Here is a 102,203-nt window from a genome sequence, read left to right on the forward strand (position 1 = left end):
AAGGGCTCTTTCGTAAACGAAGCTCAAGCCGCGGACGAATCGAGTCATTTGATCGCGTTCATTTTATCGGCAGAAGACAACTTCGACGTATCGTATATGAAGATCATCAAAGGCGCGCAACAAGCGGCAGCCGAATTCAATTACTCCTTAATCGTGGAATGGAGCAACGAAAATTTGGCCGTCGAACAAGCATCCATTCAGAAAATGCTTGACCGGAAGGTCGACGGTTTCCTGATTTATCCGTTCGATCCGATCCGAAGCAAGGATAACTATCTGCTAATCGAACAAAACGACATTCCCTACCTGCTGGTGGACCGGTACAACGTGGATCATCCCGGCTATTTTTCCGGATGCGACAATTACGACGGGGCGATCCTGGCTACCCGGGAGCTGATTCGCCTGAAGCACTCCAAGATAAAATTCGCAGGCTACCACTTCTTCCTTCATTCCGAGCAGGAGCGGTTCGCCGGCTATTGCAGCGCCATGCGTCAGGCAGGGCTTCCGGTTACCGACGATGATTTGTTGACCCGCATCGATTATGACGCACTGGCCGACAGCATTTTTAAGCGGGACGTTACCGCTTTGTTTTGCTCCAACGACAAGCTTGCCATTGAAATCATCGGGCAACTGACCGGCCGCGGTGTTAAAATCCCGCAGGATGTTTCCGTTATGGGATTCGACGATTGGGACCATGCCGGCAACCTGTCGATCGGGTTGTCCACCGTCCGGCAAGACTTCGAGGAAATCGGCAGAAACGCCGCGAATTTACTGAACCAGGTTATTCAAGGCAAGACCCATGGAGGCAACACGAAAATATTGTCGGGCGTCTCTTTGGTGCTCCGGGATTCTACCTGCGAGAACCCTTACGCCTAACTTTTCTAACTCAAATAGATCCCTGAAAGGAAGTAATGCCATATGAAATTCGACTTTTTGAACTCGAGCCTCAGACACGGGCTCTTTCATCAAGAACAGGACGGAATCTCCTGTTTTCTTCCCGGGAGCGCGATAACCGTGCGCTTTCAAGGACGGGAAATTACCGCCGAAATCGAGGATGTCAACGGAGAGGGGAAAAGCTGGGTCAACGTCTATATCGACGACCTCCCGGTGCGGGTGATGAGAATAGATCCGGATAACCGGCTGTACCAGCTTGCGGACGACCTGGAGGACGTGCCCCATACCTTAACGCTGCAGAAACGCACGGAAGCGGCATTCGGCAGTATTAAGTTCACCGGTTTAACGGCAGAAAACGGCACCTTTCTGAGCCCGCCGGCCCACCTCCCCCACCGGATGCTCATCATCGGCGATTCGATCACTTGCGGCTTCGGCAACGAGGCACAAATCCCCTGCGATTGCGATGCTTCGCGCGAAAATATCGCGCTTGCTTACAGCGCGCTGACCGGTCAGCTATTGAATGCCGAAACTTTGATCGTCGGCGCGTCCGGTACGGGCTGCTACCAGAATTTCGGCGGTGCCAAGGAAGGCCGCATGTCGGATTATTTTATGGAAACCATCTGTCCTTATCTCGATCAGGAAGCCATGGATCCCTTTGATCCTGAAATCATCGTCGTTAATCTCGGGACCAATGATTGGTCCGCGCCCATCGAGCCTGCGGATTACATTGAACAATATCGCAAATTGGCAGGTTTCATTCGCGGCAGATATCCATCCGCCCAATTGTTCTGCGCCATCGGTCCGATGACCCTTGGTCCGAGCCCCTATTTGAAGGCTCTTGTGGAAAGTCTCAACGAGGAAGGCGACGGTAATATTCACTTCGTGGAGTTTCCGCTCATCCAACGGCCGGAAGACGGCATGGGAGGCTGCGGACATCCCTCCGTCAAGAAGCATCGGCAGATGGCAGAACAGTTGGCCGGGACGATCGCTCGGGTTTGTTCCCTGTCCGACCCCGTTTCCCGTTAAACATAATGACCCGCAAAAAGAACCGCTTCATACTCGATACAAACAGAAACGGACCAGCATAATCTCCAACGCTAGTCCGTTTTTGTTTGTTTCTGCATTTCTATGGAATTGAATCGATTGAGTCCATTTTTGTTGAAGGAACGGCCTCATTAGAGCAAGCTCCGGCTATTAAAGAAAAAGCAATCGCACACGCCAAAGAAGTTGCCCAACGTTTCTAAAAGGAGGGGGAATCAAAATAAAAAGCCTGTTGAAGTTTTTCAACAGGCTGATCGCCTTAGAGCGGTCCTTTTTTGCGGTCGTTGTTCCGATGAACAGAAACACTTCTATTTTTTTGCCAAGAAAGCGTCGACCTGATTCTGCAGCTCGGTCTGGATTTTCCCCAGCACCGCTTCGCCTTCACCCTTGAACTTGGCGAAGTATTCGTCCGGATCAAGCGCGCCGTTAAATATTCCGCTATAATATTTGGCTTGAATGGTCGCAAACTGGGCCACTTCGTTCTTCACCGGCGTCGGATCGAAGGTGAAGCCGGTCATGACGTCCTTCGTGAAGTTGTCGGCTTCCGTAATGAATTGACTGAACTTTTGAGTTTCTTCGTCCGTACCGACCCACTCCCGTTCTAACGTAGGATTGAGCATGAGCTGGAACGAGACGATGCCGCCATCATTGTTCAGTGTCTCGTATTGATGCTCGCCGGCTTGTTTCCAGTTTACGCCTTCAATCCCGTGCTCCAGCAGATCATAATTCTCCTGTCGGTTCGCCCAATCGAGGAACATCATCGCGCGGTCTTTATGTTTGCTCGTCTTTACTATGCAGATGAAATTATCCATTTTGAAATTGGACAGGTTCTTACCGGGAGTTAGGTCAAACAAACGAACGGCTTCCAGCTCACCCTCGGGCACAACCTGCTTCAACTGGTCGTTGTACGATTGGGGAATTCCAAAGACCATTTGGGGCGTGGCTGCGACTTTGTTCTGAAGCTGCATTTCCGCCGGATTGCTTTTATTCGTCAAGACGTCCTGGGACATCACTTTGTCGACGAACAGCTTGCGGACATCCTGGATGTTGGACCAGATCTTAGGCTCCTGGGTTTCAAAGAAATTGTAGACCTTCCCATCGTTGCCCTTGTAATACAGCATCAAGCTGGCCCCGGCAAAATTCGTCGGGCGGATGTTGACGCCGGTATCGTCACGGATCAGCCAGTTGACCCAGCTGTAAGTGACGTCGTCTGCGCCCGCCAGGAGCGGCGTGATCCCGGACTTACCGTCACGAACGGCATAGAGATAAGTTTTCAGATCTTCATACGTCTTTACGGGCTGCAAATTCAACTGCTCCCTCAAGTCCTTGCGGATGAAGACCGATCTCTGCTGGGTATAGGCGCTTCCCAAGGGAACGCCGTAGATCTTGCCGTTGATTTTGTTCGCGTCCCACATTTGTTCCGGTCTCGTCTTTTTCACATTGGGTCCGTATTGGTCCAGAAGTTCGCTTAATTCCTCATAATAGCCCTGGGAAGCCATGGTGTCCAAGTGCAACCACGGAGCATCGAATATCAAATCTACACTTTCTCCCGAGGCAAGCATGACGTTGGTCTTCTGATTCAAATCGGCAAAGTCGACGAATGTAAATTTAACCTGTGTGTTCATCTCGGCTTTTAATCTCTTGTTGACTTCCGCCAGCACCTCGTCATAATTAGCCCCCTCCGCCCCCGGGACAACAACCTCCAAGGTGACCGGCTCGAGGGATGAAGACCCGGTTCCCCCGGAATCTTCCGGCGCGGAAGCATTCCCGCCGCCGTTGCCGGCACACCCGGATAACGCGATGACTAGTCCGAGCAGCGCCGGCACCAGGAACTTGCGTTTAGATTTGGCCATGTAAATTTACTCCCTTCAAATAATCATCTTATATAGAAGCGGCCGGGCCGGTCTATATCGACACGCTCAGCCATTCGTATCAAACTCCGCTTAACCTTTTACCGAGCCAAGGGTCAACCCTTTGACGAAATATTTCTGAACCATCGGATAGACGAGTATAATCGGACCGATCGTCAGGCACACCGTTGCCAGCTTGACCCCTTCCGCCGGAGGCAGGGTCAGCACATTGCCGTGATTGAGCGATGAGAGCTGCATTTGCGACATAAGCTGCCGAAGAAGCAACTGGAGCGGGTACATATCGCTGTTATCGATAAACAGAAGCGACAGCCACCAATCGTTCCAATATTGCAGGGCGTAGAACAAGCTGATCGTCGCAATGACCGGCGTCGAGATCGGCCGGATAATTTTAAAGAAGATCGTCCACTCTCCTGCACCGTCAATGTTAGCCGATTCGTTCAGCTCATAAGGCAACGAGCGATAGAACGAGACCAAGATAAACGCAAAGAACGGATTCATGACATAAGGAAGCACAAGCGCCCACAGCGTATCTTTCAGATGCAGCCACTGCACGACCAGAAGATAGAAGCCGACGAGCCCCGAGCCGAAGACCATCGGCACGTAGGTCATGAACGAGAGGAAGCCGCCATATCGGTTCTTCGGATGGGCCAGCACGTAAGCAAACAACGCGGTAACGACGAGGCCGATCACGGTTCCGATGGCCGTTACCGCGATGGTGACGCCATAGCTGGTAAACATTTGCTTGCCCTGAAGGAGGAACCGATACGACTCCAGCGTAAACTCATCCGGCCATATGGAGTATCCGTTCACCGCCAAGCTTCGGGTGCTGGAGAACGAATTGATGACCATCAGCCAGAAAGGAAACAAACAAACCAGCGCAAACAGAACCAAAAACAGTCCGAACAAGAACATCGCCATTTTATCGGAAATGCCGCCAGTCCGCCGGACTTGCGCGGGCGGGATCAAAGCAACCGGACGATTCATATGAAGTTCACCTCCCTTTGCATTCCGTGAATTTAAAATAATCTGGAGTCTTTATCGATTTTCCGGACTAAGGCATTAAACGAAACGACGGCGATAAGCCCCATAATCGACTGATAGAACACGATAGCCGATGACATGCTGAAATTGCCAAGTTGTCTCAACGCCCGGTAGGAATACGTATCGATGACATCGGTCGTCGGGAATAGAATCCCGTTGTCCCCGATTATTCCGTAGATCATGCCGAAATCGCCGTAGAAGATCCGTCCGACTCCCAAGAGAACCAGAATAATGATTTGCGGCTTCAGCAAGGGCAACGTAATGTATCTCATTTGCTGCAGCCGCGTGGCTCCGTCCAGGCGGGCGCTCTCATAATAATCGGAGGAGAAACCGGTTATGGCAGCGAGCAAAATAATGGAGTAATAGCCGGCGCTCTTCCAGATTCGCGTTAAAGTTAGAATGATCGGCCATACCCATGGGGTCTGATACCAATCGACGGCTTGAAGTCCGCTCATGCCCAGGACGCGGTTAATCAGACCGTCCGTATTGTTGAATAGAATGAATGCCATATATCCTACGACGACCCAGGAAATGAAATAAGGAAGGAAGACGACGGATTGGATCGTGCGTTTAAACCATTTCAAGCGAATCTCATTCAAGAAGAGCGCGATGAGAAGCGCAAAGACCATCTCGAAAATGATGAACAACCCATTTAAATACACCGTATTGACCGTGACTTGAATCCAATCCCGATTGGAGAAAAAGAAGCGGAAGTTGTCCAGCCCCACCCAATCACTGCCCCATATGCCTTTGCTGATCTGAAAGTCCTTAAACGCCAGCAGATGTCCGGACAGAGGAATGTAGGAGAAGACAACGAGAAAGATGATTCCCGGTATCGCCATCGAGTACAAGCCCCGGTTCTTTACAAGATCCCTAAACATTCTCAATTTATAGTATCCCTCCATTCTGTCTGTTCTGTCCGATGTGGCCATATCCTGACAGTGTTTATTATGTACGGAAGGAGATCCGTGGAATAGTCCTCATTGTGTCACAAGGGGTACTAAAGCGCGGTAATCCGGTCTCCGGAGCCATCCTAATTTGCACTATGTCAAAATGAGGACTTCACACGGAAGCCAGGATATGATTGAGTTAAGAGTGTCAATCCACGAAGCACGGGGTGCTGGAATTATATGAAGATCAAAACTTTTCTGCAGAAGACTTATTTTCGTACTTTTCTATTACTAACCACTGTTCTGATCTGTTCCATGATTCCTTTCGTCTATTTCCTGTCTGCGGAATTCGCGAAATACACCATGCTGGAGGTACGCAGCAATTCGCAGAACGTAGTCAACAATCTTGCTTCGAAGACCGAAATGATTCTCGGCAATTTAAAATCATACGGGCTAAGCATGTACGCCGATCAGAATATCCAGAACTGGTTCTTCAATACAAGCAAGGATCCGCTCGTCGACCATGCTGCGCTTGTAGCCCAATCCAACTTCATGTCTACCGAGCCGCTTATCCAGCGATCCTATCTCATAAATTTGAAGCAGAGTCTTGTCGTTGACTCCAAAGTAGGAATCGTCCGGTTTGAATCCTTTGCCGACCAGAGCATGCTGGAGCGGGTGAAATCATTCCGGCGCCAATACTTGCGCTTCTTTAATCATCCGACGGACGGCTCGGACTGCCTGGCCCTTATTCTGCCCGCGACTCCCGAGAAGCCGTCCGATTTCTATCTCGTGCTCCTGATCGATAAATTGCAGCTGTCAAAGCTTGTGTTCGGCCAAACGATCTCCTCGGAGCAAGACATTCGGATTCTCGACGAGGACGGATTAGTCTTATTAGGCGCATCCAATTCCGCATTGGACGAACAACTTTATCAAGCAGGACGGGAGCGGCAAGACAGCGATTTCCAAGTCCGGCTCCCGCATCAGACCTGGTTCGTCAATACAGCCGAGCTGACTACCGAAAACTGGTCGGTATATTACTCGACCGAGTATCATACTTTGACTCGCCATATATCCTCATATCAGCAAAAATTGATAACGTATACATTGCTGCTATTGGGAATCGTTTCGGCGTTGTTCTTCTGGAGTTCGCGCCGCTCCTTGCGTTCCATTACCTTTATGTCGGAAAAGCTGAAGAATAAAATAGCGGTCGCAAACTCCGGGTCCGATGCCAAGCCGGATATCCAATGGATCAACGACGGCATCGATATGCTGCTGAACAATGTGGAGCAGCTCCATGCCTCCATGAGAGACCAATCCGAGCTCGTTCGAAGTGAATTTCTCGCCCAGTGGATGCTGCACGGCTCGCCGGGCACCCAGAGCTACGAATATATTCAGACCCGGACCAAGCTGGCTTCCTGTAAAGTCCTGTTTTTGGCCGTCCTGCGGATCGAAGCTTATACGGTCTTTTGCGAACGTTACGATTTCCCTTCCCGGAAATTGATTAAGTACGCGATACGCAATATTAGCGAAGAAGTGATTGGCGCCGGTTCTTATGCGGCCGAGGGCTTGGATATGGGCGGCGATCATCTCATCCTCGTCATCGGCGGCCATGAATCGGGCGAGCTCCAACTGCAACGCCTTCTTGAAGAGGCGCACAATCAGGTGGCGCGCATTCTACGCGTCGATACAACCGTCGCGATTAGCAATGCCTATGACTTCGGCGCTAATTTCCGAAACGTATACGATCATATCTACGAGTTGACGATGCTGCGATTCCTTGACGGAGAAAAGCACATTTTTCTGGAGAGCGATTATGAGGAGTTTATGGCGGGTTATCCTTCCGCATCGGAGGCGTTGGAGACGGCCGAGATCATCAAGGCGATCCGCCGCGGCCGCGCGGAGACCGCCGTCGTTCTGCTGCGCCAGCAGATGAAGCACATCCATGAGCTTCCTTATCGCGACTGCAAGCTTAACTTGACCTATTTCACCTACGATCTGCTCAAAAACTTCAACAAATCCAGCGTCCTGCACGAGATCAGCAGCATCCATCAACTGCTGGAGCGGTACAGCACGCTGTCCGAGTTTCAAGCGTGGCTGGAGGGCATCGTCACGACGCTCGCGTCCGAGACCGAAGTTCCGAAATCTTCGAGCCGCAAGGAAGAGATCGTCCTGGAGATCAAAGAATACGTGGACAACCACTTGCAGGATGCGCAATTATCGATCGAGCAGGTAGCCGACAATTTCTCCTTCTCCGTGAGCTATATCCGGCAGTTATTCAAGGAGATCATGAACGCGTCGTTGTCCGAGTACATCCTCCAGGAACGAATCGAGCGAGTGAAAGAGAAGCTGGTATCCAGCCAGCTCTCGGTGCTGGAGATCGCGGATCAATGCGGCTTCATATCCAAGGGGCATTTCTTCTCCACGTTCAAGAAGTTCACGAACCTTACTCCGAAGCAGTATCGGGAAATCCACGGGGACTCGGCGATATCCCGGTAAATTTACTGCGCTCTCTCCTTATCATGAAGAAACGGTTGGGAAGAGACCCGGCTAGCCAGCTATTTCGCAGGAATGATTCAAGCAGCAGCAATAGGACCCTTCCGAAAAGCCGAGGGCTTTTCCGGAAGGGTCCTATTCGTTATCAAAACGGTCGGCCGTAATTCGATTTTACTTACTTATTCCGGCAGCGGCGAATACGCGATCAAACCCTGCCTTGGAACGGCGAATCAGTTGCTCCGGCGTATCTTTCGGCATGTCTGGCGTCAGAACCTCCTGCGACACGATCCCGTCATAGCCAATATGCTGCAGCCCTCTTAAAAAGCCTTCCAAATCGATGACTCCTTCTCCAGGGTACAGACGATCGTTGTCCCGTACAGCCTCGAGAGGCAAGTTCGGCGCGTCGTTGATATGCACATGAACGATTTGCTGCGCCTGCAGCCGCTCGATGTCGTCTGAAGTTAGACCGTTCGTATGCCAGTGATACGCATCCAGCAGCAAACCGACATTCGGCTCCCCGATCGCGTCTATCCAGTCCAGCGTCTCTTCCATCGTCCAGATGAAAGGGTATTTCCAAGCCGTCCGCAGATGATGCGGTCCGACGAATTCCAGTCCCATCCTGATGCCAAAGGCACCGAGTATTTGGGCGCAGACTCGCAGACGCCGGGTGGCGAGCGCTAAAAAGTGAGCAGGTTTCGCGTCGGTCGATGGCAAGATGTACGTACAGCAGCGCGTGCAGCCCAACGACTGTGCAGCAGCAGCCGCTTCAGTCAAGCCGGTCAGCCCTGCCCGAAACTCGTCCTCGCCAGCCCTCCATTCCACAGGCAAGCCGATCGCACCGATGACGACTCCGTGCTGTTCGAGTTTTTTAAGGGCCCCATCCGTTCCCAGACGTTCGATCAATCCCCTGGCATCCACGTCAACCGCCCGAAAACCGCTCGTGCCCGCCAGTTCGATGAACCGCTCTTCACTTCCCACCGCGCCTAGGCCGTCAAGCGTCAATCCTCTCAGCATTTCATGATCCTCCCTCAATGAACAGAAGTGTCAGTCAGATTTCGATCGGCGTGCTTTATTAATCGGAGGTTCCTTGAACCGGTTCAAGCCCCAGCTCCGGATTCGCCAAATCGAGTTTATACATGACTTGATTGTAGTTATACCGCGGCGTCGGGACATGACTTGTGAACGTATTCGTATAAGTCCCCTCAAAGTAAATTACCCGGCCTCCATCTTTGCCGAAGTTCTTGTGCTGGGCCACGTTATAAAAAGTATAATCGTTATGCGTTACGATCTTTTTGGCAGTAGTCCAAGGGCCTTGAGGGGCCGGAGCTTCCGCATACCAGATTTCCCCGAGCACCGACGTCTTGCCTTGCATCTGCTGTCCGATCATCACGTAACGCTGCCGATAATCGTTCCATTCGACGGAGCTGAAGGCAATTTCCACCGCTTCGCCGGTATCGGCATCTTTCAATTGATTATAATGCGGGTCATCCGTTTGGATCAAACCTAAATTAATGAGTTCCTTCTCTTGATTCTGGGTAAGCGGCGGAGTGTTCTTTTTCCAGCCCCATACGAGTTTGCCGTCCGCGTCGCGTTCCAGCGACGTTTGAGCCCCGTTGTATGCCGTTCCCGGCGTCAAGCACGTAAACGATTCGTATTGCGTATAGTCGATGATGGCATCATAGCTGGCGGCAACGCGCAAATTCGGCATCCGGTGTTCGGTAAAGAGCCAGTAGCCCGACCCGTTCTCCTCATAGTACGTCGCCTGTCCGCCCGGATGGCGCCAATCGTCTTTGGAAGGGAACTCGACGACCTGCTCGAACTCCTTCGTATTGTCGTTAAAGGCAAGAATGCCGAAGGCGGTGAGATCGGGATTATGCGTGCTGTAACCGGCGAGCAGGCGCTCCTGTCCGGCGTTGTCCTCGGCGGTCATCAAACCGAACACCCAGGCGATTCCGGCGCCGTCGGGCAGCTGCGGAACCAAGCTTTTGACGAAACCGTCGTCTTTCGTAAAATACTTCAGATTTACGCCGACATCCGGGTCCAATCCGCCGTTTTGCGGCAGTTCGGAAGTCGCTCCCGTCACGCGGAAGTTCCCCAGCGGATAAGCCGGTCTGTCGGTATCGCCCCAGAACCAGTATAGTTTATTGTTGTACTCGATCGTCTGCACGGAATCCTGCCCCATGACCAGACCGTTGATCAACGGCTCCTGGATCGGCGCATTCAAACCAAGCAGCACGCTGTCGCGGTAGATGCCCTGTCCCGTAACCCGGTACAGCCGTTCGGCGATGTTGACCCGGTTCATCTCGATCGTAATCGTGCCCCCGGGGGTGGTCTGTACGGCCTGCCCGCGATTGCCGAACATGTCGGCAGGGAAGTCGTAACCGTGGCTCGACAAATGGAAGAAGACCGACTGATCCATCAGGCCGGGCTCGTCGAAGGCCACGACACCGGCACTATCCGTGTAATACAGAACGTTGTTCGTCGTCTTCAGTTCAACAAGAGGAATGCCCCGGCCCGTCTCGGCATCCACGACCTTGATCGTGAACGGCTTCCCGACCGTTTTCTTCGCGATGCTCACCTCTTGCCCGGCGTTGTCTTCCGCCGCTTGCGCCGCCGTAGCGGCGCCCGGCGCCGTCATGGCCATCAGCAAGATGCAAGCCCATATTCCCGCCTTTTTCCACTGTTTCATTTTCATTTACTTACCTCCCGACCTTTGTCGTTTTGATAAAATGAAATCGTTGCGCCGTCGAACGTCCTCTATTCAAACCGCCGATGATGAACTCTTCCCACAAACCACCTCCCTGCCCGGGAATCTCACGCCATGCCGCTCCATGAATCAGGCATTCGACGTCAGGAGCCGACCTGCATGCGCGACCAGTCGAAGCCTATCGCCGCCAGCAGTGCGCGAGCAATCAACAGATGACCGCTCAAGTTCGGATGCACCCGGTCGGAGGCCAGCGCAGTAGGATGCACGTAGTCGAACTGGCCGGCGAAAGCCGCCTGCGTATCCACGAATAGAGCGCCTACCCGCTCCGCAACCCGCTTGGCCGCCAGTCCGAACTCGTCCATCCGGCTGCGCATGCGATCTTCGGCATTCGGCTCCAGATAGAACGGCGTCAGGATCACAAGCCCCTGCAGGCCGGGCTGCGCCGAACGCACCAGTTCTTCCAGGGTCCGCTCGTATTCTTCAAGACCCACATGCGACTCCGGGATCGCGGGTTGGTCGAACTCCCGCCATACATCGTTAATGCCGATCATGACCGTCAGCCAATCCGGCTTCAGATCCAGCACGTCCGTCTGCCATCTGGCCTGCAAATCCCGAACCGTATTGCCGCCGATGCCCATATTCGTCACGCGGATGGAGAGCTCGGGATATGCCGCCTGCAGCATCGCGTCCACGAGCGCGACGTACCCTTTGCCGACGCCTTGGAACAGCCCTTCCCCGTGCGGGTATTTACGTTCGCAGTCCGTGATCGAGTCGCCGATCAGGACCAGGCGTTGCCCTTCTTTCAGCTTCATCCTTTATTCCTCCCATTCAACCGGAGCCGGATCGTCTTCACCTCGAACGGACGGAACTGAAGCGATACCTCTTGGCCCTCGTGCGGCAAATCCGCCAACTTCTCCTCCAGCATATTCGTCTCAGAAACCGCCGCAAAGGACAGCCCGAAATGAAGCCCGCACGCCACGGAAGCTCCCTTGCTCTCGTACAGACGCACGATCCAATCGCCCGATCCGTCTTCGGCAAGCTTGACCGTCTCCGCGATCACATGGGCTTGATCGATGGAGAGCAACGATTGCGTCTCACGGCTTCCTCCGGATGCGAGGCTGACGGGATAGTTCAGCTCGTAGGCTTCCCGTACGACGGCACTATCCAGGAACGCGCCGTTCCAGAATGTAAATCCGTAAGTAAATTGGTGCACCCCTTGATCGGACGTCTCGTCCGGATACGTCGGAGCCCGAAGCAGCGTCAAACTCATCGTGTTGTCGTTGACGGAAATCCCGTATTTGCAGTCGTTCAGCAGCGCGAAGCCGCGGTTTGCCTCCGCAAGCGCAGACCACTTGTGTTGAACCACTTCGTAACGATCCGCATCATGCGGACGCGAGTCATGATTCGGCCGCTTAACGTAACCGAACTGAATTTCCTGCAACGACTCGTTTGTATGAACGCGGACAGGGAAATCCACTTTCAGCAGCTTATTCTTCTCGCGCCAGCGAATCGTCGTATGGAATTCCACCCGGCGGCTGCCGGCACGCAACCGGATATCCTGGATCAGGGTCGATTGGTTCAATTCGCGCTCAACCCGGATATTCGCGAAGAGCGGGCCGTTCGCGGTAAGTGATACTTTGGCGCTTGCAGTCAGCTCGACGGGTGCCAAGCGATAGCGCCGATCAATCTCCCATGCATCGAAATCCGAATTTTGATCCCGGTACATCCGCATGACGTTGCAGGTGTCCGCCGCCCATTCCGCACCGGTCTCCTTGTCAAAAACAGTCGTTATCTCGCCCCGCTCGTTAATTTCGAGCGCAATCCATTCGTTCTCCAGACGCGATTCCGTGGCAAGAACCGCAGACGCTGCAGGAGCATCCGCCGCCGCTTCCGCTTCAGCCTTGTACGTCGACCAGCCCATGGAAGGGGCCTCGACCTCGGCATAGGCAACGCCTTCGTGCCATTGCACAGGCAGAACTGCTCCGTTCCCGTCCGCAAGGCCATGAACGCCGGCAGGCAGCGCGACCAGTTCCTTTCTCGGCCAGGACAGCGAGTTAAAGACGGTTACCCGGGAGGCATCGCCGTCCGTGAGCGCATCCCTTGTATCCGAAGCCAAGTCGTACACGTTCTCGTTCAATGCCTTCAGCTCCATCTGCGCCTCTTCATGGACGCGATGGATGGAGGAGCCGGGCAGAATATCGTGGAACTGGTGCAGGAGCAGGGTCTTCCATAGCCGGTCCAGATCCTCGTAAGGGTAAGCCCGGTTATTAAGCAGCTCCGCCGCAGCCCCCCATAGCTCCGCCTCGCGGAAACCGATTTCCGCCTTCCGGTTCAGCTTTTTGATGATCGCTTGCGTCGTGTAAGTCCCGCGGTGAGCAGGGTAATAGAGCTCTCCTACATACTTGGCTTCAGGAATACCTTTTTCGATCTGATCCTCGAAAAATTGTATCGGCGAACCATGCTTTGTCTTGGGAACGCCCTCCAAATTGCCGAGCCTGCGCATAAACTCGAGATCATCCCGATTGGAGCCGCCGCCTCCGTCGCCGTGTCCGAACTGGGTAAGCCGCGTAGAAATGCCATCAAGCTGAACGCGATCGTTCCACTGATCGATCAAGAACGACGGATTGATCCGAATCGGGTAGTAATCGCCGTAATTCATCAGATGCGTCAAAACTTGCGAACCGTCGATCCCTTCCCACATGAACGTATTGTGCGGGAACGGGTCCGCTACATTATCGTAAGTTCCGAACAATTTTGTAGACGCGAAATAATGGATCCCGCAGCCCTTCATAATTTGCGGCAGGTTTCCGGTATAGCCGAATACGTCAGGCAGCCACAGCATCTCGTTGTCCACGCCGAATTCGTCCTTGAAGAACCGCTTGCCGTGCAACGCCTGGCGGATCAGGCTCTCGCCGCTAGGCAGATTCGTATCGGGCTCTACCCACATGGAGCCTTCGGGAACGATTCTCCCTTCCTTCACCGCCTGTTTGATTCGCTCGTACAGCTCCGGATACAGCGTTTTGACCACCTGGAACAAATACGGCTGGCTCTGGGTGTAGGTGTATTCCGGGTATTCGTCCATGAGCGCCAGCTGATTGGACAGGGTCCGCGCAATCTTCCGCTTCGTCTCCGCGATCGGCCACAGCCAGGCGACATCCAGGTGGGACTGTCCCATCAGGTACAGGGTCGGCGCCGTCGAACCGTTCACGCAGGAGAGGAGCGGCTCCATGATCTTCCGGCACTGTTTTGCGCTCTCACAGAGAGATTCCTGGCGCAAGGTCAGGTCGATCGTCGCGAACACCTGAGTCAGGCAACGATCAATCTCCGCAACGCGGAGGGATTTGGCATCCAGATGATTGCGAAGATCGTATAAACACTCCAAATCGATGAAAAACTGATAGACTTCCTCTTCAAAAACGCAGAGTTGCGACTCTCCGAACGTCGGCGTGGAACCCGAATGTCCGGCGTACGCTTCCGCGACGATTTCAAATGGCTCGCCGGCTTTCGCCGAACGGGTTAAAGTTAAGTAATGATGGTTAAGGTCTTTCGCCCCGCTCACGATGCCGTTAATGTATACGGTCGCTTCGGAACCGAAATCAAGCTTGGCCACAAGCCGTTTGCCTTCGGCCTCCTCGGGAACGACGACGGTCCCGCGGAACCAGCCGTATCCCCAATTTTCTCCCCACCGTTGACCCGGAGCGACGCTCCGGAACGGTTGTCCATCCATTTCATGAATGAACAGTTGCTCCATTGTCGTAAAACCGGAAAAATCTATCGAAGAAAGCTTCGTAATCATAAATTGATCTCTTTTGTTCAGCAGCTTTTCCGCATGGAATAAAATCTCTTTTTTTTCATTCAAGGTTTCTCACATCCTATGGTTTCGTTATCTTTGATTTGATCTATCGACTTGCGATATACCGCCCCTCCGCGGCGGTCTTGCAGCGGAGGGACGACTAACCCTTAGTTTCCTAGCGCTCTTTGTGCGGCATCGTTATAGATTTTCAGCGCCTCGTCGATGTTGCCCATTTTGTTGACCTTATCGATGAATGCCTGCCAATTGTCGAAGCTGCTCTTGCCCGCCACGAATTTGGCCTGTTCTTCCGTAACGAACGTCTTGATCGGGTTCATGATCTCCGAGACCCGCTGGCTTTCGCTGCCCGTGAGTTGAATCGACGGCTCGCTCAACCAGGAAGGAACGTAGTCGTTCTCGGGCATCGGCAGACTCGTCAGGAATTCCGCCTTCTCGATCGGAACCTCTTCATATTTGCCGTTAAATACCGTATAGTCCGTCGCGGCAAAATCCACGAACGCTCTTGCGTCGCTCACCATCTGCAAACCGGGGTTATAATTCCGGCTTGCGCGCATGCCGTATTTATCGCCTTCCAGCCAGGGATCCTTGGCCGTTTTCAGCGAGTCGACAAAGGTCGGAACGCCGTCTTCCCCGATCGTATAGGTCGTGCCCTCGATGCCCCAAGTAATAAGCTCGATCATTTCATCCGAATATTGATAATCGATGAATTTGATCAATTCTTCGGGGTTTTTCACTTTCGAGCTTACGCCGTAGACGCCCCAGCCCAAGTCGGGGGTATTGCCGTTTACGACCTCTTGCCAGGCCTTTCCGTACTTCGGATTGTCAGGATACAGCGAAACCGCGAAAATCTTCCCGTCGTTGGCCGTTCTAGTGTACTCGGCAGGCGTCGTAAACCACTGCGTCAGCCACATAAAGTTGTCGCCGTTCAGCGCTTTTCTTTTTACCGTATCGTCCGTATCAATGGTGTACTCCGGATCCAGCAGCTTCTCCGAATACAGCTTATTCGCAAATTGGAGCGCATCTTTATAGCCTTCATCCAGAACCCCGTATACGTATTTCTCGCCGTCCCAGAAAATTTCGTCCCGGATATGGTTCGCGGAGAACAGCGATCTCAAGCTATTCCATTTGGTCGCGACGGGATATTTGTCGGGGTAGAGCTCTTTAAGCTTTTTGGCCGCCTCGTAGAATTCATCGAGCGTTTCCGGAACTTTGATGTTATTGGCCTCGAACACGTCATAGCGGTAAGCGGACGTATTCTGGATGAGCATGCCGCGGTCCTCGGGGAATCTGGGCGTGGAGGTTTCTTTGAAGGTGTACATTTTGCCCTCGGCATCCGTTACCCGCTTCATCCCGTTCTTTACCTTGCCAATGTAGTTCATATAGTTCGGCATCAAATCTTTATACTGGCTCAACTCGAGGAGCTGGCCCTGTTCGGCCATTTCGGTCGTATCATAGAATAAAGGCGTCACGAAGAAGTCCGTCAGATCGTCGCTTGCGATCATAAGCTTGACCTTCTCGTCATACTCGGAAGACGGAATATAGTTGTATTTGATTTCTACCTTCTTGCCCATATAAGCTTCCATGCGTTTGTGCCATTCCTTGCCCACCAGACTGTTCGGATTGTCCACGCCGCTCGCAGGCAGCGTCACCGAGAAGCGCACCACTTCCTGGCCCTGATCGTCTCCCTTGGCGGCAGAATTTTTGGAATCCTTCGAACATCCGGAAAAAACCATCAGCGCGGCTAACCCAAGGATCAGCATTTTTGCCAGTTTGTTCATTCAATTTCCCCCTATTTCGTACGATAAACCGCTTTTTCAAATCCACAATCCGCTTGCAAGGCACACTCTGCGCACTCACCTCCTTACACAGCTGTCATCCGCCCCTCAGCCTTTGATCGAGCCGACGAATATTCCTTTGGTGAAATGCTTCTGGAAGAACGGGTAAATGCACATGATCGGAAACATGGTAATAATAATGACGCTCATTCGTACCGCCTTCGGATCGAGCGTGTCTCCCGGGCCATTTACGGCTACCGAGCCGCCGCCGATCCGCCCTTGAATCGCAGTCGTATCCAAGGTGAACAGGTAATTTCTCAACACCATCTGCAAAGGATACTTATCCTGGTCCCGCAAGTAGATCAAAGCTTCGAACCAGCCGTTCCAGCTTCCGACCAGACCGAATAGCGCAAAGGTCGCAAACAGCGCCTTCGACAACGGGAGGATGATCTTGAACAGAACGACCAAATCGTTCGCCCCGTCGATATAGGCGGAGTCCTTCAGCTCGGCGGGAATGTTCAGAAAGAAGGTTCGGAACAGAAACACGTTGTAAGCGCTGATCGCGCCGGGAAGAATCATGACCCAAACCGTGTCCAGCAGGTTCAGACCGCGCATAAGCAGATAGGTCGGAATCAAGCCTCCGCCAAAAAACATCGTGATCATGAGAAAGATGGTAAGAAATTTTTTGCCCGCAAATCCCGGGATCGTGAGCGGGTAGGCCATTAATGCCGTAAACAGCAGCATGATGCCCGTAGAACCGACCGCGTAAATGATCGAGTTCAGATACCCTTTGAAAATGTAAGGATCGTTAAATACCGTCGTATAAGCTTCCAGGTTAAATCCCTTAGGCCAAATCGTTACGCTCCCGGAGGAGATGTAACGCGTGCCGCTTAGCGATGTCGCGATAATGTTCAGGATCGGATACAGCACGACAACCAGGATGAATAGCATGATAAGAAGATTTATGGCATCGAAAGTTCTGGAACCTAAGCTAGCTTTTTTCAAAATCCCACCACCTAGAACAAACTCGTCTCTGATACTTTCCGGCTTATCCAATTCGTTAAGAAAAGAATCGTAAAGGAAATCACCGACATGAATAATCCGATGGCCGTCGTGTATTCGTATTGCGCGCCCAGTATACCTTGGCGATAAACATAGGATCCTATGACATCCGCCACTTCGTAAGTCTCAGGCGAATAGAGCAGAATGATCTTCTGGAAATCGTTCCCGAGGATTCCCCCCACGGCGAAGATCAGCAAAATAATCGTGGTCGGCTTGAGCGACGGCCAGGTGACGTTCAAAACCTTCCTCCATCGGCCTGCACCGTCTACCTCGGCTACGTCGTAGAGCGTAGGATCTATTCCGCTTAATGCGGCAAGATAGATGATCGTGCCGAACCCGACGCCCTGCCATATGCCGGAAGAGATGAAGATGGTCCGGAAATAGCCGGGCTCGAGAAGGAACATGATCGGATCTCCGCCGAAGAAGCCGACGATTTTGTTAAACAATCCGTCTCTCGCCGTAAATTCCTTAAGCAGCCCCGCAACGATGACGACCGAAATAAAATGCGGGAAATAAGAAACCGTCTGTACGAGCTTCTTAAAGCGCTTGTTTTTCAGTTCATTAAACAACAGGGCCAATATGATCGGCGCCGGAAACGACCATAATAAAGTATACAAACCCAGAAGCAACGTGTTCTTCAAAACCCTGAACGCCATGGGATCGTGAAAGAAGGAAGTGAAGTACTTGAACCCCACCCACTCGCTTCCCCAGATTCCCTTGGAAGCGTTGAAGTCTTTGAAAGCGATTAAAATTCCGTACATCGGAAAATAGTGAAAAATCAATATCGTCAGAAAACCGGGAAGCACCATGAGGTAGAGATAGCGGTGCTTGTAGATTCTGGCCGCCAGCCTGTTATTGGTTGTCTTCAAAGAAACACCTCCTGACTGTTAACATGTTGTGATCGGTTACGGCCGATACTACGGGTCGCGGACGCATAAGCCCTTCCATTGGGTTCGCCTTATATGTAAGCGCATTCATTTCACCTCCAGGCTGTATCCTAACGTTCGTCGAAAACGCTTTTGCCTTCGGCTACCGTCCCCTACAGATATGAGCATCATGGTGTCTCACAAGTTGTTATGCTAAGTAGAAAATAACACATACTATTTAACTCGTCAACACATCCGAACTAATTAAATTCCGGACGATAATTAAGTATACTATCTGCGGATAATCCCGAACTGACGATATAAATGCGGCGTTAGGCTATGTCTCCGCTTGAACAAGTCGTAGAAATAACTGACATTATCCAGCCCGATCTCCAGACTGATGTCCAAGATGTCCATATCCGTATTCAGGAGCAAGTTCTCGGCATAGGACATTCTTAATTCATTAATATACTGGGTCGGGGACATCCCGAGATGCTTCCTGAACATTCTGCATACGTAGGCATGCGATTTGCCCGATATTTGGACAAGCGCAGCCGTTCCCCGCGTGAAGTGCTCCTTTTTTCCCGCTTCCCGGCATAGCGCCCTAAACCATTCCGGCTGTCCGTTTAGTTCGATGTGTTCCCCTTCGGCCTTAATGTACCGGGAGAACAGGTCGGTCAGGATGGCTCTTACCTCCGCTTTGAGTGCCGGCTTCTTCTCCTGCGGAATCAGACTGAGCTGGTCCAGCCGGTACCGCACATATTCCTTTTCCGTTTTGGACAGCAAGGTCGACGGCGGCATGGCCGGCTCAAGCAACCTTTCGCTCGGGAACCCTTCTCCCAGGAAAGCGATCAGGTCGTCCAGGACCTCCCGATGGAACGACAAATTGATAAACCGGCAATCGCTATCCTTCGTCTGCTCATAGTAATGAACGTCCCGGTCCCGTATGAACACGAGCATATTTTCCTCCAGCAGCTGCCGGTTGCCGTTTATGACATGCACGACGCTTCCCTTCAGGATAAGAAACAATTCGAAAAAATCGTGCGTATGCATGCCGATCGTATCGCGCACCGAAGCGATCAGCCGATAGTGGGCCTGAATTTCAGCATCGATGCCGTCCGCCGCCAGTAACTTTAACATAGCGATATCCTCCTTGTTCGTAGATTGACCATGACAGGTTCCTCCGATGTCAAAACACCATAATGCATTCAAAAATGGAGCAAGATTTGGGGCAAAGCTATCGATTAAGATAGAATCGTTATTGAAGCCCGAAAGGAGATTTGCCAGATATGAACTTAATGGAACTGCGTCAGCAATTCGAAGCCGGCAAACGCGTTTACGAAAGCGCCAAGCTTGTCTTCCGCGGAGTCGAAGGCTTCGATGTCTACAATCCTTCGATCCCGTTTGAGTGGAACGGCAAGCGCTACATTTACGGACGCGTGGAAAGACGCCATGAGTGGGCAAGGTCTTGGGTTCGCCTGTTCGAGCAGAGCGGTCCCGACGAGTGGACAGCCGTGCCGGATACGATGATTTATCAGCTTGAAGACCCTTATATTAGCGTAATCGGCAAACAAATCGTATTGGGCGGCACGCATGTGCGTAACAAGCAGGGACGGCTCGATACGTTTTACGGATATTTCTACAAAGGCCGCGATCTTCATGATCTCTACTACTTCACGACCGGGCCGGACTATATGAAGGACATTCGGCTGGTAGAGCTCCGGGACGGCAAGATCGGCGTCTTCTCGCGACCGCGCGGCGAAGAGGTGCGCAAGGAATTCGGAAGCGAATCCTTAGTGGGATTCACCGTCATCGACAGCCTCGACGACCTGTCTCCGGAAGTCATCGAGAACGCCCCTTATATCCGCGGACTGTTCCAAAAGGATGAGTGGGGCGGCTGCAACCAGGCCTACTTGCTCGAAAGCGGGAAGATCGGCGTCATCGGACATATCTGCTATGCCCAGGGAGATACATCCACCTATATGAACATGGCTTTCGTAGTGGACCCGCAGACCAACCAATTCTCGGATTTGAAAATCATCGGCACCCGTCCTTGTTATCCGGATGGCCCCGCCAAAAAGCTGCATCTGACCGACTGCGCCTTCACCGCCGGCATCGAAATGCGTCCCGACGGCAAGGTCAATCTGTACAGCGGCATCGGCGATACCGAAGCGGGCCGCATCGTGATCGACTACCCGTTCGAGAAGGAAGGCGCCATCGTAACCTTCTAGACGAAACAACTCAAGTATCGAGCTGCCGGATTGCCCGGCGGCTCTTTTTTGTCGTTGGCGGCGCGAGGTGGCGTAAATAGGGCATTCTTCATATTTGCAAGGTGTCTCCCCCACTTTTAAGTTATTATGATAAGTTAAGCAAAACACATACTTTATTTGACCTCATAGTAATACAGACGTTCCCGAAATTCAAACCTTTTATCTCATTTCGCTCCCTTTTCTGCCTGATTTCTGAAAATAACCTATCCATTCGACAAAACTTTTTCCCGGGTACGCTCCAAGTACGTATACTTTTTAAAGCGATATGCGCTATAATTGAGGAAATGTTAATACGAGGTGAACCTACTTGAGCAAGAAGGACTTGGCTCTGCCAAAGTACCAGATGGTGAAAGACTATGTCTTATCCCAGATCGAGAATCAGGAATTTACGAAGGACGACCGGATTCCCAGCGAATCGGAATTTTCCAAGCTGCTGGATGTCAGCTCCATCACCGTCCGTAAGGCGTTGTCGGAGCTGGTGAACGAGGGCGTGATCTACCGCGTCAGAGGGAAGGGAAGCTTCGTGGCCAGCCAGGCGGCCGTCCCGGAAAAGACCTCCAATCTGGTGGCCTTCGTCATCTCCGGCATCGACCTGTACGATAGTTCGTATATGCAGATCATGAGGGGCATTCAATCCTTTCTGGGCAAGCAGGGCTGCAAACTGATCATCGAATTCGTGGAAAACGACTTCGACCAGGAGCGGGAGCTTGTTCTGGAGCTGATTCAAACGGAACTAAGAGGTATTCTCATCTATTCCTCCAATCCCGAAGCGGCGAAGGGCTATCTCGGGGAAATTCGCAAAAAAGCGATTCCGTTCGTGATGCTCGACCGTTCCCCTTCCGGCTATCCGGTCAACGTCGTCACCTGCAACAACCACGACGGAGCTTATGAAGCCGTAGAATACTTGATCAAGCAAGGTCATCGCCGAATCGGATTCGCGGCTTACGACTACCACCTGAGCCCGGAGGTTGACAGATACAACGGTTATTACAACGCCATGTCGAACGCGTCCCTTCCGATCCCCGAATCGCTCTTGTTCCTGGACAAGGAATTGGACTACGCCGCGCTGGCGCGCCTTATCCGAAGCGGAGAGCTGACCGCCCTGTTCTGCGCCAACGACAAACGGGCCCTGGAGGTAATCGAACAGCTCACCGCACTCGACATTCGGATTCCCGAACAAGTATCCCTCATGGGCTTTGACGATTTCGAAAGCTCCAAATTCGCCAAGGTCGCCTTGAGCACGGTAAAGCAATATTTCGACGTCCTCGGCTACGAGAGCGCCAAGCTGCTGTTTGAAATTACCGAAGGCTCGTCTTACGGCAACAAGAAAGTCATGCTGCCTACAAGCTTGGTGATACGGGATACGATTAAGGCGGTTTGAGGGCAGACGTTGTCTCCCTCCTATAAGAAAGACCACCCTTGAGGGGTGGTCTTTCTTCGCTTTAAAAATATTGCGGAGGATCAGCGCTTGACCCAAGCCCGCTCCAAATCCATTTCCCGAAGGCATTCCTCCGTATCGTACCTGTTATTGTCGATCAGCGGCGTGACCGCGTAGGCATGCATCTCTACGGAGGTATGGGGGCGAAGAATCGGATCCAGCGCATGAAAATCTTGCGTCTCCTCATCGAGCCACCGGGCCACGCCTTCCGGCGATAAGATCGCCGGCATGCGGCTCTCGAATTCGCCGATCAGCGGGTTAGCTTCCGTCATGACCAGGGTGAAGGTGCGCAGCGGCTCTCCGCGCGTATCCCGCCAAATTTCGTACAAGCCGGCAACCCCAAACATGCCACGGTTTTTCATGACGACCCTTACCGGGTACGACTTCTTGCCTTCTTGCTTCCAATAGTAAAACCCGTTGCACGGGATGACGCATCGCTGCTTGTCCACCAATTTGCGATAGGTCGGGTTCTGGTGAACCTTCCGGAGATCCGCGTTGACCGCATCTTTGCCCCAGTAAGGAATGAATCCCCAGCGGAACTCGTCCAGAATCCGCTCCCCGTTCTGCTGCAGCACGACATGCGTATGCTGCGTAGGGCTCACGTTATAGCGATTTTTATAGTAGTACATCACCCGCTCGACTTGAAAATGCTCCTGCACTTCCGGCAGCTCCGCCGTCATGGAGAAACGTTGACACATGAATAATCGCCTCCCGTTATTTTCCACAGTGTTTGCAGAAGGAGGAAAATTATTCATGCATTACCGCGTACAAGCCCGATACGAGGTTGGCGATATGCCCGCATGACTCTTGAACTGGCGGGAAAAATGCGCTAGCTGCATGCCCAGTTGCTCGGCAATATCGGCAATGCTCGTATCCGTGAAAGTCAGTAGCCGCTTGGCTTCCTCCATCCGCTTTTGCTGCACGTAATGCATAGGGGTGACTCCCATGATCTTTTTGAAATAAGGAATGAAATAGTTCGGATGCAAATGTACGAGGTGGGCTAACGCTTCGATCTCGATAGACTCGCACAGATGCTCCTGAATATATGCCAGCACTTTTCCCAGCTTGTTTCGTTCCGTCATCTGCATGTAATCCTTCAAATAATCGTGATACCCTCCCTCTTCCAGACAGCAAGCAATCAAATTCAGCAGGCAGGCCTGCATCCGCAGCCCGGCAAAAGGGCCGCCGCTTTGAAATTGGTGAATCATCTCTTCAAACGTCATACGGACATACTCCGGATTACGCACATTGCTGATATAAAGCTTACTCCCCGCATGAAATAGCGGCCAGCCTCCCACCTGGGCATCGAAATGGCAAAAATATCTGGAATACGGATTGTCCGGATTAGTGTACGTGGTTTGGCTGGAACCCGCAGGCATGATCATCAATTGATTGGGACGCGGATAATACGTCTCGCCATTGATCATGACGGAGCCTTCCCCTTGAGGAATGAAATACAGCCGGTTAAAGCTCGGGGACAGCTCCGTCCGGTTCCAGCCCGGAAGACCGCTTTTCAGTTGGGCATGCGTTACGGTCACGGTCAAGCTTTCGGGCATTCTTCCGGCCAGAAGCTCCATTTCATTCATCCTTTCTCCCCGTCCTCTCTGTGGATTCCTCTTCTCTGTTGATTGTAGCATTGCGAGCGAAATTTAACACATTCACCTTAATTTTGTGCAAAAGACGCTTAATCTTTGTCATTCTCATTCCCGAATATTCAAGCTAAGCTAAGAGCGACAAATAGAAATCCAACCTTATATATGCGTGCGTCAATTATGACTGGATTAAAGAAAGGCAGGGATCAATCAATATGGACAAAGTACGGTTTGGCATCATCGGCATCGGGAATATGGGCTCCGCCCATGCGTTAAGCCTGATCCACGATATTCAGGGAGCCGAGTTGACTGCGGTATGCGATATAAATCCCAAGCGGCTGCAATGGGCAAAGGAGCATCTCCCCGCCCAAGTGCTTGCCTTCGGAAATCCCGATGATTTCATGGCTTCTCATGCCATGGATGCGGTTCTGATCGCAACGCCGCATTATGATCATCCCACCTTGGCGGCACAGGCACTTGAAAGCGGTTACCATGTGTTGATTGAAAAGCCCGCCGGCGTCTACACCAAGGCGGTCCGGGAGATGAACCGCGCGGCTGAAGCCTCTGGCAAGCTGTTCGGCATCATGTACAACCAGCGGACCAACCCGCTCTATGCCAAGCTGCGCGAGCTGGTGTTATCCGGGGAGCTCGGCGAGATTCGCCGAACGAATTGGATTATTACGAACTGGTATCGTTCGCAGAGCTATTACGATTCCGGCGGCTGGCGCGCCACTTGGGCCGGCGAAGGCGGCGGCGTGCTGCTTAATCAGGATCCGCACCAGCTCGACCTCTGGCAATGGACGACCGGGATGATGCCGGCACGGATTCGCGCTTTTTGCCACTTCGGCAAATACCGGAACATCGAGGTCGAGGATGACGTCACCGCTTATGTTGAATATAGCAACGGCGCCACGGGGCTGTTCGTGACCACAACCGGCGAAGCGCCCGGGACGAATCGCTTTGAGCTGACCGGGGATCACGGAAAAATCGTCGTCGAGGACGGCAAGCTGACCTTTTGGCGGCTGCGGGTGCCTGAGCCTCAGTTTAACGCGGAATTTACGGGCGGATTCGGCCAACCCGAATGCTGGAAATGCGAGATTCCGGTCGGCGAGGGGGAAGGTTCGCAGCATAAAGGCATTTTGCGGAATTTTACGAACGCCATTCTGCACGGCGAGCCGTTGTTGGCTCCGGGAGAGGAAGGCATTCACGGCTTGACGCTGTCCAATGCCATGCATTTGTCGTCCTGGACCGAGGATTGGGTGAATCTGCCGCTGGATGAGGATTTGTACCACGCCAAGCTGCTGGAGAAGATCGAAGCTTCAACCTTCCGTAAACATAGCGCAGACGGCAAAACGCTCGATGTTTCGGGTACGCATTAGCATTAAGCCGTGAAAGTTTAAAACCAAACCAAGCGATTTCAAGGAGGTTCAACCCGCGATGAAACTGTCCGTATTTACCGTAGCAACACCGGATCTCACCCCGGAGGAGTTAGTTCAAGCAGCCCGGGAAGCCGGACTCCATGGGGTGGAATGGCGATACAAGGAAATTCCGGCCGATGCGACCGGGGAAGCGCCGTCCTACTGGCGCAATAATCTGTGCTCCATTGATCCGTCTCTATCAGACGACGAGTTGCTGCGCTTCAAGCATCTTACCGAAGACGCGGGCCTGGAGATGGTCAGCGTCACTCCCTACCTGAATCACCTCGGTCTGGAGGAGACCGAGCAAGCCTTCCATGCCGCTCGTCTGCTGGGGGCGAAGATGATTCGCGTCGGAGCCGCCGGTTATGGCGATGGCACACCCTATCCCGAGCTTTACGACAAGACCGTCCGCTATCTGAAGGAAGCCGAGCGGCTTGCCAAACAATACGGTGTCAAAGGGGTCGTAGAGACGCACCATTTTACCATTGCCCCCAGTGCCGGCCTGGCTCATCGGCTTGTCAGCCACTGCGATCCCGACCTCATAGGCGTCTTGTTCGACCCCGGGAACATGGTGTATGAAGGCTACGAGCAATTCAAGTTGGGACTCGAGCTGCTTGGTCCGTATCTGGCCCATGTTCATATCAAAAATGCCGCTTGGGTCGAAACCGGCAAACGCAAGGACGGAACGTCCGAATGGCGCTGTGAATGGGCCTCCCTGCATAACGGAGCCGTCGATATCGGCCGGTTGCTGGCGGATTTGAAGTCCGTTCACTACAACGGCTATCTCGGCATCGAAGACTTCAGCGGCACCTGGAATTCCGGAGCTATGCTTCGGCAGTTTGCCGAATTCATTCAGGAGCGAATCTAAGGAGGGTACGTATCTATGCCATCGGATGCTAACGGACATGTCGAATCTTTTCAGACCCGCGACGGAATGAACTATGCGCCAAAAGGGCGGCCCAATCCGGTCGTGCAGCCGGGCGAGTTCGTCTTTGCCGCCGCTGCCCTGGATCACGGACATATTTATGGCATGACCGGCGGATTGATCGAGGGCGGAGCGACCCTGAAATGGGTCTATGATCCGGATCCGGCCAAAGTACAGGCCTTTCTGAAATCCTATCCGCAGGCCGATCCGGCCGCCAGTCTTGAACAAATCCTTGGCGACCCGGAGGTTCGGCTCGTTGCCGCCGCAGCGGTCCCCTCCGAACGAGGCCCCTTAGGGCTCCAGGTGATGGATGCGGGCAAGGATTACTTCACCGACAAGGCGCCGTTCACCAGCCTGGAGCAATTGGAGGCGGCCCGCCTGAAGGTAGAGCGGACCGGCCGGAAATATGCGGTTTACTACAGCGAGCGCCTGCATGTGGAATCTGCGGTTTACGCCGGGCAACTGATTCAGCAGGGGGCCATTGGCCGGGTGCTGCAAATTACCGGATTCGGTCCGCACCGGTTAAATGCCCCTTCCAGGCCGTCCTGGTTTTTTGAAAAAGACAAGTACGGCGGCATTCTCTGCGACATCGGCAGCCATCAGATCGAGCAATTTCTGTTCTACTCCGGCTGCAAGGATGCCGAGGTGGTGCACAGCAAGGTCGCCAACTATAACCATGCCGAATACCCGGAGCTGGAGGATTACGGCGACGCGACGCTGGTCGGCGATAACGGAGCGACCCAATACTTCCGGGTTGACTGGTTTACGCCGGACGGACTAAGTACCTGGGGAGACGGTCGGACCTTCATTCTGGGAACCGATGGATACATCGAGCTGCGAAAGTATACCGACATTGCCCGGGATGCGGCGGGAGACCATGTCTATCTGGTCAATAAGGACGGAGAACAGCATTTTGCCGTTCGCGGACAGGTCGGATTTCCTTACTTCGGAGAGTTGATCCTGGATTGCATCCACCGGACCGAACGTGCGATGACTCAGGAGCATGCTTTTAAAGCCGCAGAACTCTGCCTGAAGGCACAGAACCAGGCGCTTCGTCTCACTACATCTCTATAGACGGGAAGGATGCATCATGAGAGATCAAATCGGTTCGGCCATTGTCGGTGCCGGTGGTATATCCCCTCTTCATGCCGACAGTATAGCCAAATTGAACGGTGTTCATCTAAAGATGATCGTGGACAGTGATCCGGCCAGGGCCGCACAAGCCGCCGAAAGATATCATTGTGAGGCAGCCGGCGATATACAAACGCTACTGGACCGGGAAGATATTCAGGTCGTGCATCTATGCACGCCCCATCACCTCCACGCCGGGATGGCGATCGACTTGCTCCGCTCAGGCAAGCATGTACTCACGGAAAAGCCAATGGCTCATCATCTCCACGCTGCAGAGGCTTTGCTCCGGGAAGCAAGCCAAAGCCCGGCCCAACTGGGCATTGCCTTTCAAAACCGTTATAACGCCTCCTCCCGGAAAATCCGCGAGATCATCGACGCCGGAACGCTGGGACGTCTGCTTGGTCTTAAAGGCATCGTCACCTGGGATCGAGGCCCGGCTTATTATACTTCCAGCCCTTGGCGCGGACGCTGGGCGACCGAAGGCGGCGGCGTGCTGATCAACCAGGCGATTCATACCCTCGACCTGCTTCAATGGTTCGGCGGCGAGGTGGCTTCCATTCATGGCAGCGCAAGCACCGATGCCCTGGGCGACACCATTGAGGTCGAGGATACGGCGCATGCCCACATCCGGTTTACCAACGGGGCCCGGGCCTTGTTTTATGCCACGAACGCCTATGTCTCCAATTCCCCGGTAGAGCTGGAGCTGGTGTTCGAACAAGGGGTGCTCCAGCAGCGTAACGATTGCTTGCACCTCATTCAGCACGGCTCCGAAACTCTGCTGTGTGAGCCCCCTGCCACCTTGGACGAACAAGGTCTGGTTACGGGTAAATCCTATTGGGGCACCAGCCATCAGCTGCTGATCAAAGACTTCTACGATCATGTCCGAAGCGGGACCCGCTTCCCGATTCACGCCGGGGAAGGCATCAAAACCATGCGGTTGATTGCCGATCTGTACGCTTCTTCCCAAGCGCAAGCCATTAAGATGAGCAACCGGCCTACTTAATTTATTCTTGAGCAAAAGGATGAGGCTCTAAAACGGCTATCCCAGCCGATTCAGAGCCTCGTTTTTTTTCTGTAATACCGTTTAAAACTCCTCGTACTCGCCCGGATCCTGACCCCACAATCGTCCGTCTTCCCGGTTAAACGAGGCGATGACCTCCATCTCCTCCGCCGTCAGCTCAAAATCGAAAATATCGAGATTATCTCTCTGATGCTGAAGAGAACCGGATTTCGGGATCGGAATCGCCCCCAGCTGGGTATGCCAGCACAGAATCACCTGGCCCCCCGTCTTTCCGTGAGCTTGTCCAATCTGGACGATCTTTTCATGCTCCACAATATCATTCCCGCGCCCGAGCGGGCTCCAGGATTCCGTCATGATCCCATGTTCCTTATGTTTCTCCCGCTGAACCGCCTGGTCAAAAAACGGATGCAGCTCCACCTGATTCATACTCGGCGCCACCCCGGTCTCCTTAATCAGGCGCTCCAAATGTTCGGGAAGGAAATTACTAACCCCGATCGACCGGATATATCCGCGCTTCCGGGCCTCAATCATCGCCTGCCAAGCTTCCACGAACTTATCCTGCTTGGGATTGGGCCAGTGGATCAAATAGAGATCATAATATTCCAGATCCGCGCGGTACAACGATTCCTCTATCGTTTCGAGCGCCTTTTTATAGTCATGATGTCGCCCCGGCAGCTTCGAACAAATCAGCAGCTCTTCCCTGGCAACGGAACTCTGCTTGATCGCCTTCCCGACAGCCCCTTCATTTTCATAATTAAAAGCCGAATCAATCAACCGATACCCCGCATCCATCGCGGCGGCCATCGCCTTAACGCCTTCTTCCCCTTTCAGACTATACGTGCCGAGCCCGATCGCGGGGACCTTCAAGCCATCATTAAGCGTATATTCCGGAATCTGTTGGTTCATGTAAACAGCCTCCTTACTGAGATGATTGAGATCTGATGATTCTATTATAAACATTCTTCAAAGGTTATTACCCATTGATGATACTAGAGTCGAGCGTATACCGTCCGTTGTTAAAATATAGAAGAGCCATTATAGTAGAATCAGATGTGATATTTTATACCGTCATGTAAATGAAGGGCAGGCAAACATGAAGCGCATACTATCAAATATGTTAACCAGCAAACCGGATATAAACACCATAAAAGAACAAAAGTGGGCTCTGAACACGGTGATGATTATTGGAGGATTCCTCATTGGGGCCGGGGTCGCCGATTGCTTTATGTCCATCAACCAACTGGATATAGATCAACTGGCCCGGGGCCTGACGATTTTCAGCGCCGGCGTTACCATTTGCGTATTAGTGGACAACACCAAAGCACAAAAAGCAACCAAAAAAATCCATCAGGAAACGCAGCTCCAATTGAACAACATAGAGAAGCAGCTTGAAGCGATCTGTCAGTCTCAGCAGGTAACGGAGAAGGAGGTTCAGGAGATAAGAAATGGCCTTCCGAAGTAGAATTCATAAATACATAAAGATCCAAGACATAAACACATAAAGAGCCAAGTATCGTATAGCCCAACAGTTAATCCGGATCAGCGGGGCCTGCCGCATATACCTCAAAGACCAACCCCGCCCCCAACCGAAACCCTTGTGCAAAAGAACCCGCCAGCTCCATTCCCTGAAGCTGCTGGTACAAATCAAACAAAGACTCAAGCTCTTCGAAATCATCTTCGGAGAGCTTTCTTTTCCACGACTCCATGGACTCGGATATTTGTCTGCTTAGTTGGCGATACTCGGGGTCTTGGGGGACGGTCGTTTCGCTAGGGATTAGCTTGCCGTAGTATAGAGATTCTAGAAGGGTGGGCATGGGGGCACCTCCGTTGATACGTATACAAGTACCACTATAAATAATATTTTACGGTACGCTTATACGTATAGTCAAGTCATTAATGAACTGTAAAGAGGTGCCGGAATGGGAAAAAAGGTAGTAGTTAAAATAGCAGAGCTAACCAAAGAACATCAAATTTCGCTAAGAGAGTTGTCTCGACGAGCCGACGTGCGCCATGCCGCACTAAGCGAGCTGTCTAATGGCAAACGTGAAAGCATTAATTTTAGCCATATTGAAAGAATTGCTGAGGCTTTAAATATAAGAGATATTCGGGAGATTATTGATTTGGTGGAGGATAAAATTGATTAATAAAACAGGATGGATATTATATGGGAGGTACTCTTTCTTAGCCAATAAAATTATACTTATTTATCTTCAACCCCCTCTTAGTTGAAAGTTATCGGCAGTATAAATATCAAAATTGGGTTGACTTACCATCGTTTATTGCCATTTTTCTTGATCCTTCAATTTCATCAGCAGAATGGACTTGCAAACGTCTGAATCGTAATGCTTATCGTTCATGTCATTCATCCCATCGCTTGTCTTGCGTAAAACGCTATCTATATCAAAGATCAGGCATCTTACTGCAGCCTTTCTAGCCACCCCGATCATCAACACATGAAAGTAGACAATCTTTTGGCCTCTGGAATTGGCATATCGCAGGAATATTACCTCACCATTTTTTCACATTTCTAGACTACTATCTTTTCGTTTTATTCTAGGCTGTAACATTTCTTAGCCGATACATCCTCGGATGTAGATGAAATTCAAACTAACTTGGCAGATCTACAAACTTTATCTATCATATATGTAAAAAAGGGGAGAATAACTTTGGCAAGAAGAAAAACCTATTCAATAGTTAAAAAACAAAACCAGATTAGGGTAGACCATGTTAAAGGGATGAGTGATGTTGCCTTCCTAGGCTTTCAGTGTTTTAATCCTGAATGTCAGCACTTTATTACTGTAAGAAAGGAACAGTATGAAAATGAACATGAGGTCACTTGTCCTGTTTGTGGTTTTGTTATGTATGAAGGTGGAGAATCTATTTTTTATGACTATGAATTAGAGCAAACAGATAACGGAGTGAGTGTTATTTTAGAAAAAGGGCAATTTACAATTTATCACGAGGAATATATTGCAGAGGCATTAGAGTACAAATACTGTATCGTTTGTAACACCTTAAAACCTTTATCTGCTTTTGGCCACCACAAAACAAGAAATACAGGTAGACAGGGTGAGTGTCGAGTTTGCAAAAACAAATACAATAGTATTAAAAATCAGACTCGTATAAGTGACCAACATCGTGAGTCAGCGCAAAAAAGAAGGTTATATGTTGAATTGTCAGGTCATTCTAAACTTGATAGTAATGCCGTCTACGAAAGATTTAACCACCATTGCTTCAAATGTAATGAAGACTTATCAGATGTTGAAACAATCGAAAAAAATTTAGACCATACTTTACCAGTTTATTACTTATATCCATTGGATACAGCTAATGCAACACTTCTTTGTAGAACCTGCAATGGCGAAAAATCTGGAAGCTGGCCCAGTGAATTTTATACAAATAATGAAATAAGAAGATTATCTGTGTTAACAGGAATTCCGTATGAATTAATGGCTGGCGAGCCAGGATATAATCAAATCGCATTAGAGAAATTAAAAGATCCAGACATCGTAGACGACCTCTTAGTTAAATACAGTAAATATATTGATGAGCTTATCAAATTAAGAAACAGAATAAAACATGATACTGGAGTGGACTTTTTTGATTATTCCTCAAAAATATCAGATACTTGGATAAACGCTGCTAATCAACAATATCAACAAAAATACAACAGATAAAAAAAGGTGGGCATAATGCTCACCTTTTTTAGCGTTTCAATAAAAATAAAAATTGATGTTCGGTAGTAGAACCCTTATCCTTTATTCCATGCTTCTCTAACTGCTCTACATTCTCATTACCTATATGAACAGTATAAAAAAATTCATTTGATAATAAAGATAACTCTTTTGCCATATCACACTTTTTCGATTTACCTAAGTGTAGAATCATTATCCCATTGTCTTTCATGAGATTACTACAAATTTTAAAGAAATCTCTATATATTGTAATATCTCTTATTTGTTTTCCCTCTAAAAATTTCGCATCCGCTTTTTTAAAATCCTCTGGTTCCCACCCCGCCAACCATAACCTCATCCAATTGCTGATGTAAAACCGTATAGAGTCGAAAAATGGAGGTGAAGTTATTATGGCATCAACCTTCTCGGATAGTTTCTCCTCTAATGTAAATAAATCACCTAATATAGCATCTCCATTCACAAAGTTATCCCAACTACCTTTTTTATAAGAGAGATCAACCTTATTTCTTATATGTGATACTACATTTTTATAAATAAACTCCCCTGTTGGTGCATACGGAGTCAAGGGATGGGAGTTTCTCGAAAGTGCATAAGGTCTATTCCCATGTAAAATGTGTAAAAAACACGAGAATACAAAACTTCCCTCTACTGAAAAGTTAGTCTTTTTATCTAAGAAGAATTGTCTTGCTGCCAATATTTCAGAGTAAGTTTCTGCATGGAAGTAATCCGGTAAATTTCCATTAAATCCAAAATCAGCATATGGAACATAATCCCGATTAGAATTAACTTTGAACAAATCAATAAACCTATCTAATTCATCCAACAACCTATAAACATCTTCTTTATTAGCAGTTATTAACTTTGCTCTGGTTACACAATATGCCATTTCATTCAAATCATTACCTATTCCTTTTCTCCCTTGCAAGGATGCTTCAAAAGGAATAGTTCCCACTCCGCTCATAGGGTCAAGCACTACTTGACCTGCTTCAGTAAAGGTATTAATTAAATGATAAGCAATAGCTGGCTTTAATTTACCATGATAAGAACATAAAGAATGCCAGGGGTGCCCCCAATTGCGACCATTATAGGGTTCTTTTCTAAATGCAAGTTCATCCATAAAACTAACTGCTTTTTTTTCAAACTGTTCATGGACGTCCTCAAGCTTTTTTGTTTTTAAAGCTTTCATTTAAATCAACTCATTTCTTTAATCGATACCGCAAGATTTTTTGTGTTAATATCATTTGATTCTTAGACCTTCTGGTACGTAGGACTTCCTCCTCGTATAAAATAAAACCATGATTCTTTGCAACCCTTGATAGTAGTATGTCCGTTGGAATGTGAACCCCATCAAACTGTGAATCACCTATATCTAATACAAAAATACCATCATTACGTAATATTTCTTTTATTCGTTGAAAAACATTATTCATATCATAAAAGTATCCTGCTACCATCACTGGAATTCTTTTATCATAAGAATTTTCTAATCTTTCGACATATGGTTTAACCTCATCCATTATATGTGGTATATTTCTTCTCCTTGATACACTATTAATACCCGCCATAATTCCATTTGAATGAAGATTTGGTAAATCCTTCTCCGTTTTAATAAAATCCAATAGCTTTAGCTCAAGCTTTGTATTTCTTATATAATTCGTTCCATTTAAGTAAGGTGGTGAGGTTATTACACAATCTACTTCTTTCGGTAAATAGGCCTGCCTAGCGTCTGCATGAATAAATAAAGTATTAGCTTGAATACTTTCTGAGGTCTCTCTAATATCAATAATTATTTCTTCAACTTTATCAGAGAAATGCAAGAATACATCAAAGTCTTCATTTTTTTTCTCATTATCCTTCGCGTATCTTAAATCACCCCTCTTAACCATTTTTGATACTCTTACCGCAATGGCAGAGAGGGCTATTAAAGCAAATCTTTTAGAAAGAGGCTCAAATATATCTTTAATTAGTCCTTTTATAATCTTAATTTTTAATAAAACTTCAAAATCAAAATACTTTTCAAAACCATCAAATTCAATAGAATCTCCACATTCTTGGTCTTCAAAATTTAAGCCCGTAACTTTTGATTTTAAATTTAGTAACGAATCTATCACTTCATCTTGTTTATTACTTGCTTCTCTTAATGAATTTATTTTAGTTTCAGTTACATATGCCATGAAGGGGTTTATCTCTGTGAAGTATGACTCAATTCCAAGCTGAGCAGCTACTAGAGGCGTTGTTCCAGATCCTCCAAATGGTTCAAAGAGAGAATTAGCTTTAATAGGCAGTTTATTAAACTCATTGACAATTAGTTCACTTGAATAGCCTTCATCATATTTATACCATCTATGAATAGGCTCAGTTTTATTAAGCGCAAAAGTACCCGACAGACCTCTTCTTCTGTCAATTAAATCTTTGCTTTGCATTATTTCACCTCTTAAAAAAGACAATAATAATAGGATAACATATATTAAGCACCCATGCTGTTTTCCTATGATTTTCATTTTTTTCGGATTAGTTAATATCATTACTCTTAGTTAATCAATTTTTATTATTAAGTTTTGATTCAATTCGTTGTAACGTTTTTAAGATTTCAGTAAGCGTGTATTCGATATTATTTTCTAAAGATTCAGCAACATAAGTACCTAAAGGAACCTGCACAGTTTTTTCTTTTAAATAAGACTTCAAACCCACCTTAAATGCCATATCCCAGGTGGTATGATGAGCTCTTTTGTATTCCCTGATCTCTTTAAACAATTTAATATGTTCTTCTGAAAACTGTTGCCTATTTCCTATCAATCCTTGTTTTCTTAAATGTTTTTTAAAAAGACGAACGTTCCCAATTTTATCGTTTACTTTGTCCATAAATTCTTCATCAGTATACTTATAAATAGTTTCCCCCTCCAATATCAATGTCATCGAACATTTCGTAAACTTATAATAATATTATTATAAGTTTACTTTACAATTCACTCTCGGTCAATATTAATATCGAACATTTGTTCCCTATATGAATTGTATAGTATTTTCATACCTGCAGCAATTTTACTAATAAAAGAGTATTCCACAAGATAAGAAGGCGTAAGATTGGTACCGAATCAAGGAGCTTACTTGATCAACACTGCATGGAGATCCAAGTGGTCCCCCTTTCTCTGTCGATGAAATACTATCAGTTCTCCGCTTATCGTTCCGCTTTCCTCTTACCATCAATTCCTTCTAAACAGCCTTATAATTGCTACAGGAGTAAATTGATACAAGTGCCTCTCAATTCAGTTGTTTGCTGTATTCGTTTGGCTCTGATATTTGGGGCTAGAATGTACACTGAAGACAAGACCTCATAATGGATACACTAGCGGAAGCCTTAAAGCCACTAAAAACTGAAAGACTATCAATATGTTATGTATTATACAACACTTCGTATGCCGGATTCCTCAGTTATGAAGCATGAAGAAAAAGTTAAAATGTAAGCAAAAACCCCAATCCTCGTTTGGGGTTTTTGCTTACATTTTGAAGGCGCGGGGAGTCGAACCCCTGACCGATCTCTTAACCAACGTTCACGTTGGCTGACTTTTGCGTCTTTAGGAGATGCTGTACTACTAGCCAAAATTGTGCGCTCATTCGAATTACCCGCCAATATTTTGGATAATATATGACTTAAAAAGTTATACATCCAGTAATGGCAACAAAAACTATCAAGTGTAATAGCAATTTTAGCTCACCAATACCCATCAAGCAATTTCCCCGATGCTTCGTCTTTAACATCAACGTGAAGCCCGTGGCCGTAATAATCGTCAAAGGCTGAGGAAATAAAGGCAGCAGCGCTTTCACCAGCTTGGGGATCGGATTGATCATGCCCTCCGCCCGGACTTGGATCCCGCCATCGGACACTATCGAGAAGGAAGGCGTATCCGATTGCAAACAATGCTCGACGTCACACATTCCGGACTCTTTCATCGCAGCCAAAAAACACGGTTACCGTATGGTTCAGCCGGAGGTTATGGTCTCTAAGGAATTACAAAAACGTACAGCACCCCATTCAACGGCCCCTTTATTATCCGCAGGGACATGTGAACTGATCGTACGGCGGTCGCTATCCTTCGGATAAACCACAAAAATGCCGTAATACTCATGCTCTTTGACCCCAAGATCCACCACCTGTGTACAGCCATCACCACACATATGGGCCATTCCGGGGAATAAGCCCCCTACACTGCGGACGCTTACCAAACATTTCATCGCTTTCAGCATCTCCGACTAATGGGCAAGAATCCATTCGTAAACGAAGTTATCGGTAACGGCTTCATGGGACCAGATCATTGGTCGTTTCCCTGTGCCTGGGCATAAAGGGTGAAGATACGCCGATCAATTCCCACGACAATGTCGCCGGATAGATTAAGCTTGTCCCAGAGATCCATTGCTCCGGCCATCGGCTATATGGATTTTTATTCATTTTCAAAGGCTTTTAAAAAAACACGAGGGTATTTCACCCGTCGAATATCGATGCCGCCACGAACTGGCATGTGTTACAAAACACAAAGTAGAACCTGCATACCCCAGGCCGAAGACTAGCCCAGTCCCCGGCCTTTTTCTTTATGGCCGCCGTTCTATCCGCACAAAAAAACACCGACCGTAGGGGTCCGTGTTTTGAACAGCGCCAGTATCCTTATTTTTTCAACTTTAACAACTGCACATACACAAAAAGCACGATCACCATGGATGACGGCAATAATAACGGCTGCATAAGATTGCCGATCGGCATAGAAGTCGCAAGAAAAACAATGAAATTTATAAGGGCAATTCCCATAAACAAAGCGGCATTGAACCCTATAAAGCGCAGGGAGATCTTATTGTTTTTTAGTGTGTAAATATGAACGACAATAAAGGCTATTACAAATTCAGCAAAAAACAATTCCTCAAAGGAAGTTACCCACGTCCCAAGGCGTTGAATGGCTTCGACATCTTCCTGCGTTATACGGCTTTTGGAGGCCCAATAGTCGGATTGGTTTAGGCGATGGTTGTCCAGCAGTGCATAAGCATAAAACACAAGGGTCATTAAAATGAGATAGCCCATCCGAATCGTACGGGTTCTTTTTTCAATACTATTAGAGAAAGAAAGCAATCCATTCCCCCCTTAAGCCTAAATACACTCTATTCCATTTATTTCAACATTAAAATCCTGACTTTTGATAATTTATGCCACTTAGGCCATTCACCCGTATGATAAAATAGCCCTAATCAACAACAAATTAAAGGTGGTGCCCCACTTGAAATTACTCTCCAGAAAGAGAGATTTTGAAATACCGGAGTCAGGGATCAGTACAGTTGAAAGACTAAACATTGGCGGTATTGAACAGACCATTTTAATACAGGCCCAGCATACCGACAAACCTGTACTTCTGTTCCTGCATGGAGGTCCAAGCATGCCGTTGCCAGGCGTAAGCTGTCGATTTCGGGATTACACCGTGGCTACTACTTCCAAAGAGCTGATTCATCATTACGTGCTTGTATTTTGGGACCAGCGCGGAACCGGGAAGTCCTATCACCCCGGCATCCCCAAAGAATCGATAAATCTCGCTCAGTTTATTTCCGATGCGAAAGAGCTTGTTGATTATCTTAGGGAACGTTTTGTACAAGATAAGATCGTCATAGCGGGTCATTCGTGGGGAAGCGTGATCGGTCTATCTCTTGCTACCCAAATTCCCGATAAATTGCATGCTTACATAGGAATCTCCCAGATTGTGGATTGGCCCGAAAATGATCGGTTATGCCGGGAATGGGTAATAAATGAAGCAACCAAGCGAGGACACAGCAAGGCCGTTGATGAATTGACCCGATTAGGAGAGCCACCCTACACAGAAAGCTATAAGCAATGGGGACTGTTGAGAAAGTGGTTAATGAGATATAACTCCATGATCTATAAAAATAAAGAAATCAAACCGCCCAGCCTTTTGGACGCGATGAAGATTATGCTGTTTTCCTCTGATTATACGCTTAAGGACATATATAATTCTCTTTATAAAGGCTTCATCTTTTCATTCACGCAGCAAATGATCGAAGACTTTTCTAGAGTTAACTTTTTCGAATCCGCAAAGAATGTAGATGTACCTATCTTCTTTATTCATGGTCGTAAGGATGTCCATGTTTATGGGAGCCTGATCCAAACCTACTTTGATCATTTGAATGCGCTGAAATCCAAACATTTGTATTGGGTCGAGAAGTCTTCGCACATGTTTCATCCCGACGATGCCAGAGAGATTGAAAAGATCCTAATCGAGCAGGTAGGTGCTGTTATTGATCAATTCATAAGAAATAAAAAGAGTTATGGACTACAAAAACTATACAGGTTAAAAGAAGGCCCCTATCAAAGCGTCGGGATTCTGGAAGACATGTACGTTTTTGAAATCCTGACGGGAATAACGGATACACCGGAATATTACCGGATCACGAAGGAAGAATTCTATTCCTACGACCATTGGAAAAACGAGTGGATCACGGATCTAAAGACGCTATATACCATCGTGAATAGAAAATGTATAGCCAGCGGTTATAACCGGACGAATTTCACGCCGCGCAATTACCATTTTGACGTGGCTACATGCGAAATATGCGGGCATGAAACGGTTAGCGAAATAGGAAATATCCCGCTAGGGACTCCTTATGAAGTAACCTGTTCGGAGTGCGGCAAGACATTTACAAAATTGAAGGATTAATTGCAGCAAGTTAAAAGGAGTTGAGCTATATCAAGCAAGGGATAGTACTGCTGCTGTTTCTGTTGGGATTGAGTGGCTGTGCGGAAACTAAACCAAGCGATAAACTCGCAATAATTGCTGGAGAACAAAGCATAAATTGTATCCCGGTGAGCCGGGAATCTGACTCGGAGGATATCTTTAAGTCTTTTTTTGCGGAAGAAGCCTTGTCGGAAATCAAAAATGTTAAGACTAATGAGATGCTATCACTAAAGTTCGAGGGAGATCCACCAAACCAAGTTGCGATTAAGGATATTTTGCTCCATTCTGACGGTAGCTATCTATATCCGGAGAAGCTATCCCCTCAGACTTTATTGACCAATAAAGATGAGAATTTCAGTTTTGTCGCTGGAAAGAATTTAACATCAGCCCTAAGCTCGCAGTTCGATCCCGCTAAAAGAAATTACAGAGGATTCGAAGTCCATGCAGCATGGGAATCAGGGGATGAAAAGTGCATTTTTGTTATCAAGGAAAAGTAAACCATCCTTAAAGTATCGGACATCAAAAAAGACCCAACCCGAAAACAGGACTGGGCCACCACAACATGGTCAGGATAGACTTTTGGGAGCAAGCAGAATTAGCCGCTCGATTTCTTCTGGTCTGCTTATAGCTTCATAACTTCCTTAATCTCCGCCACCAGCTTCTCCGCCGCTTTCCGGTGAGTCACTTCCGACGGGTGAAAATTAACGACGTAGCCGTCCGCTTCCGACTGGAGGTCAAACCGCATGGCCGAGATCTTCGTATCGCCTGTTTCTTGGGTATAGTCGTTAACCGCTTGTTCAACAAAAGGACAGAGTCTGTCTCTCATGATCCCGAGCGTACAAAGGATGCGGGCATCCGCATTGTTGGCTCTGATCATTTTCAGAAATTCCACGTACTGCTTCACATAATCCGCCTGTCTAGCGGGATCGTCTTCGGTATAGGTATCGTCATTCGTCCCGAGATTCACGACGATCAGATCAGGTACGAACTTGTTGAAGTCCCAGCTTAGGGTTTGAGGCACCAGGGTGCCGTCAAACTTTCCTTCGGATTTGCCGACCTTTTCGTAGTAATCCGGAACAAGATGGGTGAGCAGCTTTTCGCCGTTTTCCGTATAGCCTGAAATAATTCCGTAACCGCTGAACGAAACCATGCTGTAATCGGCCTGAAGCCGCTGGGCTGTCAGATAAGCATAGGTTTTCGTGACATCCTCCGTCGCTGTGGAAAAAGTACCCTCCACGTTGTCATCGTCCACCCCATAGCCGCAAGTAATGGAATCGCCGATAAATTCAATTTTATGTACGTTTGCCGGGGTAGGCTTAATCCCCTCTCTGGCGTCCACGGCGATTTCTTGAATTCCGACCGTCGACATCGCCGCTTCCGATAGTTTTATGACCCTGATCGTGACGTTTTGCTCCGTGTCGCTTTCGAAGGCGGTGTACTTTTTCACGGGTTGCTTCACCATATCGTCAATCACCCGGTTTCCGTTCACATCGATGCCGATTCGGGCCTCATTATTGCCGCTTGTCGCAATAGGGTCGCCCTTAATGGTGATTTCCGCTTTTTTACCGTAAAAAGAAAATTCCACCCCGCCGCCCGACAAGGCCAGCCAAAGTACATCGTTGTACTCGTAGGTTCTCCCGATGATTTTTACATTGTTCTCTGTGGCTTTAAAAACCTGTGCTGCTTCTGTCATAGTGGTTCTTCCTCCCGACTTCTTTACCAGTACCTCTCTTCATATTAATAAATCCTAATATTGCCGTCCATATAGACCGGCCGGTTCAAATGATATTAAAGGTCCCAGTCACGCAATGGGCTTTGTCATAAATCCTTGAATAGCCTCGTTCACGGATGATTTTTGCTCCAGAATAAGGCAGTGCCCTGCTCCATTAATCAACGCGACCTCTGAATCGGGCAATGTTTCTCTGACACATTTCATCACGTTCCCGGCATCGTAAATTTTCTCTTCATCCCCGACCAGAAAGAGTACCGGTGCCGAAATCCTGCTCCAAGCTTCTTTCTCGATGACACGAGGGACAACAGGAAGCTGCGAGCGACCATGCGTATAGGCTGCAATGACCATGTCCATAACTTGCGAAGGAAGAGAGTATCCCTTTTTACAAAACCAGTCCCACGCTCTGCGAATCCGATCAGGCTTGGGCCACAGCATGGCCGGATAGACTTTTTGGAGAAATTTCAGAAATGGAACCGGCAAAAATGTCGCCACTGGAGCAAGCAAAATTAACCGCTTGATTCGTTCCGGTCGACTTGTCGCATAATTCGAACAAAACCAACCTCCCATCGAGTGGCCGATGAATGTCGTCTTAGCAAGCGCAAGCGCGTCTAGAACTTGATCCATCCAGAGAACGGCATCTTCCGGGGTGCTAATACGTTTAACAACCCTGCTTTTGCCGAAGTCCCCCGGCGTGTCGATACAATAGACTCGAAAATCCCTCAGCGCTTCAATAGTAGGGTACCACATCGCTGAATTACTCGTCATACCGTGAAACATCAGGACGGTCTCCCCATCTTCGGGTCCGCTAACGATCACATGGCAAACCCCGAATCCGGTTTGGATCTCCATCGTTTCATACTGACTTGGCCAATGCTCCATAAGTTTATCGTAAGTATGCATAAACAGCCGGGCCCCTGCTTCGCTTTTAAATACGGACAAATCATTATCATTCCGTTCCTTACTAATCATAGATTCCCCTCCAGCCCGGATGGCCTAAGTATAGAGCAGCAAACCGTCAATAATAACTCGAATTGCTGGGCTAGTTGTATATTTTCAGAACCATTAATAATACTCTCAAGATAAAGTCCTTCAAGTAACGAAATGAGCCAATGAACGAAAATATTCAGAGGCTGAGCAGGATGAAACTCTCCTCGCTGAACGCCATTATGTATTAAGTCAAACAGAGTTCCGTATACAGCCTGGGACCGTTCTTCAATTAGCTTGCGACGATGATCTTCTCTGCGGCCCACGATAAAATATTCGTATAAACAGGGGGCTAACCCGGCATTCACCTCTCTAACCCGTTTCTCTTGTCCCCCTATGAATTGCACAAATGCATTCCACGCACTGCCCTGTTCTTCTAATCCAAAATCCGGAGCCATGTTTTCATACTCCCGGCGAAGCAGATCCAGAAAAACATCTTCCTTGCCGGAATAATATAAATACACCCCTCCGAAGCTCCTGCCAGAGCCGGTTACAATATCGCTCATAGAAGTGGCTTCATATCCTTTTTCTATGAAAACATGTCGTGCTGAATTCAAAATTTCCATTCGGATAGCTTCTTTTTGTTGTTGCGTAATTTTAGGCATGAAGATGTCCATCCTTTCGCAAAAATAAACGAGAGTGTTCTCTTTTATTATAAAGAGAGCACTCTCGTTTTACAATGATTTATAACGGAATCCGATGTTAAAACCATCGCCGAACCATTCTCTTTCATGATTATGAGCTGCTTCCGCCCGTCGCTGGCGCTCCCCGCGACTCGAGGGTTTAACATACTATAGTGTAACCCATACCCGCCAGGCGAGTTGCCAAATATATCCCCAATAGCTTATGATCAAATCGCACCATTTACCAATATTAGTTTGTTTTTTTAATTTTAAGGAGAGATCATATAGTGGGAAAAAGACGATTATCGTTCAATTCATTTATTCAATTTCCGCTGGTTTGGATGGTCCTCGGAGCCGTTGTAATTATCCTGGCCAATGGGCTGATTAGTTCATTAATTGAAAGTCCAAACCGATTCGAAGCGCTCATCTTGGCAATTGCCATGAGTATCACGGCCGTCATTTTATATTGGCTTACCATGAAATGGTTAGCTCATCGGGATGTGCCCGAGCTCTCAATGAAAAAGGCTGTAACCGAAGTGTCTTTTGGGGGGCTAATCGGTTTGGTCTTTATCGGCATATCCACTCTGATTATTGTTTTATTTGGCGGGTACTCCTTTGAATGGTTACCGGCTAGTACGAGCTCTGTTATATTGCCTGCGATCTCATCAGCGCTTGGTGCAGCCTTCGTCGAAGAACTGATTTTTCGGGGAATTGCCTTTCAAGCCATTGAAAAAATGTTAGGAAGCCGAGTTGCCCTTATAATCACTTCTCTTTTCTTTGGGGTCGCACATCTGGGAAATCCTGAAGCGACCATTTGGGGTGCCATTGCCATTGCAGTCCAAGCGGGCGTTCTTCTTGGTTCCGCCTTTCTCTGGCGTAGAAGTTTATGGTTCGTCATCGGTATTCATTTTACGTGGAATGCAATAGAGGAACTATTGGGGATCCCCGTCTCGGGTCATCCATCATCAGGCCTCTTCTCTGTCCAAGTCAACGGTCCTTATCTTCTGACGGGCGGTAACTTCGGCATCGAGGCTTCCATCGTCCCCGTGATCATTAGCCTGCTGCTCGCTATTCCCATGCTGATTTTGGCAAAAAAACAAAGGTCACTCGAGGAAATAAGAATCATTTGACATAAATAAGTCAGGGGATGGAGCAATCTTCAATCAGCATAGAACCTATGCTACCCAGCGAAAATGTTGACGAAAGCGTCGCATCAGGTTTGGTTCCTGCGCGATATCTACGCCAATGATCGTGCGGCAGCCAAAACGCTCGGCCGTGTAATGGAAGAAAGGAAGGACGAATCGGGAATCGGGCATGCAAGACTGCGGGCATTTCGGAACTAGTTCAGATTGCAAATTCTATGGAACAATAGTCGGGAGGGGCTTAGACGCTCTACTAAGTTGGCTCCCCTCGTCTAACCAAACGGACCAACCTTATTTGGGCAAAATACGGTACTATGAGATTGTAACGAAACTCAAACACGCAATTAGGTGTGAAACCACACTCCATAGGCTTAATTTCATCAAATAACGTTACCTAGTTTCGTTAAATTATTCCAGACCCTAAATCATCCAATTAAGAATACATAGATTCGTTACCGATAAGCTGGCCTTAAAAGAGGGGTGTCCCATCGGTCATCTACTGATGACTTTTGGGACACCCCTTTCTGCATGGAGGCGAGCCGTGGATTGATAAAGCCAGAATTCGCCGCCACGTGATGCTTAGGATGTTTAGGAAGGTGGCTTAGGTTTAGCACATTTTACTTTGATGGACACTCCGAATTTGGACAAGAAATCTCCGTTTCATATTCAGTCTTTGAACGGATTACGTTTTTATGCGATAACTCAACTTTATATGTTTTTATCATTCCTTGTCCACATGCACATTTTGAACTTGAAATAAGTTCTGTACTATCAATTTCCCAACTGCTCCCCATTTTCATCACTCCTGCTATAAATTATGATACTTTTGTATACTCCCACAGAGCCTATATCGAGCAACCCACCTCAAGGTTACTAAAAAATTATCAAATCGCGGTCAATGGGAGCCATCTCTTCAATGAACCAATGATTCCTCCGAACAAGAATTCAAATCCTAAAGGCAGGCCCTTGCCATATTTAATAGTTTTGGTTTTATATGGACAAGGGTTCATTTTCTGGCTTGGTAAAGCCTCAATTCGCCGCCACATGATGCTACGGTTGTTTGGTGAGGTTGCTTGAGACCTGAAATGGTATGGTGCTGCTAAAATAATTTATCAATAGGAAAGTCCTTAGAAAAATAATTTTGATGAATTACTAAATGATCATCAGGTATACCAAATTCGAATGAGAATTTTTCCTTTATTCTATGTGGGTTGGGATCAACAATCGTAATTCGTGGTACAGTTTTCCTTTTCATAAAAGCATTTTTAAACAAATAGTTGCTTTGAATATCCGTCACTGGAAAAGAGTATCCAATAATAATAATCTCACTTGCTTCAGTCAAACAAAGTTCTGCTTCTCTCCATAGCTCCTTAAACAGGCAGCCGTACATATCGTAGGTTTTGTGTTTAACAGGTGGGATAATTAAAGGCATTGAAGTAAGTCCAGACTTCCCAGCAGTGCCTTTAGGCATATGAGGAAATCTTGGGGTTACTCTAACGAACACTTGATCTTCTGGAGCTGGCTTTCCTGGGTCCGGTATATTCGGTGGGTAGTATCCATAGGAGTACGGCTCGTAATTACTCATATATCTACCATCATATGTATCGTAAGGATCAATTGTAGATTCAAAAATATAAAAAGTTTCGGGACCAGCTGACTGAGTCATTATTATCTTCTCATTTTCAATTGTAGTTGCACTACTTAGCCAGTTGGTAGAACCGTGTAGCTTAATTAGCTTAGGATAATCAGTTTTTTGTGGGATTGAAGCAGATTCCCATGCATTTCTATAGATCATTTTAGGCGTTACGAAATACCCAGCATCAGGAGTCCATTCTGTAGTTTCAGCTAATGCTCGATCCATAAGCGTATCCCAATTGAAAGTAATAATAACATCATCTTTTTTTAAAAGCTTAGCTAAATTCATGTGTGGTTCAGACACAGGTCCATTTTGTATTTCATTAATAACAGAAGTAAATAGAAAAACCAATTGATTATAAGACTTAAAGGATTCCCTAAGACTTAAAAAGTCCTGTGGATCATTAAAAGCATGAAGTAAATTTTCCTCAATCTCAGAATGTAAAACTTCAATATCTGTACTATAACTCACAAATTCTTCGGGTTTCATCTTGTGATGTTGGTTCAAGTAATTAATAATCTCTCCTACCAAAACCCATGGATTTCGACTTATTTCTAACTTGTTATAAGTTTTAAAAAAATCAAATGCAACGGGCATTCTAATCTTTGTTGGGGAACCATCATAAGCTTTTGACGCGCCAGCTCCCAGAATGATAGCTTTCATTCTTTCAACTCTCCTTTGGTTAAGTTGCAGCTCCTGAGATACGAATATGCTCCTCTCAAGCGTTGATGTGTTAACCTCTAGGAAACGTGATAAGTATCAAATACACCATTAAACCCACAAGATCTAATAACATTTTCGTATTCCTTACGTAGTGCAATATCATCATAGTCATTTAGATACCAAGTAACATTTGCATTCGGCAATCTGCGACAAATCTCCGTTATGTATATTTTATCAACTTCGGAGAAAGAAAATCCGAATGAATAAACTTTATCAACGGATTTTGTTCTAATACTATTAAGGAATTCCTGGTTCGCTTTAATAGCTTTGATTGTGTCCTTTCTTAATTTTTCTTGCATACCTTGTAGAGAGTCCTCAGAACCAACATGGCGCCCCATATATTCTTCTGTATAATCAGTATCGTTTCCATGTCCAAACAGTAACTTGCCACCTTGCTTCCCGTGAATGTGGCAAACATTTCTCGCTTCGTATAGCTCCTCTAACGTAGTAGTGTAGTTGAAGGTTAGGTACAAATCTTTACCATTATCAATCAGCTTTTCAAAATCAGTCTTGGGAGATACTTCATCAATATCAATTGTATTGATCCATTCAGCAAAATAATCGGTAATCTCCAATACTGCTCCGACGAGATTGTTTGATTGGTCTTCATTTCTGTAAACCTTGTGCCACTCGTTATCATCATCTTCATCATCAAAGTTATCGAAGTATTCATCTAAATCTAAATAACCAAGTGATGTTTCGAGATCGGACCATTTTTCACCTTCCGGCTCAGCATTGGTAATGACCTCCATCAAGAAACCTACTACATCAATATCATCATACGTCATATCACCATCAGGCATCATTTGAGCTTCGGGTACACATCCATCGAATGAAGCATCAGGATACTCCTCCTTAAGATATTGATGGAAGTCTTCATAAGAAGTTTGCATACCATGAGCTAAATCAAACCCATTACCAATAATGAACAAACCAGCCATTTTCATCACTCCTTTACTCGATTATAATATACACAAATAACTAAGTCAATATGACTAAGTTTATTCGATTTATGTCATTTTTTTAAAAGGAGTTATAAATGGATAGAGTCAGTTCAAGATCCTCGTCTCTAAATTGATAGAGTTGGGTTTTAGGTCCGGCATACCTTTGTTCCTTCTTATTAAGAACCTGTAAAAGACCCTGTCTTCCCTTAGTTGAAAGAAGTTTTTTGGAGAAATTTGTTTCATCAACCTGAAATTCAGGCACTGTATCCCTTAATAATCGATGTAATTCTCGGAGAGTAAATCCTGTTTCATCTAAAAATTGCCTTGCTATTGTCGTTGTTAATAATTCAGTATGCATTCGTTTAATAGCGCAGCGGAGAATGTCCTCATGATCAAAGGCTAATCCCAATTCAAGTGCTTCATCTAGCGTGAAAAGTTTTGCTTCCACAGCATCTGTGCTCGCTTCTAAATCCTTAAATACTACTTCCCTAAACACATCAGTCCCGTTTTGAACAGTTACAAAAACCTCTGGTCTAACTAATGCAAAATATGCAACAGATGGTATCCACCCCCTTGGGTCTCTACCTTCGTTGTAGAATGTCTTTAGCTGATTGAGTTTAAAGTCCTTGACAATACCAGTTTCCTCCTTTAGCTCCCTTTCTGCCGCTGCATCTAAAGTTTCATCTACCTTAGAAAATCCCCCCGGTAATGCCCATCTCCCCTCATATGTTTCTTCCTTCCGACGAACCAGCAAAATATACGGCTTGAAAGTCGGCATATGTGGGCGTTTTTTATGCTCAAACATTGGAATCACCGTAAAAACACAAATATCTACAGGTAACCCATCAGGTGTCTGAAATGCCCCAAGGGAGTCCTCAGCACCTGGCAATAACCGTTTTTCTCCTCCTGGATACTGACCATAAACTGCAATATTATTTTCAGACCCAACAACCAAATCGTCGATAATACAAGACGTATGATTTGAACTCAAGCACTTATAGAACTCCCCATTCAAATAAACTTCATACGACAAAGCATTTGCATCAGCTAATTCGGCCCAATTTACACGTACTGGTTTTGTTAATAAGCGTTCCATCCTTAACTTGCCCATTAACTTATACACCCCTTTATCCTTGTTTATTTAACTACGTTATTATAACATAATGAATTCTTATTAATTAAAAAAAGCTAATATATGTAAAACAAACGGCCCAGTCTAAGATATGAGCTATCTTAGGCTGGGTCGTTTCGTGAATACAAAAGCGTTATAAGAAAATCCACTTGAAAATAAAATATTGAGTGTTTAATACATTCTACAAATACTAACCAAATCAAATCATTAATCACTTCCGAATGAGTTGAACCCTTGTAGGAAGACAACCCCACAAAGGTATTGATAGCTACCCTTGTATGTCACTAATCCTCGCCTTATTTAGTGCTTTGTCTGATTAGGACTTGTATTAGCTAGAATAGGCAGTATTTTCTCACCCTTTTCCATGGAGGAATTGCATTGGCCACAGACCGGTTGAATCGAAAAAACGAAGTTGTTCCTCATCCATCCGTTGCACTCTTTATTGGTGCAAGACCATATCATTGTCATTTCCTCTGGAAGATCAATCAGCTGTCTTTTCCGTGAATAGTACAAGCAGCATCCCTCTTTCTCTTCTGGAATAATGAATGAAAAAAAGCCCCAAAACGATGTTTGGGACCTTTCTAACAGCAATTTTATAGTTTAACAACATTCTCGGCCTGTGGGCCTCGATTGCCTTGTACTACATTAAATTCAACGCGTTGACCTTCGTCCAACGATTTGAAACCTTCGCTAACAATTGCACTGAAGTGCACGAATACGTCGCCTCCGCCTTCAACCTCGATAAAACCAAAGCCTTTGTCTGCATTAAACCACTTTACTGTTCCTTGTTCCATGATCCATTACCTCCATATTTTCATTATTACATGATCTTCAAAATTCCAAAAAAAAATCACATATTGTACAAGGCTACATAATCAAAATCATAACCCTCTACAATATGTGAATTCAGGTCGAAATTCCAATAAACTAATTATCACACGACTGGAGCTGATTTACAACTCTTCTTTTACTTTCACTCCGCCAAGTCCATTATGAATCTTGTGATTTCCTCCACCGCTACCTGTTGCTGCTCCTCCCTAGTGATAGTCGCTTTACCATCGCCCTTCTGCTCGCCGTAATTCCCAAAGTGAGCATGATTGCCTCCTTTGATGACATACGGACTTAACGAAGAGGATAGCTTGGATTTATCCAGAACCTGATCTTCGCTTCCGTACATAACCAGTGTCGGTATATCGCTATCATTAACAGGGTAGGCACCCAGCAGCACAAGCCCCTCAATTCGGTCTTGATTCTTCACCGCATAGCTGCTCGCCATCGCGCCGCCCAAAGAATGGCCTCCCATTACCCAATGTTTGATCTCAGGGAATTGGGCATAGATCTTGTCAGCTGCATTTATATCAAATACGGCCAGGTTAAAAGGCATATGAACCAGGACGCCGGTGATTCCCTTCCGAGAAAGCTGTTGTAGCAATACCGAGTAAGCCTTATCCTCTACTTTCCCGCCCGGATAAAAGATGAACCCGACACCCGTATCCTGTTCGGCACTTGGATGGAAGATCCACATCCCGTCTTTCTTCTCTATCTGAGGCTCTGCTTCCGTACCGGAAAGCACGGCAACCGCATTTTCATCGGCCCGATAGTAATTTAAGGTATAGATGTAGAAGCCTGCACACAGTAATACCAAAGCGGCTACTACGCTTAATAGGGTGATTTTCAATCTTCTTTTCACTTTTGGTTTCAATACGATGTCCTCCTATGAACCTGATGTTCACGACTCTTTAACAAACAATACATGATTATACACCCTTGATACAATCACAAAGGCTATATCGTATCCAACGCAGCGAATGAACATAAGCATCACTTCTCCGCTTCCTATAGCGAAAAGTCGGTAACGCCCTTTTTAGCTGCATATTTCAGCGTGTATGCTTCTTCTGTTCCATAGGGCATGGTAGCAATTTTAATGCGGGTATAGTCCAGCCGGCTCTCTCTTAGAACCCCTTTTACCAAGGCTAGGCTCCGCTCTTCTTCCGTAACGACGCAAAATACATTAAGAACATATTTCTTCGGATCGGGTAGGGACTTTCCCATATCAAAGCCGTCAACATGGCCTAAACCGGCATCCGCTAGAGAGATCTCCAGAACCTCCATTACTTTATCCCTTAACCAGGAGTCGCGTTGGCTGCCTTTTGCGCTTTTCAAAGGATACTGGACCACTAACCAGAATTGTTCGCTCATTGGGATCACCCGCCCGTTCAATTTTATATATTTTTATAGTGCACGTAAAAAGGTATAAAGGCTAGACCAATCAGTTCGGGCAAGCAAAGCAAAATCCACTCAAAGTGCTATACTATCAGGAAAGAATAATGTTAAGGAGATGAAAAATGAGGATCGGTGCCAAGACTATATTGTTGGATCAACTTCTAGCTAATGCTGATGATCGTAATTTATTGGAATGAAACTTGGCAATTGCGGTATAAGGACAATCAAATTGATGCCGATACACTGACCACTCATAATGCCGATACTTTTCTTGTTAAAGATGAGGAAACCTTCTATGAATTAAAAGAGAAATGTTAAAAATCCTCCTGCAATGGCAAGAACTCCTTGAAGAAGATCAACTGTTATCGGTTGTAAAAGGATTTCCCGTGAAGGCGGAATGGTGGGCAATCATTTCAAATGCGGCAACCCATAATGCCTACCATATTGGACAACTAGCCTATATTCGCAAAATGAAAAAATAGAAATTTCTCTGTCAAGCAGAGTAAAGAGCCCCTTTCCAAGCGGTATCGGACCGCGCAGAAAGGGCTCTATTCTTATATGCCAAGCTAAAATATTATTGCTTTAACCGAAGCTCTAATCTTCTTAATTCCCCCAGCGTCTGAATCAATTTTTCATCATATTCCTTGAAATATGACTCATCCTTAATAACATTTTCTGCAACATTTATTTCATCACACAACTGAACAACTTCTAATATTAGTATTTTATTTTCTTCTACTTTTCTTAAATCTTTTTCCTTAATAAATTGATTTAGCCGATCAAGAATATCCTCAGTCTCTGCAAGAATAGAAAACAGGGATGGGCGAAGTTCTGGAGGAATAGCTTTATCTACAACTGAAGATTCGGTTTTTTCCAGTGAATAAAGAACAGAACGGGTGAATGACGCACCTCCCTCTATCCTACCGTTTAAATAAGAAAGCATCTCATCGTTTACACTTTCTTTTGTTAGAGAAATTAATACATCAGAAAATTGGGATAACTGATTTGAATATTGTTTATAAAATAGGTCATTAACTAATGCATACATTTGAGAATCAGTATTCTCATTTATGTTTCTATTAGAACCGGAATCACAGGCCGAAAATAAGCTTAACATTAGGATTATAAATAAGGTTTTTCTAATCAATCCACTTCTCCTTTCAAATATGGGGAAAAATTAATATTAACAGCGAGTTGGATATTATCAACTCGCTGTTAATATACTTAGTTATAATTCAATTGCATTTGTATCCGATAATGTCCATGAAGTTTCGGTCGTAGAAGTAGTAACACTATACCCTATTGATCCTTCAATTAAGCCGGTTCCCCCAAAACTTATACTTGCTTGTCCTGTTGATGTTGTTGATTTCTGATCATAAGTATGAGTCCAATCAGCACCAAAATCAATATCTCCACCATTAGTTTTTGGAGTAACATAAACAGAAACCCAATAATCCATGGTTATAAGCATTTTATCGTCATAAGCATTAAATAATGCTAATCCTTCACCAGTTCTTTGACCTGATCTTAAACTATTTTTAGTGCTATCAGAATTATTATAAGAATAGTATGAAGCAGCATTTTTATTCCAATATACGCCTATTACATCATATGAAGCTGGTTTTGTTTCTGATGCTTGATCAAATCCGTAATAAGCTATCAATCTATGAAAAGATTCGCCGCCTCTTCGAGCTGATGTTACCCAAAGCTCAGCTTCCCAAGCATCTACCGATCTTGTCTTAATAGCTTGAGACGGTTTCTCCAGTGTTACTCCTAGTTTTGATAAATTTATAGTAGCCTTATCATGGTCACTATTATTTCTTAAATAATCAACTATAAAATTATCAAACTCTTTATTACTCATACTGTTAATTTGTTTTTTGATATTTTCAATTCCTTTAGTAGAAAGTTTACTTACATCTTCGTTGCTTAGATTTTGTAGCGACAAAGGTGACTCCGCAAAAGCGGATATTGGAATACACAAAGCCAAGACTAACGACAGAGCTACTAAAATTTTTTTCACAAAGATCACTCCTCATTCTATATTTTTTGGATAGGGATATATTCCCTAATCATTACAGTGTAAAACTCTTAAACAAAGACTGAATTAAAGAATTTCGTTTTGGAAGTCGGCTTTTCCTAGATGGGGTAATAAAGGGGACAACAACCATTAGGACGTGATCAGCATGACAACCAATAATGATGAAAAGCAACTTGTTGACAAGTCACTTCGTGAGACTTCCGACAAACGAATGTACGAGCGTTATTTGGCAGTTCTCCATCGATTAAAGGGCCATACGATTAAAGATATTTCTAAGATGATCAAACGCACGGAGAAAACCACCGCTGGATACATTCATCGTTATGGGCGTGACGGGATCGAAGACCTTGCACTGGGCCATTCACCTGGCAAACCTCGCCGGCTTACCCATGAACAAGAAACGATCTTGGCGGACACTATTGCAACCAAGCGGCCGGATGACGAGGGCATCGAAGCTAAGTATACTTGGACGCTCAAGCTTGCAATGCTCTTTGTCGACCGAGAGCTAGGCGACACAAAAAAAAGGAATGTCCGTCCTGCTGCATCGGCTCGGATTCAGTCATACCAAAGCAACCTATACCATGGAACTAGCCGATTCTGAGGAACAGGAAGCATTCAAATCGGAGACCTTTCCGGCGTTAAAAAATGCTGATGAACCAAGAAATTGACCATTTGCTGTTTGATGACGAGTGTATGATTCGGGCATACCAATCGCTGCAGTACAACTGGTTTCCGATTGGGCACCAACGGAAGGTTCCGACTTACGGCCGTCATGAAGGCGCGAAATTGTTTGGTGTGCTGAACTACGAGACAGGGCACGTACTCTACCGTGACGGCGAGCGTTATGATGCTTCGGCGTTCATCCAGTTCCTTGATTCCGTTCTCATGGCCTATCCTGAGGGGAAAATCGTGATGATTCTCGATAACGGCCGGATTCATCATGCTTCATAGGTACAAGCCTTTTTGAAAGAAAATAAGCGGCTGAAGTTCGTTTTCCTACCAAAGTACTCACCGGATCTTAACTTGATTGAAGGACTGCGGAAATGGTTGAAAAGCGATGTTGTTCACAACGTATTTTATAAGAAGTTTTACCACATCCGTATTAACGTCGCCGCCTTCATGAAGCTTGTCAATACCAGCCCTATGGAGGTCATTGGTCGGCTGTGTATTCGTCTGTAATTCAAAAGTTCAGTCTATATAGGTGGATTTTCCTTATTGATTGCTGCGTATTAACTTGGGCATTAATGTCTGTGCTAGTAAAAAGATCCCAAAACAATATTCACAAATCGTCATTACCACTTATTCTTCTATGGTTGCTGTAATTTTATTATCTTAAGCGGCAAGCTGGTGGATGGCCGAATTTACATGCCCTTGAGAGCTGCTGGCGATGGAATGAAAGCTGCCGTAAACTGGGACCAAACAACGAAAACTGCGACTATTGCGAAAGACGGAATAACGTTAAAGGCAAAAGTGGGCAGCCCGTTTGTTAAACTGTTTGACGGGAGAGTCTATGTACAGTTTCGCGAAGTCAGCGATACGCTTTACAACAAGGAGTTAATTAATTGGGATAAGAGCAGCTTGGTCGCAAGCTCAAACCACTTCTTGTTGAACCTTGCTCCATTGAAGGCTGAAGAAGTCGAAAAAATGCTGACGGCGGTCATCATGAAGAATAAAGCGGTAAAGTCTCTCTTTGCCGAGTTCTCGGAGTATTACAATACGCATATCTATTACTCGTGGCTAGAGAAGTTGACGGCTCGCTTTAATGCCGAATATGGAGATGCAAACGGAGATTATTATGCTTCCCCGATTGAAGGAGTGATCGTTAAATACGGAAACAAATGGACGGTCACTTCTCTCAAACCAACAAAAACAGGCATACTTCCGCCTCATTGATTTCTCAAAAACGACATAACAATAAGAGAGAGACCTGACGTCTCTCTCTTATTGTTCTTATGCGGCCATATTCTACATTTCAATCTCCACTACAGCTTTGCCGTTTTCCCGCAGCTTATCGAATTCGGCTCGGGAAATGCGCAGGCCTCCCGTACGATACGGGTTGGAGATCCGCTCGGCTTCCGCCTTGTGTCCGTTTATGGTTACGGAATGAACGGCGCTGCCCTTTACCCGGTAAATGAAGGTGACGGGACCGCCATAATCAAACTCGAAACGGGTGCCGTCCAGCTCATCCGGCAGCACGGGATCGATCAGCAAATCTCCGCCGTCCACCCGGATACCGAGCACATTGGAAATCAGCTGGTTCATGTAAATCCCTGGACCGCTGGAATAAATCCGCCAGCCGCCTTTGACCTGAGCCGAACCGTCGCGCAGGTCTTCAAAACGCTGCTGCGCCTCATACCGCGTATTGAATTTGCCGTCGGAGCTGCTGAAATACGTATTGCTTTGGCGCAGCTCCGCGTTAGGCACGACATCCCGGATGCCGATCGGATTAATGGCGGCCAGGTGATGCCAGATTTGCTCCCGCCGTCCGATCTTCGCCATCGCTTCGATGTAGCGGATATGCGCATGCACGTATTGCAACCCGATTTCGCGGCCAAAGTTCGCCGCTTGCTCCGCGCGCTTGAAATGCACGTTGACCCCGCCTACATATTGCGCCGGCCGGTCCATCAGGCGCACGCCGTCAGGGAACAGCAGCTTGTCTTGAATCAGCCGCTCATGGCTCTCCGCCTGTTCCGGGGTGAGCAATTCGCTGATCATGCTTTGAATCATCGGCAGCAGCCGGTATCGAATGCCGGTCTCCCGGTCTTCCGGGTGCAGCATCAGCTTCACGTCGTTCGGATCCTCGAAATAGAGGAAGCCCGGAATGACTCCTTTTCCCAACATGTAACGGTTATAATCACGTTTGATGCCCTCGGCAATCTGCTTCAGATCATTCGACCAGGCGGCGTCCACCTGGCTTAGCGCCTGCGACAACACATCCACGGCTTGATACGTCAAGGCCACGGTCCAGCTGCTGACCATGAACTGCTTCAATTGGGCATTGGCCGGTTGCAGCGTATCGTCCCAGTCCCCGTCTCCGTAAGAAGAAAGGTAAGTGTCGTGGAGGAAATGTTCTTTAATGTAACTCAGTTCTTTCAGCACATGCTCGCGAATCGAGGCCGTCTCCGGCGTGAAGTTAAAGCCATGCTTGCTCGTATAGGGGACCTGTTCTTCGAGAATCGAAAAATCGCGGGTCGCCGTCAAATAATCGCCAAGCACTTTCAGCGGCCATGCAATGATGTCGCCATGACTCTCCTCTTGCTGAATCGATGCATACTTGTCGAACATGAACCATTGGGGCCAGTTGCCGTCCTCGGCATATTGATGGGCATAGACCGTCAGCAAGACGTCCCGCACCTGTCCGTACTGATGGGTCGCCGAGAAATATTCCACCGGTCCCTGGCAGACATCCCGCGTCCCCCAGGCCGCGCCGCCGTATTGCTCCAAACCGTGCGGCACGGAGTAGTGAACGAGCATATTGTGGGTATACCACCAGGCCAACGCGTTCACCTTAAAGAACTCGCCCTCGCTCCCGCCGTCCTTGGTCAATTTGAAACCGCTCATGACTTCGGCGTAAAAAGCTCTATACCGCTCGATCTCGGCTTCGGCGGAGCGGCGCTTGACCGGCAGGTCTCCGCCGTTCAGCAGCCCTTGGTGCGTCAGCGTCCATTCCGCGCTGGCATCCAGCTCCATCGCCACCAGCGAAGCGCAACCCGGAGCGGCTTCCTTGGCCAATGCCGACTCATCGCGTAAAGAATACGTCGCCCCTTCCAACACCATCCGGTAAGCAAGCTTCGGATACACCTGCGCGCTGATGCAAGAGGCGTCGGCCCGGAACGTTAGGGCACCGCTCTCCCCATCCTGTTCCATGGCGTACGGAATTTCATATTCGGCCACGTTCATCGTGATTTGATTCGTGACCAGATAGCGATATGGAACGCCGTTTGCGGAACGCACCTGCAACCGGATCTCCGGCGTATCAACCGTGGTGAAGTTGGTGATGATCAGCGTGTCGGCAGGCATTTTATAATACCAGCGAACATAGTTGAACCCGATCTCAAACAACGAAGGCAGCGTGAGCAGACGGTATTCCCCATCCACTTCCACGTAGATCCGCTGGCCGGAAGTCTTCGGCACATTCAGGGCATTCCGCGCGTTGGACATCATCTTGTTGAGGTTCGTGTTGCCCACGACCAGCTGCGAGTTAAAAATACCGTACATATAGGAGGTTGTCGTGATCACTTCGGCGCCGAACCGCACATTGTCCCCGCTCATCAAAATATGGCCATGCGGACGTTCGACCCGCAGTTCCTTTTCTTTCAGAACGATATGCTCATAGCTCTCCGTGAAAAAAGACAGCAATTGCTTGCCTTCATATTCCTCCTGATGACGCCGCGGAAACCATTGGTTCAGCTCCTCCCCGGTCACCGGCAAGGTTTGCAGCGGCTCTCCGAGCTGCGGCGAAAGGGTTGCGGTCCGGTTCCAGTCGCCGTCGCCCTCCTGCTCCAGACCGGCCGAGGCCGCCTCCGCCTCATTCCATGCCTCGCGGACAACGTCGCTGTATTTCAGCTCCGTCATCGCGGCCGGATGATCCCCTCGGAACAATCCGTAAAACACAAAGCGCACGTTGCCGTTCAGCTCCGTTTTCCGGGATTGCAGTGCCGTATAGGCGAATTCATATTGGTAAATCTCGTTTGCCAGCTTTTCCTTGGACAAAGCTTCAGGCCGGTTGGTTTCCTTGTAAGTCAGGCCGAAAAACTGGAATCCGTCCGTGGAATAACTCTCAGCCTTGGTCAGCGAACCTTGCTGCAAATAAGGAAACTTCCCGCCTTGCGGCTGGTTCTGCCGGGAACAAACGACGAAGCCTTTGTCCGCGTCACCAAACACCGTATGGTCAATGTATTGCGACAAATAAGCTTCATTGCTGCGGACGGCGCCCGGATCGGCAAGGCCGACGTCCTGTCCGTACACGATATCGGCGGTTACGCCGCTCCCTTCGAGCTGCACATCCCAAAACCATACGCCTTGGGCGGTCAGCGTGAACACGACCCGGTAACGGATCGGCTCCTTCCGGTCGTGGTCGTCCGAGGCGATTTCGCCTTCCCACACCAACCGGTCGCCGGCCTGGCGGAAACGGCTACCCGACGCGATGCCCAGCAGCGGATAAGCCTTGATCCCTTCTTCCGTGTGCAGCCGGGCGTAAAGATTGCCCAGCGAACCGTCAAGCGGATTGCTCAGGAGCTGATTGATCATCGTGGAGCCGCCGGTCGCCTCATACAGATCGCCATTCTTATGAAAAGTGAATTCAAGCTCGCCTTTTTGAATCGACAGTTTGGAATCTGATGCCATCGCCATTCTCTTCACTCCCTTTCTCTCTTTTAAACCTATATAAGATGAACTATTGAAATGGATGTTAGGGCAAGTGCATAAAATGTTCCTACGATCGCTGTTGTTTCCAGATTTCTTGATTATAAAAGGTCAAGTAGGGTTGAAAATCCGGAAACAAAGGCGACCACTCCGTTTCTGCATTTGCAAGTTATTGCTCCAAACGGAACGCCGCCTGCAGCGTATCGCGGCTGTTCCCTCCGACGTGCAGCTCGAATGTTCCTGCGTCGCTTGTAAATGACAAGTCGCTATGATGATACCGCAGCTGTGATTCGGTGATTTCAAACGCCACTTCCGCACTTTCGCCCGGAGCAAGCGTCACTTGGCGGAAATCCTTCAACTCCTTCACCGGGCGAATGACCTCGCCGGAAACGTCGCGGATATAAAGCTGAACCGTTTCCGTCCCTGCCATGCTTCCGTCGTTGCTGACCCGGACTTTGGCCTGCAAGGTCTGGCCCGCCTTCAGCGAAGCCGATGACAAGGCAAGCTCTCCATATGAAAAGCTCGTGTAGCTTAGGCCATAGCCAAAAGGGAACAACGGCGCATTCGGACTATCCAGATAATGCGATACATACTTCTCCTTCGAGTCTTCCGCAGGCTTCGGACGTCCCGTATTGAAGTGGTTGTAATAAACCGGAATTTGCCCAACCGTATATGGAAAAGACATGGTGAGCCGGCCCGAAGGATTGGCAACACCGTATAACAAATCCGCGATCGCCGCCCCGCCCGCACTGCCCGGGAACCAGGCTTCGAGCACCGCATCGGCTTCCTCATAGATGCCGTGCAGATCCAGCGGGCGGCCGTTGAACAGCACGGCAACCATCGGTTTGCCGAGCTGCTTCATGGTACGCACAAGCTTAAGCTGCGCTTCCGGCAGCTTGATATTGGTGCGGCTCGCCGCCTCCCCGCTCATCTCCGAAGCTTCACCGAGCGCCAGCACAATTACGTCGGCTTCCCCGGCGGCTTTGACGGCCTCTTCAAGCTGGAGCTCGGTGACATCATGAATGCCGCAACCCTCGGCTACTACAAGACCGGAACCGCCGAGGGCCTCCATCGCCGTATCGAGCCGAATGGCCGTCTCCCGCGATCCGGTCCACGACCAGTTGCCGAGAATATCGCCGCTTTGCGCAAACGGGCCGATCAGCGCGATCCTTTGCTCCCGCTTCAGCGGCAGCACGCCTTCGTTTTTCAGCAGGACGCTGGATTTCACCGCCAGTTCTTTCGCAGCCTCAAGATGCTCCTTGCAATACACGACTTTACCTTCCGCTTCCGGATCGGCGCCGCGCAGCGGGTTCTCGAACAAGCCGAGCTTTTCCTTCAACCGCAAAATGCGCAGCACCGCTTCGTCGATCAACGACTCGTCCACCAGCCCGTCTTCAACCAACCGGGCCAGTTCAAGCACATAAGCCGAAGTCATCATATCGATATCTACGCCAGCGTGAATCGCCTTTAAAGCTGCTTCGCGGTCATCTTCGGCGACTCCGTGCGCGATCAGTTCCCCGATGGCGGCCCAATCGGAAATGACGACGCCGTCAAATCCCCACTCGCCGCGCAGCAAATCCCGCATCAGCTTGACGTTGCCGCTGGCCGGGATGCCTTCCACCGTGTTGAACGAAGTCATCACCATCTCGGCGCCTTCGTCTATAGCGGCTTTATAGGCCGGCAGATAATATTCACGAAGCTGACGCTCCGAAAGATCGACCGTATTGTATTCGCGGCCGCCTTCCGCCAGCCCGTAGGCCGCGAAGTGTTTCACGCAGGAAGCGACGCGGCCGGTATCGTTTTTTAAATCCGTACCCTGAAAGCCCCGGACCATCGCCCGCGCGAACAAGGCGTTCAGGTAAGGGTCTTCTCCCGTCGATTCCATCACCCGGCCCCAGCGGGGATCCCGTACCAGGTCCGCCATCGGCGCGAAGGTGACATGAAGTCCGGAAACGGCCGCTTCCTTGGCCGCGATCTCCGCGCTGCGCTCGGCCAGTTCCAGATCCCAGGAGCAGCCCATGGCCAGCGGAATCGGAAAAATCGTCTTGAATCCATGCACGATATCCGCCATAAACAAGAGCGGAATGCCATGCCGGTTGTTCGCCATATGCGTCCGCTGCACGGAGATGACCTTCTCCGCACCGGCTACGCCAAGCACCGAGCCGGCGTTCTTCACCGTCTCCGGCGTAATGCCGAGCGCTTCCATCGGCCCGGTAATTTGCCCATCGTCTCCGGCCTCATCATAGAAAGGCGCCGCCAATTGCTGCAGCTGGGCGATTTTTTCGTCGAGCGTCATTTTCTGCAAAATATCTTCCAGTCTTCGTGGCTCTGACATTTCTCTCCCTCCCCTGTCATCGAATCGTTTTTATCTATTAAATCCTTATATTTAAACGTTATTTTAATAATTAAACTGCACAAAATAATAACGTTTCGATCTATGCTTGCAACTTTGCTCGCACAATCCCTCACGGCCGCCTCGTCTACTAACGATTCTTATCAACCGGCAGCCAGTCAAACACCCTCTGGATCTTGCGGTCCCAGTAGCCCCATTCATGGCTTCCGGGCTCTTCTTCATAAGTCACCCGAAGGCCGACTTTCTCGGCATGCTTCAGGAAATTCCGGTTGCCCTCGTACAAGAAATCCTCAGTCCCGCAGCATTGATAAAACTGCGGCTGATTTCCCGCCGCGGCGACTTTCCCCGCCAGCGCCAGCAAATCGTCATCGCTTCCTTGAAGCTCCGCCACGCTGCCGAACATCCGCTCTTCCTCATGGTTGCGGAATACGTCCGGCTCGCTTAAACGGTGGACGATGTCCAGGCTTCCGGACAGGCTTGCCGCAGCAGCAAAGCGTTCCGGCCGGCGAAGCGCCAGTTTGAATGCGCCGTAGCCGCCCATCGACAGGCCCGCGATAAACGTGTCCTCCCGGCGGTCCGAGATCGGAAACAAGGACTTCACGATCGCGGGAAGCTCCTCAGATAGATATGTGTAGTACGCCGCCCCTTGCTTCATATCCATGTAATAGCTGCGATCCGCACGCGGCAGGATGAGCGCGATCCCCTTATCCTCCGCGTAACGTTCCACCGAGGATAACCTCGTCCACTCCGTATGGTCTCCGCCCAGCCCGTGAAGCAAATACAGGACAGGCAGCTTGCCGTCCCGGCTGGCGCGAAGCGCAGCCATCGGGATCACCGCATGAATGTCCATTGACATTTCGAGCGTCTCCGCAAACAAGGCCGTTTGTATAAAAGCCAAGCTGATCACTCCACTTCCATGCATCGTGATGTCGATATCCTCAACCTTTAACTTCAGCCGTGACCGTTTTCACCGATTGACGTTCAATCAGTTCAACCTTTAATTTATAGGAATCATTGACTTGTTCATTATTCAGTAATTGAAACAGCAGGTGGCCCGCGAGCGATCCTGAATCATACATCGGCTGACGGATCGTCGTCAGCGGCGTTTGAACATACTCGGCCAATTGAATATCGTCAAATCCGATGACGGATATATCGCCCGGTACGGAGAACCCGTCCTCTTCCATCGCTTTGATGCCGCCGATCGCCATTTCATCGTTACCGTAAAATACGGCCGAAGGAATCTCGCCTTGCATGAGCATCATTTTCGTCGCCTTATAGCCGCCATCCCGTACAAAATTACCGGTTAGCCGCCATTTGGCTTTCTCCTCAAGACCCGCTTCGTGCATCGCCCGTAAATATCCCTGGTATCGCACGCTGTTATCGTAAGAATTGGCCGGTCCGCTAATGTAAGCGATGGATCGATGTCCTTTGTCGATGAGATACCGGGTCGCTTTGTACCCGCCGAGCTCCCCGTCGACAACGACGCTAATCAGCCCTTCGCCCGTCGTAAGCCGGTCCATCGCAATGATCGGAAAGCCGGTACCGGCCGCGTTCAGCAATATTTCGTCGGAAATATTTTGCGCAAGCACGATGGCGCCATCCACTCTTTTTTCGCGTAAATATTTGACCGCCGTAGACTCCCTGCCCCCCATAGAACTGCAGGCCACCAAATCGTAACCGTTGGACAGCGCCACATCCTGCACGCTGCGGATCAATTCCGAATAATAAGGTCCGGACAGGTCCGTCAAGATTAGCGCAATCGTATTCGTACGGCTCCGTTTTAAATCCATGGCGAAACCGTTCTTATGATAATTCAACTGTCTGGCAGCCTCCAGCACTTTTTCCCTCGTTTTCGCGCTGACTTTGCTGTCTCCGCTAAGTGCGTACGATGCCGTGGAAAGCGCCACGCCGGCCAATTTCGCCACATCTTTAATCGTAGCCATACTATTGTCATCCTTTCTAACCGTACAAAAACTCTCTTTACTTATTTCATCCCCGAGATCGTATATCCTTCAATAATATGTTTCTGGAAGAAAGAAAAAACGATGATGATCGGAACGACCATAAATGCGGCCCCCGCCATTTGCAGGCCGAATTTCGAGGCGTATTGTCCTTTCAACAGGGACAGCCCGACCGACAGGGTGTACAAGCTCTCGTCGTTGGCGATGATTAACGGCCACAAGAAGCTGTTCCAGGCGCCGATAAACGTCAATATGCCTTGGACGGCGAAGACCGGTTTTACGATCGGCATGATCAATTGGAAGAAAATCCGTAATTCTCCCGCGCCGTCGAGTCTTGCCGCTTCCATCAAATCCGTCGGAATCGTCGACATGAACTGGCGGAACAGGAAGATGCCGAACGCGCCGACCAAACCCGGCAGCACAATGCCTGCCATCGTATTTACCAACCCAAGCTTGTTGATGATCAGATAAGTAGGAATCATGGTTACTTGACCCGGAATCATCATCGTGGCCAGGATGAGATAGAAAAATTTGTTCTTGCCCGGAAATTCAAACTTCGCAAAGGCATACCCGGCAAGTGCGTTCAGGAAAAGCCCGACGAACGAACACAACACGATGATCAGCGTATTTTTGAGATACACCATAAAATCCATTTTCGCAAACAGATCCACATAGTTTTTGAAAGTCGGATGGTTCGGAATGATCGTCGGCGGAACAATGGTAAATTCGTTTTCCGGCTTAAACGACGAGCCCAGCATCCAGATGAACGGAATCATCATCAGAAGGCCGCCGGCAATCAGAAGAAATATCATAAGGCCCTTTTCAAATCTTTTCAACGCCATTTGCGTCCCCTCCTTTACCCTTAATATTCAACTTCCTTCCGCTTGACGAGGAACTGCACGATCGTTGCAATGATAATGATAATGAACAGAACAAAGGAACCGGATGCCGCGTAGCCGAAGTCGCTCAGCTTAAATCCGTTGTTGTAAATAAAGAGCGCCATGGACATCGTTCCGTTGAGCGGTCCGCCCTTCGTCATGACCAGCGGTTCTTCGAAGAACTGAATCCAGCCGATCAGCGTCGTAATCGTCACGAAGAAGGTGGCAAAGCTAAGCAAAGGAATGGTGATATAGCGAAGCTTCTTCCACCCGGTAGCACCGTCAATTTCAGCCGCTTCATAATAGGAGCGGGGAATTCCTTGGAGCGCTGCCAGAAAAATGATCATATTCAGGCCGATCGCCTTCCATACCGCCATCAGAATGAGCGACAGTTTGGCCAGCATCGGATCCTGTAACCAGGCTTGCCCGGGGATTCCAAACCAGGAAAGGATATAGTTAAACAGCCCGTACCTGCTGTTATAGAGATAACCCCATACAACAGCCACGGCTACAATATTCGTAATGGATGGCAAGTAGTAAACAACCCGAAAGGTATTAAACAGCCAGCTCGTTCCATAATTCAGCAGCAGTGCGGCTGCCATAGAAAATAAAATGACCAGCGGCACCCCGATAATGACATAAATGCCGGTGTTCACAATGGATTTTATAAATACGGGATCCTTAAATAGCCCGAGATAATTCGTAAAGCCGGCGCCATGAATGTTAGAAAAGTCGGCCAGCCCCAACAGGTCCATATCGGTAAAGCTGATGACTAATGCGATAATAATCGGCAAAATCGAAAATACCGTGAGTAACAGTATGGCCGGAGCAATGAACAAATACGGATATTTATATTTGTGCCAGCTATTTGCATGCTGCTTCATTTATCCTCACCCCTTAAAATTTGTCCACTCCCTTCCAGACGAAGAACTCTAAAGAGATAACCGGGACCCTCGCTTCTGTAGAGTCCCGGCGTCATCTTCGCAGGCGGAAGACAAAATGATTAATTCCCTAAAATTCCGTTGGCTTCCTCATTCAATGCGTCCATCTCGGCTTGCACATCCGCTCCGCCAACCGTAATGCGTTCGAAGGCTGCGACCGAAGCTTGCGAAACTTCTTCCCATTCCTTGACCATTGGCGTCGGAATGGCACTCTCCAGTTGTTTACCGAATGCGGCGATCATCGGATCGGAGAATTGCTCGTTGTCCCAAGCCGTTTTCAAAGCCGGCAAGGAATTTGATGTTTCGTAAAATTTGAGCTGCGCTTCCTCGCTGCTCAGATAGGCGATAAATTTCGCTGCCTCTTCAGGGTTCTTGCTGTATTTAAAGATCGAAAGGTCGGAACCGCCCATCAGCGATTTATTGTTTTTGTTGGCAGGCAAGGTCTTAACCGTCCATTTGCCTTCAATTTCCGGATTTTGATCCTTCACGGCTTGAATCATCCAAGGACCGCTGATAAACATCGGCACTGTGCCGTCCTTAAAGCCTGTAACCGTATCGAGGTCCGTCGGAGGAACGAGGTTTTCTTTATATAAACTGTTCAGGAAGTTCATCGCTTCTACGTATTCAGGCTGGTTAAACTGCGGCTTGCGGTCGGCGCCAATGACATCGCTGCCTGCTTGCCAGGCGAACATGGACAAATAGTTCTGGTCCTTCGCATCGATTGGCATCATATAGTTACCTTCGCCTCTTGCGGCCAGCTTCTTGCCGGCCTCTTTCAGTTCATCCCAGGTCTGCGGTCCTTCAGGATATCCGACTTCAGCAAGCAAATCGGTGCGATAGAACAATCCGCGTGTTTCCACATACCATGGGATGCCTACCGTCACGCCGTCATATTGCGTGGTTTGAATCGCGCCGTCGAAGAAGTTCTCCGTTTTGAGCTCCGGATATTTTTCAATGTAAGGAGCCATGTCCAGCAAGGCACCGGCTGAAGCAAACTCGGGAATCCAGGTCGTACCCATTTGGATGACGTCCGGACCATTCTTGGAAGCAACGGCCGTAAGCAGTTTGTCATGCGCGGAATCCCAAGGAATCGCCTGCACGTCTACCTTCACGCCGGGATTCTTCTCCTCGTACATTTTCGCAATAGGCTCCACACTTTCCGAGGTGCCCATGAACCAAACCTTTACCGTGTTATTGTCGCCTGAAGCCGAATTGGAACCCGAGTTATTTTTCGAGCCGCAGCCGGCCACGATAACAGAAACAGCAAGCAGTGTAATCAAAGCAACTAACCAATTTTTCTTCACTTTTCCTCACCTCTTTATTAGTATGAAAAGCCGAAAATCAATGGATTCAACTCCAAATTCGAAACGTTTCGATACATTTCAAAAAAAATATCGAGATAATTTCGGACGGAACATTCTCTATTTTGCGTGAAAACCCCCTATAATATACTGAAATTTTCAAAAGTTACCGCTTACATTATCGTTTGATAAGAAGGGAAGCCTAAAAGCCTCCGTCTAGATAAAATACGAGAAAGCGCTTAATTCGAAACGTTTCGTAAGCACATTATAATCCCTGGATACATGAAATTCAAGCTATTAATTAAAATTACTTTTTTAATTAAACCCATGATCCTTCTTTTATAATGCGTATGGATGCTGCGACGCCTAAGACTTAATACCCTGATGAATCGGGTTTGTAACAGGCTTATTTACTATTTCGTTGAGTCCTTGGGATGTTCCCGAGCCCTTTATTCTTAAAAATGACAAGAACCCGCTCCTTGAGCGGGTTCTTCAAATTTAGGGGAACCGTAGCGTCATCTCAGTACTTGACCATTCACGCCATTTTACACAGCCGATGTGCTGATCCTACTGCATTCAGGTTTGATCAGCAAGCTCATTCAGCTCGCTTACCGTCAAAAACCGATACCCTTCAGCCGCAAGCTCTTCTAGCAACACTCGAACAGCTTCAATCGTTTGGGCCCGTTCGCCATACCCGTCATGAAACATAAAGATGCTGCCATTCTCGATCGTCGGCCTTGTATGATCCAAAATAAACTCGACCCCAGGCTGCTCCCAATCCTTCGCCTCGCCGTTGACAGCGCCAATCGAGGTGTATCCAAACTCTGCGGCAAGTGAAAGAATATCCTCATTAACGCCAAAATACGGAGGCCTGAAGTTCAATACCGGCTTCCCTGTCACCCGACGAATCCTCTCATCCGCCCGCTGCAATTCAGTCCGCGCCTCCTGCAATGTCAGCTTGGTCAGATCAGGATGACAATAGGTATGATTGGCGATCTCATGCCCGGCAGTATGAACTTCGGCTACTATGTCCTCGAACGCATCCATCTCCTGACCGATCATAAAAAATGTCGCTTTACCATTAGCTCTGCGGAAAATATCCAGCAACTGCCGAGTAAATAACGGATGCGGACCGTCGTCAAACGTAAAGGCGACGGCCTTTTCCCGGGTTGGAACCCTATTTACCAATGATAATTTGGCCATGATAATATGCCTCCGATTCATAAAGTATCATCATTATCCTATTTTACGAACAACGGGTTTATAATCCAGAATTCGGTCGATTTCAGTCAATATCTCTTCCGGCAGTTCAAAGCCGCTTGCAGCAATATTGTTCTCTATCTGTTCCGGTCTTGATGCTCCGGTAATCAGGCTGCTGATTTGAGGGTTTCTAAGTACCCATGCGAGTGCCAGCACGGACAGATTTGTACCTAAGCCGTCCGCAACTTGAATTAGCCTTTCAACCTTATTCAGATGATCCTCGGTAAGAAGATTGTTAACTTGTCTGTCCGCCTGGTGCGTTGCCCGCGAACCCTCGGGGATGACATGCCCTTTACGGTATTTGCCGGTAAGGAGCCCTTGTGACAGCGGACTGAAAGGAACAATTCCTAACCCATGCTTCTGGCATATACCCATAATTTCGTCCTCAATATATCTGTCCATCATATTATATTGAGGCTGAATGACCGACATGGGGCGAAGCCCCATCTCCTTGATAAGATATAATGCTTCCGTGATCTGTACGGGGGTCCACTCGCTTACGCCGTAATATAATACCTTCCCCTGCGCGACCAAATCACTCATTGCTTGCAGAGTTTCCTCCAAAGGGGTGCTCTCATCATAACGATGACAAAAATACAGATCTAAATAGTCCACTTTGAGATTTTTAAGAGACTTGTCGATTTGTTCGATGATGTGCTTCCTGGACAGTCCTCTGTCGTTAACTCCATTTCCGGTCGGAAAGAAAACTTTACTTGAAACCACAAAGGAGCTTCGTTCGAATTCCTTTAAAATATCACCGAGAAAAATTTCTGCTTGTCCGCCGCTATATGCATCTGCGCAGTCAAAAAAGTTTACGCCAAGATCATAGGCGCGTCTGACGCTCTTCTTCGCCGTGTCCACTGCTTCCGAGGTTTGAACATCTGTCATCCAGCTTCCCAGAGCAATTTCGCTCACTTTTAATCCCCATTTGCCAAGGTTCCGATATTCCATAGGTGCTACCTCCTATCTGCGTCAAAATCTCCGCACCTGCTCTATGAGCGTAGCGTCAGAACAACCACGGACATCGGCGGCAGCGTTGCCGACAAGCCGTCGGCGCTTAGGTTCGTGACGCCGTTGAACGCCTGCGGCTTCACCGTCTCCGGCTGCTCGAAGGTGTTATGCGCATTCATATCTTCGTGAGTGAGCACCCGGCCGCTGACAATCGGACCGCCTTCCAGTCCGCGCAAACGTAGAGTCACGTCCGCCTGGCGATGCGGATCGATGTTGCACAGGCTGATGTCGATCGTTCCGTCCGGCCGCTTCGATGCCGATGCGCTCACCTGAGGAATCGATTCGCCTCCCACTTGGTATTCGCCCGCGTCAAGATGAAGCGCAAGCGCCTCCGCATCCTGGTGCACCTTGAACATCTCGAACACGTGATAGGTCGGCGTCAGCAACATCTTTTCGCCCTCTGTAAGAATCATAGCCTGCAGCACATTGACCGTCTGTGCAATGTTCGCCATGTGGACACGGTCACAGTGACGATGGAACACGTGGAAATGTAGTCCCGCAACAAGCGCATCCCGCAGCGAGTTCTGCTGGTACAAGAAGCCTGGATTCGTACCCGGCTCCACCTGAAACCAGGTTCCCCACTCGTCGACGATTAGGCCGACACGTTTCTTCGGATCGTATTGGTCCATGATCGCGGAGTGTCGCACAATGAGTTCGTCCATATGGAGCGCCAACTGCATCGTCTCGAACCATTCCGCTTCATCGAATCCCAGCGCCGGACGTTTAACCTCAAATCCACCGGGTACCGTATAGTTATGCAGGCTGAGGCCATCCATATGCCCGCCCGCTTCACGCATCAGCGTCTCCGTCCAGTGATAGTCGTCCACGTTGGCGCCGCCGGCAATCTTATAGACGCGATTCTCGCCGTAATTTCGGACATACGTCTGGAACCGACGGTATTCGTCGGCGTAGTACTCCGCCCGCATGTTGCCGCCACAACCCCAATTCTCATTTCCGACGCCGAAATATTTCAGTTTCCATGGCTTCTCCCGGCCATTGGCCTTGCGCCAGTTTGCCATCGGCGATTCACCGTCAAAGGTCATGTACTCGACCCACTCTTGCATCTCTTGAACTGTGCCGCTGCCGACATTCCCGCAGATATACGGCTCTGTACCCAACAACTCGCACAGGTCGAAAAACTCATGCGTGCCAAAGTGGTTGTTTTCCACGACGCCGCCCCAGTTCGTATTGACCATGCGCTTGCGCTGCTCCTGCGGGCCGACGCCGTCCTTCCAGTGATACTCATCGGCAAAGCATCCGCCCGGCCAGCGGAGCACCGGTATGCTAAGGTTTCGCAGCGCCTCCAGAACATCGTTTCGGATACCGCGGGTATTCGGGATCGGTGAATCCTCACCTACCCAGATGCCTTCGTAAATGCAGCGGCCAAGATGCTCGGCGAAGTGCCCGTAAATATGGCGGCTGATCGTACCCGAAGGCTGATCGGTATTGACGGTAATCGTTGCTTTCATCATGATATCTCCCTTCTATATAAGATGAACTATTGAACTGATGTGAGGCAAGTACGTAAAATGTTCCTACAATCGCTGTTGGTTCCAGATTTCATGATCTTATGGAATATATTCGGCAGAAATCCGGAACCAAAGGCGACCGCAGCTTATGCTTCCGATGTAGCTTTCTTTCAGAAAGCTTTCAACTTTTTCGGAATCATTTTACTCCCTTGCCTGCATCCTATTCTTTAGTTCATCTTATCTAGCTTTTCTCCGGCCCTTATCCTTTGACAGCGCCTGCGATCATGCTCTTCTGTACCTGTTTGTTGAGCAGCAAATAGATGATAATCGTTGGGATTGTAGCGATCATGAGCCCCGCTCCAATAATCCCCCATTGCGTAATGTAGGTCCCGACCATCGACATCATCCCCACCGTTAAGGTCTGAAATAAATTATTATTTATGAAGGTAGTCGCAAACATCAACTCGTTCCAACAAGACAGGAATGTAAATATCGCCACCGTCGCTATGGCAGGACTAACCAGCGGCAACATAATCGAAAAGAATGTTCTGTAGATCCCGCATCCGTCAATGACCGCCGATTCTTCCAGTTCGCGGGGTACTCCCTTAAAGAAGCTACTGAGGATGAACACCGCCAGCGGGATACCAAAAGCGACATAAGGAATAATCAAGGACCAATAGGTATTCAGTAAATGTAAATTCTTCAGGACCATAAACAGCGGTAATAGAGCCGCATGAATCGGAACCATCATCCCGAGAAGGATTAGCGTCATCGTTAAGTTGCTGAATTTCCAATTCATCCTCGAAATGGCATACCCCGTCATGGAGGACAGAATCAATACGAGGATAATGGATGCAGCGGTCACTAACACGCTGTTAAGAAAATAAGTTAATACATGACCATCCGATAAGGCCTTGGCATAGTTGCTCCAGAGGAATTTCTTGGGAAGTCCCACGACATCGCCGCTGAATATTTCACTATTATCTTTCAGTGAGAAAAATGCCAACCAGATAAGGGGGTAAATCTGTATGATCGTTACAATGATTAAAAACCCCTGCAGCAGTATTTTCCCAATGTAGTTTGGCCTTTTTTGCAACAGCCCTTTTGCAGTACTCACTTTGCTCCCCCCTATTCTGTTTTGAAAAACTTATTAATAATGACTGTAAATACTAAACATTCCAGTATAATAAAGACGGATATTGCACTACCGTAGCCATATCTGTAAGTATCAAAAATGGTGGTATACATCAACGTGCTCGGCACCTCCGTGGTAAATAAAGGCCCTCCGCCCGTCAATACATAAATCAGATCGAATACCTTAAATGCACCGATTACCGAAAAGACAAGACATACTTTGAGGATCGGCCGCATTAACGGAATTGTAATGGAGAATGCAGTCCGTATGCGGGAAGCTCCGTCAATTTTAGCCGCTTCGAAAATATCCTGCGAAATCGATTTGGCACCGGCATACATCAGCAACATATGGTAACCGACATATTGCCAAAGCGTCGGAATAAAGGAAGCGATAAGGGCAGTATCCTTTTGTCCAAGCCAGTCTTGAGCCAGACTCGAGAGACCTATGTGCTCGAGCAACCAGTTCAAGAGGCCATAATCCGCATTATAGATTTTAGACCACAGTTGGGCGATCACAACGGTCGAAATCAGCACCGGAATGAAATACACCGTACGATAGAACCCCTCACCTTTGACTGACGACGCCAGTATAAGGGCAAGCACAAGAGATATGGGCAACTGAATGAAAATAGACGCTGCCGCAAACAACATAGAATTTTTGATGGAGTTTAATGCCCGTGTATCCGTGAACATCTCTTTATAATTATCCAGTCCAATAAACGCACCTTTGCCGACGCCATTCCAATCCAATAAACTATAATAGCTGGAAACAAAGATCGGAACTAATACAATTCCACAAAATATGAGGAGGGTAGGCAGGACAAATATAGCAATAGCCTTCTTGTTGGAAAATACAGAATTCATTATGGTTCTCCTCTCAAAGATGTGGTCAGGGACAGTCCCTGACCACATCTCGTTTGGGTTTATTCACGGATTAGAGACTTAGTTCCGTCGGTTTAAGCTGTGCCATCTGTTTGCAGAATTCTTCAGGAGTGATGTCGCCTGCCAAAAGTTGCGCAATTAAGTTTTTGTGCGTTTCCGCAGATTCGGCCGGGAGAATATTGTCCCACCAAGCAATAAACGAGGTTGCCGTTTTCATAATGTCCGCGGCGGATTTGTCGAGTTCGGAAAGACCCGAAGTATCAAGCCCGTCAATGTTCCAGCTAGGAAGACCTGCGCCGGCGAGGAAGCCCTGCGTACCGAGCTGCTCGCTCAGGTACATAAGAAATTCAACGGCTTCTTTCGGATGTTCTGTAGTGCTGCTGACATAGAAGCCGTCGACCGCTCCGCCAAAGATTTCGGTGCTCTTCCCTTTACCGTCTTCAAACACCGGGAAAGGAATCACTTTGACCTTGCCTTTAACTGCCGAGGAGTCATCTTCGATGCCGGCATTAACCCAGTTAGCCTGGAACATCATGGCTCCGTTACCCGCATTAAACGCACCCAGCATTTCATCATAGCTCATGCTGAACATACTGCTGTTGAAGGCGCCTGCCTTTGCCAGTTCCTGCATTTTAGTAGCTGCAGCAATGAAATCCGGCGAATTCCATTTGGATGGATCCTTAAATGCTTCGATGACCGCATCATTTCCTGCTTGCCGCATCGCAATCATGTCGTACCAGTACATGCCTGGCCACCGGTCTTTCTCTCCAATGAGAGCCGGAGTAATATCCGCTGCCTTCAATTTCTCTACGGCATCTAACAATTCCGTATAAGTCGTCGGGATTTTGGCTCCTGCTTTATCGAACAATTCGGTATTAACAAACAAATTTGCAATATGAGTGTAGACCGGAAGTGTATAAATTTTCCCGTCCACTTCAATGGCTTCCGACATCCCTGAAGCCATTCTCGACTTAACATCGTCCGTCAAATATTCGGTGATTTCAAGGACATTCCCGGATTCGATATAAGGCTGCATAAAGCTGCCGCCGCCCATACCGTAAAAAATGTCAGGGGCCTCGCTTGCGGCAAGTGAAGTCTTGATTTTGGTCTTATATTGTTCGCCGGTCGTCCCTGTCCGCTCAATTTGGATGTTTGGATGCTCACTGTTCCATTTCTCGATAATTTGCGGCAAGAGTTTCGCCGACGGGTCCGTATTACCAACCGACTGATCCCACAGGGTCAGCTTAATGGAACCGCTTCCATCCTTGCCCGACGATTTCCCCCCGGATGAATCGGAGGAGCATGCGGCCAGACTGCCTGCAATCCCAACTGCCAGAATAATGCTCAATGATTTTTTTAATAACGCTTTCATCTCTTTGACCTCCCTATTTGTGAATTTGCTGCTTCTAGTAGTCATTTTAGGGAAGTACCCCTGATAACTCCATTCAAAATATGCACATTGTCTTGTAAAATTCGAACATCTCTTTATCCGTCATTTCCCGCTCCGATACTCATTCATAGACCTGCCGGTCGTTTTCTTGAAAAGAACGCTGAAATAGTGCGGATCCGGAATTCCAACCTGTTCACCAACCTCGTATCCTTTTAAATCGGTAGTTTTCAGCAGACTTTCAGCTCTTTTCATGCGGACATTCGTAAGAAACTCTACAAAGGTTTGCCCCGTTTCCTTCTTCATAAGCCGTCCCAAATGGCCTGGACTGATAAAGAATGCCGCAGCGGTGCTTGCCAATCCGACCTGGGGATCGCTCATCTGATTTTCCAGATACTCTTTCACCTGACTGATCAGGTTGCCTTCTTTGGCTTGGAATTTCGATTGAATAGTTTTGGACACATGAAGGACGTACCTTTCCAATATGTTCATTAATTCCGGAAGATTGTCTGCCGTGAGAATCGAGACCAGGGTTTCCGTATTCTGCGTTTGTTCATCTTCGATCTGCTGCTCCATCGCTGCACGCTGGCATTCGGTAATTACATCCATCGCCGCCATCCGGAACTGTGATACACCGGAAAACGAAACGTTAAATATTTGCCCGAGAATCTGCGTCGCCCGCTCGGACGAGCCGACACTGATGCAGAACTGCAACTGTTGAAGAAGCTCCGGATTGGACCGATAATGTTCTTCCCTGTTCTCCACGATATCTTCGAAGCAAACTACCTGATTATGCCCGACGAACGCTTTGTAATGAAGCGCACGATAGGCTTCCTGATGTCCCAAATGCGCTTCCAGGATATTTTCACGTTTCCGCCCGATGCCGATACTCGCAAAGCATTTGTAGGAATCGGTCAGATAGGTTTGAAGTAATTCACAATCGCTGACAAGGTTTCTATCTTGATTAAATGAAATGATCGCCATTTGATTTCCGGTGTCTGGTATAATCATCACTTGCGAGTCATCCTGAAAAAAAGCTTCCATCTTGTTTCTGCTTTCCATCCCCAATAGAATCAGCTGTTCCTCCGTCTGCTTCTGTGATATCGGGGAAATTTCTATAACGGCAATTTGATACGCGTAACCATGGAGAAAAACGGGGAGTTTGAAATATTCCGCTTTTTCATGGATTTCTTCTTTTGAAAGAGCGCCCCTTAACCATTGAACCAGAAATTTCTCCCTGAGATACGGAAAATTCCGCTCCAGATCTTCCTTTAACCTCTCCAGTTCTTGATCCCGCATCCGTTCCTCATCAATCTTATGTTTTAACTTGTCGGTCACTTGAAGCAGATCTGAAGCATGAATCGGTTTTAAAATGAAATCGAAAATTCCAATTTTGATACTCTGTTGGGCATATTCAAATTCATCATGACCGGTAACGACCACGATTTTAATATCCGGATACTTCTCTAATACCTTGCCGCTAAACTCAATTCCGTTGATGTACGGCATGTAAATATCCGTGAAAATGATATCCGGTCTAAGTTCATCCACCATATCCAGTGCTTCATGTGCATTGGAAGCTTCGCCTACGATCATCAGGCCTTGCTTCTCCCAGTCAATGCGCATTCTAAGCAGATTCCGGATCAGATGTTCATCATCCACGATCAAAACTTTCAATTTTCCCATGATGTATCTACTCCATTCGGTATGACTAGCGTTATAATAGTTCCTTTTCCCGGTTCACTTTCAATGGTTACACAGTCTTTATCTCCATAAAAAATACGCAAGCGTTCCATGGTTCCCCACAGTCCAAAGCTCTTGATTTGACCTTTTCTTTCCGTATATAGGATCTGCGTAATCTCTTCTTCCGACATGCCGACGCCGTCATCAGATATGGATATTTTCACTGCGCCTTCCGTATTTCGTGCGCTGATCCGGATCGTTCCTTTTATTCCTTTCGGTCGTATGCCATGATAAAGGCAATTTTCAACCAATGGCTGCAACACCAGTTTTGGAATTGGAGACTGTAAACAGTCTTCGTCCACATCGAACTGAGCTTCAAAGACGTCCTGGTAACGAACGCTCTGGATTTTCAAGTAATTCCGAACCATCTCAATTTCTTGACCGACCGTGATCACATCTCGTCCCTTGCTGACACTCATACGATAATAACTCCCCAAAGCTTCGATCATTTCACAAACTTGATCGTTTAACCCGGACAGCGCCAAGGAAGTAATCGAATCCAGCGTGTTATATAAAAAGTGCGGTTTGATCTGGGATTGCAGTGTATTCAACTCCGCCTTGCGAATCGTTCTCTGCTCTTCAATGACGCGTTTCAGCAGTTGATCAATTTGTTCGATCATCTGGTTATAACCGTTATACAGCTGTTCAAATTCATAACTGTTCAGTTCCACGTTGACTTTCATAAAGTTACCGCTTGGGGCTTTCTTCATGGAACGCAGAAGCTTATGAATCGGATTAATAATACTGCGCGAAATGATGAATGAACTTACAAAGAAGATCGTTCCGTTAATCACCAGCAGAATCAGAGCCAAAAGCACCAGCGATTTATTTCGCGACTCAATGGTATCGTGCGGCGCGATGCTTACAAATTTCCAATGATACTGCCCACCGGAAAGATAAGAGACCGTATATTTCTGCGAATTGGAACTCAGCGTAAGAACTCCTGAGTTGCCTTGCTGAAATTGTTGTTCCAATCTATCCTTATTTGTTGTCAGGATTTCTTTAAAGACTGCATCACTTTGATCCTCGGTGGAATCGGCTACGATGATCTGATTATTTTCATCTAGAATAGCAATTTCCAACGAATTCTGATTGAGCAAGTTGGAATAAGCTTGTACAAATGCATCATCTTTGATATTAATAACGAGGATCCCGAGGCGGGAGGTATCGTCAATGTCCCGGATCAAACGAATGAATGAGACGAAATTCCCGTCGGTGTTTCCCCCCGAAAAGGTTCCGCTGCCGTTTAGTCTCAGAATATACTTTCCTTTATTTCGTACCACTTGCTCATACCATGGCGCATCCTCTATGTGCGCTTCCATAAAAGTCGGTAATTCCTCGGTTCCAACCGAGAAACGATGACCCGAATTATCAAAAATGTTGACAGAATCAATAATGGGAACCGCTTGCATAAGATTGTACAAATAAGCGCTGACCTTAGACTGGGTTTGAAGGTTGGAATACACGTCCCCCTGTCTTAGCAAGTTTTGCAGATTATGATCGGAAAAGATCATCTTCGAATAGTTGTTAACGTTTTCAATCATTAGGTCGACATTGGTCTGAATGGACGTAATCGTTTGTAAAGACGCTTCATTGATTTTCTTCTGTGCTGAATTCGTAGCTATTTGATTCATTACCAAATAGCTGAATCCCACCGTAAACAAAATGACTAAGAAATAGGCAAAAGGTATTTTAAATGCTAATTTTCTCGGCCTGCCGTAAAATAAAGACTTAATGCTTCCAGTAATCCGTTCTATCACCGCTTGGTCCTCCGCATCATATGCCGTATTCTGTAGACAATTTAAATCTCATTATAGCCATAACTCTTAGTCCCGGACAATGAAAATTAGGCACAGGCAAAGTACTCTATGAACAAACGGAAACATTGCGCCGCCCCTCTTTCTTATAAAATGCACAAACCCCAACCGCCCGGTTGGGGTTTGCGCTTGCCTCCGATCCAATCTTAATATCCTCGCGAAAATTCCCTGCTTTCTTTTAAATGGGCGATATCATGGCCCGTCGGGTTTTGGAAGGCACGAAGCCCGAAAGTCGGAGCGACTGCAATAATGTGGTCAAAAATATCCGCCTGGATCGATTCGTACACTCCCCAGTTGGTATCATTGCTGAAAGCGTAGATTTCCAACGGCAGTCCGTTGTCTCCCGGCGCTAACTGTCGGACAATCAGCGTCATATCCTTACGAATTTTCGGATGATTTCTCAGATATTGATGGATATATTCTCTGAATACCCCCACATTCGTAAGTTGCCTGCCGTTCACTTTACTTTCCGTATTAATCCGGTGTTCCGTGTTGTATGCGTTAATTTCATTTAATCTTGTCGTGAGATAATCGGTAAGGTAGTGAATCTTCAGAAATTCATCGATCATTTCCCGGGTACAAAAGCTTATGCTGCTCGTATCGATAAAGACGCTTCGCTTAATCCTTCTGCCGCCGGATACTTGCATGCCTCTCCAATTCTTGAACGAGTCCGAGATGAGGGCGTAGCTCGGAATCATCGTGATCGTTTTATCGAAATTCATCACCTTTACCGTGTTTAAGGTAATGTCGATTACGTCGCCGTCCGCATGATATTTAGGCATTTCAATCCAGTCGCCTACGCGCACCATATCATTCGATGATAATTGAACGCCTGCTACCAGGCCTAATATGGAATCTTTGAAGACTAACATCAGAACAGCCGATAAGGCACCGAGCCCACTGAGAATGATCAACGGATTCTGACCGATGAGGTTCGAGATCACCACAATGCCGCCGATGATGAACAGAACGATCTTCGCCACCTGAATGTATCCCTTAATCGGTCTGATCTTGGAGACTTCATACGAACGATAAATCGCATCAAAGGCATTGAGCAGCGCGTTGAACACCATGATGGTTACGATAATCATATAAGTGAATGCGGCTTTTTCAATCAAAGCTTGATAAGGCGGAAAGATAGACGCGGAATAATAAATGATGATCGAAGGTACGAGATGCGACAGCTTGTGGAACACCTTTTTCTCCAAAATGACTTTATCCCACGTATACCGATTGTTGTTGATAATATGGATAATCGTCTTCAGCACGATTTTTTTGGCTATAAAATTGGCCAGGATGGAGACCACAGCTATAAAAACAACCATGATCACATTCGAAAGATAACCAATGGTTTGTTCGCTCATGCCATATCCGTCTAGTTGATGTTTGATAAATTCCATGGTTTCCTCCAAACGCAGTTTATATTAGCCTATTATTATAGATTAGATTCCAGTACTAAGCAAAGCTTGGGAAAGTATCATCGGGTTGGTTTGATAACCTTTTGTTAATATTTCACAAATATAGGGTTTTAGGTTGTTCGAAACTATCTTATGATAAGGTTGGGTGGGGATCCTTCAACACTTTTGTGAACGCGCGTTTATTGTCCTGCCCATCACCTACTTAATAGGAGGAATGGTCATGCAATACGGCTACTTTGACGAAAAAAACAAGGAGTATCTCATTACGAAGCCGAATACGCCTGCCCCTTGGGCGAACTACCTCGGCTCGCCGGAGTACGGCGCCATCATCTCTGGCAATGCAGGAGGGTACAGTTTTGTTAAATCCGGTGCGAACGGACGGCATATTCGTTACCACTTCAATTCCAAGGATGAGCCGGGACGCTATATTTATGTGCGGGACTTGGAGAACGGGGATTATTGGTCCGGCTCTTGGCAGCCGGTAGGCAAGGATCTGGACCGGTACAAATCGGTATGCCATCATGGAACCGGATACACGAACATTACTTCGGATTATGACGGCATCCGGACGGAAACCTTATATTATGTGCCTCTGAATAAAACTTATGAGGTATGGCGCCTGAAGGTCCGCAATGACGGCTCCAAGGCCCGGAAGCTGGCCCTCTTCGGATTTGTAGAATTCACCAACCATAACAACTATGAACAAGATAACGTTAATCTTCAGTACACTTTGTTCATTTCACGGACCTATTACAAGAACAATATGATCCTCCAATCCATTAATGAAAACGTTCCCGAGGACCAATGCTGGAGATTTTTCGGCGCCGCAGGCGCGGAGGTTATCGCTTACGATGGCGACCGGGATACGTTCCTTGGCGATTACCGCGGTTACGGCAATCCGTCCTCCGTCGAAAAGGGCCAATGCGCCAATTCGCTAAACTATAACACCAACTCCTGCGGTGCCCTACAGATTAATGTGGAGCTACAGCCGGGAGAAGAGAAAGAAATCGCCTTCCTCTTGGGACAGTATGACGAGCAAGGCGCGTCCGAAATTCTCGGCCATTATCAAGATTTGTCCGTCGTGGACAAGGAGCTCGAAGAGCTGAAAGCCTTCTGGCACAGCAAGCTGAACCGTTTTCAAGTCCAGACGCCAAGCGAAAATCTGAACAGCATGATCAATACTTGGAACGCATACCAATGCTTCATCACCTTCATCTGGTCCCGGGCCGCCTCCTTCCAATACTGCGGTCTGCGCAACGGACTCGGCTATCGGGATACCGTGCAGGATATTCAAGGCATCATTCATCTGGATCATGAAATGGCTCTCGAACGGCTGAGACTGATGATCTCCGCCCAGGTCTCCAACGGCGGCGGTCTTCCGCTCGTGAAATTCGACCATAACCCCGGGCATGAGGGCACGCCCGACGACCCGGAATACGTGCAGGAAACCGGCCATCCCCATTATCGTGCCGACGATGCTTTGTGGCTGTTCCCGACCGTGATCAAATACTTGAAAGAAAGCGGCAACTGGGGCTTTACGGACGAAGTGGTTCCTTATTCGGATCAAGGCGAGGACACGGTTTACGAACATCTGCGCCAAGCGCTCCAATTCAGCTTGGATCGCATGGGCGTCCACGGCATGCCGGTCGGACTTTACGCCGACTGGAACGATTGTCTGCGGCTTGGAGCCAAGGGAGAATCGTTATTCGTCGCCTTCCAGCTGTACATGGCCTTCAAAGTGTTCATGGAAATCGCGCAGAACAAGAACAAGCTTGACGATGTCGATTGGGCTCAAGGCCTGCTTGATGAGCTGGACGCGAACATCCAGAAGCATGCTTGGGAGAATGATCAATTCGTCCGCGGTTTTACGGAAGACAATTATACGGTCGGCTCCTGGGAGAATGATGAGGCAAGAATCTGGCTGAATCCGCAAAGCTGGGCCGTATTAAGCGGCGCAGCCCGCCCGGAGCAGGCGAAGCTCTCCATGGACAAAGTGTACGACAATCTGCGGACCGAATACGGCACTATGTTATGCTACCCGCCGTTCAAGGAATACGGGATGCCCGTAGCCCGGATGGTCCTTTTCAACCCCTCGACCAAGGAGAACGCCGGCATCTTCAGCCAGCCGCAGGGATGGCTCATTTTGGCGGGAACCATGCTCGGCAACGGGGATCGCGCGTTTGAATATTTCCTGGATTGCAGCCCGGCCAGCATGAACGATAAGGCCGAAATCCGCAAGCTCGAGCCCTATGTGCACGGGCAATTCGTCGAGTCCAAGGACAGCCCGTATCAAGGCCGGGCGCATGTCCATTGGCTCACCGGCACCGCCTCGACGGTAATGGTCTCCTTGGTGGAAGGCATTATGGGGGTTCAACCGCAGTTTGACGGCCTTCGGATTAACCCGTGCATTCCTTCCGACTGGAAGAACTTCTCCATGGTGCGGGAATTCCGCGGCAAGAAATTGAATATTCAGGTGGAAAACAAGAACGGCGTACAAAAAGGAGTTTCCCATATCGTTATTAACGGCGAAGAAATTCAAGGCAATCTGATCCCGGTCGCCAAAATGGAAGCAGAAAACAATGTGCGGGTCATTATGGGGTAAGGCATCATCCATTGGGTCGGCCTAACTTCCTGTAATATTTACTAAAACAACCTCTATCCGCTCCGGACGGAGGTTGCCTTCTTTTGGCTCCCTATTCATCTTGCGGTACACAGATTCATAAGGTAGGGTATTACATAAATATTGCTTATCAGTTCTATGTCGTGTAATAGTTGTAAGTAGTTCCGTTGTAAATATTTATATTAAATATGAGCAGGAGTGTGAAATGGATAAAATTATTGAGGTATCCAATCTGCATAAATCTTACGGGAATGTTCACGCTGTGAAAGGAATTAGTTTCTACGTAGAAAAGGGAAAGCTGTTCGCATTCCTTGGACCTAACGGTGCGGGCAAATCCACAACAATCGACATCATTTGTACTTTTCTGAAGCAGGACAGCGGAGAGGTAAGCTTAAATGGTCACGAGCTAGGCAGAGAAGATGATCAAATCCGTTCCGTCATCGGGGTGGTGTTTCAGGACGGATTGCTCGACCCGCTTCTGACCATTGAAGAGAATCTTAGAATTCGCGGAGGGTTTTATGGACTAAAGGGTGCTGCACTGGACAATGCGGTCCATAATGCAGCTACCGCAACAGGCGTATCCGATTTATTGAAGCGTCACTATGGGAAGCTATCGGGTGGTCAGCGCAGACGGTGTGACATTGCAAGAGCTCTTGTCAACACGCCTACAATTCTCTTTTTAGATGAACCTACTACCGGTCTTGATCCGCAGACTAGAAAAAGTGTATGGGAGACAATTAAGCACCTGCAAAAGAAAACCGGAATGACCGTTTTTCTTACCACGCATTATATGGAAGAAGCCGCCGAAGCGGATTATATTCTGGTCATTGATGATGGCCAAATTGCCGCAAAGGGTACTCCTGCAGAGTTAAAGGAAAATTACTCCCACGATAAGCTATCTCTTAATTGTACAAATATCGACCAGGTGTGCCGCCTATTAGATGAACGAGATACATCATATACTTGCATTGCTGACCGAATCGTGATTCCATTGCCATCAACCATGGAGGCTCTACCGATTATTGAAGCTTGCAAAGATCACATTCGAGGTTTTGAGGTTACAAGCGGGACAATGGATGACGCCTTCATCGGTATAACAGGCAAGGAGGTGCGGGCATGATTGGATTTACAAAGAGAAATCTCAAAATATTTTTCAGAGATAAGTCTTCCGTATTTTTCTCTCTTCTGGCCGTATTTATTATACTCGGACTTTATGTATTGTTTCTCGGCGATGTGTGGACATCCAATCTTAATGATGTGCCGGGTGCGAGAGAAATGATGGACAACTGGATTATCGCGGGAATGCTGGCAGTAACCACATTCACGACGTCTATGGGTGCGTTCGGCATCATGATCAATGATAAAACACAGAAAATATCGAAAGACTTCTATTCATCGCCGTTAAGCAGAAATAGCATTGCAGGCGGATACGTCCTTAGCGCATTTATCATAGCACTGATTATGAGTGTTGTTACGCTTGTGCTTGGCGAAATCTATATCACCGCTAATGGCGGGGCTATGATGAGTCTGCCAGTCTTACTGAAGGTGCTCGTATTAATTGTACTTTCAGCCTTTGTGAATACAGCTATTATATTTTTTATCGTGTCTTTCTTTAAGAGCCAAAATGCTTTCGCAACGGCAAGCACGATTATTGGAACGCTGATTGGTTTTATAACGGGAATCTATCTTCCGATTAGTATGCTTCCGGAAGGAGTACAATGGATTATTAAGCTTTTCCCTGTTTCTCATGCAGCGGCTCTGTTCCGTCAAGTCATGATGGAGGCGCCCATAGCATCATCATTTGAAGGAATGCCCTCAGAGAACGCTGCCGAATTCAAGGATATGATGGGCGTAACCTTTAATTTTGGCGATTATACAACGACCGCCACAACAAGTATCCTTGTTCTGATTGTTACCGCTGTAGTATTTTATGGATTATCTGTTTATAGGGCATCATTGAAGAAAGTATAGGCAGACCTACAAAAATGACCCCCGTGTGCTCTCAACTTTATCCTCAGACGGAGGCCACTGAGAATCTTTTTTTCTGCGGCCTCCCTAACAAATCATATTCCGATTTCCCTCATTTTCACCGTTACTTGCTCGACCCTGCCCTCCAGATTCGTCCCATCGAACTTCGTAAGATTCAGATCGCTTACGAGGGCTCCGTCGCGCATAAACAGAATACGCTCACTCCGCGCCGCAACCTTGGCGTCGTGGGTTACTAGCATAACCGCAGTACCATCCGCGTTGATTTCGGAAAACAGGTCCATGATCTCCTCGGCGGATTGGGAGTTGAGCGCACCCGTAGGCTCGTCGCCGAAAATAATTCTCGGGCTGTTCATTAGCGCCCGGCATATTCCCGCACGCTGAAACTGACCTCCCGAAACCTGCGTAATGTCGCGCTTTTCAAGCTCCGAAATACCCACCCTTTTCATAAGCGCTCTAGCCTTTGCCGTAATTTTAGCGACGTTCTTTCTATTGTCCCGCATGGACGGAAGAATGATGTTGTCGAGGATATTCAGATGTTTCAGCATCGTCGGCTGTTGAAAAACGAACCCCATTTTGGTTCTGCGCAGATCCGAAAGCTCATTCTCCCCGATTTCCGATAAATCCCTGCCGTCAACCACGACTTTTCCGCCATTAATGCCATCCGTCCCGCTTAGCGCAAACATCAGCGTTGATTTTCCCGAGCCCGAAGGCCCCATCACCGCAACGAACTCGCCCTCGTTAATGTAAGCGGACACTCCGTCAAGAACATTCCGCTTTTCATTGCCCTCGCCGAAAGATTTAACGATCTGATCCCCGATAATGATCTTGTTCATAGGCCTACTCCTTTATATTTTCGGAAATTTTGATTTGTCCTGCGCGCGATGTACCGATAAGGGTTGCGATAAGCACCGAGCCCATCATCATCAGCGGACTAAGCAGATACGCGGAAAGCGGATTGACCGCAAAATGAAACGTCGACGCTCCAAAGGAGGAAATCACAGCGCCCGCAAGCATCTCTCCGAGCGTATTGGCCAGAAGCAAGCCTAGAACAATTCCGAGTATCATAACGAATGCCGAACGCGAAATGTACTGTGCTTGAATATCCGAGCTAGTGAAACCGAACGCTTTCATGACGCTGATTGAATATTTGTCTTTTGCGACAAGCATTTTCATAAACAACAGGGTAACCAATACCGTGATCATCAGCGCGACGGCAATTGCAGCATAAGAGGCCCTTTCGACGGAGCTTATGGTCGAGCCGAAGGTCTGTGCAACATATTCGTCAATATCCGACACCTTGGCATAATCAAACCTGTCCGCATATTCCGAAACTTTGCTGCCAATAAGAGATGGGTCTGCAAGCTCCGCATAGATCACGTACCACATCACTTCCGCCGAATTGCCATTGAAAACGGCTTTTGCGGTTTTGCCCCCGTTGGTAATGTCGGAATAAATACCGCTTACCTTGAGTTGCTTGTTCTTCCCCTCAATCACCAGGGTAATGATTTCACCGACCTTTTTGCCAAGCTCATTGGCATTCATGGCCGAAAGCGCAATCTCGTCTTCCGCGGCGGGAGCCCGACCCTCGGAATATTTTACGGGAAAGACGGAATGGTCGCCGAGCTCAACCTTCAATCTTTCCTCCGAGCCGTCCTCCGTCTTGGCTTGAAATGTTTTTGTTGTAAGCACGACATACTTTAAAATGGCACTGTCGCCGCTCATCGTCTTTGCAATTTCGGCGGCTTTGTCGGAAATATGGTTGGTCTGCTGCAGGTCTATGCGCATATCAGCGTTACCTATCCCCATATATTGGCTGAAGCCTTTTGAGGAAATCGTATGATGCAGATTCTGCGGAACGATGATGATAAAGGCCGAAATGATCAGCACCGCAAGCATGGTGGCGTAAAGTTTTTTCCTTGCGAGAACATCTTTGACACCGAGAAAAATATTCGTGTTAAGCAGTCGGTTTCCACTCAGGTTAAACCGCTTTGTACCCGCGGATTTTTCCTGCGAAGTGCCAAAGCGAATGGCTTCGGCGGGAGATATTTTCCGAAAGCGTCTCAGCACTCCGCTTACATAAGCAATGATGGCAAGGAATACAAGCAGAATGCCGATGATTCCCAAAGTTGCGGCTAGTGAAGGATGATCGCTTTCCCCCATATAAAGCCGTATATTTTCAAGAAGCATGCCTTTGAATACGAACGAGAGTCCAAATCCGAGAATACAGCCTGCCGCCGCAATCGCCGCATATTTGGCAAGATAAATCTTCTTGATGTCGGAAACGCGAAGCCCTATGGCCTTCATGACGCCGATTTCGCGGTAGTCGTCTTCGATTTTCGCCAGAAGCGTAAAGCGTATGCACATCAAAGCGATCGCAACGACGAGCACGCTGACAAGCAGGATTACCCCGATCATCATCCCGTCGGAAATGGCGTTGATCATTTTGAACAGCGGATAGGTAATCGTCGGTCCGTTCGCTTCAAGTCCTGCGGCGGCATATGCGGTTTCGAATGCGCCGAGCGCCGACAAACCCTTTAACCTGAACTCAATCAGATACTCCGTACTTCCAAGGTTTTTAATTTCTGCGTAATCATTTTTACTGATAAGAAATCTCTTCGAGGAAGAGAGCGTGGAATTCATTTGCGAATCGCGGAGAAATCCCGCAACGGCAAATTCCTTTCCGCTGATGACGGCTTTGTCGCCGACCTTTGTGGTGTTGTCCTTCATATAACTTAGCGGAACATAAAGCTCGCCGTCGGATGCGTGGATGACGTTTCCGTCAAGATCAAGAAGATAGTCGAATTTTTCGCTCTGGATGCTGAATCCGTTATCCTGAACATTATCCGCAAGCGAAGTATCGCCTAATCTAATCCGTGCTCCGTCCATATTGAGAAATTCCAACACCTGAAACTCATCGACATTGCCGTTCTGCTCCGCAAACTCCGTTAGCCGGACCGTATCGATTTCCCCCGTATGCATCTGCATAAAATGCGGCGTTTCCGCCCGCGTCATCAGCGTATCTATCGCGCCCGAAAGATTTACGACGAGGGTCACCGCGAGAGATACCAGCATCGCCGCTGCAGCAACAAATACCATGGTTGTCAACGTGATCAGTTTGCTCTTGGATATGTCCTTGCGGATTATTCTGTAATACATAAGTCACCTCCGTACTCCAGCTTTTTGACTGATTTCAAGTGATACAGAATGACCGAAGTCACGCATAACAGCATACCGGCGATGATAATGAGAAATCCCGTTCCCCTGCCGCTGCCCGTGCCGATGATCTTTCCCACACTGCCCGAAAGCGCACCGCCTTCAACCAATAAAGGAGTGAACGCATAGTCCGCCAGCAAACCCGAAAACGCATAAGCGGCAACAAATCCAAGCTGAGAAAGAATTCCGATCAATGCCCAAGCTCTGCCCTGAACGGAATTATCAATGTTGGTGCGAACCAGAAAATCCAGGCTTGCGTTAGCAAACGGCATCATGGCAAAAAAGAGAAATCCCGAAATACAGATCAACACAATATTCTCGCGTAATCCGAACCCCGCCATAAACATTCCTATACAAAATAGCGAGATCGAGAGGACTTTCACATAACCTCTTTTGATTGGCAAAAATCCCAGGATCACACTGGATACGAGCATTCCCGAAGCAACGATGGTTTCAAGCGTTCCAACTACGGAACTGTCCGTAAAAGCAAGCAACATTGGTATGGACAACGTTTCAATAACTCCGAGGAACAAGGTCAGCACCGAGGTCATGATCACAAGGACAACCACGCCTCTGTTTTCGGAAACCGCGCTCCAACCGTCTTTGAATTCACGGATAAACGACTTGGCCTGTTCGCCTGCCTTGGAGGCAAGACCGCTTCGTACGGCAAGCGTAGTTGCAACGGTGACAAAAATAGTGCAAATATCGAGGACAAGCAACAGCTTTATATCCGAAACGGTGAGCAATAATCCCGCAAGGACCGGAGAAATCAGGAATTTTGCCGAGCCCGCCACCTGGACTAGACCGCTTGCCTTCGTGTACTGCTCCTCGGTAAGCAAATCCGTAACCGTAGCTTTGTATGCGGGTTCGAGCAGTGATGAAAACACCGAGCTTAGGGTAACTCCCACGCAAATCTGCCATAGCTGCGCTTCTCCGCGAAGCATGCAAATTAGGGTAAATACAAGTCCCAGTCCGGAAAGACCATCGCCCAAAACCATTAACAGCCTACGGTCATAACGGTCCGCAAGTACTCCCGCAAAGGCGCTTAAGAGAAGCGACGGCAGAAACGCTAGCAAGGTTACCAGCGCCATAGCCGATGCCTTGCCCGTCTGCTGGAATACATAGATCCCAAGTCCGAACGAAGTAAGCCCGCTTCCTATTGCAGAAATCAGCTGTCCTGACCACAGCAGCAGAAACTTTCCGAAGGATTTGCCCGGTTTATTCATCGCCTCCTTCATCACCTCCGCCAAACATCGCCATGACATCCATAAGACTTCCGCTTTCGGCACCGAGCAGCCTTTCAACGTTGCAGACAAAAGCCAGTATTCGTGAGGCGCGCTCCTCGTCCGTCATGGGTACCAAATCCTCATCAAAAACGGTATTCGCATAAATCACGACCATCTCCATGCATTCATACGGGAACGGGGTGTTGAACATCCCCTGCTCAATGCCCTCGCGGATGATCCCCGTCAGGATCGGCGTAACGCCGTTAATGATGCTCTTCTGGATTTTCTGATGCATAAGCGCGTTCTGCGGCTTGTGAATATGCTCCATAATTTCTTCACTGCTGCTTCCGCCGTCGCTGATGTTCAGTGCCATTACAGTGCGAATCACACGCTCGATAACGGGTATGCTTTTATCTGCGGCAATTTCCTGCGCCGCCCCTAAAATGGAGATATTATAGCGCTCAATCAGCGCATCCATAATATCCTCCTTTGACTTGAAATGATGATACAGCGTTCCCCGTGCAATTCCGACCTTTTCGAGAAGATCGTTTGTACTCGTGCCGTCAAAACCCTTCTGTCCGAAAAGTTCATCCGCCGCATCAAGGATTTCGTTCCTGCGTTCCTCCGCCTCTTTTTTAACTCTCACTAGTTCGGGGACCTCCTTCGTTACCGACCGACTGTCTGTCGGTTATAGAATAACATGATAATTTTTAATGTCAAGAGGTGTTCGCTCCTATATGAACCCGGACAGGTACATCATCGGGACAAAAAAATCCGGTAACCACTCGTGATATCGAGTAATTACCGGAGAATGTGAATACATCCTGCTTTATTCTATGTTCTTGCCCGTAAAGAGCGAAACTCTCGCTTTTACCAGCTCCGTATATTGCTTTTCCATCTTCTCGGCTCCGACACTATTCAACTCAGTGAGGAAGTCGTCATAAATTTCGTCAAATTTATCCGATTTGGCCAGTACCACCTCTGGAATTCTTTTTTGGATGATATCCTGGGTTTTTTGATAAATGATCTGGTAGTCTCCGTCCGTTGGAACCTGCATATTGTACAAGGCGCCCCACTCTTTGACGGGAAGTTCGTCTTCGCTTGGGAACAGATCCTTCCATGTCTTAGCGTTATAAGCGGCTAACGTTTCCTTTTCGACATCCGAATATTTGGCGATGATTTGTTCCGGGAAAATGGTCGTATAATAATTGCCTGTGGAATCTTTAACGCCATCCCCGTAACGCGGAGCAAAAGTCGTATACAAATCGACGCCCGTTTCTTTGGCAAAAGTGTTGGCGTCATTGACTTTTTTGTTGAGAACATCGGCAGGAATGACGCGGGTGCCGTTTTCGACGTTATATTGCTTACCCTCGATCCCCCAGTTTCTCAGCACTTGGCCTTCATCCGATGCCAGCCAGTCAAGAAACTTGATGGCGCGAACAGGATCTTTGCAGGCGGTCGTAATACTAATGCCATAGCCGTCGACACCGAAAGACTGCATGGCGTGATCCTTGTATTGTTCGCTCAGCGTAACCGGAAAGTGCGCGTATGTGTATTCGTACTTGCCCGCGGCTTTCAAAGCATTTTCAGCTTCGCTGTATTCCCAGTCCACTGAAGTCAACCCCAGTACACGGCCACTGGCGATTTTCGCTTTATATTGATCTTCTTTTTGGACAAAGGAATCTTTATCGAGTAATCCATCATTGTACAACTTGTTCAACCAGCGAAAATATTCTTTTTCTACCGGTCGTTTATAGTGAAGCATCGCTTCATAAGTTTCGGGATCCACATGATACTCGCCGTCATTCATGCCGCCCGTCGTGTTATTGGCCTGATTGGTGACCGTTATCAACATTTTCCAACCATCCGCATTCAGCGTTAGCGGAATCGTAGGTTGTCCGTCCGTTGTCGGATGCTTCTCCACGTATTCCCTAAGTACGTTTTCAAAGTCATTAATCGTTTTGATTTCCGGATAGCCCAGTTCCTTCAGTACGCGATGCTGAACTTGAAAGCCGTTCGTAGCATCAAAATATTGTTGGTCAACTCCGATATTGGTCGGGATCGCATAGATGGCCTGGTCTTCATTGCTATATTTCATGCGATTCATGTTTTCGCTCATGATCTTTTTGATATTAGGAGCATGTTCCTCGATAAGATCCGTGAGATCTATAATGGCTTCAGTATCCACCAGCTTACCGAGCTCGCCTTTGGCGTAAATGAGATCCGGATACTCGCCGCTTGCCGCCATCAGGGAGATTCTATCTTGTCCTCCGCCGCTGCCGATATCAAACTCCGCATCAATGGTGACTCCGGTTTTGGCCGTAATTTCCTTACCCACTTCATCCTGCATGTTGTTCCAGTTTGGGTTCGCGTCGGCTCCAAAAAAGGTAAATGTGATGGGGCTAGTTGTGTCTCCACTGGTTGAATCACCTGAATTTACCGCCTTATTTCCCGAATTGCCGCACCCTGCACTAACAAGCAGCATACTTGCCAATAAAAGAATTCCAAAGTTCTTATTCAATCTTCGCATTTAATTCATCCTTTCCCCCTATATATTTCACAATACAAGCTTAATTGAATGCGCTTACCTTATTGACTGCGAACCATCACTCCCAGCGAATTGTGGTCTTAATTACATTCATTATTCTATCTCATCGGTTAGGGGCAAACCTTGATTTTCAAGTCATTCAATAGCATGATATAGACATGAACAGAGTCAGGCGGTGATCATTTTGACGGATGTATATTTAAACTGGTTTACGATGGATGAGCATTTCCCTTTTTTCATTCAATACGGAGGACATGAGGAGGACACCTTTGATCATAATCATGTGGACTTCTCCGAATTAGTCATTGTCCTGAATGGACATGCTACCCATATCGTAAATAACGAAGAATCATTTATCAAAAAGGGAAACGTTTTTGTGATTAACGGCAGTACTTCTCATGCTTATAAAGAACCTCAGGATTTTAAGATCTGCAACATTATGTACAAACCGGAGATGCTTGAATCCGCCGGCCATGATCTGCGAACCTTGAATGGCTTTCAGGCGCTTTTTATTTTGGAACCGTTTTATCGAAATATCACCACATATAAAAGCAAATTGAATTTGTCGATTTCAAACTTGGAGTATGTTGCATCCCTCATCTCTTTTATGGTCGGAGAATACGAGTCCAAGCTTCCCGGTCATCAGACCATGCTCGCTTCGCGCTTTATGGAACTCGTCGTTTATTTGTCCAGACACTATGACAATGGCGAAAAAGACCTGGACAGCGGTCTGATCCACCTTGCGAATGCGGTCTCCTATATTGAAGATCACTATCTCGAGCCGATCGCGTTGGAGGAAGTTGCCGCAAAATCGAATATTTCCATAAGACACTTGAACCGAATTTTTAAAGCGTATTATCAAACGACGCCGATCGCTTATCTTCAGCGGCTTCGTCTTGAAAGGGCCTGCATGCTCTTAAAACAAACCCATCTTTCAGTAACGGATATCTCTTATGCGTGCGGATTTAATGACAGTAATTATCTGGCCCGCCTATTCAAAAAGACTTATGGGATGTCGCCTCAAACCTACCGAAAAAACCGGTGAATCTAGTTCACCGGTTCATAATCAAACCAATCAAAATACGCTGGAGTAACTTGCTCCGATTCACTCGTTGCATACATCGCCATAAACACGCCGGTAAAACCGCCCGCTACTTCCGTGGAAAGAAAATGAGTTTCGCCCCATCCCATCTCAAATACCTTCGAATCTCTCGTTCGGAATGATGCTTCAAATCTCTCGGGGAGAGCTTTAATTTGAAGCACTACCTCCCCCTCGGGGCAGTCGCGTACCTCTTCTACCTTCATCGAGCCGACCGTCCGGCGGAAAACAATCGCCTTCCGTCCTCCATCGCGCCTTACGGCAAGATCGTAATGGTACTTCTCGTTCATATAAACGGTTAAACCGGCCTCTTCCCCATCGTTCAACGGCTCAAATTCCATCGCTGCCTGAATATTGCTGGAGAAATGACAAAGCCGTTGCCCAACAAAGGCCGGAGAACCGATTTCGTTCAAAGACGTTTGATTGCCATGCAGAACAAGATAACCCGGCCGTTCCTCCAAAGACCAACAGCTTGGGTGGGGATTTCGCAAAAACGTCCAATCCATTCCCAGCCGGGATTGATCGAATTCGTCTCTTACCGGCCTTTCCGGCCAACGCGCTTCCGGCAACTCAGGCGCTTCCATGAGGGGCTGAATGTGGCCGTCGATGCCAACGGTCGGCCATCCGTCTGCCGTCCAGGTTACGTTCGCGAGGAAAACCTCTCTGCCCAGATGGTGGCGATAGGGATATGAAACGGGTCTTATTCCCAAGCAAACCGCCCACCAGCTGCCGTCCTGGGCCTGGACTATATCGGCATGGCCCGTTGCGTGTATTCTGCTATCCATGCTCCGGTTTGAAAGTATAGGATTATGGGGACAAGACTCATACGGCCCAAACGGATCATCGCTTCTGGCCATGGTCTCCATATGTCCGTATTCAGTCCCGCCCTCGGCGATCATCAAATAATATTGACCATTAATTTTGTATACATGAGGCGCTTCAGGATGTGCCCCTCCCGATCCTGTCCAGATCAAGCGGCTCCCGGTCAACATGCTTCCGGATTCGATATCGATTTCACATTGATATATGCCGCCGTTACGCGCAGATTGAAAATACACGCGCCCGTCATCATCAAACAAAAGAGAGGGATCGATACCGTCCTGAGCAACCTGTATCGGCTTCGACCAGGGGCCTTCCGGATTCATCGTTTTGACGTAGAAATTCCCGATTCCGCTTACATTGGTGGTTACCATATAAAACCAGCCCTTATGATAACGAAGGGTCGGAGCATAGATTCCTCCCGAAGTCCATGCTTTAGCGAGCGGCAATTGCTCTTCGGTTGTTAAACAATGGCCAATCTGCCGCCAATGGACAAGATCCTTGCTATGGAAAATAGGCACGCCGGGGAAATATTCAAACGAACTTGTGACCAAATAATAGTCGTCATCAACCCGGCAAATGCTAGGGTCAGGGTGAAAGCCAGGGATAACGGGATTGGTAAACTGCATCCATTGCACTCCTGTCTTAATTGATTTTTGCAGCCTGGAACACACTTGGTTTTATCAAGTGAATATCCTTTCAATCCCCATTATATTTCACACCATGAAATAAAACCTTCATTTTAAAGTCACATCAGTAGCATGATATAGACATACAATTGGCATCCGCACCGCATCCCGTGTTTCCCGATGATTAAGCAGCCTATTGCCGAAAGCGAAATGTACCGCACCTAAATATCTGAGTTTACGAACCTTTGAAAGTCTGAATTTCATGGTTCTAGAACTTTTGCAATTCCCTGCCGAACTTATGAATTGGAGGATTAATTATAGCATAACGGGCATCTCCGTCTACAAAATCGTTTATTTTTGAAATAGTGTTGTTTTTGAGAAGTTCGTAAATCTGCGCTTGCAGGAAAAATCGGAGTTTGCCGGAATTGCCGTTGCAGCGAGGGATTGGTAAGGTAACGGCATAGATAACGGGACGCTGATGCGATTGGCCGGTCTCGATGAAAGGAGGAAAGCGATGCAAAAGCAAGTTGACAAGTAAACGGTCTTCCATCCATGAAATGGAAAGCGCTATCATCAAATTTTTAAGATTAGTTAAACAAAGGAGCGCATGTGAATGACTAACCAAATGCAAAGGTTTGTAAAGAGGTGGATCTGTCTTGTTATTGTTTGTTCCATGATTTCGTCCCTATTTTTATACTCGCCCGTATCGGCGAGCACTCCCGAGGAGTCGAGTGCTTCTCAAGAAATCGCTGATATGAAAATGATGAAAAAGCGTATGGTTGATTTTTACATCTCCAAAGATATCATAAATGACGGAACGAACGGCCGGGTCGAATGGACCTTCAAATCACAGGCAGGTACTTATTTATCCAATCAAAAACCGGATGGAAGCTGGGGCGATGTCGATTACGCGAGTACAACCTCCGCCGCCAATGGGAGAGGTTGGTCACCCTACCTTGCCTTAGACCGGATGCAATCGATGGCACAGGCGTTTGCCGACCCGAATGATCCAAACTATCATAGCGAAACGCTGTTAGCCGGTATTCAAAAGGCACTGGATTATTGGTTCACGGTAAAGCCGACTTCAACCAACTGGTGGGAGACCGGCATCGGCAAACAACTAAGGCTGGAAAAAATCGCGCTTCTATGTGAAGGCTATTTAACGGCAACGCAAGTCGCCAATATTATCGACACGTTAGACAGCAGCCCCCACACGGTCGATGGAGCCAATTCGTCCTGGTACAATCAAAATTATATGTACCGCGGCTTATTGCTGGAGGATGCCCAGATTGTCCGGAACGCCGTGAATGCGTTTAACGTGCTGTCGAATGTGACGACGACCGTGACGGGAATCCAGTCGGACATGTCTTTTTTCATGCATGGCAAAACGAATTATACGACGGGCTATGGAAGAAGCTTTGCCAGAGATATGTCATTCTGGGCCTACGTTACCTCGGGCACCCTGTTCTCGTACAGCGAGGCGGCGATTGATTCGTTATCGTCCTATTTGTTGGACGGCACCCGGTATCTCGTGAGAGGCGATGTTGCCGATTTGGGCATGGGGATGAACGGACCGGATTGGCCGGATTATGCGAGCGCGGCTTTGACCTTCTATGAAGATCCGATGCAATGGATGCAGGCGGCGAATCCGAAGCGGGCTGCGGAGTTTGCGAGTTTCCTTGATAACATTCGCAGGATCGGCACGAACACGAGCAACGGGCTGAACGCCAACAATATGACGCAATGGCAGACGCTTGTCTCCTCCCATATGCGAACCGACTACGGAATTACGGTCAAGATGTCCTCCAGCACGGTTAAAGGCGGCGAATGGAGAACGATTAATCCCGGCGGATACAACCTGTTGTACTGGACGCCGCAAGGAGCCACCGCCATTCAGAGAACCGGCGACGAATACAGACCCGTTTACCCGTTGATGGACTGGGCTCATGTTCCCGGTACGACGGCCCCGTACGCACTCACGAAAGACGGGAATTTCAACAATCCCAAAACGTTCGTAGGCGGAGTGACAAACGAGCGTTACGGAGCCACCGCATTTGATTTTAACAAGTTGAGTACAAGCGGAAAGAAAGGCTACTTCTTTTTCGATGATGAAATGGTAGCGCTTGGTGCAGGAATCGCTTCGACGAATACCGCACCGATCCACACGACATTGAACCAAAGTCAGGCGATAGGCGAAGTTCTCGTAAACGGCAATCCGATAGCGGACGGAACGATGCAAACGGGCGGACGCTGGGCCTATAACGATAATATCGGCTATATATTCCCGAATCCGACGGATTTTCAAGTAAACCGGGAGACGAAAACCGGGAAATGGAGCGACGTCATCACGGGAAGTTCAACGGAGGCGATTACCAAGCCGATTTTCTCGATTTGGCTCGATCATGGCGTGAAACCCACAAACGCTTCCTACCAATACATTGTATTGCCGAACAAAACCTCCGAAGAGGTCGGCAGCTACGCGGGCGACAATCCGATAAGTATTCTTTCGAATACCTCGTCCGTCCAGGCCGTCCGGCATGAATCTCTGGGAATTGCGGAGTTGCTGTTTTATCAACCCGGAACGGTGACGGTGAGAGACGGTTTGAATGTCACGGTAGATCAACCCGCCATGGTTATCGTTGACGAATCTTCAGCACCTGTCCGTATTTCGGTCGCCAATCCCGAAACGCCGGGGATTACGGTGAACGTGACGCTGGATCGAAACGGAGAAACATCCACGACAAGCTACAAACTCGGCAAGGATACGTTCACGGGCCGAAGCATGACATTGAATGAGGGATCTTCCATCGACGACAGCGGATTCGATCTCGCTTACGATAAAGGCGCAACCGCTTCATCCAGCAAAGGCAACCAATATGCTTCGAATGCAACGGATCTTTACAGAGCTTCGTATTGGGGTTCAAACGATTATGATAATGAATGGATTTATGTTGATTTGCAAAATGAATTTTTGATCAATAAAGTTAGGCTCAATTGGGAGAAAGCGTACGGGAAGAGTTATAAAATTCAAGTATCGAACGATGCCGTCGCCTGGAGTGATGTTTACTCGACGACGACGGGTGAAGGCGGAATCGAGGACATTTCCTTCAGTCCGGTCAGCGCCAGGTACGTGCGTATGCAAGGAGTTCAGCAGGGTACCGGAAACGGCTACTCGCTTAATGAATTTAACGTGTATGAAGCAGTACCGCCCAATCTTGCGGAAGGCAAGCCGGTATTGGCAAGCTCATCGAGAGCCGCGAACGTAGGGCCCGGTTATGCAGTCGATGGCTCCCTTAGTACCCGTTGGGGATCCAACTATTCCGATCCGCAGTGGATCTATGTCGACCTGGGCACTAGCCAATCCATCCAGGAGGTCGCCCTACATTGGGAAGACGCATACGGCAAGGCATACGAAATTCAGGTTTCCGACGACGCGAAGAACTGGACTACAGTTTACGGCACCACAACCGGAGACGGCGGAGTCGATCGAATCTCCTTCGAACCCGTGAATGCAAGATATGTTCAGATGTACGGCATGAAAAGAGGAACCACGTACGGCTACTCGCTATGGGAATTTAAAGTATATTCGGCTCTTGCTACTGCCCCGGACGCACCTGCCGATGTGCATGCCGTCGGTCATGACGGGTCCGCTGAGGTGAGCTTTGCCGCGCCGGTCCATAACGGCGGAAGCGAAATTTCAGGCTATAAGGTAACCGCGTGGGCAAACGGAGAAGCTATTGCGACGGCGGAAGGTTCGAAAAGTCCCATCACCGTCACCGGTCTGACGAACGGTACGGCGTATGCCTTTACGGTGATCGCAAGGAACGCCAAATGGGAATCGCCCTCGTCCGCTCCGTCGAACGAGGTGATCCCGTCGCCGGACGCATCTGTTCCGGCTTCGCCTGCGAATTTGACGGCGGCGCCCGGTGACCAATCCGTAACCTTAAAATGGGACGCTTCGGCGGAAAGCGTCACCTATTCCGTGTACCAATATGAAGGCATTGCGGCGCCGGCCGATCCCGGCAACTGGCAGCTGGTTCAAGCCAGCGTAACGGAAGCCACGTATACGGTAACCGGATTGACGAACGAAACGAGCTATGCGTTCACGGTGAAAGCCGTAAATGCTAGAGGCGAGAGTGATTTCTCCATGGCCGTGACGGCGACGCCGAGTTCGACCTTGTCGCAGGTTCCGGCAGCTCCGGCTCATCTAGCCGCCTTGGCGGAAGACCGGAAAGTTTCGCTGAGTTGGGATGCCGTAGCTGGAGCGGATCGCTATGTCGTTTACAAGTATGCAGGGTCTGCGGCGCCGGTTAATCCGGCCGATTGGGTGCAAGTGCAGGCGGACGTCACGGAAACCGCATACACCGTAACCGGTCTGACGAATGGTACCCGATACGCGTTCTCAGTGAAAGCCGTAGGACCGGGAGGCGAGAGCAAGTTCTCCAATGCCGTGACGGCGACGCCAAAGGCTCCGCAGCCGGAGACGCCGAGAGATCCGCAATCGGAGACGCCGGTCAGCGGCACGGGTGGTGGCGATGATACTTCCGTCATCCAATCGACTAACGGCATCATTCTTATCCCAAGCGGACGGGCCGGCGAGGTCAGCCTCGATAAAGAAGTTATTCTTACGATCGGCGCAGGGGCGGCGGAGCAAGAGCTGCGCATCTCGATCGAGAAGCTGCTCAGTACGGCAAACCTCGTATTCGATAAGGAAACGCTTGTCAGCAACGTCTTTGAGTTGACGAAAAATACGACCGGCAACTTCAAGAAGCCGATCGTCATCACGATGAAGTTCGACCCGTCTCTTGTAGAAGACGATCAAAGAGTCGGTATCTTCTACTATGACGAATCAAAGAAAGTATGGATTGAAATAGGCGGCACCGTGAACGGCGATCGAATTACGGCCGAGGTGGATCACTTCACCAAGTTTGCGGTCATGGCTGTAGGCGAGAAAAAAGACGAAAGCGGCGAACCGAACGCGCCGGCGCCATCTTTCACGGACATCTCGGAACATTGGGCGAAGAGCGCCATCCTGAGCGCGGCGGGCATGAAGCTTGTCAGCGGTTATCCGGACGGAACGTTCAAGCCGAATTCCGCCATTACCCGCGCCGAATTTACGTTCATGCTGGCCAAGGCGCTTAAGCTGGAAGGAGCAGGTTCAGCAACTGCGTTTACGGACGAGGCTAAAATCGGCGAATGGGCAAGGCAAGAAATCGCGAATGCGGTTGAAGCAGGCATTGTGAGCGGGTACGCGGACGGTAGCTTCCGGCCGAATGCGCATATTACCCGCGCGGAAATGGCAGCGATGATCGCCAGAGCGCTTAAAGTGTCTGAAGAAGCAGGCGCAACGACCGGCTTCGCGGACGATAAGGACATTCCGAAGTGGGCGAAAGGCACAATTGAGGCGGTTCGCAAGCTGGGCGTCATGAGCGGCCGCGGCGACAATAAGTTCGTTCCGAACGGTACTGCGACCCGGGCGGAAGCGGTAACGCTATTGGTTCGGATTTTGGAACAATAAAACATGGATAGCAGCTGGCACAGCGGAGGAATAAATATGTTCCTCATGCTGTGCCAGCGCTTTTTCCCGGCCATCTCCAACCCGTCTACAATTTCGGGGTATAGCAAAAGCCCGACCTCGTGAGGTCGGGCTTTTCATGGTGGCGGCGAACCACAGCTGTGAAAAACCGCTATTCGCCGCAGTATGTTGATGAGGTACGGTAGGCCAAGTAGCGGATTAAAAAAGGAAAACTTCTAAAGCTCTCTATAGGCTGGCTGCATCATCCCCTGAGTGGTCTGATCCTCTTGGAACTCATAATATTGCGACTCAACGGGCGCATGTATTTGTGTTTCCATTGGCACTGACGTCTGCTGATACGGCTCATCCACATACATGATTCTGCGCTGAATTTGCATGAGTCCATTCACGACGCGCAGCGCGACCCAGAAAAGGACAAGACCAACGCCTACGTACAGCAGATATTGCTGATTATAAGTCCAATCTATATGAAAATAACTAAACAAGCTATTTTCTAAAATATCAAGCTGCATTTCATTCATCAGAACGATATGCACGACTGGAAGCGCAATTAATCCCAGTCCTAGTGAAATCGCCGTTACCATGATAGCAAAGAATACGATGCCTGTTACAAGTCTTAGTAATACGAGCAACAGATTTCGAATGAATAGCCCACCCTCAAAACCTCTCACCATTCGCTTCAACCAGTTCTGTCCAGCTTCGGACTGTTGATTGTAGGTATACGATACGGAAGGAGCAGGTAAACCTAAAATTTGTCTAATCATGCTCTGTTCAAAATTCACGATCCCATTCAACAGCTTGGCCATTCCAAAAAACAGCGGTATTCCGATAAATATTGGAGTTAAACCGATGGATAGCGCAAGTCCCGTTACCGCTACTGTAAAATAAATAATCCCTAACGGGAGAGATAACAATAAATAGAGGATGGTTGCATAGGTTTTTGGATTAAAAAGCACCCACTTCACCTTACCTGCCCGCGCCATTTCAGTCGCTTCTATTGCCTTCATATTCAAACACCCCTTTTGACTTCATAAGTCACGCTCTGTGAGACATAAATCCATTATATCCGACCTTATCTGCCTCGCATAACCGTCTTAAGGGGTGTCTGAACCTAGACTTTAGACTAGGGATCTGTCGATGTCGCCACTAGAAACCTTGCCCCGTAGAATTTTGCTACCGCAGGCTAGCCAGCTTCTCCAAAAAGTCTGCCACGATTTCCAGCGACGCTGCGTCGAAGCTTGTTAACAATTCCATTGCCTTTTTATCCTGCTCATGGTGAAATACCTGATGCAGGTCGGCCAATTCCGCGCCAAGTGGAGTCACGGAGAAATAAATTTCTTTTAGGTTGTCCGGCAGCTGGTTTTTTCGAATCAGGCCCTGATCCAGCAATTTGCGGGTAATTTTGGAAACGGCGCCTTTCGTTATCCCCATATCGCGGGCAATATCAACCCCTTTAATGCTTTCGTTCGCATTGATGACATCCAAAACGTGCAGGCTTGAGACGGACAGGCGGGGAAGCAGCTTCTTTAGCCGGTCATCGGAGATGCGCTCTACAAGCCAAAGCCGATCCTGGTCCTCGTCGGTTTTGCTGATGAGGATCCGGTACATGGATTTTTCGATGCGATTTTTAAGCTTAAGCAAATCATCATTCATATCTGGCATAAGGCAAGCCTACCTTTTTTCTTTTCATTATAACATGGTTTCCACAGAAACCATTTGACAGAACATCCTCCTCTTGTTATTATGGTTTCCGTGGAAACAATAATATTTAACACTTCTTCTGAAACTTCTACAGAAACTAACTAATTGGAGGGAATTTAAATGAATGAAGTTATGCAAGTGATCCGCCAGCATCGCTCCATCCGTAAGTTTAAAGATATTCCATTGGCAGGCGAGCAAATCGAAGCGATTGTCGATGCAGCGCAAATGGCACCAACCTCGGCGCATATGCAGCCGTTCTCGATCATCGGCGTTACCGATCAGGAACTGCGGAAGAAGATCGCGGTACATTCGAAAAATCCATGGATTAAGGAATGCGGGTACTTTTTTATTTTTTGCGCCGATCTTCATCGGATGATGTTGGCCGCCGGCCCGGAGCAGCAGGAAAAAATAAGCCGTAACCTGAGCTTCTCGTATTTTTACCAAACCGCTGTATTGAGTTCCGCACTTGCCCTGCAAAATGCCAACTTGGCAGCTGAATCTATGGGACTTGGAGCTGTGATCATCGGCGGAATTAATGAGGCCCTGCCCGCTTTGGATGAATGGCTTGGATTGCCGGACTTCGTCATTCCTTTGGTCGGTCTTGCAGTAGGCGTTCCCGACGAGCTCCCCGAGCAAAAGCCGCGGTTGCCGCAGTCCGCCGTCTTTTTTGAAAACCGGTATGAAGATGATCCCGATCTTAAAGCAAAGGTCGATAGATATGACCGGGAAATCGAGGAGTACTACAGCGCGCGAACGAATAACAAACAAAAGGCAAGCTGGTCCGGAAAATTCATCGCCATGCTGGACAATGATTTGCCGCTCAGCGGGTATACGGAATATGTGAAGAGCAAAGGGTTCGATTTGAAATAGTGAGATTGCACCAATAGTTTCTTATCCCTGAAAAGCAAAAATCCATAACCGGAATTGGTTGTGGATTTTAGTAATTTTACCATTTGTCCATCTAATGGGGCGTTTTGTGTAAAAAATATTTCTAATTATTTTGTACATATTTTTGAACGTATCTAACCGTTATAATAGAATTGCTTGTCTAAACACTACTAACTTATTTTAAAAGATGTGTAATGCAAGAAGGATGTTGTGTAGTCAGATAGAAATTTATTCTTACTCTTTATGAAGGAGGGTTACTATGTCTGGTTTTAAAACGATGTGCTCCATGCAAAGTCTGCACTACAAACAACGGCGGTTGTTGTTGTATGGAGCTGAACAATCATTTACCGCCTAACAAATGCATGGTGATCACACGTTTGTAGTATAGACTTTGCTTCCTTAAAACTTCTAAAAAATTTTAAGGGGCAGAGCTATCATGAAATATATAAACGCCGATACTATACTTCCGGATGATTTATTAAAGGAAGTACAGAAGTATATCCAAGGTGGAACGTTATACATTCCCAACCCTGATAAATCGCGAAAGAGATGGGGCGAAATTTCAGGGGGCAGAACCTATTTGAACCACAGAAACGAAGAGATTCGACGGAAGTTTTCTGAAGGTATTAATATCGATCAACTATCTGTCCAATTCTGTCTCTCTTGCGAAAGCATCAAAAAAATTGTTTATACGAAAAAATAATATGAAAAGTCATGTTGGATTAAATTCTGATGTGGCTTTTTTTGTATATTTCGTAAGTATAGAATAAACCTAATTGTTTTGTATATATTTTCAAATCCTTGCCCTTATTATAATTATCTTATTCTCATAACAAAGATTATGAGTGTCGGAAGTTGATTTACGTCCCCAAGGAGGAATTATAATGCCAAAAACAAAACGGGGTAGGGCTCTTTTGAAAGTCCCTGCAAGAGGTAGAGGAACATGTCCCATTTGTCTGGAAACAAGAATTAAATTGTTATACACGAAAACAAAATCGAATGGCGAACAAATCAATGTATGTAAACGTTGCTCATCTGCAACAATCGTTAGAGTGGACAAAGCGCAAAACTGGAAGCAACCGATTGCATTTCGTCGGAAGCATCGAAAGGTGCTAAATCGTCTTCATAGCTGAAAAGGTGACCTGGCTTCCAATATGTACAGGACAGGCTTTTGAGATTGATTATAATGTACCATGCAACAAAAAACACACTCCCCAAGAGATCTTACTTAATTCTCAAGGGATAAGTGTGTTTTTTAATTTTTTTTATAAATTGGCTATCTGTAATAAGCGGGTGATGGGAATCGAACCCACGCTATCAGCTTGGAAGGCTGAAGTTCTACCATTGAACTACACCCGCAAAATTGGTCGGGATGACACGATTCGAACATGCGACCCCCTGGTCCCAAACCAGGTGCTCTACCAAGCTGAGCTACATCCCGATAAATATAATGCCGGTGAAGGGACTCGAACCCCCACGGTTTCCCTCACGATTTTGAGTCGCGCGCGTCTGCCAATTCCGCCACACCGGCATATGTATATACTACTGCTTTGCTAAGATAAAAGTGGCTGGGGATATAGGATTCGAACCTATGCGTGACGGAGTCAAAGTCCGTTGCCTTACCGCTTGGCTAATCCCCAACACTGTTTAAGAGTTACAAATGGGGCGATCGATGGGACTTGAACCCACGAATGCCGGAGCCACAATCCGGTGCGTTAACCCCTTCGCCACGACCGCCATAAACTTTCTTACTCAGTTTGAAACTTGCCAGTGACAACAGGACAGTTTTTCCACATCGGTATATTCACTGGATAAAAAATGGCGCGCCCTAAGAGATTCGAACTCCTGACCTTTTGATTCGTAGTCAAACGCTCTATCCAGCTGAGCTAAGGGCGCAAATTATGGAGCGGACGACGGGAATCGAACCCGCGACCCTCGCCTTGGCAAGGCGATGCTCTACCGCTGAGCCACGTCCGCAAAGATGGTGCGCGTGGAGGGACTTGAACCCCCACGTCAAAGACGCTAGATCCTAAGTCTAGTGCGTCTGCCAATTCCGCCACACGCGCACACTGTGAAAAGTGAGCCATGAAGGACTCGAACCTTCGACACCCTGATTAAAAGTCAGGTGCTCTACCAACTGAGCTAATGGCTCGCATAAGCGAAGCTAAGATGTAAATGGCGGAGCCGACGGGATTCGAACCCGCGGTCTCCTGCGTGACAGGCAGGCATGTTAGGCCTCTACACCACGGCTCCGCATTGGGTAAAGATGGTGCCGTCGAGAGGACTTGAACCCCCAACCTACTGATTACAAGTCAGTTGCTCTACCAATTGAGCTACAACGGCACGGTGTGAAATATGAAATGGTGGAGGCTGAGGGGATCGAACCCCCGACCCTCTGCTTGTAAGGCAGATGCTCTCCCAGCTGAGCTAAGCCTCCATATATAGTTCGTAATTGAAGTGGTGACCCGTAGGGGATTCGAACCCCTGTTACCTCCGTGAAAGGGAGGTGTCTTAACCCCTTGACCAACGGGCCTCAATGAAATGACGCATTAATTTTAAAGAAAAATTATGGCGGAGAGAGAGGGATTCGAACCCTCGAGACGCTTGTGACGCCTACACGATTTCCAATCGTGCTCCTTCGGCCAGCTCGGACACCTCTCCACAGTATTTGGTTAGGCTCCCCAGAAAGCGCTAGGAATAGACATCGAAGCTATTCATCACTTTCCGGGGAATGGACTCCCCGAACAGGACTCGAACCTGTGACAACTCGATTAACAGTCGAGTGCTCTACCAACTGAGCTATCAGGGAATAATGGTGGAGCCAAGCGGGATCGAACCGCTGACCTCCTGCTTGCAAGGCAGGCGCTCTCCCAGCTGAGCTATGGCCCCAAACTTCATAGATATTTTATGGTGGGCCCTAGTGGACTCGAACCACCGACCTCACCCTTATCAGGGGTGCGCTCTAACCAGCTGAGCTAAGGGCCCGTATTTAAAAATAATTATAAATGTAGAATTTTAGGCAAAAAAAAGCCCCGCAAGGGGATTGCTTGGCGGCGTCCTACTCTCCCAGGACCCTTCGGTCCAAGTACCATCGGCGCTGGAGGGCTTAACGGTCGTGTTCGGGATGGGTACGCGTGGAACCCCTCCGCCATCGCCACCAAACGTATTAA

The 102,203-nt window shown here is 48.0% G+C and carries 78 protein-coding genes, 17 tRNA genes, 1 rRNA gene and 2 pseudogenes (1 of these 98 cut by a window edge); 25 read left to right on the forward strand and 73 right to left on the reverse strand.

Annotation, left to right across the window (positions count from 1 at the left end; all coding sequences use genetic code 11):
- Positions 1-873, forward strand: the 3' portion of a protein-coding gene (locus ACLB09_RS18445; protein ID WP_410771320.1) for a GntR family transcriptional regulator. 189 nt of this gene lie to the left of the window's left edge; the window shows 873 of its 1,062 coding nt (coding positions 190-1,062); its start codon lies beyond the left edge, outside the window; it ends in the stop codon at positions 871-873.
- Positions 874-915: 42 nt separating this feature from the next.
- Positions 916-1,917: an SGNH/GDSL hydrolase family protein gene (locus tag ACLB09_RS18450; protein ID WP_410771321.1), complete on the forward strand. Its 1,002-nt coding sequence runs from the start codon at positions 916-918 to the stop codon at positions 1,915-1,917.
- Between the two features lie 323 nt (positions 1,918-2,240).
- Here ACLB09_RS18450 and ACLB09_RS18455 read toward each other — a convergent pair whose 3' ends face one another.
- The 3 genes from ACLB09_RS18455 to ACLB09_RS18465 form a co-directional block, all read right to left on the reverse strand.
- The gene (locus ACLB09_RS18455) at positions 2,241-3,785 is read right to left on the reverse strand and encodes an extracellular solute-binding protein (protein ID WP_410771322.1); all 1,545 of its coding nucleotides are present in this window, start codon (positions 3,783-3,785) and stop codon (positions 2,241-2,243) included.
- Between the two features lie 90 nt (positions 3,786-3,875).
- Positions 3,876-4,787, reverse strand: a complete 912-nt coding sequence (locus tag ACLB09_RS18460; protein WP_410771323.1) for a carbohydrate ABC transporter permease — start codon at positions 4,785-4,787, stop codon at positions 3,876-3,878.
- A 32-nt stretch (positions 4,788-4,819) separates the two neighbouring features.
- On the reverse strand, positions 4,820-5,731 hold the full coding sequence (locus tag ACLB09_RS18465; RefSeq protein ID WP_410771324.1) for an ABC transporter permease: 912 nt from the start codon (positions 5,729-5,731) through the stop codon (positions 4,820-4,822).
- Between the two features lie 243 nt (positions 5,732-5,974).
- On the opposite strand from ACLB09_RS18465, the gene ACLB09_RS18470 reads away from it, so the two are divergent.
- Entirely contained in the window at positions 5,975-8,230 is a 2,256-nt protein-coding gene (locus tag ACLB09_RS18470; RefSeq protein WP_410771325.1) for an AraC family transcriptional regulator, read from the forward strand.
- 168 nt (positions 8,231-8,398) lie between these two features.
- On the opposite strand, the gene ACLB09_RS18475 is transcribed toward ACLB09_RS18470, so the two are convergent.
- From ACLB09_RS18475 to ACLB09_RS18510, 8 genes are all read right to left on the reverse strand, one after another.
- Positions 8,399-9,241, reverse strand: a complete 843-nt coding sequence (locus tag ACLB09_RS18475) for a sugar phosphate isomerase/epimerase family protein (RefSeq protein ID WP_410771326.1) — start codon at positions 9,239-9,241, stop codon at positions 8,399-8,401.
- A gap of 58 nt (positions 9,242-9,299) precedes the next feature.
- A complete protein-coding gene (locus tag ACLB09_RS18480) occupies positions 9,300-10,922 on the reverse strand; it encodes a hypothetical protein (RefSeq protein ID WP_410771327.1) in 1,623 nt (540 codons plus the stop codon).
- 155 nt (positions 10,923-11,077) lie between these two features.
- Positions 11,078-11,746: an SGNH/GDSL hydrolase family protein gene (locus ACLB09_RS18485; RefSeq protein WP_410771328.1), complete on the reverse strand. Its 669-nt coding sequence runs from the start codon at positions 11,744-11,746 to the stop codon at positions 11,078-11,080.
- Positions 11,743-14,793: an alpha-mannosidase gene (locus ACLB09_RS18490; RefSeq protein WP_410771329.1), complete on the reverse strand. Its 3,051-nt coding sequence runs from the start codon at positions 14,791-14,793 to the stop codon at positions 11,743-11,745. The genes ACLB09_RS18485 and ACLB09_RS18490 overlap by 4 nt, the downstream gene beginning before the upstream one ends.
- A 101-nt stretch (positions 14,794-14,894) precedes the next feature.
- Complete coding sequence (locus ACLB09_RS18495) at positions 14,895-16,523, reverse strand: ABC transporter substrate-binding protein (RefSeq protein WP_410771330.1); 1,629 nt, start codon at positions 16,521-16,523, stop codon at positions 14,895-14,897.
- A 105-nt stretch (positions 16,524-16,628) separates the two neighbouring features.
- Positions 16,629-17,525 (reverse strand): carbohydrate ABC transporter permease, encoded by an 897-nt coding sequence (locus tag ACLB09_RS18500; RefSeq protein WP_410771331.1) that lies wholly within the window; start codon positions 17,523-17,525, stop codon positions 16,629-16,631.
- Positions 17,526-17,536: 11 nt separating this feature from the next.
- Entirely contained in the window at positions 17,537-18,451 is a 915-nt protein-coding gene (locus ACLB09_RS18505; RefSeq protein WP_410771332.1) for an ABC transporter permease, read from the reverse strand.
- Between the two features lie 288 nt (positions 18,452-18,739).
- Positions 18,740-19,588, reverse strand: coding sequence for an AraC family transcriptional regulator (locus ACLB09_RS18510; protein ID WP_410771333.1), 849 nt, complete (start codon positions 19,586-19,588; stop codon positions 18,740-18,742).
- Positions 19,589-19,737: 149 nt separating this feature from the next.
- Between ACLB09_RS18510 and ACLB09_RS18515 the strand changes: the two genes are divergently transcribed.
- Entirely contained in the window at positions 19,738-20,679 is a 942-nt protein-coding gene (locus ACLB09_RS18515; protein ID WP_410771334.1) for an MTP-1 family protein, read from the forward strand.
- A 346-nt stretch (positions 20,680-21,025) separates the two neighbouring features.
- On the forward strand, positions 21,026-22,099 hold the full coding sequence (locus ACLB09_RS18520) for a substrate-binding domain-containing protein (protein ID WP_410771335.1): 1,074 nt from the start codon (positions 21,026-21,028) through the stop codon (positions 22,097-22,099).
- Positions 22,100-22,179: 80 nt separating this feature from the next.
- Here the strand turns inward: ACLB09_RS18520 and ACLB09_RS18525 are convergent, their stop codons facing one another.
- Positions 22,180-22,854: an SOS response-associated peptidase gene (locus ACLB09_RS18525; protein WP_410771336.1), complete on the reverse strand. Its 675-nt coding sequence runs from the start codon at positions 22,852-22,854 to the stop codon at positions 22,180-22,182.
- A gap of 60 nt (positions 22,855-22,914) precedes the next feature.
- Positions 22,915-23,742, reverse strand: a complete 828-nt coding sequence (locus ACLB09_RS18530) for an AraC family transcriptional regulator (RefSeq protein ID WP_410771337.1) — start codon at positions 23,740-23,742, stop codon at positions 22,915-22,917.
- A 221-nt stretch (positions 23,743-23,963) separates the two neighbouring features.
- Here ACLB09_RS18530 and ACLB09_RS18535 point away from each other — a divergent pair, with 221 nt between their 5' ends.
- From ACLB09_RS18535 to ACLB09_RS18550, 4 genes are read left to right on the forward strand one after another with little or no spacing between them, the layout of a single operon-like run.
- The gene (locus ACLB09_RS18535; protein ID WP_410771338.1) at positions 23,964-25,127 is read left to right on the forward strand and encodes a Gfo/Idh/MocA family protein; all 1,164 of its coding nucleotides are present in this window, start codon (positions 23,964-23,966) and stop codon (positions 25,125-25,127) included.
- 58 nt (positions 25,128-25,185) lie between these two features.
- On the forward strand, positions 25,186-26,034 hold the full coding sequence (locus ACLB09_RS18540) for a sugar phosphate isomerase/epimerase family protein (protein ID WP_410771339.1): 849 nt from the start codon (positions 25,186-25,188) through the stop codon (positions 26,032-26,034).
- A gap of 15 nt (positions 26,035-26,049) precedes the next feature.
- Positions 26,050-27,165, forward strand: coding sequence for a Gfo/Idh/MocA family protein (locus ACLB09_RS18545; protein ID WP_410771340.1), 1,116 nt, complete (start codon positions 26,050-26,052; stop codon positions 27,163-27,165).
- 16 nt (positions 27,166-27,181) lie between these two features.
- A complete protein-coding gene (locus ACLB09_RS18550) occupies positions 27,182-28,225 on the forward strand; it encodes a Gfo/Idh/MocA family protein (protein WP_410771341.1) in 1,044 nt (347 codons plus the stop codon).
- Positions 28,226-28,306: 81 nt separating this feature from the next.
- On the opposite strand, the gene ACLB09_RS18555 is transcribed toward ACLB09_RS18550, so the two are convergent.
- Positions 28,307-29,149, reverse strand: a complete 843-nt coding sequence (locus ACLB09_RS18555) for an aldo/keto reductase (protein ID WP_410771342.1) — start codon at positions 29,147-29,149, stop codon at positions 28,307-28,309.
- Between the two features lie 187 nt (positions 29,150-29,336).
- Between ACLB09_RS18555 and ACLB09_RS18560 the strand changes: the two genes are divergently transcribed.
- Entirely contained in the window at positions 29,337-29,705 is a 369-nt protein-coding gene (locus ACLB09_RS18560) for a hypothetical protein (RefSeq protein WP_410771343.1), read from the forward strand.
- A gap of 67 nt (positions 29,706-29,772) precedes the next feature.
- Here the strand turns inward: ACLB09_RS18560 and ACLB09_RS18565 are convergent, their stop codons facing one another.
- On the reverse strand, positions 29,773-30,057 hold the full coding sequence (locus ACLB09_RS18565; RefSeq protein ID WP_410771344.1) for a DUF6809 family protein: 285 nt from the start codon (positions 30,055-30,057) through the stop codon (positions 29,773-29,775).
- A 105-nt stretch (positions 30,058-30,162) separates the two neighbouring features.
- Here ACLB09_RS18565 and ACLB09_RS18570 point away from each other — a divergent pair, with 105 nt between their 5' ends.
- Both ACLB09_RS18570 and ACLB09_RS18575 read left to right on the forward strand, forming a co-directional pair.
- A complete protein-coding gene (locus tag ACLB09_RS18570; RefSeq protein WP_410771345.1) occupies positions 30,163-30,387 on the forward strand; it encodes a helix-turn-helix domain-containing protein in 225 nt (74 codons plus the stop codon).
- Positions 30,388-30,909: 522 nt separating this feature from the next.
- Positions 30,910-31,920 (forward strand): hypothetical protein, encoded by a 1,011-nt coding sequence (locus ACLB09_RS18575; RefSeq protein ID WP_410771346.1) that lies wholly within the window; start codon positions 30,910-30,912, stop codon positions 31,918-31,920.
- A 28-nt stretch (positions 31,921-31,948) separates the two neighbouring features.
- Here the strand turns inward: ACLB09_RS18575 and ACLB09_RS18580 are convergent, their stop codons facing one another.
- The 4 genes from ACLB09_RS18580 to ACLB09_RS18595 form a co-directional block, all read right to left on the reverse strand.
- The gene (locus ACLB09_RS18580) at positions 31,949-33,124 is read right to left on the reverse strand and encodes a DNA methyltransferase (RefSeq protein ID WP_410771347.1); all 1,176 of its coding nucleotides are present in this window, start codon (positions 33,122-33,124) and stop codon (positions 31,949-31,951) included.
- A 10-nt stretch (positions 33,125-33,134) separates the two neighbouring features.
- The gene (locus tag ACLB09_RS18585) at positions 33,135-34,361 is read right to left on the reverse strand and encodes a hypothetical protein (protein WP_410771348.1); all 1,227 of its coding nucleotides are present in this window, start codon (positions 34,359-34,361) and stop codon (positions 33,135-33,137) included.
- 115 nt (positions 34,362-34,476) lie between these two features.
- Entirely contained in the window at positions 34,477-34,854 is a 378-nt protein-coding gene (locus ACLB09_RS18590) for a hypothetical protein (protein WP_410771349.1), read from the reverse strand.
- 1,744 nt (positions 34,855-36,598) lie between these two features.
- Positions 36,599-37,054: a hypothetical protein gene (locus ACLB09_RS18595; RefSeq protein ID WP_410771350.1), complete on the reverse strand. Its 456-nt coding sequence runs from the start codon at positions 37,052-37,054 to the stop codon at positions 36,599-36,601.
- Between the two features lie 136 nt (positions 37,055-37,190).
- Between ACLB09_RS18595 and ACLB09_RS18600 the strand changes: the two genes are divergently transcribed.
- Positions 37,191-38,645: an alpha/beta fold hydrolase gene (locus ACLB09_RS18600; RefSeq protein WP_410771351.1), complete on the forward strand. Its 1,455-nt coding sequence runs from the start codon at positions 37,191-37,193 to the stop codon at positions 38,643-38,645.
- A gap of 20 nt (positions 38,646-38,665) precedes the next feature.
- Complete coding sequence (locus ACLB09_RS18605) at positions 38,666-39,160, forward strand: hypothetical protein (protein WP_410771352.1); 495 nt, start codon at positions 38,666-38,668, stop codon at positions 39,158-39,160.
- Positions 39,161-39,285: 125 nt separating this feature from the next.
- Here ACLB09_RS18605 and ACLB09_RS18610 read toward each other — a convergent pair whose 3' ends face one another.
- The 3 genes from ACLB09_RS18610 to ACLB09_RS18620 form a co-directional block, all read right to left on the reverse strand.
- Positions 39,286-40,356, reverse strand: coding sequence for an SGNH/GDSL hydrolase family protein (locus tag ACLB09_RS18610; RefSeq protein WP_410771353.1), 1,071 nt, complete (start codon positions 40,354-40,356; stop codon positions 39,286-39,288).
- 108 nt (positions 40,357-40,464) lie between these two features.
- Positions 40,465-41,364, reverse strand: a complete 900-nt coding sequence (locus ACLB09_RS18615; protein ID WP_410771354.1) for an alpha/beta fold hydrolase — start codon at positions 41,362-41,364, stop codon at positions 40,465-40,467.
- Positions 41,361-41,984, reverse strand: a complete 624-nt coding sequence (locus tag ACLB09_RS18620; RefSeq protein ID WP_410771355.1) for a TetR family transcriptional regulator — start codon at positions 41,982-41,984, stop codon at positions 41,361-41,363. The genes ACLB09_RS18615 and ACLB09_RS18620 overlap by 4 nt, the downstream gene beginning before the upstream one ends.
- A gap of 305 nt (positions 41,985-42,289) precedes the next feature.
- On the opposite strand from ACLB09_RS18620, the gene ACLB09_RS18625 reads away from it, so the two are divergent.
- The gene (locus ACLB09_RS18625) at positions 42,290-43,132 is read left to right on the forward strand and encodes a CPBP family intramembrane glutamic endopeptidase (protein WP_410771356.1); all 843 of its coding nucleotides are present in this window, start codon (positions 42,290-42,292) and stop codon (positions 43,130-43,132) included.
- A 1,111-nt stretch (positions 43,133-44,243) separates the two neighbouring features.
- Here ACLB09_RS18625 and ACLB09_RS18630 read toward each other — a convergent pair.
- The 9 genes from ACLB09_RS18630 to ACLB09_RS18670 all read right to left on the reverse strand — a co-directional run bounded on the left by ACLB09_RS18630 (position 44,244) and on the right by ACLB09_RS18670 (position 51,825).
- Positions 44,244-45,443, reverse strand: a complete 1,200-nt coding sequence (locus tag ACLB09_RS18630) for a hypothetical protein (protein ID WP_410771357.1) — start codon at positions 45,441-45,443, stop codon at positions 44,244-44,246.
- A 77-nt stretch (positions 45,444-45,520) separates the two neighbouring features.
- On the reverse strand, positions 45,521-46,444 hold the full coding sequence (locus ACLB09_RS18635) for a bacteriophage abortive infection AbiH family protein (RefSeq protein WP_410771358.1): 924 nt from the start codon (positions 46,442-46,444) through the stop codon (positions 45,521-45,523).
- Positions 46,445-46,526: 82 nt separating this feature from the next.
- Positions 46,527-47,558: an NUDIX hydrolase gene (locus ACLB09_RS18640; protein ID WP_410771359.1), complete on the reverse strand. Its 1,032-nt coding sequence runs from the start codon at positions 47,556-47,558 to the stop codon at positions 46,527-46,529.
- A 321-nt stretch (positions 47,559-47,879) separates the two neighbouring features.
- A complete protein-coding gene (locus ACLB09_RS18645; protein WP_410771360.1) occupies positions 47,880-48,170 on the reverse strand; it encodes a cold-shock protein in 291 nt (96 codons plus the stop codon).
- 2 nt (positions 48,171-48,172) lie between these two features.
- Complete coding sequence (locus ACLB09_RS18650; RefSeq protein ID WP_114497440.1) at positions 48,173-48,373, reverse strand: cold-shock protein; 201 nt, start codon at positions 48,371-48,373, stop codon at positions 48,173-48,175.
- Positions 48,374-48,552: 179 nt separating this feature from the next.
- Complete coding sequence (locus ACLB09_RS18655) at positions 48,553-49,281, reverse strand: alpha/beta hydrolase (RefSeq protein WP_410771361.1); 729 nt, start codon at positions 49,279-49,281, stop codon at positions 48,553-48,555.
- A 134-nt stretch (positions 49,282-49,415) separates the two neighbouring features.
- The gene (locus ACLB09_RS18660; RefSeq protein WP_410771362.1) at positions 49,416-49,778 is read right to left on the reverse strand and encodes a hypothetical protein; all 363 of its coding nucleotides are present in this window, start codon (positions 49,776-49,778) and stop codon (positions 49,416-49,418) included.
- A 598-nt stretch (positions 49,779-50,376) separates the two neighbouring features.
- A complete protein-coding gene (locus tag ACLB09_RS18665; protein ID WP_410771363.1) occupies positions 50,377-50,949 on the reverse strand; it encodes a hypothetical protein in 573 nt (190 codons plus the stop codon).
- Between the two features lie 81 nt (positions 50,950-51,030).
- A complete protein-coding gene (locus ACLB09_RS18670; protein ID WP_410771364.1) occupies positions 51,031-51,825 on the reverse strand; it encodes a hypothetical protein in 795 nt (264 codons plus the stop codon).
- 163 nt (positions 51,826-51,988) lie between these two features.
- On the opposite strand from ACLB09_RS18670, the pseudogene ACLB09_RS18675 reads away from it, so the two are divergent.
- The 3 genes and pseudogenes from ACLB09_RS18675 to ACLB09_RS18685 all read left to right on the forward strand — a co-directional run bounded on the left by ACLB09_RS18675 (position 51,989) and on the right by ACLB09_RS18685 (position 53,736).
- Positions 51,989-53,022, forward strand: a pseudogene (locus ACLB09_RS18675) (IS630 family transposase).
- Positions 53,023-53,028: 6 nt separating this feature from the next.
- A pseudogene (locus ACLB09_RS18680) lies at positions 53,029-53,176 on the forward strand (EamA family transporter); the annotation flags it as partial.
- 14 nt (positions 53,177-53,190) lie between these two features.
- Positions 53,191-53,736 carry a copper amine oxidase N-terminal domain-containing protein gene (locus ACLB09_RS18685; protein WP_410771365.1) on the forward strand — a complete coding sequence of 182 codons (546 nt, stop codon included), beginning with the start codon at positions 53,191-53,193 and terminating at the stop codon, positions 53,734-53,736.
- Positions 53,737-53,808: 72 nt separating this feature from the next.
- Here ACLB09_RS18685 and ACLB09_RS18690 read toward each other — a convergent pair whose 3' ends face one another.
- The 16 genes from ACLB09_RS18690 to ACLB09_RS18765 form a co-directional block, all read right to left on the reverse strand.
- On the reverse strand, positions 53,809-57,195 hold the full coding sequence (locus ACLB09_RS18690) for a GH36-type glycosyl hydrolase domain-containing protein (protein ID WP_410771366.1): 3,387 nt from the start codon (positions 57,193-57,195) through the stop codon (positions 53,809-53,811).
- Between the two features lie 181 nt (positions 57,196-57,376).
- Positions 57,377-59,542 (reverse strand): beta-glucosidase BglX, encoded by a 2,166-nt coding sequence (bglX, locus tag ACLB09_RS18695; protein WP_410771367.1) that lies wholly within the window; start codon positions 59,540-59,542, stop codon positions 57,377-57,379.
- 148 nt (positions 59,543-59,690) lie between these two features.
- Entirely contained in the window at positions 59,691-60,458 is a 768-nt protein-coding gene (locus tag ACLB09_RS18700; RefSeq protein WP_410771368.1) for an alpha/beta hydrolase, read from the reverse strand.
- Between the two features lie 40 nt (positions 60,459-60,498).
- Positions 60,499-61,506 (reverse strand): LacI family DNA-binding transcriptional regulator, encoded by a 1,008-nt coding sequence (locus ACLB09_RS18705; protein ID WP_410771369.1) that lies wholly within the window; start codon positions 61,504-61,506, stop codon positions 60,499-60,501.
- Between the two features lie 41 nt (positions 61,507-61,547).
- The gene (locus ACLB09_RS18710; RefSeq protein WP_410771370.1) at positions 61,548-62,366 is read right to left on the reverse strand and encodes a carbohydrate ABC transporter permease; all 819 of its coding nucleotides are present in this window, start codon (positions 62,364-62,366) and stop codon (positions 61,548-61,550) included.
- 20 nt (positions 62,367-62,386) lie between these two features.
- Positions 62,387-63,286, reverse strand: a complete 900-nt coding sequence (locus ACLB09_RS18715) for a carbohydrate ABC transporter permease (protein WP_410771371.1) — start codon at positions 63,284-63,286, stop codon at positions 62,387-62,389.
- A 119-nt stretch (positions 63,287-63,405) separates the two neighbouring features.
- Positions 63,406-64,647: a sugar ABC transporter substrate-binding protein gene (locus ACLB09_RS18720; protein WP_410771372.1), complete on the reverse strand. Its 1,242-nt coding sequence runs from the start codon at positions 64,645-64,647 to the stop codon at positions 63,406-63,408.
- 573 nt (positions 64,648-65,220) lie between these two features.
- Complete coding sequence (locus tag ACLB09_RS18725; RefSeq protein ID WP_410771373.1) at positions 65,221-65,847, reverse strand: polysaccharide deacetylase family protein; 627 nt, start codon at positions 65,845-65,847, stop codon at positions 65,221-65,223.
- Between the two features lie 33 nt (positions 65,848-65,880).
- A complete protein-coding gene (locus ACLB09_RS18730; protein ID WP_410771374.1) occupies positions 65,881-66,819 on the reverse strand; it encodes an aldo/keto reductase family protein in 939 nt (312 codons plus the stop codon).
- 77 nt (positions 66,820-66,896) lie between these two features.
- The gene (locus ACLB09_RS18735; protein WP_410771414.1) at positions 66,897-68,384 is read right to left on the reverse strand and encodes an alpha-N-arabinofuranosidase; all 1,488 of its coding nucleotides are present in this window, start codon (positions 68,382-68,384) and stop codon (positions 66,897-66,899) included.
- A 259-nt stretch (positions 68,385-68,643) separates the two neighbouring features.
- Positions 68,644-69,501, reverse strand: a complete 858-nt coding sequence (locus ACLB09_RS18740; protein WP_410771375.1) for a carbohydrate ABC transporter permease — start codon at positions 69,499-69,501, stop codon at positions 68,644-68,646.
- Positions 69,502-69,512: 11 nt separating this feature from the next.
- Complete coding sequence (locus tag ACLB09_RS18745) at positions 69,513-70,382, reverse strand: carbohydrate ABC transporter permease (RefSeq protein WP_410771376.1); 870 nt, start codon at positions 70,380-70,382, stop codon at positions 69,513-69,515.
- A gap of 70 nt (positions 70,383-70,452) precedes the next feature.
- On the reverse strand, positions 70,453-71,772 hold the full coding sequence (locus ACLB09_RS18750) for an extracellular solute-binding protein (protein ID WP_410771377.1): 1,320 nt from the start codon (positions 71,770-71,772) through the stop codon (positions 70,453-70,455).
- 120 nt (positions 71,773-71,892) lie between these two features.
- Positions 71,893-73,473: a response regulator gene (locus ACLB09_RS18755; RefSeq protein WP_410771378.1), complete on the reverse strand. Its 1,581-nt coding sequence runs from the start codon at positions 73,471-73,473 to the stop codon at positions 71,893-71,895.
- Complete coding sequence (locus ACLB09_RS18760; RefSeq protein ID WP_410771379.1) at positions 73,461-75,290, reverse strand: sensor histidine kinase; 1,830 nt, start codon at positions 75,288-75,290, stop codon at positions 73,461-73,463. The genes ACLB09_RS18755 and ACLB09_RS18760 overlap by 13 nt, the downstream gene beginning before the upstream one ends.
- Positions 75,291-75,493: 203 nt before the next feature.
- Positions 75,494-76,747: a mechanosensitive ion channel family protein gene (locus ACLB09_RS18765; RefSeq protein ID WP_410771380.1), complete on the reverse strand. Its 1,254-nt coding sequence runs from the start codon at positions 76,745-76,747 to the stop codon at positions 75,494-75,496.
- Positions 76,748-76,985: 238 nt separating this feature from the next.
- On the opposite strand from ACLB09_RS18765, the gene ACLB09_RS18770 reads away from it, so the two are divergent.
- From ACLB09_RS18770 to ACLB09_RS18780, 3 genes are all read left to right on the forward strand, one after another.
- Positions 76,986-79,367: a GH36-type glycosyl hydrolase domain-containing protein gene (locus tag ACLB09_RS18770; protein WP_410771381.1), complete on the forward strand. Its 2,382-nt coding sequence runs from the start codon at positions 76,986-76,988 to the stop codon at positions 79,365-79,367.
- Between the two features lie 223 nt (positions 79,368-79,590).
- Positions 79,591-80,505, forward strand: coding sequence for an ABC transporter ATP-binding protein (locus ACLB09_RS18775; RefSeq protein WP_410771382.1), 915 nt, complete (start codon positions 79,591-79,593; stop codon positions 80,503-80,505).
- On the forward strand, positions 80,502-81,356 hold the full coding sequence (locus ACLB09_RS18780) for an ABC transporter permease (RefSeq protein ID WP_410771383.1): 855 nt from the start codon (positions 80,502-80,504) through the stop codon (positions 81,354-81,356). The genes ACLB09_RS18775 and ACLB09_RS18780 overlap by 4 nt, the downstream gene beginning before the upstream one ends.
- Positions 81,357-81,448: 92 nt before the next feature.
- Here ACLB09_RS18780 and ACLB09_RS18785 read toward each other — a convergent pair whose 3' ends face one another.
- The 5 genes from ACLB09_RS18785 to ACLB09_RS18805 form a co-directional block, all read right to left on the reverse strand.
- The gene (locus ACLB09_RS18785; RefSeq protein ID WP_410771384.1) at positions 81,449-82,207 is read right to left on the reverse strand and encodes an ABC transporter ATP-binding protein; all 759 of its coding nucleotides are present in this window, start codon (positions 82,205-82,207) and stop codon (positions 81,449-81,451) included.
- A 4-nt stretch (positions 82,208-82,211) separates the two neighbouring features.
- Positions 82,212-84,530, reverse strand: coding sequence for an ABC transporter permease (locus ACLB09_RS18790; protein ID WP_410771385.1), 2,319 nt, complete (start codon positions 84,528-84,530; stop codon positions 82,212-82,214).
- Entirely contained in the window at positions 84,515-85,813 is a 1,299-nt protein-coding gene (locus ACLB09_RS18795) for an MFS transporter (protein WP_410771415.1), read from the reverse strand. The genes ACLB09_RS18790 and ACLB09_RS18795 overlap by 16 nt, the downstream gene beginning before the upstream one ends.
- Positions 85,806-86,459 carry a TetR/AcrR family transcriptional regulator gene (locus ACLB09_RS18800; RefSeq protein ID WP_410771386.1) on the reverse strand — a complete coding sequence of 218 codons (654 nt, stop codon included), beginning with the start codon at positions 86,457-86,459 and terminating at the stop codon, positions 85,806-85,808. Before ACLB09_RS18800 ends, ACLB09_RS18795 begins: the two co-directional genes overlap by 8 nt.
- Before the next feature lie 183 nt (positions 86,460-86,642).
- Positions 86,643-88,343 carry an ABC transporter substrate-binding protein gene (locus ACLB09_RS18805; protein ID WP_410771387.1) on the reverse strand — a complete coding sequence of 567 codons (1,701 nt, stop codon included), beginning with the start codon at positions 88,341-88,343 and terminating at the stop codon, positions 86,643-86,645.
- A gap of 202 nt (positions 88,344-88,545) precedes the next feature.
- Between ACLB09_RS18805 and ACLB09_RS18810 the strand changes: the two genes are divergently transcribed.
- Entirely contained in the window at positions 88,546-89,406 is an 861-nt protein-coding gene (locus ACLB09_RS18810; RefSeq protein ID WP_410771388.1) for a helix-turn-helix domain-containing protein, read from the forward strand.
- A gap of 2 nt (positions 89,407-89,408) precedes the next feature.
- On the opposite strand, the gene ACLB09_RS18815 is transcribed toward ACLB09_RS18810, so the two are convergent.
- A complete protein-coding gene (locus ACLB09_RS18815; RefSeq protein ID WP_410771389.1) occupies positions 89,409-90,908 on the reverse strand; it encodes a glycoside hydrolase family 43 protein in 1,500 nt (499 codons plus the stop codon).
- Positions 90,909-91,662: 754 nt separating this feature from the next.
- Here ACLB09_RS18815 and ACLB09_RS18820 point away from each other — a divergent pair.
- Positions 91,663-96,426 carry a polysaccharide lyase family 8 super-sandwich domain-containing protein gene (locus ACLB09_RS18820; protein WP_410771390.1) on the forward strand — a complete coding sequence of 1,588 codons (4,764 nt, stop codon included), beginning with the start codon at positions 91,663-91,665 and terminating at the stop codon, positions 96,424-96,426.
- Positions 96,427-96,659: 233 nt separating this feature from the next.
- Here the strand turns inward: ACLB09_RS18820 and ACLB09_RS18825 are convergent, their stop codons facing one another.
- Both ACLB09_RS18825 and ACLB09_RS18830 read right to left on the reverse strand, forming a co-directional pair.
- Positions 96,660-97,451, reverse strand: coding sequence for a sensor domain-containing protein (locus tag ACLB09_RS18825; RefSeq protein ID WP_410771391.1), 792 nt, complete (start codon positions 97,449-97,451; stop codon positions 96,660-96,662).
- Positions 97,452-97,617: 166 nt separating this feature from the next.
- Positions 97,618-98,106 carry a MarR family transcriptional regulator gene (locus tag ACLB09_RS18830; RefSeq protein ID WP_410771392.1) on the reverse strand — a complete coding sequence of 163 codons (489 nt, stop codon included), beginning with the start codon at positions 98,104-98,106 and terminating at the stop codon, positions 97,618-97,620.
- A gap of 159 nt (positions 98,107-98,265) precedes the next feature.
- On the opposite strand from ACLB09_RS18830, the gene ACLB09_RS18835 reads away from it, so the two are divergent.
- Together ACLB09_RS18835 and ACLB09_RS18840 are read left to right on the forward strand one after the other, a co-directional pair.
- Positions 98,266-99,015 (forward strand): NADPH-dependent oxidoreductase, encoded by a 750-nt coding sequence (locus ACLB09_RS18835; RefSeq protein ID WP_410771393.1) that lies wholly within the window; start codon positions 98,266-98,268, stop codon positions 99,013-99,015.
- A 454-nt stretch (positions 99,016-99,469) separates the two neighbouring features.
- Positions 99,470-99,736 (forward strand): CD3324 family protein, encoded by a 267-nt coding sequence (locus ACLB09_RS18840; RefSeq protein WP_410771394.1) that lies wholly within the window; start codon positions 99,470-99,472, stop codon positions 99,734-99,736.
- 585 nt (positions 99,737-100,321) lie between these two features.
- On the opposite strand, the gene ACLB09_RS18845 is transcribed toward ACLB09_RS18840, so the two are convergent.
- The 18 genes from ACLB09_RS18845 to rrf all read right to left on the reverse strand — a co-directional run bounded on the left by ACLB09_RS18845 (position 100,322) and on the right by rrf (position 102,195).
- Positions 100,322-100,392, reverse strand: a tRNA-Gly gene (locus ACLB09_RS18845).
- Positions 100,393-100,397: 5 nt separating this feature from the next.
- Positions 100,398-100,474: transfer RNA gene (locus ACLB09_RS18850), tRNA-Pro, on the reverse strand.
- A 10-nt stretch (positions 100,475-100,484) separates the two neighbouring features.
- Positions 100,485-100,564: transfer RNA gene (locus ACLB09_RS18855), tRNA-Leu, on the reverse strand.
- Between the two features lie 34 nt (positions 100,565-100,598).
- Positions 100,599-100,673 (reverse strand) — tRNA-Gln (locus ACLB09_RS18860).
- 21 nt (positions 100,674-100,694) lie between these two features.
- Positions 100,695-100,770 (reverse strand) — tRNA-His (locus tag ACLB09_RS18865).
- A gap of 82 nt (positions 100,771-100,852) precedes the next feature.
- Positions 100,853-100,929: transfer RNA gene (locus tag ACLB09_RS18870), tRNA-Arg, on the reverse strand.
- 6 nt (positions 100,930-100,935) lie between these two features.
- A tRNA-Gly gene (locus ACLB09_RS18875) sits at positions 100,936-101,010 on the reverse strand.
- Positions 101,011-101,015: 5 nt separating this feature from the next.
- A tRNA-Leu gene (locus ACLB09_RS18880) sits at positions 101,016-101,099 on the reverse strand.
- A gap of 13 nt (positions 101,100-101,112) precedes the next feature.
- Positions 101,113-101,185: transfer RNA gene (locus ACLB09_RS18885), tRNA-Lys, on the reverse strand.
- A gap of 24 nt (positions 101,186-101,209) precedes the next feature.
- A tRNA-Asp gene (locus ACLB09_RS18890) sits at positions 101,210-101,286 on the reverse strand.
- A gap of 14 nt (positions 101,287-101,300) precedes the next feature.
- Positions 101,301-101,376, reverse strand: a tRNA-Thr gene (locus tag ACLB09_RS18895).
- 18 nt (positions 101,377-101,394) lie between these two features.
- Positions 101,395-101,470: transfer RNA gene (locus ACLB09_RS18900), tRNA-Val, on the reverse strand.
- A 21-nt stretch (positions 101,471-101,491) separates the two neighbouring features.
- Positions 101,492-101,566 (reverse strand) — tRNA-Glu (locus tag ACLB09_RS18905).
- Between the two features lie 36 nt (positions 101,567-101,602).
- Positions 101,603-101,694 (reverse strand) — tRNA-Ser (locus tag ACLB09_RS18910).
- Between the two features lie 75 nt (positions 101,695-101,769).
- Positions 101,770-101,842 (reverse strand) — tRNA-Asn (locus ACLB09_RS18915).
- Positions 101,843-101,846: 4 nt separating this feature from the next.
- Positions 101,847-101,922 (reverse strand) — tRNA-Ala (locus ACLB09_RS18920).
- Between the two features lie 19 nt (positions 101,923-101,941).
- Positions 101,942-102,018 (reverse strand) — tRNA-Ile (locus tag ACLB09_RS18925).
- A 60-nt stretch (positions 102,019-102,078) separates the two neighbouring features.
- Positions 102,079-102,195: ribosomal RNA gene (gene rrf / locus ACLB09_RS18930) — 5S ribosomal RNA — on the reverse strand.
- Positions 102,196-102,203 lie beyond the last annotated feature (8 nt).

The sequence above is a fragment of the Fontibacillus forbon genome (assembly GCF_046559655.1).
In the GTDB taxonomy this organism is placed as follows: Bacteria; Bacillota; Bacilli; order Paenibacillales; family Paenibacillaceae; genus Fontibacillus.

What these genes read in the sequence shown, in the direction of transcription:
- ACLB09_RS18450 (WP_410771321.1), top strand. Translation starts at nt 916, where the DNA reads ATGAAATTCGACTTTTTGAACTCGAGCCTCAGACACGGGCTCTTTCAT.
- ACLB09_RS18455 (WP_410771322.1), bottom strand. Translation starts at nt 3,785, where the DNA reads ATGGCCAAATCTAAACGCAAGTTCCTGGTGCCGGCGCTGCTCGGACTA.
- ACLB09_RS18460 (WP_410771323.1), bottom strand. Translation starts at nt 4,787, where the DNA reads ATGAATCGTCCGGTTGCTTTGATCCCGCCCGCGCAAGTCCGGCGGACT.
- ACLB09_RS18470 (WP_410771325.1), top strand. Translation starts at nt 5,975, where the DNA reads ATGAAGATCAAAACTTTTCTGCAGAAGACTTATTTTCGTACTTTTCTA.
- ACLB09_RS18475 (WP_410771326.1), bottom strand. Translation starts at nt 9,241, where the DNA reads ATGCTGAGAGGATTGACGCTTGACGGCCTAGGCGCGGTGGGAAGTGAA.
- ACLB09_RS18480 (WP_410771327.1), bottom strand. Translation starts at nt 10,922, where the DNA reads ATGAAAATGAAACAGTGGAAAAAGGCGGGAATATGGGCTTGCATCTTG.
- ACLB09_RS18485 (WP_410771328.1), bottom strand. Translation starts at nt 11,746, where the DNA reads ATGAAGCTGAAAGAAGGGCAACGCCTGGTCCTGATCGGCGACTCGATC.
- ACLB09_RS18495 (WP_410771330.1), bottom strand. Translation starts at nt 16,523, where the DNA reads ATGAACAAACTGGCAAAAATGCTGATCCTTGGGTTAGCCGCGCTGATG.
- ACLB09_RS18510 (WP_410771333.1), bottom strand. Translation starts at nt 19,588, where the DNA reads ATGTTAAAGTTACTGGCGGCGGACGGCATCGATGCTGAAATTCAGGCC.
- ACLB09_RS18515 (WP_410771334.1), top strand. Translation starts at nt 19,738, where the DNA reads ATGAACTTAATGGAACTGCGTCAGCAATTCGAAGCCGGCAAACGCGTT.
- ACLB09_RS18525 (WP_410771336.1), bottom strand. Translation starts at nt 22,854, where the DNA reads ATGTGTCAACGTTTCTCCATGACGGCGGAGCTGCCGGAAGTGCAGGAG.
- ACLB09_RS18530 (WP_410771337.1), bottom strand. Translation starts at nt 23,742, where the DNA reads ATGAATGAAATGGAGCTTCTGGCCGGAAGAATGCCCGAAAGCTTGACC.
- ACLB09_RS18535 (WP_410771338.1), top strand. Translation starts at nt 23,964, where the DNA reads ATGGACAAAGTACGGTTTGGCATCATCGGCATCGGGAATATGGGCTCC.
- ACLB09_RS18540 (WP_410771339.1), top strand. Translation starts at nt 25,186, where the DNA reads ATGAAACTGTCCGTATTTACCGTAGCAACACCGGATCTCACCCCGGAG.
- ACLB09_RS18545 (WP_410771340.1), top strand. Translation starts at nt 26,050, where the DNA reads ATGCCATCGGATGCTAACGGACATGTCGAATCTTTTCAGACCCGCGAC.
- ACLB09_RS18550 (WP_410771341.1), top strand. Translation starts at nt 27,182, where the DNA reads ATGAGAGATCAAATCGGTTCGGCCATTGTCGGTGCCGGTGGTATATCC.
- ACLB09_RS18555 (WP_410771342.1), bottom strand. Translation starts at nt 29,149, where the DNA reads ATGAACCAACAGATTCCGGAATATACGCTTAATGATGGCTTGAAGGTC.
- ACLB09_RS18560 (WP_410771343.1), top strand. Translation starts at nt 29,337, where the DNA reads ATGAAGCGCATACTATCAAATATGTTAACCAGCAAACCGGATATAAAC.
- ACLB09_RS18565 (WP_410771344.1), bottom strand. Translation starts at nt 30,057, where the DNA reads ATGCCCACCCTTCTAGAATCTCTATACTACGGCAAGCTAATCCCTAGC.
- ACLB09_RS18570 (WP_410771345.1), top strand. Translation starts at nt 30,163, where the DNA reads ATGGGAAAAAAGGTAGTAGTTAAAATAGCAGAGCTAACCAAAGAACAT.
- ACLB09_RS18580 (WP_410771347.1), bottom strand. Translation starts at nt 33,124, where the DNA reads ATGAAAGCTTTAAAAACAAAAAAGCTTGAGGACGTCCATGAACAGTTT.
- ACLB09_RS18585 (WP_410771348.1), bottom strand. Translation starts at nt 34,361, where the DNA reads ATGCAAAGCAAAGATTTAATTGACAGAAGAAGAGGTCTGTCGGGTACT.
- ACLB09_RS18590 (WP_410771349.1), bottom strand. Translation starts at nt 34,854, where the DNA reads ATGACATTGATATTGGAGGGGGAAACTATTTATAAGTATACTGATGAA.
- ACLB09_RS18610 (WP_410771353.1), bottom strand. Translation starts at nt 40,356, where the DNA reads ATGACAGAAGCAGCACAGGTTTTTAAAGCCACAGAGAACAATGTAAAA.
- ACLB09_RS18615 (WP_410771354.1), bottom strand. Translation starts at nt 41,364, where the DNA reads ATGATTAGTAAGGAACGGAATGATAATGATTTGTCCGTATTTAAAAGC.
- ACLB09_RS18620 (WP_410771355.1), bottom strand. Translation starts at nt 41,984, where the DNA reads ATGCCTAAAATTACGCAACAACAAAAAGAAGCTATCCGAATGGAAATT.
- ACLB09_RS18630 (WP_410771357.1), bottom strand. Translation starts at nt 45,443, where the DNA reads ATGAAAGCTATCATTCTGGGAGCTGGCGCGTCAAAAGCTTATGATGGT.
- ACLB09_RS18635 (WP_410771358.1), bottom strand. Translation starts at nt 46,444, where the DNA reads ATGGCTGGTTTGTTCATTATTGGTAATGGGTTTGATTTAGCTCATGGT.
- ACLB09_RS18640 (WP_410771359.1), bottom strand. Translation starts at nt 47,558, where the DNA reads ATGGGCAAGTTAAGGATGGAACGCTTATTAACAAAACCAGTACGTGTA.
- ACLB09_RS18650 (WP_114497440.1), bottom strand. Translation starts at nt 48,373, where the DNA reads ATGGAACAAGGAACAGTAAAGTGGTTTAATGCAGACAAAGGCTTTGGT.
- ACLB09_RS18660 (WP_410771362.1), bottom strand. Translation starts at nt 49,778, where the DNA reads ATGAGCGAACAATTCTGGTTAGTGGTCCAGTATCCTTTGAAAAGCGCA.
- ACLB09_RS18690 (WP_410771366.1), bottom strand. Translation starts at nt 57,195, where the DNA reads ATGGCGATGGCATCAGATTCCAAACTGTCGATTCAAAAAGGCGAGCTT.
- bglX (WP_410771367.1), bottom strand. Translation starts at nt 59,542, where the DNA reads ATGTCAGAGCCACGAAGACTGGAAGATATTTTGCAGAAAATGACGCTC.
- ACLB09_RS18705 (WP_410771369.1), bottom strand. Translation starts at nt 61,506, where the DNA reads ATGGCTACGATTAAAGATGTGGCGAAATTGGCCGGCGTGGCGCTTTCC.
- ACLB09_RS18710 (WP_410771370.1), bottom strand. Translation starts at nt 62,366, where the DNA reads ATGGCGTTGAAAAGATTTGAAAAGGGCCTTATGATATTTCTTCTGATT.
- ACLB09_RS18715 (WP_410771371.1), bottom strand. Translation starts at nt 63,286, where the DNA reads ATGAAGCAGCATGCAAATAGCTGGCACAAATATAAATATCCGTATTTG.
- ACLB09_RS18725 (WP_410771373.1), bottom strand. Translation starts at nt 65,847, where the DNA reads ATGGCCAAATTATCATTGGTAAATAGGGTTCCAACCCGGGAAAAGGCC.
- ACLB09_RS18735 (WP_410771414.1), bottom strand. Translation starts at nt 68,384, where the DNA reads ATGAAAGCAACGATTACCGTCAATACCGATCAGCCTTCGGGTACGATC.
- ACLB09_RS18745 (WP_410771376.1), bottom strand. Translation starts at nt 70,382, where the DNA reads ATGAATTCTGTATTTTCCAACAAGAAGGCTATTGCTATATTTGTCCTG.
- ACLB09_RS18750 (WP_410771377.1), bottom strand. Translation starts at nt 71,772, where the DNA reads ATGAAAGCGTTATTAAAAAAATCATTGAGCATTATTCTGGCAGTTGGG.
- ACLB09_RS18755 (WP_410771378.1), bottom strand. Translation starts at nt 73,473, where the DNA reads ATGGGAAAATTGAAAGTTTTGATCGTGGATGATGAACATCTGATCCGG.
- ACLB09_RS18765 (WP_410771380.1), bottom strand. Translation starts at nt 76,747, where the DNA reads ATGGAATTTATCAAACATCAACTAGACGGATATGGCATGAGCGAACAA.
- ACLB09_RS18770 (WP_410771381.1), top strand. Translation starts at nt 76,986, where the DNA reads ATGCAATACGGCTACTTTGACGAAAAAAACAAGGAGTATCTCATTACG.
- ACLB09_RS18775 (WP_410771382.1), top strand. Translation starts at nt 79,591, where the DNA reads ATGGATAAAATTATTGAGGTATCCAATCTGCATAAATCTTACGGGAAT.
- ACLB09_RS18780 (WP_410771383.1), top strand. Translation starts at nt 80,502, where the DNA reads ATGATTGGATTTACAAAGAGAAATCTCAAAATATTTTTCAGAGATAAG.
- ACLB09_RS18785 (WP_410771384.1), bottom strand. Translation starts at nt 82,207, where the DNA reads ATGAACAAGATCATTATCGGGGATCAGATCGTTAAATCTTTCGGCGAG.
- ACLB09_RS18790 (WP_410771385.1), bottom strand. Translation starts at nt 84,530, where the DNA reads ATGTATTACAGAATAATCCGCAAGGACATATCCAAGAGCAAACTGATC.
- ACLB09_RS18795 (WP_410771415.1), bottom strand. Translation starts at nt 85,813, where the DNA reads ATGAATAAACCGGGCAAATCCTTCGGAAAGTTTCTGCTGCTGTGGTCA.
- ACLB09_RS18805 (WP_410771387.1), bottom strand. Translation starts at nt 88,343, where the DNA reads ATGCGAAGATTGAATAAGAACTTTGGAATTCTTTTATTGGCAAGTATG.
- ACLB09_RS18815 (WP_410771389.1), bottom strand. Translation starts at nt 90,908, where the DNA reads ATGCAGTTTACCAATCCCGTTATCCCTGGCTTTCACCCTGACCCTAGC.
- ACLB09_RS18820 (WP_410771390.1), top strand. Translation starts at nt 91,663, where the DNA reads ATGAAAATGATGAAAAAGCGTATGGTTGATTTTTACATCTCCAAAGAT.
- ACLB09_RS18825 (WP_410771391.1), bottom strand. Translation starts at nt 97,451, where the DNA reads ATGAAGGCAATAGAAGCGACTGAAATGGCGCGGGCAGGTAAGGTGAAG.
- ACLB09_RS18830 (WP_410771392.1), bottom strand. Translation starts at nt 98,106, where the DNA reads ATGCCAGATATGAATGATGATTTGCTTAAGCTTAAAAATCGCATCGAA.
- ACLB09_RS18835 (WP_410771393.1), top strand. Translation starts at nt 98,266, where the DNA reads ATGAATGAAGTTATGCAAGTGATCCGCCAGCATCGCTCCATCCGTAAG.
- ACLB09_RS18840 (WP_410771394.1), top strand. Translation starts at nt 99,470, where the DNA reads ATGAAATATATAAACGCCGATACTATACTTCCGGATGATTTATTAAAG.